The sequence below is a fragment of the Pseudomonas baltica genome (genome assembly GCF_014235765.1).
Lineage (GTDB): Bacteria > Pseudomonadota > Gammaproteobacteria > Pseudomonadales > Pseudomonadaceae > Aquipseudomonas > Aquipseudomonas baltica.
Window position 1 is genome coordinate 971,698 of the sequence record NZ_JACMYH010000001.1, and the last position, 115,343, is coordinate 1,087,040.

At 62.9% G+C, this 115,343-nt stretch carries 101 protein-coding genes and 2 pseudogenes (2 of these 103 only partly in view); 67 read left to right on the forward strand and 36 right to left on the reverse strand.

Annotation, left to right across the window (positions count from 1 at the left end):
* Positions 1-250, reverse strand: the 5' portion of a protein-coding gene (locus tag H7993_RS04235; protein WP_342214324.1) for an MFS transporter. It extends 1,274 nt beyond the left edge of the window; only the first 250 of its 1,524 coding nucleotides appear in the window; its start codon is at positions 248-250; its stop codon lies off the left edge, out of view.
* A 130-nt stretch (positions 251-380) separates the two neighbouring features.
* On the opposite strand from H7993_RS04235, the gene H7993_RS04240 reads away from it, so the two are divergent.
* From H7993_RS04240 to H7993_RS04250, 3 genes are all read left to right on the forward strand, one after another.
* A complete protein-coding gene (locus tag H7993_RS04240; RefSeq protein ID WP_185793555.1) occupies positions 381-1,157 on the forward strand; it encodes an IclR family transcriptional regulator in 777 nt (258 codons plus the stop codon).
* Between the two features lie 184 nt (positions 1,158-1,341).
* A complete protein-coding gene (locus tag H7993_RS04245) occupies positions 1,342-2,016 on the forward strand; it encodes a histidine phosphatase family protein (RefSeq protein ID WP_122478499.1) in 675 nt (224 codons plus the stop codon).
* A gap of 93 nt (positions 2,017-2,109) precedes the next feature.
* Positions 2,110-2,322, forward strand: a complete 213-nt coding sequence (locus tag H7993_RS04250; protein WP_185793556.1) for a hypothetical protein — start codon at positions 2,110-2,112, stop codon at positions 2,320-2,322.
* A gap of 67 nt (positions 2,323-2,389) precedes the next feature.
* Here the strand turns inward: H7993_RS04250 and H7993_RS04255 are convergent, their stop codons facing one another.
* Positions 2,390-3,124 (reverse strand): WecB/TagA/CpsF family glycosyltransferase, encoded by a 735-nt coding sequence (locus H7993_RS04255; RefSeq protein ID WP_122478503.1) that lies wholly within the window; start codon positions 3,122-3,124, stop codon positions 2,390-2,392.
* 181 nt (positions 3,125-3,305) lie between these two features.
* On the opposite strand from H7993_RS04255, the gene H7993_RS04260 reads away from it, so the two are divergent.
* Positions 3,306-4,355: a glycoside hydrolase family 5 protein gene (locus tag H7993_RS04260; RefSeq protein ID WP_342214248.1), complete on the forward strand. Its 1,050-nt coding sequence runs from the start codon at positions 3,306-3,308 to the stop codon at positions 4,353-4,355.
* Here H7993_RS04260 and H7993_RS04265 read toward each other — a convergent pair.
* The 9 genes from H7993_RS04265 to H7993_RS04305 all read right to left on the reverse strand — a co-directional run bounded on the left by H7993_RS04265 (position 4,339) and on the right by H7993_RS04305 (position 16,333).
* The gene (locus H7993_RS04265; RefSeq protein ID WP_185793557.1) at positions 4,339-5,622 is read right to left on the reverse strand and encodes a hypothetical protein; all 1,284 of its coding nucleotides are present in this window, start codon (positions 5,620-5,622) and stop codon (positions 4,339-4,341) included. The genes H7993_RS04260 and H7993_RS04265 overlap by 17 nt on opposite strands.
* A 28-nt stretch (positions 5,623-5,650) precedes the next feature.
* The gene (locus tag H7993_RS04270) at positions 5,651-6,598 is read right to left on the reverse strand and encodes a glycosyltransferase family 2 protein (RefSeq protein ID WP_122478509.1); all 948 of its coding nucleotides are present in this window, start codon (positions 6,596-6,598) and stop codon (positions 5,651-5,653) included.
* Positions 6,595-7,953 (reverse strand): lipopolysaccharide biosynthesis protein, encoded by a 1,359-nt coding sequence (locus H7993_RS04275; RefSeq protein ID WP_185793558.1) that lies wholly within the window; start codon positions 7,951-7,953, stop codon positions 6,595-6,597. Before H7993_RS04275 ends, H7993_RS04270 begins: the two co-directional genes overlap by 4 nt.
* 14 nt (positions 7,954-7,967) lie before the next feature.
* Positions 7,968-9,362, reverse strand: a complete 1,395-nt coding sequence (locus tag H7993_RS04280; protein WP_122800674.1) for an undecaprenyl-phosphate glucose phosphotransferase — start codon at positions 9,360-9,362, stop codon at positions 7,968-7,970.
* Between the two features lie 114 nt (positions 9,363-9,476).
* Positions 9,477-11,699 carry a GumC family protein gene (locus H7993_RS04285; protein WP_122478515.1) on the reverse strand — a complete coding sequence of 741 codons (2,223 nt, stop codon included), beginning with the start codon at positions 11,697-11,699 and terminating at the stop codon, positions 9,477-9,479.
* A 1-nt stretch (position 11,700) separates the two neighbouring features.
* Positions 11,701-12,207 carry a polysaccharide biosynthesis/export family protein gene (locus tag H7993_RS04290; protein ID WP_122478517.1) on the reverse strand — a complete coding sequence of 169 codons (507 nt, stop codon included), beginning with the start codon at positions 12,205-12,207 and terminating at the stop codon, positions 11,701-11,703.
* A 26-nt stretch (positions 12,208-12,233) separates the two neighbouring features.
* A complete protein-coding gene (locus H7993_RS04295) occupies positions 12,234-13,388 on the reverse strand; it encodes an outer membrane beta-barrel protein (RefSeq protein ID WP_122479672.1) in 1,155 nt (384 codons plus the stop codon).
* 43 nt (positions 13,389-13,431) lie between these two features.
* Positions 13,432-14,463: a GDP-mannose 4,6-dehydratase gene (gmd, locus tag H7993_RS04300; protein ID WP_122478519.1), complete on the reverse strand. Its 1,032-nt coding sequence runs from the start codon at positions 14,461-14,463 to the stop codon at positions 13,432-13,434.
* Between the two features lie 817 nt (positions 14,464-15,280).
* Positions 15,281-16,333: a LacI family DNA-binding transcriptional regulator gene (locus H7993_RS04305; protein WP_185793559.1), complete on the reverse strand. Its 1,053-nt coding sequence runs from the start codon at positions 16,331-16,333 to the stop codon at positions 15,281-15,283.
* Positions 16,334-16,437: 104 nt separating this feature from the next.
* On the opposite strand from H7993_RS04305, the gene H7993_RS04310 reads away from it, so the two are divergent.
* From H7993_RS04310 to H7993_RS04320, 3 genes are all read left to right on the forward strand, one after another.
* On the forward strand, positions 16,438-17,955 hold the full coding sequence (locus H7993_RS04310) for an MFS transporter (protein ID WP_342345030.1): 1,518 nt from the start codon (positions 16,438-16,440) through the stop codon (positions 17,953-17,955).
* A gap of 85 nt (positions 17,956-18,040) precedes the next feature.
* A complete protein-coding gene (locus tag H7993_RS04315) occupies positions 18,041-19,402 on the forward strand; it encodes an iron-containing redox enzyme family protein (protein ID WP_185793560.1) in 1,362 nt (453 codons plus the stop codon).
* Positions 19,403-19,418: 16 nt separating this feature from the next.
* On the forward strand, positions 19,419-20,384 hold the full coding sequence (locus H7993_RS04320; RefSeq protein WP_185793561.1) for a methyltransferase: 966 nt from the start codon (positions 19,419-19,421) through the stop codon (positions 20,382-20,384).
* Positions 20,385-20,810: 426 nt separating this feature from the next.
* Here H7993_RS04320 and H7993_RS04325 read toward each other — a convergent pair whose 3' ends face one another.
* From H7993_RS04325 to H7993_RS04335, 3 genes are all read right to left on the reverse strand, one after another.
* Positions 20,811-21,581, reverse strand: a complete 771-nt coding sequence (locus tag H7993_RS04325; protein WP_185793562.1) for a molybdopterin-dependent oxidoreductase — start codon at positions 21,579-21,581, stop codon at positions 20,811-20,813.
* The gene (locus H7993_RS04330; protein ID WP_185793563.1) at positions 21,574-22,197 is read right to left on the reverse strand and encodes a cytochrome b/b6 domain-containing protein; all 624 of its coding nucleotides are present in this window, start codon (positions 22,195-22,197) and stop codon (positions 21,574-21,576) included. The genes H7993_RS04325 and H7993_RS04330 overlap by 8 nt, the downstream gene beginning before the upstream one ends.
* A gap of 105 nt (positions 22,198-22,302) precedes the next feature.
* Positions 22,303-22,908, reverse strand: a complete 606-nt coding sequence (locus tag H7993_RS04335; RefSeq protein WP_185794170.1) for a hypothetical protein — start codon at positions 22,906-22,908, stop codon at positions 22,303-22,305.
* A 222-nt stretch (positions 22,909-23,130) separates the two neighbouring features.
* Between H7993_RS04335 and H7993_RS04340 the strand changes: the two genes are divergently transcribed.
* Positions 23,131-23,826 carry a heavy metal response regulator transcription factor gene (locus H7993_RS04340; RefSeq protein ID WP_185793564.1) on the forward strand — a complete coding sequence of 232 codons (696 nt, stop codon included), beginning with the start codon at positions 23,131-23,133 and terminating at the stop codon, positions 23,824-23,826.
* Entirely contained in the window at positions 23,799-25,202 is a 1,404-nt protein-coding gene (locus H7993_RS04345; RefSeq protein WP_185793565.1) for a heavy metal sensor histidine kinase, read from the forward strand. The genes H7993_RS04340 and H7993_RS04345 overlap by 28 nt, the downstream gene beginning before the upstream one ends.
* 7 nt (positions 25,203-25,209) lie before the next feature.
* Here the strand turns inward: H7993_RS04345 and H7993_RS04350 are convergent, their stop codons facing one another.
* The gene (locus tag H7993_RS04350; protein WP_185793566.1) at positions 25,210-25,794 is read right to left on the reverse strand and encodes a CGNR zinc finger domain-containing protein; all 585 of its coding nucleotides are present in this window, start codon (positions 25,792-25,794) and stop codon (positions 25,210-25,212) included.
* 93 nt (positions 25,795-25,887) lie between these two features.
* On the opposite strand from H7993_RS04350, the gene H7993_RS04355 reads away from it, so the two are divergent.
* The gene (locus H7993_RS04355) at positions 25,888-26,823 is read left to right on the forward strand and encodes an alpha/beta fold hydrolase (protein WP_122478535.1); all 936 of its coding nucleotides are present in this window, start codon (positions 25,888-25,890) and stop codon (positions 26,821-26,823) included.
* A gap of 95 nt (positions 26,824-26,918) precedes the next feature.
* Positions 26,919-27,413 (forward strand): DUF1543 domain-containing protein, encoded by a 495-nt coding sequence (locus tag H7993_RS04360; RefSeq protein WP_185793567.1) that lies wholly within the window; start codon positions 26,919-26,921, stop codon positions 27,411-27,413.
* A gap of 118 nt (positions 27,414-27,531) precedes the next feature.
* Here the strand turns inward: H7993_RS04360 and H7993_RS04365 are convergent, their stop codons facing one another.
* The 4 genes from H7993_RS04365 to H7993_RS04380 all read right to left on the reverse strand — a co-directional run bounded on the left by H7993_RS04365 (position 27,532) and on the right by H7993_RS04380 (position 32,236).
* Complete coding sequence (locus H7993_RS04365) at positions 27,532-27,849, reverse strand: isochorismate lyase (RefSeq protein WP_206682961.1); 318 nt, start codon at positions 27,847-27,849, stop codon at positions 27,532-27,534.
* 58 nt (positions 27,850-27,907) lie between these two features.
* Complete coding sequence (locus tag H7993_RS04370; protein WP_185793568.1) at positions 27,908-29,134, reverse strand: histidine decarboxylase; 1,227 nt, start codon at positions 29,132-29,134, stop codon at positions 27,908-27,910.
* A 62-nt stretch (positions 29,135-29,196) separates the two neighbouring features.
* Positions 29,197-31,032, reverse strand: a complete 1,836-nt coding sequence (locus H7993_RS04375; RefSeq protein ID WP_185793569.1) for a (2,3-dihydroxybenzoyl)adenylate synthase — start codon at positions 31,030-31,032, stop codon at positions 29,197-29,199.
* Between the two features lie 28 nt (positions 31,033-31,060).
* Positions 31,061-32,236, reverse strand: a complete 1,176-nt coding sequence (locus H7993_RS04380) for an isochorismate synthase (RefSeq protein ID WP_185793570.1) — start codon at positions 32,234-32,236, stop codon at positions 31,061-31,063.
* Positions 32,237-32,353: 117 nt separating this feature from the next.
* Between H7993_RS04380 and H7993_RS04385 the strand changes: the two genes are divergently transcribed.
* Together H7993_RS04385 and basC are read left to right on the forward strand one after the other, a co-directional pair.
* Positions 32,354-36,712, forward strand: a complete 4,359-nt coding sequence (locus H7993_RS04385) for an amino acid adenylation domain-containing protein (RefSeq protein WP_185793571.1) — start codon at positions 32,354-32,356, stop codon at positions 36,710-36,712.
* 61 nt (positions 36,713-36,773) lie between these two features.
* Positions 36,774-38,093 (forward strand): putative histamine N-monooxygenase, encoded by a 1,320-nt coding sequence (gene basC / locus H7993_RS04390; protein WP_185793572.1) that lies wholly within the window; start codon positions 36,774-36,776, stop codon positions 38,091-38,093.
* Positions 38,094-38,204: 111 nt separating this feature from the next.
* Here the strand turns inward: basC and H7993_RS04395 are convergent, their stop codons facing one another.
* Positions 38,205-40,373 carry a condensation domain-containing protein gene (locus H7993_RS04395; RefSeq protein WP_185793573.1) on the reverse strand — a complete coding sequence of 723 codons (2,169 nt, stop codon included), beginning with the start codon at positions 40,371-40,373 and terminating at the stop codon, positions 38,205-38,207.
* A 182-nt stretch (positions 40,374-40,555) separates the two neighbouring features.
* Between H7993_RS04395 and H7993_RS04400 the strand changes: the two genes are divergently transcribed.
* From H7993_RS04400 to H7993_RS04465, 14 genes are all read left to right on the forward strand, one after another.
* The gene (locus tag H7993_RS04400; protein WP_122478551.1) at positions 40,556-41,077 is read left to right on the forward strand and encodes a sigma-70 family RNA polymerase sigma factor; all 522 of its coding nucleotides are present in this window, start codon (positions 40,556-40,558) and stop codon (positions 41,075-41,077) included.
* A gap of 105 nt (positions 41,078-41,182) precedes the next feature.
* Positions 41,183-42,985 carry an ABC transporter ATP-binding protein gene (locus H7993_RS04405; RefSeq protein WP_185793574.1) on the forward strand — a complete coding sequence of 601 codons (1,803 nt, stop codon included), beginning with the start codon at positions 41,183-41,185 and terminating at the stop codon, positions 42,983-42,985.
* Complete coding sequence (locus tag H7993_RS04410; protein WP_185793575.1) at positions 42,979-44,745, forward strand: ABC transporter ATP-binding protein; 1,767 nt, start codon at positions 42,979-42,981, stop codon at positions 44,743-44,745. The genes H7993_RS04405 and H7993_RS04410 overlap by 7 nt, the downstream gene beginning before the upstream one ends.
* Positions 44,742-45,686 carry an iron chelate uptake ABC transporter family permease subunit gene (locus tag H7993_RS04415; protein WP_185793576.1) on the forward strand — a complete coding sequence of 315 codons (945 nt, stop codon included), beginning with the start codon at positions 44,742-44,744 and terminating at the stop codon, positions 45,684-45,686. Before H7993_RS04410 ends, H7993_RS04415 begins: the two co-directional genes overlap by 4 nt.
* Entirely contained in the window at positions 45,683-46,633 is a 951-nt protein-coding gene (locus H7993_RS04420) for an iron chelate uptake ABC transporter family permease subunit (RefSeq protein ID WP_185793577.1), read from the forward strand. Before H7993_RS04415 ends, H7993_RS04420 begins: the two co-directional genes overlap by 4 nt.
* On the forward strand, positions 46,630-47,412 hold the full coding sequence (locus H7993_RS04425; protein ID WP_185793578.1) for an iron ABC transporter ATP-binding protein: 783 nt from the start codon (positions 46,630-46,632) through the stop codon (positions 47,410-47,412). The genes H7993_RS04420 and H7993_RS04425 overlap by 4 nt, the downstream gene beginning before the upstream one ends.
* A complete protein-coding gene (locus H7993_RS04430; RefSeq protein ID WP_185793579.1) occupies positions 47,409-48,401 on the forward strand; it encodes a siderophore ABC transporter substrate-binding protein in 993 nt (330 codons plus the stop codon). Before H7993_RS04425 ends, H7993_RS04430 begins: the two co-directional genes overlap by 4 nt.
* A gap of 149 nt (positions 48,402-48,550) precedes the next feature.
* Entirely contained in the window at positions 48,551-50,794 is a 2,244-nt protein-coding gene (locus tag H7993_RS04435; RefSeq protein ID WP_240998797.1) for a TonB-dependent receptor, read from the forward strand.
* A gap of 212 nt (positions 50,795-51,006) precedes the next feature.
* Entirely contained in the window at positions 51,007-51,621 is a 615-nt protein-coding gene (locus H7993_RS04440) for a TetR/AcrR family transcriptional regulator (protein ID WP_185793580.1), read from the forward strand.
* 73 nt (positions 51,622-51,694) lie between these two features.
* The gene (locus H7993_RS04445) at positions 51,695-52,801 is read left to right on the forward strand and encodes an efflux RND transporter periplasmic adaptor subunit (RefSeq protein ID WP_185793581.1); all 1,107 of its coding nucleotides are present in this window, start codon (positions 51,695-51,697) and stop codon (positions 52,799-52,801) included.
* Positions 52,798-55,899 carry an efflux RND transporter permease subunit gene (locus H7993_RS04450; RefSeq protein ID WP_185793582.1) on the forward strand — a complete coding sequence of 1,034 codons (3,102 nt, stop codon included), beginning with the start codon at positions 52,798-52,800 and terminating at the stop codon, positions 55,897-55,899. The genes H7993_RS04445 and H7993_RS04450 overlap by 4 nt, the downstream gene beginning before the upstream one ends.
* Entirely contained in the window at positions 55,896-57,185 is a 1,290-nt protein-coding gene (fabF, locus tag H7993_RS04455) for a beta-ketoacyl-ACP synthase II (protein WP_185793583.1), read from the forward strand. Before H7993_RS04450 ends, fabF begins: the two co-directional genes overlap by 4 nt.
* Before the next feature lie 588 nt (positions 57,186-57,773).
* Positions 57,774-59,000, forward strand: a complete 1,227-nt coding sequence (locus H7993_RS04460; protein WP_185793584.1) for an MFS transporter — start codon at positions 57,774-57,776, stop codon at positions 58,998-59,000.
* 149 nt (positions 59,001-59,149) lie between these two features.
* Entirely contained in the window at positions 59,150-59,413 is a 264-nt protein-coding gene (locus tag H7993_RS04465; protein WP_163007615.1) for a hypothetical protein, read from the forward strand.
* Positions 59,414-59,518: 105 nt separating this feature from the next.
* On the opposite strand, the gene H7993_RS04470 is transcribed toward H7993_RS04465, so the two are convergent.
* Both H7993_RS04470 and H7993_RS04475 read right to left on the reverse strand, forming a co-directional pair.
* Positions 59,519-60,472 (reverse strand): FecR family protein, encoded by a 954-nt coding sequence (locus tag H7993_RS04470; protein ID WP_185793585.1) that lies wholly within the window; start codon positions 60,470-60,472, stop codon positions 59,519-59,521.
* Positions 60,473-60,520: 48 nt separating this feature from the next.
* Entirely contained in the window at positions 60,521-61,069 is a 549-nt protein-coding gene (locus H7993_RS04475) for a sigma-70 family RNA polymerase sigma factor (RefSeq protein ID WP_244646842.1), read from the reverse strand.
* Between the two features lie 154 nt (positions 61,070-61,223).
* Between H7993_RS04475 and H7993_RS04480 the strand changes: the two genes are divergently transcribed.
* The 15 genes from H7993_RS04480 (at position 61,224) to abaF (ending at position 77,881) form a co-directional block, all read left to right on the forward strand.
* Positions 61,224-63,680: a TonB-dependent siderophore receptor gene (locus H7993_RS04480; RefSeq protein ID WP_244646844.1), complete on the forward strand. Its 2,457-nt coding sequence runs from the start codon at positions 61,224-61,226 to the stop codon at positions 63,678-63,680.
* Between the two features lie 58 nt (positions 63,681-63,738).
* Positions 63,739-65,286, forward strand: coding sequence for a PepSY-associated TM helix domain-containing protein (locus H7993_RS04485; protein WP_280517407.1), 1,548 nt, complete (start codon positions 63,739-63,741; stop codon positions 65,284-65,286).
* Positions 65,287-65,360: 74 nt separating this feature from the next.
* The gene (locus tag H7993_RS04490) at positions 65,361-66,032 is read left to right on the forward strand and encodes an FCD domain-containing protein (RefSeq protein WP_185793586.1); all 672 of its coding nucleotides are present in this window, start codon (positions 65,361-65,363) and stop codon (positions 66,030-66,032) included.
* A gap of 109 nt (positions 66,033-66,141) precedes the next feature.
* Positions 66,142-67,086 carry a 4-hydroxyproline epimerase gene (locus H7993_RS04495; protein ID WP_185793587.1) on the forward strand — a complete coding sequence of 315 codons (945 nt, stop codon included), beginning with the start codon at positions 66,142-66,144 and terminating at the stop codon, positions 67,084-67,086.
* Complete coding sequence (locus H7993_RS04500) at positions 67,083-68,198, forward strand: FAD-dependent oxidoreductase (protein WP_185793588.1); 1,116 nt, start codon at positions 67,083-67,085, stop codon at positions 68,196-68,198. Before H7993_RS04495 ends, H7993_RS04500 begins: the two co-directional genes overlap by 4 nt.
* On the forward strand, positions 68,191-68,427 hold the full coding sequence (locus H7993_RS04505; RefSeq protein ID WP_185793589.1) for a (2Fe-2S)-binding protein: 237 nt from the start codon (positions 68,191-68,193) through the stop codon (positions 68,425-68,427). Before H7993_RS04500 ends, H7993_RS04505 begins: the two co-directional genes overlap by 8 nt.
* Positions 68,424-69,680 (forward strand): NAD(P)/FAD-dependent oxidoreductase, encoded by a 1,257-nt coding sequence (locus tag H7993_RS04510; protein WP_185793590.1) that lies wholly within the window; start codon positions 68,424-68,426, stop codon positions 69,678-69,680. The genes H7993_RS04505 and H7993_RS04510 overlap by 4 nt, the downstream gene beginning before the upstream one ends.
* An 87-nt stretch (positions 69,681-69,767) precedes the next feature.
* A complete protein-coding gene (locus tag H7993_RS04515) occupies positions 69,768-70,517 on the forward strand; it encodes an AraC family transcriptional regulator (protein WP_185793591.1) in 750 nt (249 codons plus the stop codon).
* A 226-nt stretch (positions 70,518-70,743) separates the two neighbouring features.
* A complete protein-coding gene (locus H7993_RS04520; protein WP_122478592.1) occupies positions 70,744-71,562 on the forward strand; it encodes an ABC transporter substrate-binding protein in 819 nt (272 codons plus the stop codon).
* A 10-nt stretch (positions 71,563-71,572) separates the two neighbouring features.
* Entirely contained in the window at positions 71,573-73,342 is a 1,770-nt protein-coding gene (lhpI, locus tag H7993_RS04525) for a cis-3-hydroxy-L-proline dehydratase (RefSeq protein WP_185793592.1), read from the forward strand.
* The gene (locus tag H7993_RS04530; protein ID WP_122712866.1) at positions 73,335-74,015 is read left to right on the forward strand and encodes an amino acid ABC transporter permease; all 681 of its coding nucleotides are present in this window, start codon (positions 73,335-73,337) and stop codon (positions 74,013-74,015) included. Before lhpI ends, H7993_RS04530 begins: the two co-directional genes overlap by 8 nt.
* 10 nt (positions 74,016-74,025) lie before the next feature.
* On the forward strand, positions 74,026-74,676 hold the full coding sequence (locus H7993_RS04535; RefSeq protein WP_122478598.1) for an amino acid ABC transporter permease: 651 nt from the start codon (positions 74,026-74,028) through the stop codon (positions 74,674-74,676).
* Positions 74,669-75,391 (forward strand): amino acid ABC transporter ATP-binding protein, encoded by a 723-nt coding sequence (locus H7993_RS04540; protein WP_122478600.1) that lies wholly within the window; start codon positions 74,669-74,671, stop codon positions 75,389-75,391. The genes H7993_RS04535 and H7993_RS04540 overlap by 8 nt, the downstream gene beginning before the upstream one ends.
* A gap of 127 nt (positions 75,392-75,518) precedes the next feature.
* Positions 75,519-76,436 carry a dihydrodipicolinate synthase family protein gene (locus H7993_RS04545; RefSeq protein ID WP_122478602.1) on the forward strand — a complete coding sequence of 306 codons (918 nt, stop codon included), beginning with the start codon at positions 75,519-75,521 and terminating at the stop codon, positions 76,434-76,436.
* A gap of 68 nt (positions 76,437-76,504) precedes the next feature.
* Positions 76,505-77,881, forward strand: a complete 1,377-nt coding sequence (gene abaF / locus H7993_RS04550; RefSeq protein WP_185793593.1) for a fosfomycin efflux MFS transporter AbaF — start codon at positions 76,505-76,507, stop codon at positions 77,879-77,881.
* A gap of 33 nt (positions 77,882-77,914) precedes the next feature.
* Here abaF and H7993_RS04555 read toward each other — a convergent pair whose 3' ends face one another.
* The gene (locus H7993_RS04555; RefSeq protein WP_185793594.1) at positions 77,915-78,388 is read right to left on the reverse strand and encodes a nuclear transport factor 2 family protein; all 474 of its coding nucleotides are present in this window, start codon (positions 78,386-78,388) and stop codon (positions 77,915-77,917) included.
* Positions 78,389-78,398: 10 nt separating this feature from the next.
* Positions 78,399-78,866, reverse strand: a complete 468-nt coding sequence (cynS, locus tag H7993_RS04560; RefSeq protein WP_185793595.1) for a cyanase — start codon at positions 78,864-78,866, stop codon at positions 78,399-78,401.
* Positions 78,867-79,151: 285 nt separating this feature from the next.
* Here cynS and tspO point away from each other — a divergent pair, with 285 nt between their 5' ends.
* Positions 79,152-79,592 (forward strand): tryptophan-rich sensory protein TspO, encoded by a 441-nt coding sequence (tspO, locus tag H7993_RS04565; RefSeq protein WP_185793596.1) that lies wholly within the window; start codon positions 79,152-79,154, stop codon positions 79,590-79,592.
* Positions 79,593-79,625: 33 nt separating this feature from the next.
* On the opposite strand, the gene H7993_RS20860 is transcribed toward tspO, so the two are convergent.
* The 4 genes and pseudogenes from H7993_RS20860 to H7993_RS04580 all read right to left on the reverse strand — a co-directional run bounded on the left by H7993_RS20860 (position 79,626) and on the right by H7993_RS04580 (position 83,831).
* A complete protein-coding gene (locus H7993_RS20860; protein ID WP_425311987.1) occupies positions 79,626-80,489 on the reverse strand; it encodes a methyl-accepting chemotaxis protein in 864 nt (287 codons plus the stop codon).
* Positions 80,481-81,383, reverse strand: a pseudogene (locus H7993_RS20865) (MCP four helix bundle domain-containing protein); the annotation flags it as partial. The pseudogene H7993_RS20865 and the gene H7993_RS20860, both read right to left, overlap by 9 nt.
* 30 nt (positions 81,384-81,413) lie before the next feature.
* Complete coding sequence (locus tag H7993_RS04575) at positions 81,414-82,115, reverse strand: response regulator transcription factor (RefSeq protein ID WP_185793597.1); 702 nt, start codon at positions 82,113-82,115, stop codon at positions 81,414-81,416.
* Between the two features lie 48 nt (positions 82,116-82,163).
* Entirely contained in the window at positions 82,164-83,831 is a 1,668-nt protein-coding gene (locus H7993_RS04580; RefSeq protein WP_185793598.1) for a phosphoethanolamine transferase, read from the reverse strand.
* Positions 83,832-84,179: 348 nt separating this feature from the next.
* On the opposite strand from H7993_RS04580, the gene H7993_RS04585 reads away from it, so the two are divergent.
* The 7 genes from H7993_RS04585 to H7993_RS04615 all read left to right on the forward strand — a co-directional run bounded on the left by H7993_RS04585 (position 84,180) and on the right by H7993_RS04615 (position 88,905).
* Positions 84,180-84,932, forward strand: a complete 753-nt coding sequence (locus H7993_RS04585) for a phosphatase PAP2 family protein (protein WP_185793599.1) — start codon at positions 84,180-84,182, stop codon at positions 84,930-84,932.
* Positions 84,929-85,303, forward strand: a complete 375-nt coding sequence (locus tag H7993_RS04590; RefSeq protein WP_244646846.1) for a hypothetical protein — start codon at positions 84,929-84,931, stop codon at positions 85,301-85,303. The genes H7993_RS04585 and H7993_RS04590 overlap by 4 nt, the downstream gene beginning before the upstream one ends.
* 141 nt (positions 85,304-85,444) lie before the next feature.
* A complete protein-coding gene (locus tag H7993_RS04595; RefSeq protein WP_185793600.1) occupies positions 85,445-85,903 on the forward strand; it encodes a thiol-disulfide oxidoreductase DCC family protein in 459 nt (152 codons plus the stop codon).
* Positions 85,904-86,048: 145 nt separating this feature from the next.
* The gene (locus H7993_RS04600) at positions 86,049-86,381 is read left to right on the forward strand and encodes a type II toxin-antitoxin system HigB family toxin (RefSeq protein ID WP_185793601.1); all 333 of its coding nucleotides are present in this window, start codon (positions 86,049-86,051) and stop codon (positions 86,379-86,381) included.
* Complete coding sequence (locus tag H7993_RS04605; protein WP_185793602.1) at positions 86,378-86,857, forward strand: helix-turn-helix domain-containing protein; 480 nt, start codon at positions 86,378-86,380, stop codon at positions 86,855-86,857. Before H7993_RS04600 ends, H7993_RS04605 begins: the two co-directional genes overlap by 4 nt.
* Before the next feature lie 172 nt (positions 86,858-87,029).
* Positions 87,030-88,214, forward strand: coding sequence for a DUF2252 domain-containing protein (locus tag H7993_RS04610; protein WP_185793603.1), 1,185 nt, complete (start codon positions 87,030-87,032; stop codon positions 88,212-88,214).
* Between the two features lie 67 nt (positions 88,215-88,281).
* Positions 88,282-88,905, forward strand: a complete 624-nt coding sequence (locus H7993_RS04615; protein WP_122712882.1) for an FMN-dependent NADH-azoreductase — start codon at positions 88,282-88,284, stop codon at positions 88,903-88,905.
* Positions 88,906-88,985: 80 nt separating this feature from the next.
* Here the strand turns inward: H7993_RS04615 and H7993_RS20870 are convergent, their stop codons facing one another.
* Positions 88,986-89,849, reverse strand: a complete 864-nt coding sequence (locus H7993_RS20870) for a methyl-accepting chemotaxis protein (RefSeq protein WP_425311988.1) — start codon at positions 89,847-89,849, stop codon at positions 88,986-88,988.
* Positions 89,850-91,010 (reverse strand): annotated as a pseudogene (locus H7993_RS20875) (HAMP domain-containing protein); the annotation flags it as partial.
* A gap of 357 nt (positions 91,011-91,367) precedes the next feature.
* Here H7993_RS20875 and H7993_RS04625 point away from each other — a divergent pair.
* The gene (locus H7993_RS04625; protein WP_185793605.1) at positions 91,368-92,336 is read left to right on the forward strand and encodes a TIGR03571 family LLM class oxidoreductase; all 969 of its coding nucleotides are present in this window, start codon (positions 91,368-91,370) and stop codon (positions 92,334-92,336) included.
* A gap of 20 nt (positions 92,337-92,356) precedes the next feature.
* Here H7993_RS04625 and H7993_RS04630 read toward each other — a convergent pair whose 3' ends face one another.
* Positions 92,357-93,418 carry a diguanylate cyclase gene (locus tag H7993_RS04630; RefSeq protein WP_185793606.1) on the reverse strand — a complete coding sequence of 354 codons (1,062 nt, stop codon included), beginning with the start codon at positions 93,416-93,418 and terminating at the stop codon, positions 92,357-92,359.
* Between the two features lie 183 nt (positions 93,419-93,601).
* Entirely contained in the window at positions 93,602-94,096 is a 495-nt protein-coding gene (locus H7993_RS04635) for a (R)-mandelonitrile lyase (RefSeq protein ID WP_425311971.1), read from the reverse strand.
* 103 nt (positions 94,097-94,199) lie between these two features.
* On the opposite strand from H7993_RS04635, the gene H7993_RS04640 reads away from it, so the two are divergent.
* From H7993_RS04640 to H7993_RS04660, 5 genes are all read left to right on the forward strand, one after another.
* The gene (locus H7993_RS04640; protein WP_185793608.1) at positions 94,200-95,096 is read left to right on the forward strand and encodes a LysR family transcriptional regulator; all 897 of its coding nucleotides are present in this window, start codon (positions 94,200-94,202) and stop codon (positions 95,094-95,096) included.
* Positions 95,097-95,260: 164 nt separating this feature from the next.
* Positions 95,261-96,376, forward strand: coding sequence for an SMP-30/gluconolactonase/LRE family protein (locus tag H7993_RS04645; protein WP_185793609.1), 1,116 nt, complete (start codon positions 95,261-95,263; stop codon positions 96,374-96,376).
* Between the two features lie 107 nt (positions 96,377-96,483).
* The gene (locus tag H7993_RS04650) at positions 96,484-97,446 is read left to right on the forward strand and encodes a DMT family transporter (protein WP_185793610.1); all 963 of its coding nucleotides are present in this window, start codon (positions 96,484-96,486) and stop codon (positions 97,444-97,446) included.
* Between the two features lie 90 nt (positions 97,447-97,536).
* Complete coding sequence (locus H7993_RS04655; RefSeq protein ID WP_185793611.1) at positions 97,537-98,661, forward strand: alkene reductase; 1,125 nt, start codon at positions 97,537-97,539, stop codon at positions 98,659-98,661.
* A gap of 55 nt (positions 98,662-98,716) precedes the next feature.
* Complete coding sequence (locus H7993_RS04660) at positions 98,717-99,046, forward strand: ArsR/SmtB family transcription factor (protein ID WP_122478642.1); 330 nt, start codon at positions 98,717-98,719, stop codon at positions 99,044-99,046.
* A 13-nt stretch (positions 99,047-99,059) separates the two neighbouring features.
* On the opposite strand, the gene H7993_RS04665 is transcribed toward H7993_RS04660, so the two are convergent.
* Positions 99,060-99,473: a winged helix-turn-helix transcriptional regulator gene (locus tag H7993_RS04665; protein WP_185793612.1), complete on the reverse strand. Its 414-nt coding sequence runs from the start codon at positions 99,471-99,473 to the stop codon at positions 99,060-99,062.
* A gap of 85 nt (positions 99,474-99,558) precedes the next feature.
* On the opposite strand from H7993_RS04665, the gene H7993_RS04670 reads away from it, so the two are divergent.
* The gene (locus H7993_RS04670) at positions 99,559-100,413 is read left to right on the forward strand and encodes an SDR family oxidoreductase (RefSeq protein WP_185793613.1); all 855 of its coding nucleotides are present in this window, start codon (positions 99,559-99,561) and stop codon (positions 100,411-100,413) included.
* A 64-nt stretch (positions 100,414-100,477) separates the two neighbouring features.
* On the opposite strand, the gene H7993_RS04675 is transcribed toward H7993_RS04670, so the two are convergent.
* The gene (locus H7993_RS04675) at positions 100,478-101,683 is read right to left on the reverse strand and encodes an MFS transporter (RefSeq protein ID WP_185793614.1); all 1,206 of its coding nucleotides are present in this window, start codon (positions 101,681-101,683) and stop codon (positions 100,478-100,480) included.
* 111 nt (positions 101,684-101,794) lie between these two features.
* On the opposite strand from H7993_RS04675, the gene H7993_RS04680 reads away from it, so the two are divergent.
* Positions 101,795-102,463, forward strand: coding sequence for a TetR/AcrR family transcriptional regulator (locus H7993_RS04680; RefSeq protein ID WP_185793615.1), 669 nt, complete (start codon positions 101,795-101,797; stop codon positions 102,461-102,463).
* A 176-nt stretch (positions 102,464-102,639) separates the two neighbouring features.
* Positions 102,640-103,059: an organic hydroperoxide resistance protein gene (locus H7993_RS04685; RefSeq protein ID WP_185793616.1), complete on the forward strand. Its 420-nt coding sequence runs from the start codon at positions 102,640-102,642 to the stop codon at positions 103,057-103,059.
* A 47-nt stretch (positions 103,060-103,106) separates the two neighbouring features.
* Here H7993_RS04685 and H7993_RS04690 read toward each other — a convergent pair whose 3' ends face one another.
* The gene (locus H7993_RS04690; RefSeq protein ID WP_185793617.1) at positions 103,107-104,801 is read right to left on the reverse strand and encodes a GMC family oxidoreductase; all 1,695 of its coding nucleotides are present in this window, start codon (positions 104,799-104,801) and stop codon (positions 103,107-103,109) included.
* A 241-nt stretch (positions 104,802-105,042) separates the two neighbouring features.
* Positions 105,043-105,993: an AraC family transcriptional regulator gene (locus H7993_RS04695; RefSeq protein ID WP_185793618.1), complete on the reverse strand. Its 951-nt coding sequence runs from the start codon at positions 105,991-105,993 to the stop codon at positions 105,043-105,045.
* A 536-nt stretch (positions 105,994-106,529) separates the two neighbouring features.
* On the opposite strand from H7993_RS04695, the gene H7993_RS04700 reads away from it, so the two are divergent.
* The 8 genes from H7993_RS04700 to H7993_RS04735 form a co-directional block, all read left to right on the forward strand.
* Positions 106,530-108,611, forward strand: a complete 2,082-nt coding sequence (locus H7993_RS04700; protein WP_185793619.1) for a gluzincin family metallopeptidase — start codon at positions 106,530-106,532, stop codon at positions 108,609-108,611.
* Positions 108,608-110,176 (forward strand): MBL fold metallo-hydrolase, encoded by a 1,569-nt coding sequence (locus H7993_RS04705; protein WP_185793620.1) that lies wholly within the window; start codon positions 108,608-108,610, stop codon positions 110,174-110,176. The genes H7993_RS04700 and H7993_RS04705 overlap by 4 nt, the downstream gene beginning before the upstream one ends.
* A gap of 17 nt (positions 110,177-110,193) precedes the next feature.
* The gene (locus H7993_RS04710; protein ID WP_185793621.1) at positions 110,194-110,970 is read left to right on the forward strand and encodes a hypothetical protein; all 777 of its coding nucleotides are present in this window, start codon (positions 110,194-110,196) and stop codon (positions 110,968-110,970) included.
* Positions 110,971-110,983: 13 nt separating this feature from the next.
* Positions 110,984-112,819: a patatin-like phospholipase family protein gene (locus H7993_RS04715; protein ID WP_185793622.1), complete on the forward strand. Its 1,836-nt coding sequence runs from the start codon at positions 110,984-110,986 to the stop codon at positions 112,817-112,819.
* Positions 112,820-112,931: 112 nt separating this feature from the next.
* Entirely contained in the window at positions 112,932-113,384 is a 453-nt protein-coding gene (locus tag H7993_RS04720) for a hypothetical protein (protein WP_185793623.1), read from the forward strand.
* A gap of 57 nt (positions 113,385-113,441) precedes the next feature.
* Positions 113,442-113,675 carry a DUF4177 domain-containing protein gene (locus H7993_RS04725; protein ID WP_185793624.1) on the forward strand — a complete coding sequence of 78 codons (234 nt, stop codon included), beginning with the start codon at positions 113,442-113,444 and terminating at the stop codon, positions 113,673-113,675.
* A 177-nt stretch (positions 113,676-113,852) separates the two neighbouring features.
* Positions 113,853-114,770 (forward strand): transcriptional regulator GcvA, encoded by a 918-nt coding sequence (gene gcvA / locus H7993_RS04730; protein WP_185793625.1) that lies wholly within the window; start codon positions 113,853-113,855, stop codon positions 114,768-114,770.
* Positions 114,771-114,838: 68 nt separating this feature from the next.
* Positions 114,839-115,343, forward strand: the 5' portion of a protein-coding gene (locus tag H7993_RS04735; RefSeq protein WP_185793626.1) for an EamA family transporter. It continues 323 nt past the right edge of the window; 505 of the gene's 828 nt are visible here — the first part of the coding sequence; the start codon lies at positions 114,839-114,841; the stop codon falls past the right edge of the window.

Genomic DNA, 115,343 nt, shown 5'->3' on the forward strand with positions numbered 1-115,343 from the left:
GGCGCAGCGAAAACGTTACCGCCAGCCAGGGCGCCAGCAGCATCGCCGAGACCTCGGCGGCCGCGTAGGCGGAACTGACCCAACTGCCTTCATCGTGGCCGAAACCGTAGATGCCCAGCAGGTCGGCCAGGGTAATGTCGGTGACACGGTCATTGATGCCGGACGTCAGCGCGGCGATCAATACGCCGATCAGGCCGAGTGCCAGGCGCCCGCCGAAAGGGGTCGGGGCTGGGGGTGAAGGTGGGGACACGAAGAAATCCTGCTGGCGGCAACCAACGACAGACTGACTGTTGGCTCGGTAACCTATTGGCTCGGTAACCTGTTGGCTGGGTCACTATCGCGATACACTGTACCGAACAGCGATACAAAAGGCAAATTCCATGAGCAGCGACAACGATCGCAACGGTATTCAAGTCATTTCCCGGGCAGCGGCTATCCTGCGCTGCCTCGAAAGCGAACCCGACGGCTTGAGCCTGGGCGCAATCGCCAAGCGCATCGAGCTACCCCGCTCCACGGTGCAGCGGCTGGTCGACGCCCTGGCCCACGAAGAGCTGCTCAAGGTGCACGGCGCCGGCGGCGTGTGCCTGGGCCCGGCATTGATGCGCCTGGCCTCCAACAGCCATGTCGACATCATCCAGCAGGTCCGCCCCTATATGGAGGCACTGACCGAGCGCACCGGAGAAACCTCGGTACTGGTCAACCGCAACGGCACCCACCTGATGCTGCTGCACTCGGTGGTGTCGCCGCAGCCGCTGCGTGTGGCGCCCTCCTCCGGGAGTTTCCTCAGCGTCTACGCGACCTCGGGGGGCAAGGCATTGCTGGCCAAGATGAGTGACGAAGCCGTCGTGCAACTGCTCGGCCCGGTGCTCGAGCCGCTGACGCCCAGCACACCGGACCTGCCGCACTTGCTTGAACAACTGGCTGAGGTTCGCGTGCGGGACTATGCCTGCGACGCCAATGAGCACATGATGGGCGTTGGTGCCGTGGCCGTGGCCCTGCAGACCTCGCAAGGTCAGTACGCCCTGGCGCTGGTAGGTCCGGTATGGCGGGTCGAGGCGCAGCATGAGGTGTTTCGCCAGGCGTTGTTCGATACCCGCCAGGCCTTGACCCGTGCTCTGGGCGCAGGCCTGCGCACAGGCGAGACGTCGTCAATTTGAAACAAAATGCCACTATCTTGATTGGCACAAGTGCCGAACCTAAAGGCAACATGACACTCAGAGAGTCGCCCCTGCCACAGGATAACAGGCAGGAAAAACAAAGACAGGGAGACCCAGGCGGCTGCTCGCAGCACGCATTGGACGGGTGTGTCAGCTAACCCAGAGAGAGTTCAAGACCCATCCTATGAAAACTTTGAGCAACTGTGCCCGGCAGTTGAAACGCTACTACTACGCATTGCCCGCCATGCTGTTGGCCGGTACCTGTTCCTTCCTGGCTTTCGAAATCAGCGACAGCCGTGCGGCTCCAGTGGATGGCACGCAGACCCTGGTGTTCCTGCGCCACGCCGAGAAACCCGCCGGTGGCCTCGGCCAGCTCAACTGTCAGGGCCTCAACCGCGCACTGAACCTGGCCGAGGTGCTGCCACAACGGTTCGGCAATGCCGATTTCGTGTTCGCCGCCGACCCTGGCCGGCACGTCGAGGAAGGCGAGAACGACGAATCCTACAGCTACCTGCGCCCGCTGATGACCATCAGCCCCAGTGCGATCAAGCTCGGCCTGCCGGTGAACATCGAATACGGCGCCAACGACACCCAGGATCTGGCCAAGGAACTGATGCGCGACAAGTACCACAATGCCGTCATCTATACGGCCTGGTCGCATGGCTACCTACCGGAACTGATCAACGAAGTGGCCGGCCGCGCCGTGGGCCAGAAAATGAACATCACCGACGACTGGGAATCCGGCGATTTCGATTCACTCTACGTGCTGACCCTGACCTGGCACGACGGCAAGGCCAGCCTGCTCTCGCGCAACGTCAAGCAGGGTCTGGACAATGGCCATACGGCTTGCCCGGTCTGACACCGGCCAGGGCCGTGTGAGTGGCACCAAGCGCTGCAAGGGAGGCTCGGGTATACTGCCCCTCCCTTTCAACGCGCTTGCCCCGGAGTCACCATGCCTGTCAGTCAACATCCCGATGCCGATCCGCTCGTCCAGGACGCCGAGCTCGACAGCCAGGCAGCGGTCCCGGCGTTCACCTTCCCGTTCAAGCCCGGTGCTTTCGCGGCCAAGGAAGCGGCGCGCTACCCCGGCGCCGGCAAGTCCAACCACGACAAGACCCCAGGCCGCGCGCCGAACGGCACGCGCCGCTCCATGGGCAAGCGCTGAGCGCCCGCCGTAGGCAAAACCCCGGAATGCACAACGACAAAGCCACCCTAGGGTGGCTTTGTGATTTTCAGGGCTTCTGGCGCTGCTGGGAATACTGCCGCGCGATGATCGGCACGATACGCCGTCCGTCGTGCCAATAGCGCCCGGCCAGGCGACGCGGCTCGCTGAGGATGCGGTGCAGCCACTCCAGTGACAGCTTCTGCACCCACATCGGCGCGCGTTGCACCTTGCCCGACAGGAAGTTCAGCGCTGCGCCCGTGCACAAGCCTACGCCGTGGGCCAGGCCGCGGTCGGCGATCATCTTGCACAGCAGTTCCTGGCGCGGCGAACCGACCGACATGATCACCAGCTGCGCCCGATGCTGTTCGACGAACTGCAGGGTGGCCTCCACTTCTGCAGGGTTGTCGATGAAGCCCATCGGCGGGTTGTAGTGCAGGAACGTCACCGCCGGGTAGCGCTGGGCCAGCACCTGCAGCACATCGGTGGTCGAGCCGACGACCGTCACGGTCCAGCCTTCACGCTGGGCTTCATCCATCACCGACACGGTCAGGGTGCTGCCTGGGATGGCTTCGGGCACACCGGCGTCGAACTTGCGCAGCACGGGCATCAGTACTCGGCTGTCGCAGACCCGGTAGGCCGCCGCGTCATAGGCATTGCGGAAAACCGAGTCGTTTTCAAGCAGCACAACGTGGTTCACGTTGGCGGTAACCACGTAGCCAAACGGCTTGTTCACGTCGCCCTTGATGGCACGGATCAAGTGCGTTTGGTCACCTTTGTAGAAATCTATTCCAAAAACTTTCATCCAGGCCGTCCTATCAGTTCTAGAATGCGTTAATGCAGCGCCATAGAAAGGCTGCGGGAGCTTGGACGATTCGGCTTATTCGTCTGAAGCATGGTAATTGACTGGTTTCCATCCATAGGCTGAGCCAATGAACAGCAAAAGGTTGTATTCACGTGCAGATTCCGGGCGCGCAGTACCTTTCGTGCCTCAACTCCACCCGTCTCGTCCTCGTCGTGCACTGTTGAGTGCGGCGATGTCGATGGCGCTGGTGCTGGGCTCTGGCGCCGCATTCGCGGATGTGCCGATGGTTCAGATCAACGTATCGGGGGCAGAGTTCTCCGAGAATGCGTTTCCGGGCGTGGAAGGTACGCATTATTTCTTTCCGCGCGAAGGTTTCTTTGCCAACTGGAAGCGTCGCGGCATTCAAAGCGTGCGTTTTCCGCTCAAGTGGGAGCGCCTGCAACCCACGCTGGGTGGGGCATTCGACCCCACCTATGCCAAGTTGATCGACAAGATGCTGGTGCAGGCTGCACAGGCGAACATGCAAGTGATCCTCGACGTGCACAACTACGGGCGCTACCGCGGCAAGATCATCGGCACCAGGGAAGTCACCGTGGCTCACTATAAGAACCTCATGACTCAGATGGCCCGCCGCTGGAGCCCCTACAGTGCGCTGGCCGGCTACGACCTGATGAACGAGCCCCACGACGAATCCGACGCCATCTGGCCGACTGCGGCGCAGGCTGGCATCGACGCCATACGCAGCATCGACAAGACTCGTCCGATCTACGTCGAGGGCCGCTCGTGGGCCAGTGCCGAACGCTGGCCGCACTATAACGACGAGCTGCTCAAACTCAAGGACCCGTCGAACAAGCTGATCTTTTCCGCGCATATCTACATCGATCCAGACGGCAGTGGTAACTACAAGAATCGAATTTCCGGTAAATGGGATCCGGATATCGGGGTAAACCGAGCCAAGCCCTTCGTCGAGTGGCTCAAGCGCAACGGCAAGAAAGGCCACATCGGCGAGTTCGGCGTCCCTGACAATGACCCCCGCTGGCTGGACGCGGCCGAGCGGCTGCACAAGTACCTGGCCCTGCAGTGCATGCCGCTCACCTACTGGTCGAGCGGCCCTTACTGGGGTGGCTACTTCATGGCGGTCGAGCCGATCAACGGCAAGGCCCGTCCTCAATGGTCGGTCATGGGCAGGTACCTGAAAGAGCCGAAGTGCAAGGCTATCGGCCCGACCTGATCGGCAGTCCCACAGGGCCGGCCGGTCGTTCCAGTGGACGATCGGCCGGTTGCGATGCAGGCACCCTCACCTGACCGTAATAGACGAATGCCGCAACCGCGAGCGCTGCGATGTTGCCGTCGTACATCATAGCCGGCGACAGGAACAGATTGATCAGGTTGAAGCACATGTCCAGGACGAAGGCAGCCAGCAGGTCGCCTTTGTTGCGGCATTGACGGCTGATTCTCCAGAATCCGACGAAGTACACCAGAATGATCAGCGGCATGATGAAGCCGTAGCGATACAGCACGCCCAGCAAGCCCACGTCCGACAGGTAGAAGTACGAGCTGTACAGGCGCGAGAACCCGCCCTGCCACTGCAGCGACAACGCCCCCATCCCTACGTACCAGTTCGCCGCGGTATCACGCAGAATGATCGCCGTGGTATCGGCACGCACCCCACCCGGCTCGGTCGCTTCCTGCACCAGGGCCATCAGTCGCTCGTACTGCGCTTCGAACGGCGCCGGCATCACCATGTAGGCGATTCCGCCCACCACGATCATTGCCAGGCCCAGCTTGACCAGCACATGCAGGTGCGCACGGAAGATCCACAGCGCCGCCAGGGTCCACACCAGCATCGTGTTACGCGTCTGCAGAACCAGCCACAGGTAGGCGGCGAACAGGCCGAGCAACAGCACCGGGACCAATTCGATACGACGGCGCAGGCGGTACATCAGCATCATCGCGCACAGCGACACATACGACCCGCCAATGCTGAAGCGGTCCGGACGCAACGGGTTGAGGCCGTAGTCCTTCTCGTCGACGTTGAACGCGACCGCGGCGTTTTCCGGGACGATCTTGAAGTAGTAGAGAAAGCCTACCGCAACGCACGCCAGGCCACCGATCAGGAAATAGCGCTCGAGCTGCTCCTGGGTCGGTTGCGCCTTCAACATCAGGTACAAGGCCGGGAAGAACAGCAGGTAGAGGAAGTTGCGGCGCTCTTCGAGCAGGCCGTAGAACAGCGGCTGCTCGAAGTGATACCAGGAGAACAGTGCGGACATCACCGGCAGGGCCACGCCCATGAACAGGATCCACATACTGGCCCGTGACTGCCACGGGCGTTGCCACATGGCCAGCAACAGCACCGCTGCGCCCACCACACCGGCCAGGTACAGCTCACGCAGGTACGGCAGCCCCGCCAGCTTGTTGTCGGTCAGGAAAACGAAGCCGGAGTTGACCACCACCAGCAGGCACAGCAACGTGCGCGGATTGAACAAAGCCTGGAGCATGTCCGTTACCTCGTGGACGATAGATCACTCAGCGCCATTTGAACGCCAAGCCCTCGGTGATGCCCTTGATGCCGAACTTGATGTTCTTGGCACTGCCGCGGTTCTGCAGCACGGTGATCGCGCCCAGCGCGATCGCCGAGACGAAGGTGCACGCGGTCGAATGAAAGCGCTTGTTGTACATGATGGCCGCGCGGTTGCGGTAGAAGTGGAACATGTGGCTGCGGCCACGGGTGCTGCCGCTGTCGCCATGGCGAGCGAAGCTGTTCAGAGCGACACGACCATGCCAGCCCACGGCGGCGGCGCGACGTTCCCAGTCCACTTCTTCGGAATACATGAAGTAGCGGTGGTCCATCATGCCGACCTCTTCGATCACCTCGCGACGCACCATCAGGCTGGCGCCCATCAGGTAGTCGGGCTCGGGCAGGCCGGCTGTGGCCAGTTGCGTGCGATCCAGGTTCTTGCCCATCAGCTTGGTCTTGCCCAGCCAGGGGAAGAGCATTCCGCCACCCACGCACTGGACCACCTGTGGCCGGTCCGAATACACCAGCACGGAAGCCGAGAAGCCGCATTTGGGCGACTGCTCCAGGGTATCGCGCAGCGCTTCCAGCGCACCGGCCTCGACGGTCACATCGTTGTTGAGCAGCCAGATGTAGCGATAGCCTGCGCGTATCGCGTAGTCGATGCCCACGTTGTTGCCGCCGGCGTAGCCGTGGTTGCCTTCGTTGACGATCAAGACGCGCTCATGGGGCGTGTCATAGCTGCCGGCGGCGCGCTCGTCGATCACCCGTACGTCCGGGCCGGTCGAATCGTTGAGAAACTGCTGCAGGCGCGACACGCTGTCGTCCTTGGAATCGTTGTCGATCACCACGACCGGAACGCGGCAGTGCGCGTCCAGAGCACGGATGCAGTCGATGGTGGTATCGGCGCCATTCCAGTTGAGGATGATCGCGCATACGTCATTATTGGATCTGGTCATGCTTCAGCCTCCTGTAGAGTGCCACGCTGGCGGTTCTGCCAGGCACGCGCCTTGAATACGACGATCGACAGCATCGCCAGATAGATGAAAATGTTTGCTGCCGCGATGGCCATCACCACCGCCAGGGCCGAGCCGCCCCAGAAGGCGCCCAGGGCCACCGCGCCGAAGCGCAGCGAGGTCGCGAAGACTTCGAAGCCAAGGAAGTAGGCCTGCAGGCGCAAGGCCGGGATGGCCACTTCGCACGGCATCGCCGCGAACCGGGCCAATTCCGCCAGGGCCAGCCAGCGCGCGTATTCACCCGCTTCGTGCCACTGGGCACCGAAGGCCACGGTGAACAGCCAGGGCCCGGCAATGACCAGGATCAGGAAGCCCGCCGAGCCGATCGCCGTCATCGCGCCGACGCCCTTGAGCAGCAGGCCGACCACCGCTTCACGCGCATGGACGGCGGCGGCGATGCGCGGGTAGAAGACGCTGCCCATGGCCTTGCCGATGAAGTTGCTGGGCATTGCCAGCACTTGCAGGCACAGGGCGAAATAGCCGGCCGGTATGGCGCCGAACAGCGAGGCCAGTACCAGTGTGGGCATGTGCACCGACAAGGCGTTGATCAACACCTGCGGGGCACGGAAAAGTGGGAAGTCGCGGTATTCGCTGGCCAGTTGGCGCAGGGTCTTGCGCGGCGCCTCGTCGGTTTCGGCAACCTCGGCCGGGGCCGGCTTGCTCATGGCCATGCCGATCAGGATCAGCAGGCTGTGCACCACGTAGTACAGAGCACTGGTGACCACCAGCATGGTTGCGCTGTTGTTGAACAGGCCGCCGACACTGCGCATGCCATTGTAGACCAGCGCATGGCTGGTGGCGGCTCGGGCGGTCAGGCGATAGCGCCCATGGCGGTAGAGCCACTGCTGCAGCACTTCGAGCACCGCCGAGCTGAACATCACCAATGGTAGCAGCATCAGGTACGGGGTGAGCAGTGACAGGTTCCAGCGCTCGGCCAGCATCGGCCCCCACCACAACAGCACACCGGCAACCAGTATGGAAACCAGCAAGGCGACCACGGTCGCCAGCTTGGCCAGTCCGCTGGCGTCGCGGTGGGTCTGCGGCAGGACGATGGCCATCGACCAGGTCAGGCTGCAGGCCGGGATCAGAATGATCGTCAGGCTGAGGAAGGTACCCACCACCCCGAACGCTTCGGGGCCGTAGATACGCATGATCACCGGGATCAGCGCGAGGTTGATCAGCTGCGCGCCGGCCGAGCCGCCGAGCGCGGTCGCCAGATTCCGCACCATGCGGTTCTGGCGCAACTGCTGAATGAGGCCGGGGGCCGGTGTCGGCCCCTGGCTCAAGTCGTGTTCCATCCCAGCCTCCGGGCTCAATAGATGTTCCGTGAGAACAGGGTGAACGGGGTCTTGATCAGGATCTTGATGTCCAGCCACAACGACCAGTGATTGATGTAGGCCAGGTCACGCTCCAGGCGCCCCTGCATCTTGTCCAGGGTATCGGTTTCGCCACGGAAGCCGCTGACCTGGGCCAGGCCGGTGATGCCTGGCTTGATGCGATGACGTGCCATGTAGGCCATCAATTTGTCGCAGTAGTAATGGTTGTGGGCGATGGCGTGTGGACGCGGGCCGACCAGGGCCATTTCGCCGCGCAGCACGTTGATCAACTGTGGCAGCTCGTCGAGCGAAGAGCGACGCAGGAACGCACCGACGCGGGTTACGCGCGAATCGTTGCGGGTGGCCTGCTTCACTTCCTGGTCGTCGTGCATGCGCATCGAACGGAACTTGTAGACGTGAATCACGGTGCCGTTGCAGCCGTCGCGACCCTGGCGGAAGAACACCGGGCCTGGCGAGGACAGCTTGACCGCCACTGCGCAGCTGATCAGTACCGGTGCCAGGGCGATGATCGCCAGCAGCGCCAGGCTGCGGTCGATCAGGTCCTTGGCCATGGCCGCAGCAGGGTGCGAGCTCAGCGGGGTTTCGTTGAGGTAGATGGCCGGGAACTGCTCGATCTGCGAGATCGACTGATTGAGCAGCATCATGCTGCCGAAGTCCGGCACCCAGACCACGTCCACCGCCAGGTCGAGCAGGTCGACGTAGATCGATTCGATCTGCACCATGCGATCCAGTGGCAGGGCGATGTACACCCGACGCACTTGCTCGCGCTGAACGATGTCGCGCAGTTCGTCGAAACCGCCCAGGTGCGGCACGCCAGGCACCGGTACCCAGTCGGCATCGACTTCGGCGTCCGGCGCGATCACGCCCAGAACCGGTACCCGCGGCTTGAGCTGGCGCGCCAACTTGCCGGCCAGTTCACCGGCGCCGATGATCACGGCCTTGCGCTCGTTCTTCAGACGCTGGTTGTGACGGTTGAGCAGGAAGCGCAGCGGGATGAAGGTTGCCGCCTGGGCGAGGAAGCCGTAGACGATCAGCTTGACGGCCATGCCGGGCGCCAACGTCTGCGGGCTGCCACTGAGCCAGATGACCACCGCCAGGGCGGCGACCAGGGTCAGCCAGCCGCCGAGCAGGCGCAACAGGCCGCTCAGGTAGTTCAGGCGCTTGTGGTAAACGTGCAGGAAACTGTAGACGGGGACCGAGGCAAGAACCCCGATCATCATCAGGACCCGATACTGGGGCGGGAATTCGTTGAAGTGTGCGTACAGGACACTGAATGTCAGCGCGCATGCCAGCGTGGCACCCGCGAGCCACATGGTCCAGAACGTCAGGCCCCGACGATTTACCATCGGGTGCAAGCGAGGCGCAATCATAGATGTATCCTCTGCAGACAAGTGCGGCGTGGTTGGGCATTTTCCGTAACGCGACCAGCCGTGCGCACGGCTCACCCCGAAGGGAGAGCGGCGCGGCTGCAAGGTCGGAAAGGTTTACTGAGCCGGGGCTGCCGGCAGGTAGTCATAGTAGTGGTCGCGACGCTGACCGGGTTCGGGACGCGACACCTGGTTGAGGACCACACCGGTGATAGGCGCGCCGGTCTGCAACAGCTGACCGATGCTCTTGCGCACGAGCGGCATGCTGGTGGCTTCGGACTTGATCACGTAGATCACCGAATCGGCCATGCCGCACAGCAGTGCTGCGTCACTCACCGACTGGCTGGCCGGGGTGTCCAGAATCACGCGGTCGTAGCGGTGGCGTGCCCACTCCAGGAAGGTCTGCATGCGCGTGCTGGCCAGCAGTTCCTGAGGGTTGTACGGCATTTCACCAGCGCAGATCACGTCCAGGCTACCGATGGTCTGCAGGCAGTCATCGACGCCCGCCTTGCCCGCCAGCAACTCGGCCAGGCCGATGTGCTGAGCGTCCAGGCCCAGATTGGTGGCCACTTTCGGACGGCGCAGGTCGGCTTCCACCAACAGCACGCGTTCGACGCGGGCCATGGCACCGGCCAGGTTGATCGCCAGGGTGGTCTTGCCTTCGCCCGGAGTGGTCGAGGTCAGGACCAGGGTCTTGCGACGTACATCGTCGTCGTTGAGCATCACGCCAGTGCGCAGGGTACGTACGGCTTCGGCGAATGCCGCGTCGTCGTTGCGCTCGAACTGGCGGTGGATGCGCGAACGGTTGCGGCGCTTGAGCAACGGCACCACGCTCAGTACCGGCAGCTGCAGGGCACGCTCGACGTCGGCGCTGTTCTTGAAGCTGTTGTTCAAGGCTTCACGCAGCAGGGCAATGGCGCAACCGGCGATCAGCGACAGCAGCGCGGCCAGCACTACCAGAATGGCCTTGCGCGGCGTGGTCGGGAACAGCGGTGCAATGGCAGGGTCGACCACGCGGGCGTTGCCCGAAACCAGGTCGGCAGTCGCCATGGTTTCGCGCAGCTTGGTCATGAACGTGTTGTACACGTCACGGTTGCTGTCGACATCGCGCTGCAGTTCACGCAGGGCGAACTCCTTGCGGGAGATGTCCTGGATTTCCTGCTTGTTGGTGTTGAACGAGGAGCGCAACGAGTTCTCGTTGTCCTGCGCCAACTGATAGTTGTGCTGCAGGCCGGCGACAACCTGGCTGACCTGGCTGCGCAGGCTGGCCTGGGCGGCTTGCAGTTCGGAGCGTGCGGCAACCATCTGCGGATGCTTGTCGCCGTAGCGCTGGCTGTATTCGTCGACCCGCGCCTGGGCAGTGGCGGCCACGGCCTGGAACTGCTGGATCACCGGGTTGTTGATGACCGCAGGCACGCTGGACAGGTCCAGGTTGCCACCGCGAGCCAACAGACCCTGCACCTGACGGTACTGGCTCTGGGCATCGGCACGTTCGCGGCGTGCGTCGACCAGACGGTCGCTGGTACGGGCCAGTTCGTTGGCGGTGATGGTAGCCACGCCGCCGACATCGACCAGGCCCTGGCCATCGCGATAAGCCTGCAACTTGCTTTCAGCCTGCTGCAGCTGGGTGCGCAGCTCGACCATGCGGGTGTTCATCCAGCGGCTGGCGGTCAGCGATTCCTGCTGCTGCGAGTTCTGCCGGCTGGCCAGGTAACCCTGGGCCAGGGCGTTGGCGGTGGCCGCGCCGGTTTCGGCATCGGCCATGGTCACGCCGATGCTGACCAGGTGGCTCTTGCCCACGACGGTCACGCTGGTGCGCTGGCGCAGTTCCATCACGGCGCTGTTGAACGCCTGCTGCTCGGTGTAGTTGAGCTCCTGGTGCCAGCTCTGCGGGAACCAGTCGGCATGCCAGTTGGACAGCTGGGCCTTGATCTTGGCCAGGCGCGACTGCTTCTGCCGTGGGTCCAGTTCCTCGTGGTGCGACAGGTCGAGCTCGCGCACGGCCCGCTCGGCCACTTCGCGGCTCTGGATCAGGCCCATCTGGGTCTGCAGGTAATCGCTGTTGGGATCGGGACGGTCCGGCGTCTGCTGGAACGTGATGACCTGGTTACCGCTGGGCTCGATGACCAGAGTGGCGACGGAGCGATAGGTCGGGGTCATGTTCAGCGCGTAGATCACGGCGGCGGCGGTGCCTACCGCGAACACGCCGAGGATCATGCCGCGGCGACGCCACAGCGTGCGCCACAGTTTGCGCGAATCCAGCGCATCGCGTTCTTCTGACGCGGGCACAGCCTGCCAGGGAGCAACGCCCTGGCTGTTTCTTACGGCAATCTGGCTCATGTCAGAAGAACCCCTGGTCAATGGTGATGGTGTCGCCCGGTTCTACCGGTGTTGCCAACTGGGCCGCTTTGGCACTGCCGCCGCGATTGATGTTGATGCGGTTGACCGAAGCACGCTCGGTCAGGCCGCCGGCCAGCGCGATGGCACGGTCCATGGTCAGGCCCGGCTTGTAGGGATACCCACCCGGTGCCTTGACTTCGCCGCCAATATAGAAGGGGCGGTATTCGACCACGCTCACGGTCACTTTCGGATCTTTCAGGTAATCACCGCTCAGACCTTTGGTGATGACGCGTTCGATCTCGTCGGTGGTCTTGCCCAGGGCTTTCACGTTGCCGAGAAAGGGGTAGGAAAAGGTACCGGAATCATTGAGGTGGACTTCTTCGTTGGTCAGATCGGGTTCACCCAGTACGGACACCCGGATGACATCGCCCGAAGCGAGTTTGTAGGCATCGGCCTGGGCTCCCAGGCTGAACAGTGCCAGTACGACAATCAATGCATGCTTGAACATGGTGGCTTCTCCCCTTTGGGTTGAGTTCACAGGGACAGCTTGAGGCTGAGCAGGTAGATGTTGCGAACGTAGTCTTCGCTGTTCACGTTCGAGTTGTTGTCGACGCGGCTGTAGCCCAGGCCGACCTCGGCCCAGCGGCTGGCGGTGTAGATGATCTCGGCGCCGGCGGCGTTCTGCTTGTCGTCGCGACCGCCCGTGCCCAGGTACTCGCGATCTGCATAGCGATAGTTGACGTCGGTGGCGAAGAACGACGACCAGCTGTGGCGCCAGCCCAGACGGCTGCTGGTCACGTGCACGGTGTTGGCACCGTCGTCACCTTCGTCGAAGGCGCGGCGCATGTTCACCGAGATGGTGGAATAGGTGCGTGGCTTGTAGTCCATGCCCACTTCCCAGGTACCGCTGCCATAGTCGTTGCTCTGCGAGCTTTCGAAATCCTTGCGCTCGTAACCCAGGCGGGCGGTACCGCTGAGCTTGGCGGTGACATCACGGTCGATACCGAACAGCACGCGGTTGCCCTTGCTGTTGCGACGATCGAAGTCCAGGTAGTCGTAGTCGACGTGGTTCAGCTCGACCAGGGCGCGGGTGCTGCCGCCCAGGCGATGGAACCAGGTACCGCTGACGCTGGTAGCGTCGTATTCCTTGTCATCGTTGATGCCGTCGGCATTGCGATAGCGCTGCTGACGATAGCCACCGCCCAGTTCGATCTGGTTCATGGCGCTGAGTGCGCCAAAGGTGTACTTCAGGCGACCGCCCTGACGGGTGTACTTGTCGTTTTCGCGCTCGTCGGCGGAATCGACGGTTTCTTCACCACGCTTGTAATCGAGAATGGCGTCCAGACGATTGCGCGAATCGAAGGCCCACACGCCGCTCAGCTCGGCATCGTGGTCGATGTGACTGGCGTCGGCGTGGTCCAGGTAGGTCTGGCTGTCGGCCGAATACTGGAACTTGTAGCCGGTGTTGCGGGTTTCGCGGGTAAACAACAGGGTCGGCTTGACCGAGGTGATCCACGACGCATCCTCATCGCGATCCACTGCACGAAAGTTGTCGTCGTAGCGTTCACTTATCTCCAATGTCGGAGTGAAGTTCACGGGACCAAGCTCGACCTTTGCCGGTTCCAACGCCCAAGCGCTCAAGGGCCAAGGCGCCAGCGCCAGGCATGCCATCCACTGTTGTTTATTCATATCCATTCCCACTGCCGTGATTCGGGGTAGACGCCAAGGGCGCCTAGAAAGAAAAGCCGATTTCGTTGCGTCGCAGATCTGCCTCGACCATCATTCGGCAAAGCTCCTCGAGACTGGTCTGCGGCTGCCAGCCCAGTATCTCACGCGCCTTGGCCGGATCACCGATCAACAGATCGACTTCGGCCGGACGGTGAAACATCGGGTTGACCTTGACCAGCACCTTGCCGGTCGCGCGGCAGGTGCCGCATTCCGCATCATCCTTGCCCGACCAGTCCAGGCTGATATCCACCGCTTTGAACGCCATGCTGACGAAATCGCGCACGGTTTCGGTACGGTTGGTCGCCAGCACGAAGGTGTCGGGTTCGTCGGCCTGCAGCATGCGCCACATGCCTTCCACGTATTCCTTGGCGAAACCCCAGTCGCGCTTGGCGTCGAGGTTGCCCAGTTCGAGCACGTCGAGCTTGCCGAGCTTGATCTTGGCCACGCTGTCGGTGATCTTGCGGGTCACGAACTCACGGCCGCGCAGTGGCGACTCGTGGTTGAAGAGGATGCCGCTGGTGGCGAACAGCCCGTAGGACTCGCGGTAATTGATGGTCATCCAGTGGGCGTAGAGCTTGGCGACACCGTACGGGCTGCGCGGATAGAACGGCGTGCTTTCGATCTGCGGGATCGCCTGCACTTTGCCGAACATCTCCGAGGTGGACGCCTGGTAGAAGCGGATCTTCGGATTGACGATGCGGATCGCTTCGAGCAGGTTGACCACCCCTACTCCGGTGATCTCGGCGGTAGTCAACGGCTGGTCGAACGACACGCCGACGAAACTCTGCGCCGCAAGGTTGTAGACCTCGGTGGCTTCGGTGTTCTGCAGCAGGCGAATGCTGGCCGACAGGTCGGTCAGGTCGTACTCGACCAGGTGCAGGTTGGCGTGGCCAGCGACACCCAGCTCTTCCAGGCGCCAGAAATTCACCGAACTGGTGCGGCGGTAGGTACCGTAGACGGTGTAGCCTTTTTCCAGCAACAGCTGCGTCAGATACGCTCCATCCTGGCCGGTTACACCGGTGACAATCGCTTTCATGCAAATCTCCAGAGTCTTTGGTAAGCAACAACGACCGGTGCAACGCCAACGGCACATCCTGCGAAGCTGACCTTGGACAAGCTATTGCGACAAGGTTCAGTCCGGACGTCGTTTAAACGCAGCATCGGAGCAAAAAAAACAGGTACACCTCTCGTTTAGTCCTCAAAGGCGCTGAAACGAATCGGTGTGACCCAGGCATTGGCGATCTCGTGCGACCCACAGGTCGCTGTTTGTCAGTGCCGACTCTGGGGCGGCATCGGTAAGGCGAGGTGATACTAGGTGGCAGAAGTCCGGCAGTGCAAGCCGAGTGCTATCACCCGCATGTAAATAAATTATCAGGGCTGTATTTTTTTATAAAATTCTTATAAATCAGTTACTTATACAAACTGAATTGATGGCGCCAAATATCTGCAGCCCCATTTCGTCAATTTTATTGGCGTCAATGAAGCTAATAGCGACAGTGTATGGCAAATCGCCAGCGCAAAGCGACGGTTCATTGGCGAAATTGCTCACCGCCCGACGACCGACACGCTACAGCCCCCAGTGGCCGAGGGCTGCACCCACAGTCCGCCAAACACTGTGCAACGTGCACGAAACAGGTTTGCGGCCGTACCGCGAGAACCCTGACCGTTGGCGGAGGCACAAACGCCAGTAAACCGACTCAACGGGTCTCATGGATCAGTGCATCGCCACGGGCCTTGACTTGCGGGCTCAGCGCTGTGCCAAGGCCATGCACCGTGGGTACGTTACTGAAACCACTCCTTCAAATCGGTTTCGGGCGCTTCGGCAGACGCAGAAGACTTCCAGCGGTGTTGAATCAGAACACAGCGCGAGTGCTCTGCCGCTCGATGAGGGAGAAGCCGATATCGACGATCTCGGCAACCTGCTCGGACTGCTGCAGACGGCGCAGCAACATGTCTGCCGCACAGGCACCCAACTGCGCACCGTCGATGCGCACCGTGGACAAGGCCGGAAAGGTATGACTGGCGAAGTTCATGTCGCCAAAGCCCATCACACCCAGTCGCTCGGGCACCGGCAAGCCACGCGCAGCCGCTTCGGTGAGCACGCCATGAGCGAGGGTGTCGGAGGTACAGACCATCATCAAGGGTGGCGTCTGCAGGGTTGGCCAATCGTTCTCAAGCAGCGCAGCGAGCCCGCGTCGCCCCTGCTCCAGGGTCGGCAAGCCGGCGAAAATCTGCTGCTGAACATCGCCGATGCCGGCTTGGGTGAGAGCATCGAGCAGACTCTGGGCACGGCGCAATCCACGCGGATCGTCCACCGCCAGCAGGGCAAATCGACGGTAGCCCAGTCGCAGCAGGCGTTGCGCGACCTCGCTGCCCACGCGTTCATGGGAAAAGCCTACCAGCATGTCGATGGGGTCGTCGGTCAGGTCCCAGGTCTCCACCACGGGTACAGCCGCGGCACGCAAGCGCGCGCGACTGGCCTGGGTGTGCAGGGTGCCGGTGAGGATGATGCCGTCGGGGCGTCGACTGAGGATGACGTCGAGCAGATGCTGCTCCTGTTCGCTCTGATAACCGGAAACGCCGAGCAGCACCTGGTAGCCTGCCTGCATCAGGCGTTCGTTGATCGCCTGGAAGGTGTCGGAGAACAGCGGGTTGGTGACCATCGGCAGAACCACGGCGACCAGGCGGCTGCGATTGCTCGCCAGGGAGCTGGCCAGGCGGTTCTGCACGTAGCCGGTCTGGACGATGGCCTGCTGAATCTTCAGCCGGGTTTCCTCGCGCACCGCATCCGGCGCGTTCAGATAACGCGAGACGGTCATCGGCGCCACACCGGCCAGACGCGCGACATCCACCAAGGTGATACCGCGGGTACTGCGTCCCTTGCTGCCCGGTTGCTTTGCCGTCATGGTGTGCCGCGTGCCTCAGCTTGCTTCAGGAACAATGGCGTGATGGTATCAGCGCGTGCCGGGCCGCTGCACCTGCGGCCCGTTCGATAATTCAAGGAAGTCCCGTGTCGTCGTCTCAATCTGCAAAACGCTGGTGGGTACTGGTCGCGGTCATGATGGTGTTTCTGCCCGTGGTGCTGGACGTGACCATCCTGCACGTGGCGGTCCCCTCGCTGACCCTGGCGCTGCAGGCCACTGGCACCGAGGTGCTGTGGATCATCGATATCTACCCGTTGATCATGGCCAGCCTGCTGATCCCCATGGGTACCCTCGCCGATCGGATCGGCCATCGCCAGCTGTTGATCACCGGGTTGTGCATCTTCAGCCTCGGCTCGGTGCTTGCGGCGTTCTCGCCCAGCGTGGCCACTCTGATCGCCGCTCGGGCGTTCATGGCCTTCGGCTCGGCGATGATCATTCCCTGCACGTTGGCGATCATCCGCCAAACCTTCGACGACGAGCGCGAGCGGGCCCTGGCGCTGGGCGTCTGGGGTGCCACCGGCTCGGCAGGTGCGGCCATCGGGCCATTGGTGGGCGGTGCCCTGCTCGAGCATTTCTGGTGGGGCGCGGTGTTTCTGGTCAATGTGCCGGTGATGCTGGTGGTGATGCCGCTGGTGCTCAAGCATGTGCCGCGCACCTCCATCACCGGCGACGGCAACTGGACCATCGGCCAGGCATTGATCCTGATGCTGGGTATCATGGCCACTGTCTATGCGCTCAAGTCCGGGTTCAAGCCCGGCAGTTCGGTGTTCGTCACCTGCGCGTCGGCACTGATTGGCCTGACCATGCTGGGCTGGTTCGGGCACAAGCAATTGCACGCCGCACGCCCCATGCTCGACCTCAGCCTGTTCCGCTCACCGGCGATCAGCGCAGGCGTGGTCATGGCATTGGTGGTGATGGGCGCCCTGGCCGGGGTCGAATTGATGCTGGCTCAGGAGCTGCAATTCGTTCTCGGCCAGACACCGCTCCAGGCCGGCATGTTCCTCTTGCCGTTGATGATCGCCTCGGCGGTCGGCGGGCCCATGGCGGGTCTGCTGTTGCGTGCCATTGGCCTGCGCTGGGTCGGCAGTCTGTCGCTGGCTGCTGCCAGTGCCAGCCTGGCAGGGCTGGCCATGGCTGACCTGCACCACAGCGGATGGGCCGTGATCGGCCTGCTGGTGGTGCTGGGTCTGTCCCTGAGCATTGGCCTGACGGCATCGTCGGTGGCGATCATGAGCAGTACACCGCCGCACAAGGCCGGCTCGGCCGGCGCGCTCGAAGCCACCAGCTATGACCTGGGCACAGGGCTTGGCATCACCGGGTTCGGTATCGTCCTGGGCAGCGGCTATACCCGCTCCATCCAGCTGCCCGATGGGTTGCCCCCGGCAATCGCGGAGACGGCCCGGCATTCGATCGGTGAAACCATGAGCGCGGCGAAGGCGCTGGGTGGCCCGCAGGCTGCCGAGCTGGTCGCCGCTGGCCAAGCCGCGTTCAGCACTTCGCACAACCTGGTGCTGGGATCGGCAGCGACCTTGATCGGGGTTCTCAGCGTGGTGATCTGGGTGGCGCTGCATCGCCATGGGCACACCCACAGCCAAGCGGCGTGATCGGCAGGGGCGTTCGTCGGTCCAGGTGAATTTCTGCAGGCGGGCTCACTCGAAACCAGACACCAAAAACACGATGGGTGCTGTCATGATCCCGCTTGAATCCACTGGCCATCCGCATTCAGGGGCCAGGCCCGAGCGTACTGCCCTGCCGCTCTACCGGTCGCTGCTCGAGAGGCCCGACGCCACCGAGCCAGGACGGGCGAAGCAGTTTCTCGAAGAACAACTGGCGCTGGCGGCCGAGCTGCCCTGCCCGATGCCCTCGAACCCTGCGCAGCTGTTGCAGTGGGTGGCCGACAACGCCGCGGCGGTGGGTCGCCAGTATTCCGAGTATCTTGCCCTGCGCCACGCCGGCGCGCCCCGACGGTTTTTCAGCAACAAGGCCCACGCCCTGTATTTCCTGCAACAGGTGGCACCGAGCAAGCTGGTCGATGGCGCGTGGTTGTTCGGCACCGTCAGGCATACGGCGGACTGGCGCTATCACGGCCTGATCCGCACTTACCTCGAAGAGTTGGGCGACGGTGATCCCTCACTCAACCACGTCACGCTGTACCGCGCGCTGTTGGCCGAGCACGACTGCCTGGCGACCCACGACCTGGCCGACGAGCTGTACCTGCAAGGCGCCATTCAGTTGGCCTTGGGCCAGGCCAGCGAGGACTTCCTGCCCGAGGTGATCGGCTACAACCTGGGCTACGAGCAACTGCCGCTGCACCTGCTGATCACTGCGTTCGAACTGAACGAGCTGGGCATCGACCCTTACTATTTCACCTTGCACGTGACCATCGACAACGCTGGCACCGGGCACGCGCACAAGGCGGTAGCGGCCGTTCTCGATCTGCTGCCGGGCGGTGCGGACAACGCTGCGTTTCTGCAGAGGCTGCGGGCAGGCTACAACCTCAACGACTTGGGTATCGGCTCTGCCGCAGTGATCGAGAGCTTCGATCTGGACCATGAGGTGGTGCAGATGCTGGAGCGCAAGCGCGGCTTTGGCCAGTACATGCATTCAGACTACTGCCGCCTCGAAGGCAGGACCGTCAACGAGTGGCTGGCCAAGCCGGGCCAGTGCGGCGCTTTTCTGACCGCGCTGGAAAACAAGGGCTGGATCAAGCGACACCAGGACCCCGAGGCCAGCCGTTTCTGGCAGATGCTCGATGGGCCGGGCGCGCCCATGTTCGGCGTGTTCAACGGTTACGAACGGCAGTTGCTCAAGGACTGGATCGCCGGCGATTGGCTGGACGATCAGTCCGGCGCCAGCAATCCGTTCAGGGCACGCTTTCGCCGACGCGCACCCGCGGTCGCCATTGCGACCGGCACAGCCCGGCCTGCGGAACCGACCCAGGCACTGATTCGCAAGATGTCGCCATCGCTGCACGCATCGCCCGAGGGGTTGGAAGCGACCCGGGCATTCACTCAGCGACTGAGCGAGGGAGCGCTGAGCCATGAATATTGAGGTACGAGGCTCTGACATGAACCAGGTGAACGTGTGCCCAACCGTCGAGGGCGCGGAACTGGACCAGGTGCTGCTCCAGCTTGGTCGCCGCTTGCAGGCAGATGGCTACCGCTTTGTGACGGTGACGCCGCTGACCCATCAGCGCAACAACGAGCGGCCTGGCAACGCGGTCGCCCGTGACCTGCGCGATGTGTTCGGCTGGAGTCGCCCGTTCGAATACAATCTGTTGCCCGAAGTGGAGACGGCGGCATTGCTGGAAAATGCCATCGTCAGCGAGCAGTCGGGGCTGCTGCGCAGCGAGGTGCGCTGGTCCAGCCTGGGCGGGCAGTTGTTCGTTCACTCGGCCTATCCGACCGTCGCCCAGGATTCGGTTTTCTTTGGGCCCGATACCTATCGTTTTGCACGGGCCATCGAGAAGCACCTGCACGAGTCCCGGCAGCCGATCCGCAGCGCGGTCGATATCGGTTGCGGCAGCGGCGCAGGGGCGATTCTGATTGCCCTGGCGTGCCGCGAAGCGCAGGTTCAGGCAGTGGATATCAATCCTGCGGCGTTGCGTTTCACTGCAGTCAATGCGGCACTGGCGGGCGTAGCCAATGTAGCGGCCTGGCACAGCGACGTGCTGCAGGGCACCAGCGGGGATTTCGATCTGATCGTTGCCAACCCTCCGTACATGCAGGATCCCCAGGCACGGGCGTATCGCGACGGCGGCGGCGAACTGGGGTCGGCCTTGTCGGTGCGCATCGCCAGCGAGGCGTTGGCTCGATTGGCGCCCGGCGGCAGTCTGCTGCTGTACACCGGCGCGCCGTCGGTGGCCGGCGTCGACTTGTTTCTGAGTCAGGCGCAACCGCTGGTGGACGTACCAGGGTTTCAATGGACCTATGAAGAGGTGGACCCGGACGTATTCGGCGAGGAGCTGGAAACCCCCGGGTATCGCCAGGCAGAACGAATCGCCGCCGTGGTCCTCACCGTCACCAGAACCTGACCTTGCGATGGTTTTGCAAAGCCCTGTAGCAGCGGCGCAAGCCGCGTCCGGGTTCACTGCGGTGTGTCAGGCTGAACGCATCCACCGCCGACGCGGCTTGCGCCGCTGCTACAGGGGGGCGCGCGCCTCCAGATGCCGCTGAACCCCTGTAGCAGCGGCGCAAGCCGCGTCCGGGTTTACTGCGGTGTGTCAGGGGGGGCCGCATTTACCGCCGACGCGGCTTGCGCCGCTGCTACAGGGGGATGCGCGCTTCCAGATGCCGCTGAACCCCTGTAGCAGCGGCGCGAGCCGCGTCCGGGTTTACTGCGTTGTGTCAGGGGGGCCGCATTTACCGCCGACGCGGCTTGCGCCGCTGCTACAGGGGGATGCGCGCTTCCAGATGCCGCTGAACCCCTGTAGCAGCGGCGCGAGCCGCGTCGCGCGCGGCTAGATGCCGCTGAACCAGTTGTAGCCCTGGTCTTCCCAATAGCCGCCGGGATAATCGTTGCTGACGAAGATCTCGACGATGTGCTTGGGGTTCTTGAAGCCCAGCTTGGTCGGCACGCGAACCCGCAATGGGTAGCCATATTCGGGCGGCAGTGCAACCTCGCCATAGTCCAGGGCCAGGAGCGTCTGCGGGTGCAGGGCGGTGGGCATGTCCAGGCTGGAGTAGTAGCGGTCGGCGCACTTGAATCCGACGAATTTGGCTGTGGTATCGGCGCCAATGTGCTCGAGGAAGGTTTTCAACGGCACCCCGCCCCACTGGCCAATGGCGCTCCAGCCTTCGACGCAGATCAACCGGGTGATGTCCGTCTGCTGGGGCAGCTTGCGCAGACCTTCAAGTGTCCAGGCCGCCTTGTCGCGCACCAGGCCGGATACTGCCAGGGCGTAGCCCGATACGTCGATATCGGGGATGTCGTCCTCGCTGTAGAACGCGTTGAACGGGAACGGTTGGGTCATCTGCGCCTTGCTGTAGGTAGGCGCCAGACGCTGGCCGTTGAACAGCCAGGCTTGCACTCGATCGTTCCAGCGCGACATGGCCCAGAGCACCTTGTCGACCTGATCACCGTCCTGCAGATTGCAGCCGCTGAGCATCGCCATGGCGCCGACGGTGAGGCCGCCGCGCAGGAAATGTCGCCGTTGCAGGCTTTCGAGCTGGCTGCGCTGGGCCGGTTCCAGGATTATCGGAGCCACCCGGCGGGATTTGGGTTCATTCATGATCGGTCTTCCCGGTAGTCGAAGGCCTTACCCCGCCGGTGATCATCGGCGGCAGCGTCTTGGGCACCAGCAGCACCAGGGCCAGGTGCACCACTGTAAAGGCGCCGATGGCAGACATCGCGGCGAAATGGACGTAGCGGGCGAAATCGTAGCCGCCCAGCAGTGCTACCAGCTCCTGGAACTGGATGGGCTTCCAGATGGCTACCCCGGATACCAGAATCAGCACCCCGGCCGCCAGTACCAGCCAGTACATGAGGCGTTGCACCGCGTTGTAGACGCCCTTTTCATGGATCAGCCGCAAACGCAGGGCATCGCGCAGGTCGCGTTTGACCGCGCGGGGAGTGATCGGCAGCAAATCGCGCTTGAAGTGGCGGCTGATCAATCCGTAGAGGACGTAGACGAGGCCATTGATCACCAACAGCCACATCACCGCGAAATGCCAAGCTATCGCGCCACCCAGCCAACCACCCAGAGTGAACGAGGGCGGAAAACGGAACGCAAACAATGGAGAGGCGTTGTAGATGCCCCAGCCACTCATGAACATGCAGGTCATGCCGAAGGCATTGATCCAGTGGGTGAGGCGTACCGTCAGTGAATGTATGCGACGCACGGCCATCGAATGGCCCTCCCATGTCAAAGAAACACACGCCAATGACCGCCCCCACAAGTAAGAGGATGCACCTACCCCTGTGGGAGCGCGGCCACGGGGGTATGACAAAGGTTACATCGGTGGCTGGAAGCCATCCTTGCCTACTGCCACGCCACGGGCGGTCTTGCCGTCTTCGGCAGGGAACACGACGATCTTGGCGCCTTTCACCAGTTGCTCCGACCTGCCGGCTTCGACATAGGCAATCGGCACATCTTCAGGCACGACGACCTGCTTCTCGCCGCCCTTGTAGTTCACGGTCAAGGTCCGACCATTGGCCTGGGCCAGCTTGCCGACCGTACCGTTGGTCATGGTGCCGGTGGTACCGTCGGCGTTTTCCCAACCGTAGTGCCCTTCCCCGCTGCCCTTCAGGCTGGGTTCGAACACGGTCACTTCCAGCGCTTTCAGCGTGCCATCTGCCTGGGGAGTAGCCGCCGAGCCGATGAAGCTGTCAGCCTTGATCGAGTCGATGTTGGCCTTGGACACCAAGCGGATGCCGGTCTTGTCGGTCAGGCCGATGGTCTGGTGCGCGCCGCTGCGAGTGGTGAAAGACAAGGTGTTGTTGTCCAGGCCATCGACCGTGCCACGCATCGGCTTGACCACCGGCATGTCTGCAGCCGAAGCCATCACGGCGGCACTGAGCAGCAACGTGCCCAGAGTGGTCGACAGGGCAGTTTTGATCTTCATCGGTACGACTCCTTGCGGTAGGTGTGTATGCATCCTCGGCCACCAACCCGCACGCGCGCATGACCGCTCGATGACATTTCTGTCATTCGCGCGGCATGCGCCTCAATGACGGTAATGTAACCGACAGCACCGCGCCGCTTGGTTAGACTGCGCTGTGCGAACCCACCCGCCACGAACCCTCAACGGCAACCGCGAACGCCCGAGCGAGCCTGATCGATGCACATCCTCTTGATCGAAGACGACACCAAGACCGGCGAGTACCTGAAAAAGGGCCTCGGCGAATCCGGCTACAACGTCGACTGGGCGCAGCACGGCGCCGATGGCTTGCACCTGGCCCTGGAAAACCCCTACGACCTGCTGGTGCTCGACGTCATGCTGCCCGGCATCGACGGCTTCCAGATCATGGAGGTGCTGCGCACGCGGCAGAATGTACCGGTGCTGTTCCTGACCGCCCGCGACCAGTTGCAAGACCGCATTCGGGGCCTGGAGCTGGGCGCCGACGACTACTTGGTAAAGCCCTTTTCGTTCACCGAACTGCTGTTGCGCATCCGCACCATCCTGCGCCGCGGCGGCGCCCGTGAAGCCGATCGCTTCCACCTCGCCGACCTCGAACTGGACCTGCTGCGGCGCCGGGTGACGCGGCAACAGGAAGTGATCACCCTGACCAACAAGGAGTTCGCCCTGCTGCACCTGCTGCTGCGGCGCGAAGGCGACGTGCTCTCGCGCACCCAGATCGCCTCGGAGGTATGGGACATGAATTTCGACAGCGATACCAATGTGGTCGACGTTGCGGTCAAGCGCCTGCGCAGCAAGGTCGACCAGCCCTACCCGGTCAAGCTCATCCACACCGTGCGCGGCATTGGTTACGTCTGCGAGGTGCGGGCATGCGAAGCCGACGCCAACCTTCCCTGACCCTGCGCTCGACCCTGGCCTTCTCTCTGGTGGCCATGCTCACCGTGGCCGGCGCCGGCTGGTACCTGTACGAATCGATGAAAGCTTCGGTGCTGCAGCGCAGCGACAACGCCGTGCTCGGGAGGCTCGACCACTTTCGCAAACTGCTGCACTACGACCTGACCCTGGACAAGCTGTCGAGCAGCCCGCAGATCTTCCAGAACATGCTCGGCAGCGAAGACGACATCTTCGTCATTGCCGAGACCGGCCGGCCACCGGTGATTCAGGTCAACCCGCTGCACGCGACCCTGCCCTCCGTGCCTGCGGTCGCCCACGATGCGATTCCCGGCAGCGCCGACCTGCGCACCGGCATGGCACCCTCGGGCATACCCCTACGGGCGGCGAGCGTATTGACCACCTCCGGTGGCCGCGAGGTGCAACTCACGGCGGCGCACATCATGGTCAAGGAGATGGCCATGCTCGGCGAGTTCCGCCAGCGGATCTACCTGGCCGTGGGCACGGCGTTCCTGCTCACCGCCCTGCTCGGCTTCGTGCTGCTGCGCCGCGGCTTGCGGCCGCTGCGCGAGATGGCGGCGCACGCCACCGACATCTCCCCGGCACGCCTGCACAGCCGCATGAGCAGCGACAACACGCCGGTCGAACTGCAGCAGTTGAGCGAAGCCTACAATGCCATGCTCGATCGCCTGGCCGAGGGCTACCAGCGGCTGAACCAATTTTCCGCAGACCTCGCCCACGAGATCCGCACGCCGGTGGGCTCGTTGATGGGGCACTGCCAGGTCGCCCTGCGCCAAGGCCGCAGTGCGGACGAATACCAGGCACTGCTGGCGTCGAATCTGGAGGAGCTGGAACGTATTTCCCGGATCGTCGAAAGCATCCTGTTCCTGGCGCGCGCCGACGACGCCCAGGCGGTGGTGCAGCGCCAGCCGCTGCAGGTGCACGACGAGCTGGAGCGGGTCACCGAGTATTTCGAAGGGCTCGCCGAAGAACGCAAGATCCGCCTGCTGATTTCCGGTGACGCCACCCTGCACGCCGACCCGCTGCTGTTGCGACGGGCGTTGAGCAACCTGGTGGCCAACGCGATCCGCTACGCCGACCCGCACAGCGATGCCCTGATCAGCGTAGAGTCGACAGAAGGGCAATGCGTCATCGTGGTAGAGAATCAGGGCCCTGCCCTGGAGCCTTCGGCGCTGGCCAGCCTGTTCGATCGTTTCTACCGAGGCGACGCTTCGCGCCAGCATAATTCGGACTCCAATGGCCTGGGACTGGCCATTGTCGCGGCAATCATGCAGCTGCATGCCGGCGAGGCCAGCGTGACCCAGCCGCAGCCCGGACGCATCCGCTTTGCGTTGCATTTCCCGGCGCCGGGAAGCCGCTGAAACAAGTCTATTCGGGCTTCTTCCTGGACCGAAACGCCGCCACTTTCATGCGATTGCCACAGGTCGCCATGCTGCACCAGCGGCGTCGATGCGACTTGCTCAGGTCGTGAAAGAACAGCACGCAGTCATGGGCTTCGCATTGCCGAACGAACTCGAATGTGTCCCCCGTGACCAGTCTGGCCAGAGCGTCGGCCACCGGCCACAGCAGGCTTGCCGAACCAGCATCCCTGGGCTGCACCTCGATGCGAAACGCCGGTGCCGCGCCATTCCACTGCAAGCCGCTGACAGGACGCCCGGCCTCGAGAATCTGGTTGACCACTTCAGGGTCGGCTTCTTCCCCGGTCATCGCGGCGTTCACCAGTCCTTTGGCACACGCGCGCAGCGCAAGGGCCTGGGTCAATAGTCCGCGAGCAGTGTCCGCCTGGTCATGCCGCGCAGGCAGGCCAGCAGCGTCGAGCCACTTCAGTACGTCCTCGTCGTCGCGCAGGCAATCGTGCTGCTGATCGCCCACGCCGTATTGGGTATTGATGAAATCCAGAGCCAGGTTGTCGGCCACGAACAACGTGTCAGGAGCGATGGCGGTAAGATTCATGACGTTCTGTAACCCATAAAATTAGTTTGACAGGTTACCAGAATGCTCCGTAACCTTCAAACACACCAATCAAGGGTTACATCAGGAGCCGTCATGACCATTTCGAAATCCGCAGCCGCGCTTGCCGCTTCGCTGCTGACCAGCACCGCGCCGAACGCCCATGCCGACCGCACGGTGCACTACCGTTACGAGCAGGTCGGCGATGTCAACGTGTTCTACCGAGAAGCCGGCGATCCGGGCGCGCCCACGGTGTTGCTGCTGCATGGCTTTGCCGCGTCTTCGTTCATGTTTCGCGACCTGATTCCGCAACTGGCCGACCGCTACCATGTGATCGCGCCGGATCTGCCTGCATTCGGCTTCACCGAAGCGCCCGCCCGGGGCGACTACGCCTATACCTTCAGCCAACTGGCGCAGACCATCGGCCAGTTCACCGAACAGCTCGAGCTGGACCGCTACGCGCTGATGGTCCACGACTACGGTGCTCCAGTGGGTTGGCGCCTGGCCGTGGCGCACCCCGAGCGCGTGAGTGCGATCATCTCGCAGAACGGCAACGCCTATGAGGAAGGTTTGGGCGCTGGTTGGGCACCCATCCAGACCTACTGGCGCGAGCCTACCCAAGAGCACCGCGATGCCTTGCGGGATTTTCCGACACCGGCTTCGATCAAATGGCAGTACCTGGAAGGGGTCAGCGACCCAAGCGCGGTTTCGCCGGACGGCTACACCCTGGAAGGCCTGCAGATCTCGCGGCCCGGCAATGCCGACATCCAGCTGGACCTGGTGCTGGATTACGCCTCCAATGTGGCGATGTACCCCACCTTTCAGGACTACTTCCGCCAGTACCAGCCGCCCCTGCTGGCCGTGTGGGGCGAGCATGACCCGTTCTTCCTTCCAGCCGGCGCGCAGGCCTGGAAGCGCGACCTGCCCCAGGCGGACATTCGCTTCTACGACACCGGCCACTTCGCCCTGGAAACCCATGGCCGGGAGATCATTCCGGTGATCCGCGAATTCCTCGACAAGAACGTTCGTTGAGGGGGCGGTGCCGACTGCCCCATTCAGCGAGACGGCGTTGAGCAATGAGTGGCAGGATGCTGTCGTACCAGCACCCCACTCGAGAACCCCGACCCATGCTCTACGTCGTTCTGCTTGGCGGCAAGCACCCCAAGGCGCGCATCGAAGTGCACGATATCGCCTGCGCCGTTGCCGATTCGCTCGAAGCGACTTATCCGCAGCTGAGGGCAGACTGGTTCGGCAGTCAGAAAGGTTTGCACGTCGATGCCTGGATGGCGGTGGACGGTGTCGAACAGTGGAAGGTCGAGTTCAGCCCGCTGGCGCCTGGCGCCGGCATGCCGCGGCTGTATGTGATCAATCTTGGTGGCTACGAGGCGCAGTCGTTCGGCGAAGCACACCACTACCTGCTGGTGGTGGCGCACACAGCGCGCGATGCCAAGAGCAGCGCCCGTCGCCAGTGCCTCGAACACTGGCGCCAGCCTCACACCGACGCCGTCTTGGACGTGGACGATTGCGTGCCGATCGACCAGGTCGGCGGTCGTTACGTGCACCTGGTCGAGGGGCCCCACCAAGGCATTCAACGGCGCAACGAATACATCGTGCTGCCATAGAACATCAGTCGGACCGCAGCGCGCCCTTCGCGGGCAGAGCCCCGCTCCCACAGGGGAAAGGATGCGCTAATCCCCTGTGGGAGCGGGGCTCTGCCCGCGAAAAGGACGCCGCTGTGGATCAGGCGCTGGGCGCTCGGGTCGTGCGCCAGTGGGCGATCTGCTGCTGGATGTTCCAGTGGATGATTCGTTCGAACAGTGCCTCGGTGAACGCCGGGTCGAAGCCGGCCAAAGTGGCCCACTCCAGGCGCTGTTCGAGCATGGCAGCAACTCGCTCGGGTGCCGGGATCGATTGCTCGCTGGGTTTGAATTGCGCTGCGGCCTTGACGTACTGCAAACGCTGCACCAGGGCGTCGAAGATCTGCCGGTCGTGCCAGTCGATACCGCAACGGATGTCTTCCAGGTTGGCACAGTCCTGGGGTGTGGGTGGCTGATTCAAGATGGTCTCCCTCGTTCTTCAGGTGGAATGGGCAACGTGTCACGCCATGAGCCGGTCATCACCGCCCGTCGAGCCTGGCTCCGCCGGCCCAGGACGTGCTGCGTGGCGGCAGTTGGGTGTTCGCGTGCCAGCTTCGCTGCAAGGTAGCGCGCCAGACCTCCGGGCGCGCCTCGGCGATCACCTCGTCGATCAGCGCATCGATGAACCGGGTGTCGCGGTGATGCGGCGTGGTGATCAGGTGCGCGGTATCGCCCGAGGTGGCCAGACCGTACTTGCGGGCAATCCCCGGCGACGGACAGGGAAACACCACAGTGATGGAGTTCGGGTTGCGCCACGCGTCGATGCCGCCGGCACGCAACCGATTGACCGCGTATTGGGCGCTCTTCAGGCTGTGCGCGACCCGGCGGCGCCACTGGGCTGGCGAATGGGTGCGCAGCGCCGCCCACATGATCATCGGCGTGTGGCCGTTGCGCGAACCGCTGATGGTCTTGTCGCTCGCCGAAATGTAGTCCACCTCCACCGAGATGCGCTCGACGTTCCTGCGTTTGGCCACGACAATGCCGCAGGGAATCGGCGAGCCGATCATCTTGTGCCCGGATACGCAGATCGAATCGATACCCGCGGCAAAGGTGAACGGCTGCGGCGTATCCACGAACGGCAGAATCATCCCGCTCAGCGCGGCATCGGCGTGCAGGTAGTAGTCGCGCCGCGCAATACCGGCCTGTTGCAGACGTGCCTGGATGATGGCGATGTCGTCGACGGCGCCGCGCATGGTCGTGCCGATGTTGGCGAAGATGATCGGGTGCCTTTCCCCGTCCGCTGCGATCTTCGCCAGCAAGTCGTCATAGTCGATCTCGCCATTGGGCAGCGCGTCCACGGCGCGGCATTTGATGCGCAGCAGCTTGACGATCTTGGCCACCGAATAGTGGGTGTCCCGCGAATAGTACAAGGTGCCATCGGGAAACAGCTCCCGTGCCAGGTAGCAACCGAACATGTTGCCCTCGGTGCCGCCGTTGGTGACATAGCCCCAGCTGTCCTCACGGCGAATATCGAACAGATCGGCGAAGTACGCCATGACGTCCTTTTCGAAGTCGAAGGAGTTGAGCACGTAGTTGCTGTGTTCGCCCCAGTCGCCGCAATTGTTGATGGAAAAGCGCAGGAAGCGCTCAAGTGCGCTGTAGTCGAAATCGGCATTTTCCGGGTAGCCAATGTTGAAGAACTGATGCTCCAGGCAGTGTCGCCAGAAATCATCGAGTCGGGCGGTGTCGGCAGTAGACAATGTCATTGTGGATCCTTTCTGGAATGACCAGGCGAGCCGCACTGCACCGGCACGGCTCGCCGTTTGAATCAGGCAGCTTTCTGACGGCTCTCGACCAGTGCCCACCAGTTGGCCAGGGTCGGTTCGGTGGCCAGCTCCTCGAAGCTCACGGCCACGCCGCGCTCCTTGAGCTCGGCCGCCAGGCGCATCACCTGGAGGGAATCCAGGCCGTAGAAAATCAGATTCTCCTGAGGGTCGAGGGCTTCACCGTCCTCGATCAGTTGCAGCAGACGTGTCTGCAGCCAGCTGCGGTTGTCTTCCACCGCCAGCAGCTGGCGCAGCCGCTTCTTGTCGATCTTGCCCACGGCCGTCAACGGCATGCTGGGGATCATGCGGATACGATCGGGCAATTTGTATTCGGCGATGCCCAGCGCCAGCAGGTGACGGCGCAGCGCGGGCGCCTTGAGGGTCGGATCGCGAGTGACCACGAACGCGCAGCTCTTCTCGCCCAGGGCCTGGTCCGGCATTGCCACCAGCCCGGCATGGGTCACGTCCGGGTGCAGCACGATGAGGTTTTCGATCTCTTCGGAAGCGATCTTCTCGCCACCACGATTGACCTGATCCTTGATACGGCCCACCACACGCAGATCACCGCTGGGCAGGCGCTGCACCAGGTCGCCGGAATAGTAATAGCCCTGTTCGTCGAACGCCTGGGCGTTCTGCTCCGGGCTGTTGTAATAGCCGCAGAAGGTGTACGGGCCTCGGGTGGCGAGCATTCCCGTCTCGCCGGTGGGTACCTCGGCGCCCTGCTCGTCGACGATCCGGATTTCATCGCCGAGGCTGACCGGACGCCCCTGGGTGGTGAACACCTGCTCGTCGCTGTCGTCCAGGCGGGTGTAGTTGATCAACCCTTCGGCCATGCCGAACACCTGCTGCAACTGGCAGCCCAGCACCGTCGGCACCTGGCGCGCCAACGAGTCGGCGAACACCGCGCCGCCCACTTGCAGGTAGCGCAGCGATTGCAGCTGCGGGCGGTGCTGAGGCGCGGCCTGCAGCCACAGGGCCACGGCACTGGGCACCAGGGCCACGGTGTTGACCGTGTGCCGCTGGATGAGCGCGAAGCACGCGGCCGGCTCGGGGTTGTCCGCCATGATCACGCAGCCACCGGCATAGAACACGCCCAGCGCGCCTGGCGAGCTGAGCAGGAAATTGTGTGCGGCCGGCAGGGCACACAGAAAGCGTGTCTGTGTCGTAAGGGCGCAGACTTCGGCGCAGGCGCGCGCGTTGTAGTGGTAGTCGTTGTGGGTACGCGGGATCAATTTGGGCGTGCCGGTGCTGCCCCCGGACAACTGGAACAGCGCCACTTCATCGGCGGCTGTGGGCGCGTAGGCGACCTGCTCGGTGGCCGGCGTCTCGAGCCATTGGGCGAGGCTGTGCTGGTTGCGCGAATCGCCCAGAAACAGAGCGACCCGAGGCTGGGCCGTCGCTTGTTCGAACAGGCTTTCATAGCTGTCATCGCGAAACACTTCGTGCTCGCGCGAGGCGATCAACAATTGCGGCGACAGCTGCTTGACGTACGCCCCCAGCTCCAGCTTGCGGTGGCTGAACAACGCATTGAGCGGCACGATGCCGGCCTTGAACAAGGCAAACAATACAATGTAGAACTCGGCAATGTTGGGCAGCTGGACCAGCGCCGCATCGCCACGGCCCAGGCCGCACGCAGCCAGGCGCGAGGCCAGGTTGGACGAGAGACGGTCAAGCTCGGTGTAGGTGAAGCTACGCTCGCCGCAGATGATCGCCGGCGCGTCGGGTTGTGCCTGGCAGCGCTCTTCGAGGATCCGCGTCAGTGGCCGGTCGAGCCAGTAGCCAAGGTCGCGGTAGGCCTGGGCACGGTCCTGTGGCCAGCGGGTGAATTCGATAGTCATGGTTTCACTCGTCATGAGGAAGGGGAAATCACGCGTGCAGTCCGCACGCCTGGAGCATGGTGCGCAGCTTGGTCTGGACCTCGGCCCATTCCGCCGCCGGTTGCGAGGCTTCGACGATACCGGCGCCGGCGAACAGCCTGACTTTGGGGCCGGCGACCGTACCGCAGCGAATGGTCACGACCCATTCGCCGTTGCCCTGGGCGTCGCACCAGCCGACCATGCCGGTGAACAGGCCGCGCTCGGTGGGTTCGACGAAACGAATCAGACGCCGCGCCAATTCGGTGGGAAAACCGCACACGGCAGGCGTGGGATGCAGGCGACAGGCCAGTTGCAGAGCCGACACGGAGGCGTCGGCCAATGTGCCTTCGATGCGCGTCGACAGGTGCCAGAGGGTCGGGGTGCTGATCAGCGAAGGCCGTTGCGGTACGTCCAGCCGCGTGCACAGCTCGCTGACCCGCGCGGCGATGTCTGCGGTGACGAAGCCATGCTCGTAGTGGTCCTTGTCCGATTCGGACAACCACTGGGCATTGCGTCGATCGGCGTCGGCATCGGTCATGCGCTTGGCCGAACCGGCCAGCGGATTGGAAACGAACGAGGCGCCGTGCTTGCGCACCAGCAACTCGGGGCTCACGCCCAGCAGGGTGGCGCCGTCGGCCATGGGCACGCGAAAGTGATAGCCGCTGGGGTTCTGCACCCGCAGGTTATGGGCCAGGGCATTCACGTCGATGGCCTGGCTGAACACCAGTTCGCGCTGCACCGACAGCACCGCCTTGCGCACGTCGCTGTAGCCGAAGTTGGCCACGGCGTGCTCGACCGAGCGCATGAACGCGTGCTGGTCGGGCAGGTTACGCTGCTCCAGCAACGACGGCATGGGGCTCGGCGTACCCGCCCCGCCCGGCTCCAAATCGTGCCACTGCGCCTGCTCCGGAACGTAGAGGCACGACGCTTCGGACGGGTCGAAGGGAATCGCACCGACCACCATCGGCACGGCCTGCCCGGCCTTTCGCGCCTGCTCGAAAGCGCGCTGGATGGCTTGCTGGAAGCGACCCTGCGCGTCCTGCCCGCCCACCGCCGGAGTCTCGATGCGCTGTGCCAGCCCGCGGGCACGCAACTCGCGCTGACCCGACATGAACGAAAAATTGTCATCTTGCACACCGTGTTGCACGTCTTGCGGCGCAGTCGCCCTGACGATGGCTGATCTCATCTGAGGTGTCGCCTCCCTGCCCTGGAATGTAAGTTTTAATTGCGAATGTGAATGATTATTGTTTCTAATGGTGACGACATAAACGGAACGTTGTCAATCACGTGAGACGAGTGAGCCATGCGAGAATTAACTTCGATGCAAGCCGCCTGCTGGATCGGGCGTACTGCTCATGCGGCCTTGGGGAACGTGTCAGCTCACCTGTACGCCGAGTTCGATGGCGCTGGAATCGACCTCGAACGCCTGCGCTCGGCGCTGCAAGATGCCTGTAGCCGTCACCCCATGCTGCGCCTGCGGGTCAGCCCCGAGGGCTTGCAACACACCCCACCAACGGCGCGCGGGCCGGCGCTTGAAGTCGACGACTTGAGCGATCTGCCGGCCGTGCAATTGCAACAGGCGCTACAGCGCAAACGCGAAGCCTGGACCCATCAGCAGCTGGATCTGGTAGACGTCGGCGGGCTGCGCGTGGGCGTCAGCCTGCTGCCCGAGAATCGCTTCCGCCTGCACGTCGACAGCGACATGATCGCCATCGACCCGTCCAGTTTTCCCACGCTGATGGAAGACCTGGCCGTCGGTTACGAAGCACCCGAGCAGCCGGCTTCGACGCCGCCGACGTTTTTCCAGTGGCTGGACACCTTGCGGGCAGACCCTGCGGTGAAGGCTGCCCGCGACCGCGATCGCCACTGGTGGCGCCAGCGCCTGGACCACATCGCGCCCGCCCCAACCCTGCCCCTGCTCGAATCAAGCGCAGCGCAGCCGCACAGCCAGCGCCTGCATACCTGGCTCGACGCCGGGCACTACCAAGCCCTGCAGAAGCTGGCGCGGGAGCGCCGACTGACCCTGTCCAGCCTGATGCTGGGGCTGTTCGCGTCGGTGCTGGGCGAGCGCACCGGCGATCCACGCTTTCGCCTCAATGTCCCCAGCTTCTGGCGCGCGCCGGTGCAGCCCCAGGTGCAGGGCATCATCGGCGAATTCGCCAACGTGCTGATCATCGACGTGGAGATGGCCGACGCCAGCAGTCCCGCGACTCTGTGCCGACAGCTGGGTGACAGCCTGATCCAGGCCCTGGAGCACTGCGCCTATTCCGGCGTCGAACTGATGCGCGACCTGTCGCGGCATACGGGCTCGGCGCAACTGGCGCCGGTGGTCTTCACCGCTGCGTTGGAGCGCAGCAAGGGCGAGCTGTTCTCCGAACGTGTGCGGCGGGCGTTCGGCCCGATGAACTGGGTGATCTCCCAAGGTCCGCAGGTGGCCCTGGACGTTCAGGTCGCTCACATCGACGAAGGGCTTTCGATCAACTGGGATATCCGTGTCGATGCCCTGCCGCTGGCCTGGGTGTCCCCTCTGTTCGAGCGCTTCGTCGCGCGGGTGCAAGCGGTTGCCGCCGATCCGACCCGCCTGGATCAACCCCTGTCGCCGCCGCCGGCCCGACGCCCGTTGAACGCTTTGCAGCAGGCCTACCTGCTGGGGCGCGGCGCGCACATGCCGCTGGGCGGCGTGGCCATGCAGGAATTTCGCGAATACCGCGGGCACATCGACACAGCCGTGCTGCGTGCCCGCCTGGCCGACATGGTCCGGCGCCACCCGAGCCTGCGTACCCACATCGATGCCCAGCGCTGCGTGCAGTACGTCAGCGATGTGGCCGAGCCCCATCTGGATGAAATCGACCTGCGCCACTTGCCCCTGAGCGATGGCCTGCGCGAGGTGGAAGAGCGCCGCGAAGCTTACGCACATGCCGTATTCGGCCTGCACGCGGCGCCGTGGAACGTCACGCTGTTCGAACTGGCCCAGGACCAGCACGTCGTGTTCGTGCGCATGGACGCCCTGATTGTGGACGGCCACTCCATCGCAGCGTTGCTGGTGGAGTTGTTCACCGGCACGCCCGAGCAGCCCTCGGCAGCAGCGGCCCCGCTGCCAGCGCCGGACGCGAGCGAGCAACGCAAGGCAGACATGGCCTACTGGCGCGAGAAGCTCGCGGCAGTCAGCGGGCCGCCCTGCCTGCCGTGGAAACGGCCGCTTGCCCAGGCCGGTCCGTCTCGCTACCAACGGCAGAGTCTGCAGGTGCCCCAATCGCGCTTTGCAGCGCTGAGCCGACGGGCCGCACAACAGCGCCTGTTCAAGAATTCCGCACTGATGGCGGTGGTTCTGGAAGTGCTCTCGCACTGGCTCGACGAGGGCGATCTGTGCGTCGCCCTGCCGGTCGCGCCAACCCGCAGCGCCGACCTGGCCAACCACTCGAGCTTTATCGCCATCAACTGGATTGCCGATCGGCGCCCGTTCACCGAACGTGCCAAGGCGCTGCAGGTGGATGTGCTGGAGGGACTGCAGCACCTGGCGTATTCCGGGGTCGACCTGACTCGTTTGCTGTTCGAGCGCCACGGCCCGGGGCCGGTGTTGCCGGTGGTGATCACCAGCGGCCTGTCGTGGCCGGTGACGCCAGCCGACAGCGCCATGAGCCTGCACGGCGGGCTGACCCAGACGCCGCAGGTGGCCATGGACATTCGCCTGTCGACCGACGCCCAAGGCTCGCTGCGGGTCGATATCGACTATGCGCACGAGGTGATGGATTCGGCGCAAGTCAGCGACATTCTGCGCATGCTGGACGACGCCGTCAGCCAGATCGCCGCCCACGACAGCTTCACCCTGGAAACGGCGCCGCTGCTCGACACCGCCCACTATCGCCGCAACAGCCCCGAGCGCGATGCCTGCCAGGCACCTTTCCTGGCCCACATCGCCGAGCAGGTTTTCGATGCCGACAACACCCGCACTGCACTCATCTGCGGATCCCGGCGGCTGAGCTACGCCGAACTGGGCGACGGCGTGGCACGGGTGATCGCCGCCTTGCAGGCCCGAGGTCTCACCCGCGGTCACGTGATCGCGATCTGTCTGCCGCGCAGCCCGGAGCACACGATGCTGACCCTGGCCTGCGCGCTGACGGGTGTGATCTGGGTGCCCATCGATGCTCAAGCACCCGAGCAACGCCGCCGCTACCTGCTGGACAACTGCCAACCTGATCTGGTCGTACTGGCCGATCTCGAACCCATCGAACAGCCAATGGCCATCATGGCCGAGCTGCTCGCCAAGCACGCGCCCTTCCCCGTGTCGTTGCCCGATTTTTCCCTGAGTGAAGCGCCCGCCTATTATCTGTACACCTCGGGGACCACGGGCCAACCCAAATGCGTGGTGCTGAACAACCGCGCGACCGCCAACGTCATCGGCAGCACGCTGGCGCGGTGGCAAGTCAGCCAGAACGACGTGCTCATGTCAGTGACGCCGCTGCACCACGACATGTCGCTGTTCGACGTCTTCGGCAGCCTCAGCGCCGGAGCCACGCTGGTGCTGCCGGCGGTGAACGAGGACAAGGACGCGGTGCGTTGGAACCAGTTGATCGCCGAGCATCGGGTCAGCCTCTGGTGTTCGGTACCAGCGATCGTGGAAATGCTCCTGGCCGGTCGCGGCGAGCATGACCTGCGCAGCCTGCGCCTGATCGCCCAGGGTGGCGACTACATCAAGCCGGTGGTGATCGCCCAGTTGCGCGAATGCCTGCCGCACGCCCGCCTGATCTCCCTGGGCGGGCCCACCGAAACCACCATCTGGAGCATCTGGCACGAGATCGGCAGCGACGACCGCACGCTGATTCCCTACGGCGAGCCGTTGCCGGGCAACCGTTACCTGCTGCTCGATGACCACGGCCAGCATTGCCCGCCGGGCGTTGTGGGGCGTATCCATACCGCGGGCGTGAACCTGGCGCTCGGTTATCTGGAAGGCGGCGAATACGCGCAGACCGATTTCATCACGGTCGGCGATGAACAGGGACAACCGATCAGGGCCTTCCGCAGCGGTGACCGCGGACGCTATCGCGCGGATGGCACCCTGATCTTCGACAGCCGGGTCAACGGCTATGTGAAGGTGCGCGGCGTGCGCGTCTCGCTGCCCGATGTCGAGAAGGTCCTGAGCAACCATCCTGCGCTGTGCCAGGTGCTGGTAGTGGATTACCAGGACTCCAGCCAGGGCGAAACCAACCTCGGCGTGCTGTACGTGAGCGCTGCCGGCATGCCGCCAGTCAGCGTCGTCCAAGTGCGCAATTACGCCCGCGAACACCTGCAGCCTTCGCACCTGCCAACGCGCCTGCTGGCCGTCAACCAGCTGCCGCTGTCGCAGAACGGCAAGGTCGACCGCCGGCAGGCACGCGCGCTGCTCGCCGTACCGGCCACCGAGTCGTCGCCGGCTGCCGACACGCTGGCGCTGTCCGTGCTGCAGGTCTACCTGAGCGTGTTGGGCCGCCCGGCGCAGCATGCCGACGACGTTACCACCCACTTCATCAGCCTGGGCTTGCGACCACAGCACCTGAAAGCCATTGCGGCCGGGCTACGCGAGCGTTTCGCAGTGACGTTGTCGCCCGGCCAGCTACTGCAGTGCCGCAATGCCCACGACGTGCAGCGCCTGCTCGCCAAGAGCGCAGCCACGTTGACCGACTGAATCGAATGCGGCGCCCTGCAACGGCGTCGCGCCCACCCGACAATGCTCATGGAGAGACGGGATGACGGATGTAACGACGATAGACATTGCAGGCATAGGCATCGGCCCGTTCAATCTGGGCCTGGCCGCGCTGCTCGATGGCCACCCCGAGGTGAGTCATCTGTTCCTGGAACGCAAGAGCGAGTTTCGCTGGCACGAAGGCCTGCTCCTTCCCGGCACCACCTTGCAGGTGCCCTTTCTGGCGGACCTGGTGACCATGGCCGATCCAACCCACCCGTTGAGCTACCTCAATTACCTGCATCACCACGATCGGCTGCACGCGTTCTATTACTACGACAACTTCCAGGTACCTCGGCTGGAATACGACCACTACTGCCGCTGGGCAGCGCAGCGCCTGGGTGCCTGCCGTTTCGACGAGGAAGTCTGCGAGGTGACCCATGACGCCGACACCCAGCGTTTCCTGATCCAGAGCCAGTCGATCTCGGGGTTCAAGCGTCAATACCGCAGCCGACACCTGGCCGTAGGCATCGGCACCCAGCCCCTGCTGCCCCAGTGGGCACAGGTCAGGAGCACTGCGCCGATCATGCACTCGGCGCAATTCGGCAAACGTCAGGCGGAACTGGCCGAGTGCCGGCAGGTTACCGTCATCGGTTCCGGGCAAAGCGCAGCGGAATGTGTACTGGCACTGTTCAGCGAACTGACGCCGGCGCGGGTCGCGGCAGGCGCCTCGATCCGCTGGATCACGCGCTCGCCGGGCTTTCATCCGATGGAGTACTCAAAGCTGGGCCAGGAATGCTTCACCCCTGCCTATATGGACTACTTCCATAGTCTGGCGCCCGAGCGACGGCGCGAAGTGGTTGCCGGGCAAGGGTTGCTGTACAAGGGCATCAGTTTTTCGACCATCGGCGCCTTGTACGACCTGATCTACGAGCGCTCCATCGGCGGGCGTGACCCAGGGCTGACCTTGCTGTCGAACTGCGAGGTGCAGCGTGTGGAGGATGTTCACGGCGCACTGCGTATCGCCTACCGGCACCGTGAACTGGACCAGACCGGCACGCTCGAAGCGGACGCCATCGTTGCGGCGACCGGTTACCGGCACACCTGGCCGCAGTGGTTCGAACGGCTCAAGGACACACTGCTGGACACCGACAGCTATGGTGACTGCGTGGTGCAGGCGGATTTCACCGCGCGCCGCCGTGACGACGGCGCCGGCAAGATCTTCATCCAGAACGCGGAAATCTTTCAGCACGGCGTCGGCTCACCCGACCTGGGGATCGCCCCGACGCGCAACGCCACCATCGTCAACCAACTGCTGGGGCGCGCCCGCTACCGACTGCCGAAACGTTCGTCGTTCCAGCGCTACGGCATGCATCAGGACTGAACCGCGCCCCTCCGTAGGAGCGGTCCGTGGCCGCGAAAATCACACCGCGGTCAGCCTGATGCACCGCGGTGAACCCTTCGCGGCCGATGACCGCTCCTACAGGGGGTCGCGCTAAATGCTCAACTGCCCCACCGACGTTTTTGCTCCTTCCCCGTCCGTGAACGCGGTCAACACCTGCTCGATCGCGCGGCTGACCCGGTCCATCTGCAGGGCGCTGTAGCGCGCGGTTTGATAAGTGACGACCAGTCGCAACGAGCGCTGGCCCTCAAACATGTTTTCCATGATTTCGAACTGCATGCCGAACATCGACTGGCTCTTTTCCGGGTCGACCTGCCGATAGCGGATCGCTTCGCCGTCGGCCCCACGCAGCGCGCCATTCAAGGCGTTGCTGGCGTGAATCTGGATGTAGACGTCGAACAACAGGCCGTCCGCGGGGGTCATGCCCAATGCCTGCTGGATCTGCTCCAGCGGCACGTCGGCGTAGGCCATGGAATCATTGATCAGGCTGCTGACTGCCTCGACCATAGACCCCAGTGCCTGCTGCGCATCGAAGCGCACGCGATGGGCGACCATGGTGGTGAAGTAGCCGACCGTGTTGTAGTAGGCCGGATCGGTGCGTCCGGAAGCCGAGGTACCGATCACCAGTTCCTCGAGGCCGCCGACCTTGTGCAAGGCCAAGGCAATGGCGGTGTACAGCACGCCGAACAGGGAAGCACTGTTGTGCCTGGCAAACTGCTGCAGGCCATCGGTCAGCTCCTGGCTCGGGGTGATCTCGAACCATTGTGCCTGGATGCCGGATTCGCTCGCACGCGCGCCGGCCGCACTGGCTTGGCCAGGCAGCTGCAGGCCGCGCGTGGCATCGCCCAGCATGTCGGTCCAGTAGGCCAGGTGCCGTGGGTCGATGCCGGCGATGCGAGCGCGCGTGGCGTACTCGTGAAAGGCCGGCGCCGGCTCGTGCCAGACCGGCACCCGGTCGGCGGCGCGCGCGGCGTAGGCCTGGCTCAGGTCCTGCATCAGCACGTTGAGCGACCACTCGTCGATGGCCATGTGGTGGACGAGTAGCGAAAGCGTTTGCCCCGCCTGTTGCCCGTCACGCAGGAAGCGCACGCGCATCGGCAGCTCGCGGGACAGGTCGAAAACATGCCCCGCTTCGCTGGCCAGGCTGGCACCCTCGCTGTGCTGGCTGGACCAGAACCAGCGGTACTGGCTCAGCCGCTCCAGGGGTACCTGCCGCTGGTAGGGTTCGCCTTCATCGAAATGAAAGGTCGTGCGCAGGCTGGCATGGCGCTCGACCAGATCGTGAAAGGCCTGCTCGAAAACGGCCTCGTCGACCGGTTCGCGAAACGCCACGGCGAACGGCAGGTTGAAGATCGTGCCGAAATCGAAGGCGGCGTACGCACGCCCGAGCGACGCCTGCGCCGGTGCGAAAGGGGCGGTTCGCACAGGTGTCGACGAGGCCACTGCAGCGGCCAATGCACGCTGTTCGCGGCGACGTGCCCGTTGCGCCAGCGCGCCCGCCGTGGACGCGCTGAAGAAGTCGTTGAAGTCCACCTCCACGCCGTGGCTGTCTGCAAGTTTGCCGATGATTCGCGTCGCCAGCAGGGAATGGCCACCAAATTCGAAGAAGTCGTCTTCCAGCGTCATGCCCGGCTCCGCCAGCGTGTTGCGGAACTCGCCGAGGATCAGCGCGCCCATGGCGTCGGCATCGTTCGACACCTGGGGGTCGGCCGATGGCAAGGCCAGCGGTGGGCTGTCGGTGGCCTGGCGCATCAGCCACGGCAGGTGCGGCACGCCCACGGGACGACCGTCGTAGGCATCCATGACCAGTCGATATAGGTCGTCTTCGCGACAGGTCTGGTCCAGCACCTCATGCAGCACGAACCCGAGGATCACGCCCTGCCCGGTCTGGATCACCAGGGCAGCGAGCGGCGCCTGGGTTTCGGCGTCCCAGGGCGACGCCTGACGGGCCAGCAGCAGGTCGCCTGCCTGCGCCTGAGTATCGACGTGCAGCACGGCGACACAGGCTTGCCAATCCTCGGCCGTGACCTTGCGCAACTCGCCTTCATCGTCGAACAGATAACGGGCATTGAGCGCCGGCAGTGTATCGATCACTGCCCTCAGGGCGGACTCCAGGCGCTGGGTATCGAATGCGCAGCCTAGCGACCAGGCGCAGAAATGCTTGCGGATCTGCTCGGGATACTGCTGCTGGAGCAGCCACGCCTGCTCTTCATGGGGCGTGAGCGGCGTCTGCAATGCGTTGTCGGGACGGGTTTCCATCATGGAAATAAGCACCTTGGTTGGCAGGAAAAACAAGGCCGCGGCCGATGCATGAACGCGGCAAGACGATGAGGAAGAGCGGTGCGTTTGCACTCGCGAAACAAACACCGTATCGTGCGAATGATAATCATACTTATTAGCATTCGTCAAAATCGCAGCGTCGACATGGGGTGGGGAAAGGCATCGTGGACAACGGATCGTTCGCGCTCAGACAACAAGTGGAGCGGCTCTACAAAGATCATCACGGCTGGCTCAGCGGCCTTTTGCGACGCAAGCTGGGCAACTCGACGGACGCCGCGGACCTGGCGCACGACATCTACCTCAACCTCATCCGCAAGGGCGCCGTGCCAGCGCCCGAGCACTGTCGCTGCTACCTCACGCAGATCGCCAAGGGCATGCTCATCGACCTCTACCGTCGTCGCAGCCTGGAAGCCGGGCACCTGGAACGCCTGAGGCACCAGGACGTGCCACTGGGGCCATCGGAAGAGAGTCGCGCCCTGGCGTTCGAAGCACTGACCCAGGTCGACGCCGTCATCAACCAGCAGCCGGCCAAGGCCCGCCAGGCCCTGCTCCTGCATCGCCTGAGCGGAATGGGCCATCGCGAAATCGCCAGTCAGATCAATGTGTCGGTGTCGTCCGTGGAGAAGTACATCGCCAGCGCCATGCGCGCCTGCCAGCCCTTCGCCAGCGATCGCTGCAGCCATTGAGGAATATTCGCCGTCGCTCGTAATACACGGTAAGCACCGTGCATCCACGACCTGTGCCGAGCCTGCACACCTTGCCGAGGGCCCTGCCCTCTTTACGGAGATTCAATGAGCGCCGCACCCGCTACCGACCCCCCTGTCGCCGAAGGCGCGATATCCCAGCTGCTCCGGCCCATTCGTGGCCGCTTGATCGTGGCGGCCATCCTCGCCGGCCTGGGTACCGCCCTGACCTTGCTGCCACTGGCCGCAATCGCCTACCTCGCCGGCCTGGCGCTGGACCCTGCCGACGGCGGTGTCTGGGCGCTGGGGTCGACTGCGCACGTGTGGCCCGTCATCGCCGGCAGCCTGGCCTGCCTGATGCTGGGCATGATCCTGGTCTCGCTGGGCGAGATGCTCGCCCATCTGCTCGATAACCAGATCACTTCACACCTGCGCCTGGCCATTACCCGCAGGCTGGGCAAGGTACCGTTGGGCTGGTTCACCGCGCGGGCCTCGGGCGAGGTCAAGCAGGCAATGCAGGATGACGTCGATACCCTGCACAGCCTGACCGCGCATTTCTACACCACGGTCGGTCGCTCGCTGGGGGCGGTGTCGTTCGCCACGGTGTACCTGTTCGCCACGGACTGGCGCATGGCGGTCATCTCGCTGCTGCCCTTTCCGCTGTTTTTCCTGTTCGTTTCCAGGGCGACCCGGGCAAGCAGCGCCAACATGCAGGCGTTCGGCGCCGGGATGGCACGCATCAACAACGCCGTGGTGGAATTCGTCAACGGCATCACCGTGGTCAAGTCCTTCGGTATCGAGGGCAAGGCCCAGGCCAACTACCGTGAGGCCGTGGACGGCTTCGCGCTGGCGTTCGAGGATTTCGCCCGCCCCCTGGTCAGTGCCATGGCCAATGCCCATGCGCTGATCACCCCGGTGGTGGTGCTCGGCATCGTGCTGGCGTTCGGCACGCTGTTCACCTGGCTGGGCTGGATCGAAGCCATCGACCTGCTGCCCTTCGTCCTGGTGGCGCCCAGCCTGTGTGCGCCCTTGCTGCTGCTCAGCTACATCACCCATGACCTGCACAACGCAACGGGCGCGGCCCTGCGCATTCAGCAATTGCTGGCCACCCCGGAACTGGCCAGGCCAACGGCTGCAGCCATCGACCTGCCGGCACGAACCGAACTGCAGGTGCAGAACCTGAGCTACAGCTACGACGGCGAAACGCCGGTGTTGAGCAACATCGATCTGACCCTCAGGCCCGGCACGGTCACGGCCGTGGTGGGGCCGTCCGGCGCTGGCAAGTCGACCTTGGCGCGCCTGTTGTTGCGCTTCTTCGACCCGGATACCGGGCGCATCACCCTGGGCGGCGTCGATCTGCGCCAGATCGACAGCACGCAGTTGTATCGGCATATCGGCTTCGTGCTGCAGGACGTGCGCCTGATCCACGCCAGCCTGCGCGACAACATCGCCCTGGGCCGCGCCTCGGCCAGCCTCGACGAGATCGAGCAGGCAGCGCGCCTGGCCAACGTGCACGAGCGGATCATCGCCCTGCCCCGTGGCTACGATTCGGTGGTGGGCGAAGACGCGCAACTGTCCGGAGGCGAACTGCAGCGAGTCAGCATTGCCCGCGCCATGCTGCTCGACCCGGCCGTGCTGGTCCTCGACGAAGCCACCGCCGCCGCCGACGCCGAGAACGAGGTGCACATCCAGCAGGCCCTTTCACGCTTCGCCCAAGGCCGCACCGTGCTGGTGATCGCCCACCGTCTGGATACGGTGATGCACGCCGACCACATCATCCTGATCGACCACGGCAGCATTCAGGAGCAAGGCACCCACGCGCAATTGCTCGCCACTGGCGGCCGGTACGCCCGGCTGTGGCAAGCGGGCGACTACCCGAACACCGAGCTTGCGGAGCACGGCCGATGCTGAACACTTTCCTGCGGCTGCTGGGCAACGACGCCGACGTGCTCTATCGCTACCTGGGGCTGACCCTGCTGTACGGGCTGCTCAACGGTCTGACCATCGTCGCCGTGATACCCGTTCTCACCGGGTTGCTGGGCCACGACATCACGGCCGCCACGCGCGGGCTGGTCCCGATGCTGGTCGGCACAGGGTTGTGCTGGGCGCTGCGTCGGGTGGTCGAGAAAGCCGGCGTACGCTTCGGCATGGCCGTGCTGCAAACCGGCCGCCATCGCTTGAGCGAGCACGTCGCGCGACTGCCGGTCGGCTGGTTCGGCCCAGACAACACCGCTCGTCTGAGCCATGTCTCGACCCAAGGCATGATGGCCCTGGCGCAACTGCCCGCCCACGTCCTGACGCCCCTGATCACCAGCGTCATCACCCCACTGGCAGTGGTGGCCGGGCTGTTCTGGTTGAATCTGCAGATGGCCCTGATCGCCTTGGTGACCCTGCCGCTGTTGCTTGCCGTGTTCACCCTGACGGCCCGGAAGGGGCAACGCAGCGACGCCCGATTCCATGCCAGCAGCGCCCGAGCCAGTCGGCGCATGGTGGAGTTCGCCCAGGCCCAGTCGGTCCTGCGCGCATTCAACGGCGAAGACGGTGGCGCGCGGTTTGTGCAGCAGGCGATTGCCGGCCAGCAGCAGTCGGCCCGGCGCCTGATTCACGTCTCGGCCATGTCGGTGGTACTCAACAGCTGGGCCGTCCAGGCCAGCTTCGCAGCACTGCTGGCAGCTGCCGGGTGGGCGTTGCACTCGTCTGCCGGCAGCACGACACCCGCTTCGATGGCAGCGCTGATGGTGGCGCTGGTGCTGGCCAGTCGGTTCATCGACCCGCTGCTGGAAGTCGCCAGCTACAGCGAAGTATTGCGCGGCGCGCGCGGACAACTGGCCGTGGTCGATGAGCTGTTCGCCGTGCAGCCGCTGCCGATGCCGCAGACAGCGGCAGAGCCTGCCGACAACAGCGTGGCGTTCGACGACGTGAGCTTCGGCTACACCGCCGACCAGGCGCCGATCCTGCAGGGGATCAACCTGCACATCGCGGCGGGAAGCATGACCGCCGTGGTCGGTGCCTCAGGGTCAGGCAAAACCACTCTGGTGCGATTGATCGCGCGCTTCTTCGACGTTGGCCAGGGCAGCGTACAGATCGGCGGTGTGGACGTTCGGCAGCTGTCCAGCGCCTGGCTGGCGGCGCAGACCAGTCAGATATTCCAGGACGCCTACCTGTTCCAGGGCAGCATCGCTGCCAACATCGGCGTCGGCAGGGCCGATGCCAGTCGCGAGCAGATCCTGCAGGCAGCCGAGCAGGCTGGAGTGCTGGAGATCGTCGCACGCTTGCCGTATGGGCTGGACACCCAGGTCGGCGAAGGCGGCGCGCGGCTTTCCGGCGGCGAGCGCCAGCGCATCGCCATTGCCCGGGCACTGCTCAAGGATGCACCGATCCTGCTGATCGACGAAGCCACCTCGGCCCTCGATGCCGAGAACCAGGCAGCCATCGCGCAGACCTTGGCGCGGTTGCGCGGCAAGCGCACGCTGGTGGTGATCGCGCACCAGCTGTCGACGGTGGAAATGGCTGATCAGATCGTGGTGCTGGAGAGTGGGCGCATCGCCGAACGGGGCAGCCATGCCCAGCTCAGCCGCCAGGCCGGGCCCTACGCGCGCTTCCTGGCGCAGCGACGCGCCGCCAAGGGTTGGCGGCTGGCCGCGGCAGCGGCGGACGAGGAAGCTACGTGAGGGCGGCGAGCTGGCCGGTTGCGTTCCTGCTGCTGTGCGGCCTGTCCTTGACGCTGGGGGTCAAGGAGGTGTCCTGGAGCGAGCTGTGGAATTTCTCCGGCGATGCCTGGCTGACCCTCACCGCCAGCCGTCTGCCGCGCCTGGTGGCACTGGTGTTGACCGGTGCCGGGCTGGCCATGTGCGGGGTGATCCTGCAGCAGATCGTGCGCAACCGCTTCGTCGAGCCGGCCACCTGCGGCGGCCTCGATGCAGCCAAGCTGGGAATCCTGATGTCGCTGAGCATGGCCCCGGCCTCGAGCAGCACGGTCAGAATGCTGTTCGCCCTGGGCTTCTGCTTTCTTGCCAGCGTGCTCTTCGTGGCGATCATTCGCCGCATCCAGTTCAAGAGCGTGGTGCTGGTACCCGTGGTCGGCCTGATGTACGGCAGCGTGCTCAGCGCACTCGCCGAATTCCACGCCTATCGCCACAACCTTCTGCAGAGCATGCAGGGCTGGATGCTCGGCGACTTCTCCAAGATCGTGCAGGGCAACTACGAAATCATCTATCTGATCCTGCCGATCGTGCTGCTCACCTACCTGTTCGCCCAGCGCTTCACCATTCTGGGCATGGGCGAAGGCATGGCCAGCAGCCTGGGGGTGAATTACGCCGCCAACGCCGCGCTGGGCCTGATGCTGGTGGCCGTGTGCGTATCGGCGACGGTGATCACCGTAGGGGCGATACCCTTCGTGGGCCTGGTGGTGCCCAACCTGGTGGCGCTCTACCGCGGCGAAAACCTGCAGCGCACGCTGCCTATCGTGGCGCTGTGGGGGGCGGCGCTGCTGCTGGTCTGCGACATCATCGGGCGCCTGCTGATCTACCCCTTCGAGGTGCCGATCGGCTTGACCGCAGGCAGCATCGGCGGCGTGGTATTCCTGATCGTGCTCCTGAGAAAGTACACATGAGCCCGAACACGACCCGCTACGGACTCTGGCTCTCGGTACTGGCATTGGCTGTGGCTTTCGTGCTGCTGGGCTCGGGAATGGATTTCGCCTACGTGATCCCGCGACGCCTGATTCGTCTGGCCGCCATGGTCATCGCCGGTGTCTGCATCGGCTACTCCTCGGTGATGTTCCAGACGATCGTCGGCAACCGCATCCTGACTCCAGCGGTCATGGGTTACGAGTCCATCTATCTGCTGTTCCAGGCCCTGTTGATACTCTGCCTGGGCACGCACAGCCTGGTACTGCTCGGCCGGGGAGGCAACGCGCTGCTGTCGATCGTGCTGATGCTCGGCTATTCGTGGCTGATCCACCATCGGCTGTTCCGCGATGGACGCGGCAACGTCTACCTGCTGTTGCTGCTGGGGCTGGTGTTGAGCATGGTGATGGCTACCTTCACCCAGTTCATCCAGTTGAAGATCAGCCCAGGCGAGTTCTCGATCCTGCAGGGCTTCAGCTATGCCTCGTTCAACCGGGCCCGGCTGGACCAGGTGATATACGGCGGCGTGCTGGTCGTCGGCGCATGCCTGCTGGTGCACCGTACCTTGCCGGTACTCGATGTACTGGCGCTGGGCCGCGACCAGGCCGTCTCACTGGGCGTCGACTATGCACCCAGCGTGCGCCTGCAACTGGCGCTGATCGCCGTGCTGGTGGCCGTGTCCACCAGCCTGGTAGGCCCCACCGCCTTCATGGGGGTGATCGTCGCCAACATCAGCTACGCCCTGGCCCGCACCGCGCGCCACCACGCCACCCTGCCGACCGCCTGCGGTGTTGCCATCGGCGTGTTCATCGTTGCCCAGTACCTGGTCGAGCAGCTGTTCAACTACAACACCTCCGTCAGCATTCTCATCAACCTGGTGTGTGGCGTGTACTTCCTCACGCTGATGATCCGCACCCGAGGCAGCCCATGATCGCCCTCAGCCACGTGCATAAATCCTACGGCAGCACCCCGGTGCTGAACGACGTCAGCGTGCGGTTTCCGTCCGGCAAGGTGACCTCGTTGATAGGTCCCAACGGCGCCGGCAAGACTACCCTGCTGATGCTCATTGCCCGCCTGCAGAAGCCGTCGCAGGGCACCTTGACCCTGAACGGCCGCGACAGCGACCGCATTGCCGTGCGCGATTACGCAAGGCAAGTCGCTACCCTGCGCCAGACCCAGGCATTCAGCCTGCGCCTGACGGTCGAAGAACTGGTCGCCTTCGGTCGCTTCCCCTACAGCCAGGGCAACCTCACCGACGCCGACCACGCGGCAATCGACCAGGCCATCGGTTTTCTGTCCCTGCAGGCACTGCGCAGCTGCTACATCGACGAACTGAGCGGTGGACAACGGCAGCTGGCGTTCCTGGCCATGACCATCGCCCAGCAGACTGACTATCTACTGCTGGACGAGCCGCTCAACAACCTCGACATGAAACACGCCGTGATGATCATGGGCGCCCTGCGCAGGCTGTGCGACGAACAGGGGCGCACGGTAATCCTGGTCGTGCACGACATCAATTTTGCCGCCAATTATTCCGACCACATCGTTGCCATGAAGAACGGCACCGTGCACAGCCAGGGCCCGGTCGCGCAGGTGGTCAACGAAGCATGCCTGCGCGATCTCTACGAACTGGATTTCGAAATCCTGCGCAGCGAACGCGGGTTCGTCTGCAACTATTTCAACCCCTCGACATCAAGGCAACCGATATGAACACCCCACACCACAAGGTCGCCGGTGGCCTGCTGGCATTGGCCATCAGCGCGCTCTGCGGCTGCGACCAACCAACGGCCGGGGTCACCCCACCCGCCGCCGTGCAAGCCGCGCCTGCCACCACCGCCTACACGCCGATCACCGTGAAGCATGCCTTGGGTACGACCACTATCGACAAGCTGCCGCAACGTGTCGTGGCCTTCGACATGAGCGAGCTGGATAGCCTCGACCAACTTGGCGCGCCGGTGGTGGGCATCGCCAAGGACTATGTCGCCGACTTTCTGCTCAAGTACCGCGATGATCCGAACATCGCCGATGTCGGTACCACCATCGAACCCAACCTCGAGCGCCTGCACGCGCTCAAGCCCGACCTGATCCTGATCTCGCCGTTGCAGGCGCGCAGCTATGACGAGCTCAGCCAGATCGCACCGACGGTCTACGACGACATCGACCTGACCAACAAACAGGGCAATTTCATCGAAACGGCAAAGCGTCACCTGACCCTGCTTGGCCGCATCCTGAACAAACCGGCATTGGCCGAGGAAAAGGTCGCGCTGATGGATGCCAAGGTCGAGCAGACGCGCAAGGTCACCGAGGGGCGTCCCGAGAAAGCGCTGATCGTGTTGCACAACAATGGCGCCTTCACCTCATACGGCGTGAAATCGCGCTACGGCTTCATTTTCGACACTTTGGGCGTGAAGCCCGCCAGCAGCGACATCGAAGCCGGGCTGCACGGCCAGCCGATCTCCAACGAGTTCATTCAGCAGGCCGACCCGGACATCCTCTACGTCATCGACCGCACCGCCGTCATGGAACGACGCCCGGCGCTGAACCTGGACAGCCTGGACAACCCCCTGCTGCGCAAGACCAAGGCTTGGACCCAGGGCCGGGTGATCTTCGTCGACGCCCGCACCTGGTACCTGTGCACCGCCAGCGTGACGTGTCTTTCACGCATGGCTGATGAGGTGATGGAGGGCTACGCACACTGATCCGAAGCGGCAAATGTGGCTGCTTGGCAACGGTCGCTCACGGCGACGAGAATTATTATCGAATGTTAATCTTTTCCATTGAGGACATTTCGTTTTGTTTCGGAACCCTAGTGAGCCTTCACTCATTACCGAACCGAAAGGAATCCAGCATGTTGCCACACCGTCACCCGCGACCCGCGAATCCAGTCTCGACAGCACCGACATTCGCCCTGAGCCGTACCTGCACCGCCGTGCACATGGCTTTGCTGTTTGGCCTGAGCGGCGTTGCGATGGGCGCCCTCGGCGAGACGCAGGAGCAGGCTGAGAAAGCTCGCACAGCGCCCGACAAAGGCAGCCTGGTGCTGTCCGAGACCACAATCGAAGGCACCCAGGACACGCTTGGCACCCTGATGCCCGAGTACGCCGGCGGACAAGTGGCAACCGGTGGGCGGGTCGGCCTGCTCGGCAACAAAGACATCATGGAGACGCCCTTCAGCACCATCAGCTACACCGACAAATACATTCGGGACAGGCAGGCCAAGGACATCACCGACGTGATCGCCGCCACCGACCCGTCGGTGTTCAACAATGGTATCAAGGGCACCTACGGCGAGAACTATTCGATCCGCGGTTTCGGCGTGAGCGTCAGCGACATGACCGTCGACGGCCTCTACGGCATGGCGCCTTTCTACCGGGCATCGCCGGAAATGTACGAGCGTATCGAAGTGCTCAAGGGCCCCTCGGCGCTGCTCAATGGCATGCCACCCGGCGGCTCGGTGGGCGGCATCGTCAACTTGATTCCAAAACGCGCTGGCGATACCCCGCTGACGCGTCTGACCGGCACCTACCAATCGGATGCACAGTTCGGTGGGCATCTGGACATCGGTCGACGCTTCGGCGAGGGCAACCAATTCGGTGTGCGCTTCAACGGTGTCTACCGTGACGGCGACACCGCCACCGATGACCAGTCGTCGCGCAACGTGCTGTCGTCGCTGGCGCTGGACTGGCGCGGCGAGCGCGCCCGGCTGTCCGTCGACCTCTTCGACGCCGACGATCGTGTCAACGGTCAGAACCGCGGCATTGGCCTGGCTGCCGGCGTCGGCATTCCCAAGCCGCCGAAAGCGGGAACGCTGCTCAACCCTGACTGGGCCTACGTCGAAACCAAGGACAAAGGCGTCATCCTGCGCGGCGAGTACGACCTCAGCGACGCCGTGATGGCCTACGGCGCGGTGGGCACCAGCAAAACCCATTACCAGTACAGCGGAGCCATATCCTCGGCCGTGATCAATGCGGCGGGTGATTTCAGAACGACCATGGGGCTGCTGAAAACCGAAATCGAGAAAACCTCGGCCGAGGTCGGCCTGCGTGGTCATTTCGATACGTTCGGCATCAATCACCAGTGGTCGGTGAACGCTACCCAATACAGTGACAAGGAAAAAAACTTCGGTCTTCGTGCGGTCCCCAATTCAATCGTGACCACCAACATCTACCACCCTGTCTGGGGAGCAAAATCGCCCGAGTCCTGGCCGCCGGTTTCGCACACCGAAAACGACCTGAAGAGCTACGGCATAGCCGACACTCTGTCGATGTTCGACAATCGCCTACAGGTCACTGCGGGTGTGCGCCGTCAGGAAGTGGTCACCGATACGTTCAGCGTCGTCACCGGCGCGCGCAACCGACCCAATTATGATACCCATGCCACCTCCCCTGCAGGCGCCATCCTGTTCAAGCTCACCGACAACCTGTCGCTGTATGCCAACTACATCGAGGGCCTGAGCAAGGGTGCCTCGGCGCCTGCGAGCGCCGCCAACGCCGGTGATGTGTTCGCGCCGTTCAAGTCCAAGCAGAAGGAAGTCGGCCTCAAGCTCGACCTGGGCACCTTCACCCACACCCTGGCGGTGTTCGAGATCAAGCGCCCGAACGCCTACACCGACCCGGCCACCAATATCTATTCGTTCGGCGGTGAACAGCGCAACCGCGGCGTGGAGTGGGGTTTCTTCGGCTCGCCGATGATGGATGTGCGGCTGATGGGCGGTGTTGCCTACGTCGACCCGGAAGTGACCAAGAGCGCCGGTGGCGCCACGGACGGCAAGAAGGCCACCGGTTATCCCAAACTGCAGGGCAAGCTCGGCATGGAATGGGACACGCCCCTGCTTGAAGGCCTGACGCTGACCGCCAATGCCACGGCGGTCTCCGAGCAATACATCAACGCCGACAACAGCCTGTCCGTCCCCGGCTACACCCTTTTCGATGCCGGTGCGCGTTACACCACGCACGTCTCCAACAAACCCGTGACCTTGCGTGCCAACGTGCGCAACCTGACCGACAAGGATTACTGGGGCATGCCGCTCACTCAGAGCCTGGGCCTGGGCGCTCCGCGCACTTATGAGCTGTCGGCCAGCGTAGACTTCTAGAACCAGGCCGGCCCGTCGGCACTCGCTTCCCTGGGCGCAGGTCAACGTGCCGGCCCAGGGCCTTTTCGCGGCCACCGGCCGCGCCTACGAAGGCGCTGCTCGTTGGGCGGGAGCGGCCGTTCGCAGGCTCGACGCATCGCAAATGAACTTGTGACCAGACGCGGTTACAGTCACTCTCTGTAGATCCCCGTCTACCGAGCCCTACCACCGCCATGACCCGCCAGCTCCCCGCTTTCCCCTCACGGGGCCCATCCGATCACAGCGTTCGCGATCAGATCGTCGAGGCCGCCATGGCCCACTTCGGCCATTACGGCTATGACAAGACCACGGTATCGGACCTTGCCAAGGCCATCGGCTTTTCCAAGGCCTACATCTACAAGTTCTTCGAATCCAAGCAGGCCATCGGCGAAATGATCTGCGCCAGCCGGCTGGCCATGATCATGGCCGTGGTCGACCAGGCCATGGACCAAGCCAGCAGCCCGTCCGACAAGCTGACGCGTCTGTTCAAGGCCGTGGTGGAAGCCGGCAGCGAGCTGTTTTTCCATGATCGCAAGCTCTACGACATCGCCGCTGTCGCGGCGCGGGACAACTGGCCCTCGGCGGCGGCACACGGCCAACGCCTGCATGGGCTGATCGAGCAGATCCTGCGCGAAGGCAGAGAAACCGGCGAGTTCGAACACCAGACACCTTTGGACGAAGCGAGCCATGGGATCTTTCTGGTGATGCGGCCCTACATCAGTCCAGTGCAGCTGCAATACAACCTCGAGAGCGCCTCGCTCGCCGCCGCGCAACTGCCCGCCTTGATACTGAGGAGCCTGGCACCCTGATATGTGACCATTGACTGATTTGGTCACTAGTATCAGAATCGGATTCCTTCAACCCGCTTGCGTAAGGAATCCCATGTCTCGGCTTAGCGCTCCAGTGCTCGGCATTTGCCTGCTGCCTGTGTTTCTGACCGCCTGCGACGGCCAGCCCAGCACTGTCGACCCGCGCACACAGCCACCTTTGGTAAGGGTGATCGAGGCCGGCCATGCAACGGATGTCGACCGCGCGTTTACCGGGGTGGTGGCAGCGCGCGTGCAAAGCGACCTGGGCTTTCGAGTGGGGGGCAAGGTCGTGGAGCGTTTCGTCGATGCTGGCCAGTCGGTCAGCCGCGGACAGCGGTTGATGCGACTCGACCCCGCCGACCTGGCACTGCAGTCCAACGCCCGCGAGCAAGCCGTGGCCGCTGCCCAGGCGCTGGCCACGCAGACTGCGAACGATGAGCGGCGCAATCGCCAACTGGTTGCCAGCGGCGCCATTTCCGCTGCCAACTACGACCGCTTCAAGTCAGCGGCCGACACTGCCCGAGCCGATCTGGTAGCACTGCAGGCGCAGGCAGCCGTGGGCCGCAACGAAGCCAGCTACGCTACCCTGACCGCGGATTCCGACGGTGTGGTCGTGGCCACCCTGGCCGAACCAGGCCAGGTCGTGAGCGCCGGACAACCTGTGGTGAAGCTGGCCAAGGCAGGCCTGCGCGAAGCGGTCGTGCAACTGCCCGAAACCCTGCGGCCGGCGCCGGGCAGCACCGCCCAGGCCAGGCTGTTCGGCAGTTCCGGCAACAGCGTCAGCGCCACGCTGCGACAGCTGGCCGACGCTGCCGACCCGCTGACCCGCACCTTCGAAGCGCGCTATGTGCTGAACGGCGAACAGGCCAATGCGCCGCTGGGCTCGACCGTGACCCTTGCCATTGCCCCGACGCCTTCGCTAGCCGACGCCCTGAGCGTGCCCATGGCCGCCATTCACGACCCAGGCAACGGGCCAGGTGTGTGGATCGTCGCGGGCACGCCGGCGGTGATCGCATGGCGGGCAATCCAGGTCGTCGGCCTGGGAGATGACACAGCCACTGTGCGCGGCGTGCTTCCAGGTGAGCGGTTGGTTGCCCTGGGCCCGCACCTGCTTCATGAGGGCGAGGAAGTGCTGCTGGCGCCGCAGGATCTGCGCGTCCAGGCCGGGTCTCAGCCATGAGCGGCAGTCGCTTCAACCTGTCCGCCCTCGCCGTGCGCGAGCGGTCGGTGACGCTGTTCCTGATTTTCCTGATCGCCATCGTCGGCACCCTGTCGTTCTTCAAGCTGGGCCGCGCCGAGGATCCGCCGTTCACGGTAAAGCAGATGACCGTGGTCACGGCCTGGCCCGGCGCGACCGCGCAGCAGATGCAGGACCTGGTGGCCGAGCCTCTGGAGAAGCGTCTGCAGGAGTTGAAATGGTACGAGCGCAGCGAAACCTACACCCGACCGGGCCTGGCCTTCACCCTCCTGTTTCTGCAGGACAAGACCCCGCCTGCTCAGGTCGAGGACGAGTTCTACCAGGCACGCAAAAAGCTCAGCGATGCGGCCAGTAGCCTGCCGGCCGGGGTGGTCGGACCCATGGTCAACGATGAGTTCGCCGACGTCACCTTCGCCCTGTTCGCGCTCAAGGCGCAAGGCGAGCCGCAACGCCTGCTGGTGCGTGAAGCCGAATCACTGCGTCAGCGCCTGCTGCACGTACCCGGGGTGAAGAAGGTCAATATCATTGGCGAGCAGTCCGAACGGATCTTCGTGTCCTTTTCCCATGAGCGCCTGGCGACGCTGGGCGTTTCGCCGCAGGACATCTTCGCCAGCCTGAACGGACAGAACAGGCTGACCGCCGCAGGCGCCATAGAAACCCAAGGCCCTCAAGTCGTGGTACGACTCGACGGTGCCTTCGGCACGTTGGACGCCATTCGCGACACGCCTGTCGTCGCCGGCCAGCGCACGCTCAAGCTGGGCGATGTGGCCACGGTTGCGCGCGGCTACGAAGACCCGGCCACGTTCATGGTGCGCCATCAGGGTGAACCGGCGCTGCTTCTCGGTGTGGTCATGCGTGATGGCTGGAACGGTCTGGAGCTGGGCAAGGCGCTGGCCGGCGAGACGGCGCGGATCAGCTCCGGGATGCCCTTGGGCATGACCTTCGCGCAGGTCACCGATCAGTCGGTGAACATCGGTTCGGCAGTGAACGAGTTCATGATCAAGTTCTTCGTCGCCCTGCTGGTGGTCATGGTGGTGTGCTTCGTGAGCATGGGCTGGCGCGTCGGCGTGGTGGTTGCGGCGGCGGTGCCGCTGACCCTGGCGATCGTGTTCGTGGTCATGGAAGCCACCGGCAAGCATTTCGACCGCATCACCCTGGGCTCGCTGATCCTGGCACTGGGGCTGCTGGTGGACGATGCAATCATCGCCATCGAGATGATGGTGGTGAAAATGGAGGAAGGCTACGACCGCATCGAAGCGTCGGCCTATGCCTGGAGCCACACCGCGGCGCCCATGCTGGCCGGCACCCTGGTGACCGCCGTCGGCTTCATGCCCAACGGCTTCGCCCAGTCCACGGCCGGCGAGTACACCAGCAACATGTTCTGGATCGTCGGCATCGCGCTGATCGCATCCTGGGTAGTGGCAGTGGTGTTCACCCCCTATCTGGGGGTGAAGCTGCTGCCGGCGATCAAGGCCGTCGAAGGCGGTCATGCAGCGATCTACGACACCCCTCACTACAACCGTTTTCGCCGGTTCCTGAATCAGGTCATTCGCTGGAAATGGCCGGTGGCAGGCTTGGTGCTCCTGTCTTTCGCCCTGGCGATCGTGGGCATGGCACAGGTCAAGAAGCAGTTCTTCCCCACCTCGGATCGGCCGGAAGTGCTGATCGAAGTGCAGATGCCCTATGGCACGGCCATCGAGCAGACCAGCGCAGCCACCGCCAAGATCGAGGCCTGGCTGCGCCAGCAGGACGCGGCAAAGGTCGTGACTGCCTACATCGGCCAGGGCCCGCCGCGGTTCTATCTGGCGATGGCGCCCGAACTGCCGGACCCTTCGTTCGCCAAGATCGTCGTGCTTGCCGACAGCCAGGCTGCGCGCGAGGCCCTCAAGCTGAAGATCCGCGAGGCCGTGGCTCGGGGCCTGGCCCCCGAAGCGCGGGTGCGGGTGACCCAGCTGGTGTTCGGGCCCTACTCTCCCTACCCGGTGGCCTACCGCGTCATGGGGCCGGATCCGCAAGTGCTGCGTGAAATCGCCGGCAGGGTGCAGACGGTCATGCAGGGCAGCACGATGATGCGCACCGTCAACCTCGACTGGGGGCCGCGGGTGCCCACCCTGCATTTCGTCCTGGACCAGGATCGCCTGCAGGCTATGGGCCTTAGTTCCGCTATGGTTGCCGAGCAGCTGCAGTTCCTGTTGTCCGGGGTACCGATCACCGCCGTGCGCGAGGACATTCGTTCGGTACAGGTGGTCGGCCGGGCAGCCGGGGGGATCCGCCTCGACCCGGCGAAAATCGGCGGCTTCACTCTCGTGGGCGGCAATGGCCAGCGCATCCCGCTGTCACAGATAGGCGCTGTCGAGGTCCGCATGGAAGATCCGCTTCTGCGCCGCCGCGATCGGGTGCCTACCTTGACCGTACGCGGCGACATCGCCGAACACCTGCAGCCGCCGGATGTCTCCAGCCAACTGACGAAAGCCCTGCAACCGATCATCGCCACGCTTCCCGACGGCTACCGCATCGAACAGGCAGGCTCCATCGAAGAATCGGCCAAGGCCACCGCGGCACTGGCGCCGCTGTTTCCGATCATGATCGCCATCACCCTGCTGATCATCATCCTGCAGACCCGCTCGATGTCAGCCATGACCATGGTGTTCCTCACCGCCCCATTGGGGCTGATCGGCGTGGTGCCTACACTGCTGCTGTTCAACCAGCCGTTCGGCATCAATGCCCTGGTCGGGCTGATCGCGCTGTCTGGCATTCTGATGCGCAACACGCTGATTCTGATCGGGCAGATCGACCTCAATGAGAAGAACGGCCTGGAGCCCTTCCACGCCGTGGTCGAAGCCACCGTGCAGCGCGCCCGGCCGGTGCTGCTGACGGCGCTGGCGGCGATCCTGGCGTTCATTCCACTGACCCATTCGGTGTTCTGGGGCACCTTGGCCTACACCCTCATAGGGGGCACGTTCGGCGGGACGGTGATGACCCTGATATTCCTCCCCGCGATGTATTCAATCTGGTACCGCATTCGTCCGGATACCCGTTCAACACGTCATCCAATGACAGGCTTGGAGAAACACCCATGAACAATCGACAGGGTCAGAAACGCATCGTCGTCACCGGTACCGGGCTGGTGACGCCGCTGGGATGCGGCGTCTACGAGGTCTGGCGGCGGCTGTTGGCGGGCGCTTCGGGCATCAGCCCTTTGCCTGCGCACATCGGTGAAGGTACCGGGGTCGCCGTGGCCGGGCAGGTTCCTACGCTGGAGGCCGACCCGGTGGCAGGCTACGATGCGCAGGCGCTGATACCGGCCAAGGAGCGCAAGAAGATGGACCGCTTCATCGAGTTCGCCCTGGTCGCCGCGCATGAGGCGCTGTGCCAGGCCAGATGGCACCCCACCAGCGAAGCCCAGCAGCAGCGCACGGCAACCGTCATCGGCTCGGGCGTCGGCGGCTTCGGCGCGCTCGCCGGGGCCGTGCGCACGACCGACGAGCGCGGACCGCGACGGTTGTCACCGTTCACCGCGCCATCGTTCCTGGCCAACATGGCGGCCGGGCACGTGTCCATCAGCAATGGATTCAAAGGCCCCCTGGGTGCTCCGGTCACCGCGTGCGCCGCGGGCGTGCAGGCGATCGGCGATGCCGCACGGCTGATCCGCAGCGGTGAAGCCGACATTGCCATCTGTGGCGGAACCGAGGCGGCCATCGACCGCGTCACCCTGGGCTGTTTCGCCGCCGCGCGTGCGCTGTCCACGGGTTTCAACGACCGGCCGAGCGAGGCATCGCGGCCGTTCGACCAGGATCGCGACGGGTTCGTGATGTCCGAGGGTGCGGGCCTGCTGGTGATCGAATCGCTCGAACATGCGTTGGCCCGAGGCGCGACGCCGCTGGCGGAACTGGTTGGGTATGGCACCAGTGCCGACGCCTACCACCTGACGGCCGGCCCGGAAGATGGCAGCGGAGCCCGCCGGGCCATGGAACAGGCCCTGCGCCAGGGCGACATCGACGCCCAGGATGTGCAGCACATCAATGCCCACGCGACGTCTACGCCAGTCGGCGACAAGGGTGAGCTGGCGGCCATTCGCGCCTTGTTCGGCACTCGGGCCGGCCTTGCCATCACCTCGACCAAGTCGGCCACCGGCCACCTGCTGGGCGCCGCTGGTGGGATCGAGGCCATCTTTACCGTGTTGGCCTTGCGCGATCAAATTGCACCGCCGACGTTGAACCTGCACACGCCGGACGAGGCGGCAGCCGGGCTCGATCTGGTCGGTCCGACTGCACGCAAGACAGCGATAACCTACGCCCTGTCCAACGGCTTCGGCTTCGGCGGCGTCAACGCCAGTGCATTGTTCCGGCGCTGGGAGGGCCGCTAGCCGTCTGCCCACCCAATCCCCTGAGCGGGCTCTGCCCGCGAAAAGGACGCTGCGGTGAATCAGGCAGACCGCAGTGCACCCTTCGCGGCCGATGACCGCTCCTACGGGGGGAGAAATACGCCAAGCCATCGTAGGAGCGGTCCGTGGCCGCGAAAAGGACGCTGCGGTGAATCAGGCAGACCGCAGTGCGCCCTTCGCGGCCGATGACCGCTCCTACGGGGGAAGAAATACGCCAAGCCATCGTAGGAGCGGTCCGTGGCCGCGAAAAGGACGCTGCGGTGAATCAGGCAGACCGCAGTGCGCCCTTCGCGGTAGATGACCGCTCCTACGGGGGAAGAAATACACCAACCCATCGTAGGAGCGGTCCGTGGCCGCGAAAAGGCGCTGCGGTGCATCTGGCCGACCGCGGCGCGCCCTTCGCGGGCAGAGACCCGCTCCCACAAGGGCGAGCGGCGCATTGATCTCACTGATGATCACTATCAAGCGCCGCGCCTCCCAGGCTGCGGCAACCCTCCCCTATAATCGCCGCCAATTCCCCCGCTCTTCACGCCTGCCCGCAGGCGACACGCCCCTTTGGAACCGATGCCCATGCCCACCCTTCACTCGGCCGCCCCCGGCCTTTCCGAACGTACCCCGCAAAGCGTCAAGCAACAGTGGCTGGCGATCCTCTCGGTCGCCGTCGGCGCCTTCGCTCTGGTGACCAGCGAATTTCTGCCCGTGGGTGTGCTCAACGATGTTGCCAGCGACCTGGGCATCAGTGCCGGTCGCGCCGGCCTGATGGTCACCCTGCCAGGGATCATGGCTGCGCTTGCTGCGCCCTTGCTGTCGGTGGGCATCGGTGCGATGGACCGTCGCTACCTGCTGACCGGCCTGACGCTGATCATGATCATCGCCAACACCATCGTGGCCTTCGCCAGCGATTTCAACGTCCTGCTGATCGGCCGCGTGTTGCTGGGCGTCAGCATCGGCGGCTTCTGGGCCACGGCCATCGCCTTGAGCGGTCGACTGGCGCCCAAGGGCGTCGGCGTGGCCAAGGCAACGTCGATCATCATGATGGGCGTGACCCTGGCCACGGTACTGGGCGTGCCCGTAGGCACCTGGCTCAGTGGCCTGATGGGCTGGCGCATGACCTTCCTGGTCACCGCGCTGGTGGGCGTGCCGGTACTGCTGGCGCAGATCTTCCTGCTGCCGCCGCTGTATCCGGACCGGGCCATTCGGGTCAGGGACCTGCCTGCACTGTTCACCAATGCACAGGCGCGGGTCGGCTTGATCGCCGTATTGCTGATCGGCCTGGCGCACTTCGCCGCGTACACCTACGTGGCACCGTTCTTCAAGCAGAGCGCCGGCTTCGATGGGTCCACCATCGGCTCGCTGTTGCTGCTCTACGGCATGGCCGGCGTGCTGGGCAATGTATTCGCCGGCTTCGCCGCCAACCGCAGCGTGCGCAATACGTTGTTGCTGGTGGCCCTGATGATCGGCACCAGCACCGCCCTGTTCCCCCATTTCGCCACTGGTATCACCGGGGCCGCCATGCTGATAGCCCTCTGGGGCTTCGCTTTCGGGGCTTTCCCGGCCTGCGCCAGCATCTGGATGTTCGTGGTCGCGCCCAAGGATGTGGAGCGCGGCATGCCCCTGTTCGTTGCGCTGTTTCAGGTGATCATTGCCCTGGGGTCGTTCTTCGGCGGGCAGATCGTCGATCGGTTGGGCAGCTCGGTGCTGTTGAGCCTGGCCACGGCACTGGTTGGCGCGGGGTTCGCCACGGTGTTGGTGTTGGGCCGCAATGTCAGCAACAACGTGGTGGCTCAACCCGCCTGAGCCCGACTGCGCCGAACGTTGCCGGCAGGTCGTCGGCGCAGCAGCGCGCTTCGCAAAAAAAGTTGAACTGCTTTTCCAGCCGTTCGCCTAATGATCAGCTTGTGAATATTCCCACAGGCACTGTGTCAATATCGGCACTTTCTCCAGAGGTGGTCAACGTGGCTAAAGACGAGAAGAAAACCAAAAGCGATGCTTCGAAAGCCAGCAAGGAAATGAAGGACAAAAAGTCGTCACCGGAAAAGAAATCCGCCGCAGCCTCAGCGCTTTCGAAGTCCTCCGACAAGGACAAGAAAGACAAGAAGAAAGACGCCGAGCCGAAGAAAACTGCCAAGAAAGCCGACAGCAAGCCTGAAAAGGCCAAAAAGTCTGACAAGGTCGAAAAAGCAGAAAAGCCTGCGAAGAAGAAAAAATGATATCCGTTGTCTGCTAGGGCCTTGCGCCCTAGCGTCCCACCCCTCGATAGCCCTGTTCCCCCGCCAAACCTCTTTTGCCTCGACGGCCAAGGCTTTATGCCAGGCTCATGCGCGCGTCTGATTCACCACCACTACGGTCAGCCAGGGCATTCGATAGATCTTCACCGGCTGGGTGCGGGCGAGCATTTCGAGCATGCCGGGAATGTCGTCGAGGTTGAACACGCCACTCACTGCCGTGGTCGGCAGGCTGCCCGCGATCACCAGCGAGCCAGGCAGATAGCGTTCAATGTCCGCGAACACCTCGGCCAACGGCTGGCGGTTGAAGATCAACTTGCCGCGCTGCCAGGCCGACGCGCTGCCCAGGTCCAGAGCGCCGGTCGGCGACGGCGCCGTTCCCGCAACGTATTCAAGACGCTGGGCGGCCCTCAGGGGAACCACCGCCCCGCCAGACGAAACCTTCACTTCACCCTCCGTCACCCCGACACGCACCTGTTCACCCTGCCGATCGACATCGAAGCGGGTGCCCACGGCCTGTACGCTGCCGCCCGACGCCTGCACCACGAAAGGACGCGAGGCGTCCTTGCTCACCTGGAACAGCGCTTCGCCCTTGATCAGGCTGATCTCGCGCCGCGACGAGGAATAGCGAACCGATAAAGCCGAGCCGCTGTTCAACCACACCTGGCTGCCATCTTCGAGGGTCAGCGCCCGTCGCTCGCCGACCGCCGTGGCATAGTCGGCGAAATACACCTTGGCCGGCTCGCTCAACCCGGTCAGGGCCAGGGCGCCCACCCCGGCTGCCAGCGCCGCCCAGCGCAGCGGCCTGCGCGTGACCTTGGTGGGCACAACGAAGCGCTGCGCGGCGCAAGTCTGGGGAAGTGCCTGCCAGATCCGCTCGGCCAGGCGTGCCGCTGCCTCGTGGTCCGCGCTCTGTCCGCGCCAGCGGGCAAAGGCGCTGCGATCCGCCTCGCTGGCGCGGCCCGATGTCAGGTGCACCCACTGCTCGATGGCCTGGTCCTCCAGGTCGACGGCAGAAGCACTCGGATGGGTGGGCTCGGTCATGATAATGGGCTCGCGGTCGTTGCCGCATAGACGTCAGTACCGTGCATTCTAAGGGCACTCCGACTGACGAAGCCAATCGCGACAATGACGCATGGCGTGCACCATGTACTTGCCTACCGAGCTTTCCGACACCCCGAGGCGTGTGGCGATCTCTGCGTGAGTAAGGCCTTCGAGGCGACTGAGCAGCAACGCCAGACGGGCATTGCTGGGCAGGCGCTGCAGGGCCTTGTCGAGTTGCTCGATGGCTTCGGCGGCAAGAAAGGAGCGTTCCGGCGAGGCCATGGGATCACAAGGTTCCTCGTCGGGTTCATCGACCTGCAGCGCGCAATAGCGCCGTTCCTGGCGCAGGCGGTCGATGGCCAGGTTGCCGGCCACGCGGAAGACGAAAGCGCGGGGCTCGAGGATCTGCGCCGTGTCGGCCAGGCCAGCCAGGCGCACGTAGGTGTCCTGCGCCACGTCGGCAGCCTTTTCCACATTCCCCAAGCGCCGTGCCAGAAAGGCCAACAGGTCGGCATAGTGCTCCTGAAAGACCATCAGCAAAGGGTTGGAGTTGGGTGACACGGACATGCGCACGGCCCAGGCGATCGAGGCGCGCATCCTATCCCACTTGAGAACAGTTATCATCAGATTGGCAGATGATAATGAAAATATTTTCAATCTGGATGGCAAGGTCGGGTCACCTCGTTCGTCGTTGGAGTGAGAAGCATGATTCTCGGGCATTCCGCCTCCATTGGCTTACGGACGTTTACAGATGCAGGCACGTTTCCCTTCGTTCACTCCCGCTACCGGTCGCACCCTGAGCCTGGCATTGATGCTGGCCATGACGGCGGGCCTGCCACTGCTTGCGCCTTCGGCACAGGGGGCAGAAGCGACCACCGTCCTGAACCTGCAATCGGCAGAACAGTCGCTGGATCAGGCGCTGACCCGACTGGCAGACCAGGCCAACGTGCGCCTGATCTTCAACTCCTCGGATGTGGCCAACCTGCGCGCACCGGCCTTGAAAGGCCGATACACCCTCGACCAGGCCCTGCAGACGCTGCTGCGCGGCAGCGGCTTCGGCTGGCAGATGCTCGATGCACGCACCCTGGTGCTGCAGAAGCTGCCCGCGCGCGACGATCCCGCCATGGCTCTGGGCGCCACCACCGTCAATGCCATGAACGATCTGGGCAGCAGCACCGACGGCACGGGCTCGTATACCACTGGTAGCAGCAGCACCGCCGCGAAACTCAACCTGAGCCTCAAGGACACCCCGCAGACCGTCAGCGTGGTGACCCGGCAACTGATGGACGACAAGAAGCTCACCAGTCTGGACAAGGTGCTGGAACAAACCCCGGGCATCACGTTCCAGTACCGAAACTTCGGCGGGCATGTGTACACCTCCCGCGGTTTCTCGCTGCTGGCGGAAAGCTTTCTGGTGGACGGTGTGCCTGGCCAGGGCTATCAGATCACCGGGTGGATGAAGCCCGACACTGCCATCTACGACCGGGTCGAAGTGCTGCGCGGCGCGGCGGGCCTGCTGGTGGGCGCAGGCGAGCCGGGCGGCGCGGTGAACCTGGTGCGCAAGCGACCGACCGCCGAACCGCGACTGACGGTACAGGCCAGCGCCGGTTCCTGGGACCGCTACCGCATGGACCTGGACGCCAGCGGCAAGCTCAACGAAACCGGCACCGTGCGCGGCCGACTGGTCACGGCCTACGAAGACAACGGTTCCTACCTCGATGAACGCAACACCCGCACGCCGCTGGTGTATGGCATCGTCGAAGCCGATATCGACCCGGACACCACCGTGAGCCTGAGCCTGCGCCACCAGGAAAACGTCATTAACGGCTATTCGATCTACGGCCTGCCGCGCTACAGCAACGGCAACGCTCTGGACATCTCCCGCTCCACTTCGCTGGTGCAGGATTGGAACCGTCACCAGAGCGAGATGAGCGAAGCATTCGCGGAAATCGAGCACCGCTTCAACGAGCGCTGGTCGAGCACCACCTCGGTGACCGTTTCCGAAGGCAGCTTCGATCAACAGATTGCCTATGCGCGACGGACCATCAGCCCGGTGACCAATACCGGTTCGGTGTTTCAGGCCGCACTGTTTCGCCAGGACAAGGTCACCAGCACCGGGGTGGACAGCCATGTCAGCGGCAATTTCGATGCCTTCGGCCTGACCCATGACGTCACCGTGGGCGGCACCTGGTCGCGCCAGGAGGCCAACACCCAGCAAGCCACCGCCAGCCTGGGCAACCGGCCACTGAACATTTTCAATGTCGACCACCATGCCATCGCCAAGCCTGCCAGGCCGGCATGGAGCACCGATATCGACATGACCGAGGAGCGGGCGGGCCTGTACGCCAACTCGCGGCTGCGCCTGAGCGAACCGCTGAGCCTGGTACTGGGTGGTCGCACCAGCTGGTACGACTACACCTACGACATCAAGCGCGGCGCCGCCCTGCCCTACGAATCCAAGGTGACACGCAAGGTCACCCCCTACGCCGGCGTGATCTACGACATCAGCGACGACTGGGCGTGGTATGCCAGCTATGCGGAAATCTTCAATGCCCAAGGCAACTACGTCGATACCAGCGGTACGCCGCTTTCACCCTCCGAAGGCGACAACTACGAAACCGGCATCAAGGGCGCGCTGTTCGATGACCGCCTGAACCTGTCGATGGCGCTGTTCTACATCAAGCAGACCAACGTCGCTCTGGTCGACCTGGCCAATACCAACTGCACCAGCAACGACTCCGAGGGCACCTGCTACGTCAACGGCACCATCAAGCGCAGCAAGGGCGTCGACCTGGAAGCCAGCGGCGAGATCCTGCCGGGCTGGCAGGTGTTCGGTGGCTACACCTTCAACCTGCTGCGCAACAATACCGAAGACGTCGAGGTGGCCTACGAGACGCCCAAGCACATGCTGCGCCTGCAGACCAGCTACAACCCGCCCGGTGCCTGGGACCGGCTGACCGTCGGGGGTGGCGTGTCGGCGCAGTCCTACTACAAGGCCTCGTCGACCACCGGGCTGGACTTTGGCAGCCAGGGTTATGCGATCTGGGATGCGCGCGTGGCCTGGAAGCTGGACGAGCACTGGAAGGTGCAGCTCAACGCCGAGAACCTGTTCGACAAGCGTTACTACACCACTGCGGTAGCGGTCGACCGCTCGAACGTGTTCGGCGAGCCGCGCAGCTACATGCTGACCCTGCGAGGCGATTTCTGATCGCGTCGGCCTCGGGATCAGTGCGCTGAACGGCTCCCTGCGCCGCTCCCTGGGCTGGCTGCACACCTGGTGCGGCCTGGTCTGCGGCTGGCTGCTGTGCGTGATCTTCCTGACCGGCTCGTTGAGCGTGTTCCGCGAACCCATCACCCGCTGGATGGAGGCGCAGCCGATCGCTCCGCTCGACGCCGTGGAGCCGCTGGATCAAAGCTCTGCTGCCTGGCAAGCGCAGCGCTACCTGGCTGCACACGGCGCCGGTGCGCGGCTGTGGCGGGTGCAGCTGCCGACCTCTGCGGGCGAGGCCGTGCACCTGCTGTGGCGCGACGCAAGCGGCACCCGGCAGATCGCTCTCGACCCTGCGAGCGGTACACCGGTGATGTCGCAAGCACTGCGCAAGACCGAAGGCGGCCGGCACTTCATGTCGTTCCACTACATGCTGCAACTGCCAGTGCTGGGCTTCTGGATCGTTGGCGCGCTGACCGTCGGTTTTCTGGTTGCACTGGTATCGGGGGTCGTGATTCACCGACGCATCTTCGCCGACTTCTTTACCTTCCGACCCGGTCGCGGGCCGCGTGCCTGGCTCGATGCGCACAACGCCGCGGCCGTGCTGACCTTGCCGTTCCAGTTGATGATCGCCTACACAGGCCTGTGCATCTTCGCCAGCAGCTACATGCCGTGGCCGGTGCACGCCGTGTACGGGTCGAATGACGGTGCCCATGCACGCTTCAGCGCCGACCTGGCGCCACAGGCTCCGGCTGTGCGCAACACTGCGCCGCTCGACATCCGGGCTCCTGCGTGGGAGCACCTGCTTGGACAGGCCCGCGGACTGACCGGGCAGCCCGCGCAGATGCTGTTGGTGGACAAGCCCGGTAGCGCGAGCGCCAGCGTACGCGTCATCGGTCGTGCCGACCCCGGTCAGCCGTCGTCCCATCTGTTCACGCCCCAGGCCAGCGTGCTTTTCGACGCGGCCAGCGGCGACGTGCTGCAAGTCAGGCTGCCTGACCCGGACAGCGTGTCCATGGGCGCACGCATCGAAGGCGTGATGCGTTCCCTGCATTTTGCCGATTTCGGCAGTTGGGCATTGAGATGGGTGTACTTCGCCAGCGGCCTGCTGGGCACGCTGATGATGGTCGCCGGCACGCTGCTGTTCTCGATCAAGCGGCGGATCAAGGGGCAGCACGAATTCGGTGCTGCGACCCAACGCTTCTATCACTGTGTCGAAGCGCTCAACGTGGCGTGCAGTGCGGGCATTGGCGTGGCGTGCTGTGCCTACTTCTATGCCAACCGGCTGCTGCCACTGCAGATGCAGGATCGGGCCAACTGGGAAATACGCTGTTTCCTGCTGATCTGGCTGGCGACCCTGCTGCACGCATTGTGTCGGCCGCGCAACCGCGCATGGGCCGAACAGCTCGGCTTGGCGGCGCTGCTGTGCCTGTGCCTGCCGCTGCTCAATCACTGGACCACGGGGCAGAACCTGTGGCGCTACGCTGCCGCCGGCGACTGGCAGCGCGCAAGCGTGGAAGCGGTAGCGCTGGGTTGCGGCGCGCTGCTGGCAGGGGTGCTGATGAAGCTGCGACGGCGTCATCAGCGGCAGCGCCTGATGCCTTAGCCGGATCAAAGCCGGTTCAGCCCGCCGCAAAACTGTATACCATATGCACTCAATCCCTCGAATGACCCAGCATCGTGGCCCAGACCAAACTCAACGCGCCGGACCTCGGCAATTCTCCCTCGACCTCGGAGATCATCACCCGGCACCTGCGCGACGCGATCGTTGCCGGGCATTTTGCCGAGGACGAACCGATCCGTCAGGACGACATCGCCCGTCAGTTCAATGTCAGCAAGATCCCCGTTCGCGAAGCGCTCAAGCGCCTCGAAGCCGAGGGTCTGGTCATGTTCCAGCGCAATCGCGGGGCGATGGTCACGCGCCTGTCGGAGTCGGAGCTGGCGCAGATGTTCGAAGTGCGCATGCTGCTCGAAGACAAGGTGCTGCGCCTGGCCATTCCGAACATGACCGAGGCCACTTTTACCCGCGCCGAGAGCATCTGCCGCGAGTTCATCGGTGAAACCGACGTGGGCCGCTGGGCCGAGTTGAACTGGGCGCTGCACGCCTGCCTCTACGAGCCCGCGCAACGGCCGTTCCTGGTGGGGATGATTCGTTCGGTCAACGACAAGCTGGAGCGTTACCTGCGCATGCAGATGAGCCTGTCGGCCGGCAAGGATCGCGCCGACCACGAACACCGGGAGATTCTCCAGGCCTGCCGCGAGCGCAACGTGGAGCTGGCCGTGCACCTGCTCGACGAACACATCGCCGGCGTCTGCCAGACCCTGTTCGAGCATCTGCCAAGCGCCCGCTGAACCCTGGCACTGTGCCGAATTCGTCATTGTCACGGGCTAAATAGCTCAAGCCGCAGAGGGCTATCTCCGCCATTCTAAGGGTCACTTAACCGACCCGACGAGTGGCCCCATGACCCGCATCCAAGTGATCGACTCGCACACCGGTGGTGAACCCACCCGCCTGGTGATCGACGGTTTTCCCGAGCTGGGCACCGGCAGCATGGCCGAGCGCAAGCAATTGCTCGCCGAGCGGCATGATGCCTGGCGCGCCGCCTGTGTACTGGAGCCGCGGGGCAGCGATGTGCTGGTAGGCGCACTGCTGTGCACGCCGGTAGACCCGAACGCCTGCGCCGGGGTGATCTTCTTCAACAACACCGGCTACCTGGGCATGTGTGGCCACGGCACCATCGGCTTGATCGCCTCGCTGGCCCACCTGGGCCGAATCGGGCCGGGCGTGCACGCCGTCGAGACGCCGGTCGGCACCGTCCAGGCCACGCTGCACGAGGACGGTTCGGTGAGCGTGCGCAATGTGCCGGCCTATCGTTACCGCAAGGAAGTCGCCCTGCAGGTGCCGGGCATCGGTTCGGTCACCGGCGACATCGCCTGGGGCGGCAACTGGTTTTTCCTGGTCGCCGAGCATGGCCTGGCGGTTAGCGGTGACAACCTCGACGCCCTGACGGCCTACACCGTCGCCGTGCAGCACGCGCTGGAGGAACAAGGCATACGCGGCGAGGACGGCGGGCTGATCGACCACATCGAGTTGTTCGCCGAAGACCAACGGGCCGACAGCCGCAACTTCGTGCTGTGCCCCGGCAAAGCCTACGATCGCTCGCCTTGCGGAACCGGGACCAGCGCCAAGCTGGCGTGCCTGGCCGCCGACGGCAAACTGCAGCCCGGGCAGATCTGGCGTCAGGCCAGCGTCATCGGCAGCGAGTTCGAGGGTTCATATGAAGCCATGGAACACGGCAGCGACGGGCCCGTTGTGCCGACCATTCGCGGCCGGGCCTACATCAGCGCCGAAGCCACACTGATCCTGCAGGCCGACGATCCCTTCGCCTGGGGTATTCGCTTGTGAACCCCACGGCCGTGGCCGACGCCATCGTCATCGGCGCAGGCATCGTCGGCGCTGCCTGCGCCCAGGCCCTGGCCAAGCGCGGGCTGAGCGTACGGGTGCTGGACGCCGGCACGCCGGGTGCCACGGCTGCCGGCATGGGCCACCTGCTGGTGCTGGACGACAACGCGGCGGAACTGGCCTTGAGCCAATATTCGCTGCAGCGCTGGCGCGACATCGCCGGGTCGTTGCCCAACGGTTGCGCCTACCGCAGCAACGGCACCCTGTGGCTGGCCGCCAACGCTGAGGAAATGGCCGTTGCCGAGCACAAGTTCGAGGTGTTGCGCGAGCATGGCGAGGCCTGCGAAATCCTCGCTGGCAACGCCCTGCGCGAGCGCGAACCGTTGCTTCGCGAAGGGCTGGAGGGTGGTCTGTTGATCAAGGGGGACGGCATTGTGTATGCGCCGGCGGCCGCCCAGTGGATGCTTGATCATCCGTTGATCCGCCAGCAACGCGCCACGGTCACCGAGGTAGACGGCAACCGTGTGCGTCTGGCCGACGGCCAATGGCTCAGTGCTGGCATGGTGCTGTTAGCCAACGGCATCCAGGCCACCGAGCTGTGCCCCGAGCTGCCGATCCAGGCCAAGAAAGGCCATCTGGCGATCACCGACCGCTACCCCGCGCAGATCACTCACACGCTGGTGGAACTGGGCTATGTCACCAGCGCCCACAACGCCAGTGGGCCGTCCACGGCCTGCAACATCCAGCCGCGCCCGACCGGACAACTGTTCATCGGCGCCTCACGGCAATTTAACACCACGGATCCCGAGGTCGAGGGCTGGATGCTCGCCAAGATGCTCAGGCGCGCGGCAGAGTACGTGCCTGCGCTGAACACGCTGAACGTGATTCGTGCATGGACCGGTTTTCGCGCCGCCAGCCCGGATGGCTTGCCCCTGGTGGGCGAGCATCCCCAGCGTCCGGGCCTGTGGCTGGCAGTGGGTCATGAAGGCCTGGGGGTGACCACCGCGCCGGCGACCGCCGATTTGCTGGTGGCGCAACTGTTCGACGAATCACTGCCGCTGGCGGCAACGCCTTACCTGCCGCAACGTTTTCTCGGAGGGTCCAGCCATGCTTGAGTTGACGGTCGATGGACGCACGCTGCTGGTGGCGGTCGGCACCAGCGTCGCTGCGGCACTGGCGATGGCCGGTGATGGCTGCACGCGCACCTCGGTCAGCGGCCAACGGCGCGCGCCGCTATGCGGCATGGGTATCTGCCAGGAATGCCGTGTGACCATCGACGGCGCGCGGCGCCTGGCGTGCCAGACGTCCTGCCGCGACGGCATGCAGGTACGGAGCCTGCCATGATCGAGCACGTCGATATTCTCATCATCGGTGCCGGGCCGGCGGGCATCCATGCGGCGCTGGCAGCGGCACCCAGCGGCCTGCGCATCGTGTTGCTGGACGACAATCCGTTGCCCGGCGGGCAGATCTGGCGCGATGGCCCGCAGGCCTCGCTGCCCACCCAGGCCACACGGCTGCGCGAGCGCCTGCAGGCGTGTGCCAACGTGCAGATCCAAGGTTCCACTCGAGTGATCGCCCGGCCTGCGCCCCATCAGTTACTGGTGGAGAACGACCAGCGCGGCTGGATCATCGGCTATGCAAAGCTGATTCTGTGCACCGGTGCCCGCGAGTTGCTGCTGCCCTTCCCCGGCTGGTCGCTGCCTGGCGTGACCGGTGCCGGTGGCCTGCAAGCGTTGATCAAGGGCGGCCTGCCCGTTGCGGGCGAACGCGTGGTGGTCGCCGGCAGCGGCCCGCTGCTGCTGGCCAGCGCGCACAGTGCAACGAAGAACGGCGCACGGATCCTGCGCATCGCCGAGCAGGCCAGCACCCGCGCCGTGGCAGGATTTGCCATGCAGCTGCCACGCTGGCCACATAAATGGCTGCAGTCGTTGCAACTGTTTTCGCCCGCCTATCGCCCCGGCAGCCATGTGCTGGCCGCTCTGGGTGACGACCGCCTGGAAGGCGTACGACTGATGCAACAGGGCCGAATCAGGGAACTGCCCTGTGACCGGCTGGCCTGCGGCTTCGGCCTGGTGCCCAACACGCAGCTGGGCGAGGCCTTGGGCTGTGCGCTGCAGGACCGGGCCATCGCCGTCGATGCCTGGCAGGCGAGCAGCCTGGCGGACCATTTTGCCGCAGGCGAATGCACCGGCTTCGGCGGCAGCGAGCTGGCCTCGGTGGAAGGCAGCATCGCCGGACACTCCGCCGCTGGCGACCAGGCGGCGGCGCGGCGGCTTTGGCCGCAGCGGGCCCGTTGGCAAGGCTTCGCCGCCGTGCTGAACCGGGCATTTGCCCTCGATCCTGCGCTCGCTGCCCTGTGCGCGCCGGACACCCTGGTCTGCCGCTGCGAAGACGTGCCGTTTGCGGCGCTCGCCGCCCATTGCAGCTGGCGCGAGGCCAAACTCGCCACGCGCTGCGGCATGGGCGCCTGCCAGGGGCGGGTATGCGGCGCCGCCACCGCGCACCTGTTCGGCTGGCAACCCTCGGCACCGCGACCGCCCTTCAGCCCGGCACGGATCGAGACCCTGCTGCGCCTCGACGGCCAACCGCCCTCCTGAACCCCGCCCTGCTAAACACAGTGTCCGGGCTTTGCGCAGCAGCCCGGCAGCACTATCCTGCAGGAGTCACTTCCGGACCTCGACCCCATGCTCGCCGCATTCCTCAGCGCCAGCCCGTGCCAACTACCGAACCTGCTGGGCAGCCTGCAACCCCTGGCTCCTTTGCTCGACGCCCTGGCCGACGTGGTGTTTTTCATCAAGGACGACGCCGCCCGCTATGCCTTCGTCAATGCCACCCTGGCCAAGCGTTGCGGCTTCAAGACCAGTCACCAGCTGCTGGGCTTGACCGCCGAGCAAGTGTTCCCGGCACGCTTCGGCACGCTGTACACCGAACAGGACCACAAGGTCCTTGGCAGCGGCCGCGAATTGGCCAATCAGCTGGAGCTGCACCTCTATTATGGCAACCAGCCCGTGTGGTGCCTGACCCACAAGATCGCCTTGCACGATGAACAGGGTCGGATCATCGGCCTGGCCGGCATTTCCCGCGACCTGCAGTTGCCTCAGTCGAGCCACCCGGCCTTCGCGAAACTGGCGGCGGTCGACGCGCACATCCGCACCCATTTTCATCGTCCGATCAGCCTCGCGGAGCTGACCGCCATTGCCGGGCTGTCGGTTGCGCAACTGGAGCGTCACTGCAAGCGGATCTTCCACCTGACCCCGCGCCAGCTGATTCACAAGGCGCGCCTCGAGGAGGCCTCACGTCTGCTGCGCGACGAAGACCTGCCCATCACCGATGTCGCCCTGCGCTGTGGCTACACCGACCACAGTGCGTTCAGCCGGCAGTTCCGCGCGCTGACGCACCTTTCGCCAAGCCTGTACCGCGAAAGCCATCGCTGATGTTCCGTTAGCGGGCAATCATTGGGGCGGTGCTCCCTTATGTAACACCCCACGGCGTCATACCCGACTCTTCCACCCTCGCCGATCCATGATGAATACGCCCTGATTCAGGGGCTTACGACGACAGCGCGAGCACGAACGAAAACAGGCACGTCTGTTGCATTTGAAATATCGTATACGAAATTCTCAATGGCAGTTGCAGTGCTCACCCAACTCCGAGGCCTCCATGAAAACTCCCGCCTTCGCCGTAGCCCTAACCGCTGTGCTCAGTACTACTTTCATGGCGACCGCCCAGGCCGACAAGCTGGACGACATCATTGGTTCCGGCAAGCTGCGCTGTGCGGTGACCCTGGACTTCCCGCCCATGGGCATGCGCGACAGCGCCAACAAGCCTGCGGGGTTCGACGTCGACTACTGCAACGACCTGGCGAAGGTGCTGGGCGTCGATGCCGAAGTCATCGAGACGCCGTTTCCAGACCGGATTCCGGCACTCATCTCGGGCCGTGCCGACGTGATCGTGGCCTCCACCTCCGACACCCTGGAACGGGCCAAGACCGTCGGCCTCAGCGTGCCCTACTTCGCCTTCCAGATGGTCGTGCTGACCCGCGACGACACCGGCGTCAACAGCTTCGACGACCTCAAGGGCAAGGCAGTGGGCAACACCAGCGGCACCTACGAGGCCATCGCGCTGGAAAAGGACGTGAAGGGCTGGGGCAGCGGCAGCTTCCGCGCGTATCAGTCGCAGAACGACACCATTCTGGCCGTCGCCCAAGGCCATATCCAGGCCACCGTGGTCACCAATACCGTGGCCGCCGCCACTCTGAAATCCGGCAAATACAAGAACCTCAAGGTCGCCGGCAATGCGCCCTACGTGATCGACTACGTTTCCCTGGGCGCCAAGCGCACCGAATACGGTCTGCTCAACTACCTCAACCTGTTCGTCAACCAGCAGGTGCGCAGCGGTCGCTACAACGAGTTGTTCGTCAAATGGGTCGGCACCGAAATTGCGCCCGCCAACCTCACCGTACCCAACGTCTACTACTGAGGTGACGACCATGCCACGCAGCGTCGGTGGACGCAGCCTGATAGACGGCAGCGCTCAAGGCGCCCTGTTGTTTGCCGACACCGGCCTGAGTTTCTGGGGCGGGGTCGACCCCAGCAGTGGCGAGGTGATCGACCGCCATCACCCGCTCAGCGGTCAGCGGGTGGCGGGCCGGGTCCTGGCGATTCCCGGCAGTCGCGGGTCCTGCACGGGCAGCAGCGTCATGATGGAGCTGATCAGCAACGGCCACGCGCCGGCAGCGCTGGTACTGGCCGAAGCCGATGAAATCCTCAGCTTGGGCGTGCTGGTGGCACAGCACTTCTTCGACCGCTCGCTGCCGGTGCTGTGTATCGGCCAGGAAGCCTTCGATACGCTGCGCGGCGTGGCATGGGCTCGGTTGGATGGGGCAGCGCTCGGCCTCTACAGCCAGGCGCCAACGGACGACTGGCAGCCGCAGCCAGGCGTCGGCCAGCCGGAGCCGTTCGATGACGGCTTTGCACTCGACAGCCGTGACCATGAGTTGCTCGCAGGCAGCCACGGCAAGGCGGCGCAGGTGGCGATGCAGATCGTCCTGCGCATGGCCCGTCTCCAGGGCGCGCGGGAACTGGTCGATATCACTCAGGCGCACATCGACGGCTGCATCTACACCGGCCCTGCCAGCCTGCGGTTTGCCGAACAACTGGTGCAATGGGGCGCGCGGGTGCGGGTGCCCACTACCCTGAACGCCATCTCGGTGGACCAGCGGCGCTGGCGAGCACTGGGCATCGATCCGGCCCTCGGCGAGCCTGCCAGCGCGTTGGGCGACGCGTACACGGCCATGGGTGCGCGCGCAAGTTTCACCTGCGCGCCCTATCTGCTCGACAGTGCACCGGCGCTCGGCGAGCAAGTGGTGTGGGCCGAGTCCAACGCGGTGGTATACGCCAACAGCGTGCTCGGTGCGCGCACGCTCAAGTACCCGGACTACCTGGACATCTGCATTGCATTGACTGGCCGCGCGCCCTTGATCGGCTGCCATCTCCAGGAGCAACGTCGGGCCCAACTGCTGATCGACGTACCGGCGTTGAAAGAACTGGATGACAGCTTCTACCCGCTGCTCGGCTATCACGTCGGGACCCGGTGCGGCAGCCGCATTCCATTGATCAGCGGCCTGCAGCAGCTCAGGCCCAGCCTGGACGACCTCAAGGCATTCGGCGCCGCGTTCGCCACCACCAGCGCTGCACCCATGTTTCATATTGCCGGCGTCACTCCGGAAGCCCTGAACCCGGCGCACTCGAGTGACTCGCCGGAGATGCTGCCGCGCGTCTCGATTTCCCTGCAAGACCTGTACGCCAGCTGGATGGAACTCAACAGCGCCCGGGACACGCAGGTAAGGTTGGTGTCCCTGGGCAACCCGCACTTCTCCCTGACCGAATTCGCCCGCCTGGCCGAGCTCTGCCGCGGCCTGCGCAGGCACCCGGACGTGGTACTGGCCATCACCTGCGGCAGGGCGGTGCTGGAACAGGCACGGGCAGCGGGTCATGTGGCCGTGCTCGAAGCCTTCGGCGCCACGCTGATCACCGACACCTGTTGGTGCATGCTCGGCGAGCCGGTCATTCCCGTGGGTGTGCGCAGCCTGATGACCAACTCGGGCAAGTACGCCCACTACGCGCCCGGCCTGGTCGGGCGCAGCGTTCATTTCGCCAGCCTCGGCACCTGTGTCGACAGCGCGTGCAGCGGCGCCACCAGCGCTCGACCGCCCGCCTGGCTGGCCACCTGTGCAGCGGAGGGCGCGGAGCATGTTTGACTACACCTTCCAATGGCGGGCTGCGTGGCGCGCCCTGCCCGACATGCTGCAAGGCGCGTGGGTGACGTTCGAAACCGCGGCGCTGTCGATGATTTTCGGTGTGCTCATCGCCCTGCTTCTGACCGTGATGCGTGCAGGCTCCGAACGGACGTTCCGCGGCCGGGCGCTGCGCGGCATCGGCGACGGCTGGGTGTCGATTGCGCGCAATACCCCGTCGCTGTTCCAGATCTACATCCTGTACTTCGGCCTCGGCTCGCTGGGCCTGCACGTCAGCTCATGGCTGGCACTGCTGGCCGGCATCACCTTCAACAACGCCGGCTACCTGGCGGAAAATTTCCGCGGCGGTCTCAAGGCGGTGCCGGACACGCAGATGCGCGCCGCGCGCTCGCTGGGCATGAGTGCCTTCCAGGCCTACCGCATGATCATCGTTCCGCAACTGTTGCGCGTGGTGTTCTACCCGCTGAGCAACCAGATGGTGTGGGCGGTGCTGATGACGTCCCTGGGTGTGGTGGTCGGGCTCAACGACGACCTCACCGGCGTCACCCAGGACTACAACGTGAAGACCTTCCGCACCTTCGAATATTTCGCGATGGCCGCGGTGCTCTATTACCTGATCGCCAAGCTGATCGTCGGCCTCGCCCGGCTGTTGAGCTGGCGTCTGTTTCGCTACTGAGGAGCGGCGCATGTTTTCCACCAGCCTCACCGCGACAGACCTCCTGTACATGCTCGATGGCGCCTGGGTCACCCTGCAACTAACATTCTGGGCAATCCTGGCGGGCTCCTTCGGCGGTTTGTTGTGCGGCCTGTTGCGGGCCCTTGCACCGCGCGCCAGCCTGCCGCTGGCGTGGGTGCTGGACGTGTTCCGCAGCGTGCCGTTGCTGATCCAGTTCGTGCTGCTCAATTCGCTCAAGAGCATCGTCGGATTGAACATCAGCGCGTTCAGCGTCGGCTGCATCGTGCTGGGCGTCTACGCGGCGGCGTACTTCACCGAGATCGTCCGCAGCGGGGTGCTTGCCGTGTCGCCATCGGTGCGCCGCGCCAGCCGCTCGCTCGGCCTGAGCTATTGGCAAGACCTGCGCTACATCGTCCTGCCGATGGCCACCCGGGTCGCCTTCCCCGGCTGGCTCAACCTGGTGCTCGGCGTCATGAAAGACACCGCGCTGGTGATGTGGATCGGTATCGTCGAACTGCTGCGCGCGTCGCAGACCATCGTCACGCGCATACAGGAGCCGCTGCTGGTGCTGTGCATCGCCGGGCTCATCTACTACGTCATGAGCCTGGTGGTCGCTCGCCTGGGCGCTCGTCTGGAAAGAAGGTGGCAGGAAAATGATTGAGATCGACAACGTACACAAATCCTTCGGCGAACTGGAGGTCATCAAGGGCGTCAGCCTGACGGTGAGCAAGGGCGAGGTGGTGTCGATCATCGGCGGCTCGGGTTCGGGAAAATCCACCTTGCTGATGTGCATCAACGGCCTGGAGCCGATCCAGAAAGGCAGTATTCGAGTCGACGGGGTCGAGGTCCACGGCAGCAGCACAAACCTCAACCAGCTGCGCCAGCGAATCGGCATCGTGTTCCAGCAATGGAACGCCTTTCCTCACCTCACCGTGCTGGAGAACGTCATGCTGGCGCCACGCAAGGTACTGGGCAAGAGCAAGGAGCAGGCCGAGGCGCTGGCCGTGCAGCAGTTGACCCATGTCGGCCTGAGCGACAAATTCAATACCTTTCCCGGCAAGCTCTCGGGCGGCCAGCAGCAGCGCATGGCGATTGCCCGAGCGCTGGCCATGTCACCGGACTACATGCTGTTCGACGAAGCCACCTCGGCGCTCGATCCGCAACTGGTGGGCGAAGTGCTCGACACCATGCGCATGCTCGCCGAAGACGGCATGACCATGGTACTGGTAACCCACGAGATTCGTTTCGCCCGCGATGTGTCCGATCGCGTGGCGTTTTTCCGCAACGGCCTGGTGCATGAGATCGGCAGCCCGGACCAGGTCATCGGCAACCCCTTGCAGCCGGAAACGGCCGCGTTCCTGAAGTCGGTCAAATAGGCGCTACCCATACACGAGCGGGCACATCGCCTACTCGCGACAACATGGCTGGAACCGCATCACCCTTTGCAAACAACGTACGAATCAAAGCGTATACGAAATACCATTAATCAGCGGAGCAAATCGAATGAGCAAGCGCATCAACTGGAGTGGCGTATTCCCGGCTGTTACCACTCAATTCAACGATGACTTTTCCATCAACCTGGAAAAGACTCATCAGGTGATTTCCAATGTGATTCGCGACGGCGTGTCAGGCCTGGTGGTCTGCGGCTCGGTAGGTGAAAACACCTCGTTGACCGCCGAAGAGAAGATCGCTGTCACCGAAGTGGCCGTCGACGCCTCCGGTGGGCGCGTGCCGGTCATCTGCGGCGTGGCGGAATTCACCAGTGTCGCTGCGGCGAAAACCGCCAATGCCGTACGCAAGGCTGGGGTGGACGGCGTCATGCTGATGCCGGCACTGGTCTACGGTTCCAAGCCTTTCGAGACCGCCGAGCACTTCCGTTACGTGGCCAAGCACGCCGACGTGCCGTTGATGGTCTACAACAACCCGCCCATCTACAAGAACGATGTCACCGCCGAGATCCTCATTTCCCTGGCCGACTGCGACAACGTGGTGTGCTTCAAGGACTCCTCCGGCGACACCCGGCGCTTCATCGACGTGCGCAACGAAGTGGGCGACCGCTTCGTGCTGTTCGCCGGCCTCGACGACGTCGTTCTGGAAAGCATCGCGGTGGGCGCCGAGGGCTGGGTGTCGGGCATGTCCAACGTTTTCCCGCAGGAAGGCGAAACCATCTTCCGCCTGGCCAAGGCCGGACGCTTTGCCGAAGCCATGGAAATCTACCGGTGGCTGATGCCGATCCTCCACCTGGACGCCCGTGCGGACCTGGTGCAGTGCATCAAGCTGTGCGAAGCGATCATGGGCCGCGGCAGCGCCCTCACCCGCCCACCGCGCCTGGCCCTGCCGGATGAAGACCGTCTGTTCGTCGAACGCATCATGGCCAAGGCCCTGGCCAACCGCCCCACCCTGCCCGACGTCGGTCTTTGAATCACGACCGGGCCAGGCGCATCCGCCAGGCCCGGGTACCTGTCATTGCCACTCCAGGAAGCCTGATCATGTCCACTTCTTCCAACGCGACCACCCCAGCGGGACTCAAACGCGTCGTGGCGGCCGCCATGGCCGGAACCGTCGCCGAATGGTACGAATTCTTCCTGTACGGAACGGCCTCCGCGCTGGTGTTCGGCCAGCTGTTCTTTCGCCAGACCGATAGCCCCATCGACGGCATCATTGCTGCCTTCGCGCTCTACGCAGTGGGCTTTCTGGCCCGACCACTGGGCGGGTTAGTGTTCGGCCACTACGGCGACAAGTTCGGCCGCAAGCGCCTGCTGCAACTGAGCCTGGTAGTGGTGGGCATCACCACCTTCCTGATGGGCTGCCTGCCAGGTTTCGCCACCATCGGCTACGCTGCGCCCGTGCTGCTGGTGCTGTTGCGGCTGATCCAGGGCTTCGCGTTCGGCGGCGAATGGGGCGGTGCCATCCTGCTGGTGTCCGAGCACTGCCCAGACAACCGTCGCGGCTTCTGGGCCAGCTGGCCACAAGCAGGCGTGCCGGCGGGCAACCTGATCGCTACCGTCGCCTTGCTGGGGCTGTCCACCGGGCTTTCCGAGGAGCAGTTCCTGGCCTGGGGCTGGCGCGTGGCGTTCTGGCTGTCGGCCATTGTGGTGCTGATCGGCTACTGGATCCGCAGCAGCGTCGACGATGCGCCTATCTTCAAGGAAGCCCAGGCGCGCCAGGCATCGATTCAATCCGAACAGCTGGGTGTGGTCGAAGTACTGCGCCATCACTGGCGTTCAGTGTTGGTGGGAATCGGCGCGCGGTTTGCCGAGAACATTCTGTATTACACGGTGGTGACCTTTTCCATCACCTACCTCAAGCTGGTGGTTCACAAGGACACCTCGCAGATTCTGCTGCTGATGTTCGGCGCGCACTTCCTGCACTTCTTCATGATTCCGCTGATGGGCTACCTCTCCGACCTGGTCGGCCGCAAACCGGTGTACCTGACCGGCGCAGTACTGACGGCGTTCTGGGGTTTCGTCGGCTTCCCGATGATGGACACCGGCAACAACTGGCTGATCATGGCGGCCATCACTCTGGGCCTGGCCATCGAATCCATGACCTATGCGCCCTACTCGGCACTCATGGCCGAGATGTTCCCGACCCACGTGCGCTACACAGCGCTGTCGCTGTGTTATCAGGTGGCGCCGATCTTCGCCGGCTCGCTGGCGCCGCTGATCGCAATCACCCTGCTGAACAAATACAACAGCTCCACGCCCATCGCCTGGTACCTGGTCGGGGCTGCGGTAATCTCCATCGTCGCCGTCAGCCTGACCCGTGAAACCCGTGGCAAGTCGTTGCGCAAGGTCGATGCCGAAGCCGCCGCACGCGTGGCGGCCTCGGAACAAACGGGCGTGTCGCGCGGCAAACTGGCCTGAGCACTTGCGCTGACGATGGCCGTCAGCGCGCCCTCAAAGCCCCAGATCACTCAACCCTGGGTGATCGTCGGGGCGCCGCCCCAAGGGCCAGTGGTACTTGCGTTCGGACTCGGCAATCGGCAGGTCGTTGATGCAGGCGAAGCGCCGGTGCATGAGTCCGTTGGCGGCGAACTCCCAGTTCTCGTTGCCGTAGGAGCGAAACCAGTTGCCCGAATCGTCATGCCACTCGTAGGCGTAACGCACGGCAATGCGGTTGTCGGCGAAGGCCCACAGCTCCTTGATCAGGCGGTAGTCCAACTCCTTGCGCCACTTGCGTTCGAGAAACGCCTGGGCCTGGGCTCGACCTTCGATGAACTCACTGCGGTTGCGCCAGCAGGTGTCGTGGGTATAGGCCAGCGCCACTTTGGCGGCGTCCCGGGAGTTCCAGCCATCTTCGGCGCCACGCACTTTCTGAATGGCGGTTTCGACGGTGAAAGGTGGCAACGGTGGGCGGTTTTCCTGGTTCATGGCGAGGATCCTAGAAAGGCTTGTAGGGCAGGAACTTGCCGTCCAGGGTGATCACAGCACGCGATCCGCCTTCTGGATCTTCGACTTTCTTGATGTCGAGTTTGAAGTTGATCGCACTGATGATGCCGTCGCCGAATTGCTCATGCACCAGAGCCTTCAAGGTAGTGCCGTAGACCTGGACCATTTCGTGAAAGCGATAGATGGTCGGGTCGTTGGACACGCCTTCGGCGTTGCCGCGCAACGGTATGGTCTGCAACTGAACGACCGCTTGCGCGTCGAGGCCCAGACGCTCGGCCACCACTTCGGCAACCGCCTGCGGCAGCGGGTGTTGGCCCAGCAGTGCGGCCGTCACATACACCGTACTCAGGCCGGTCCCTTCGGACAGCGCCGCCCAGGTCAGATTGTGCGTGGCCTTGGCCTGCAGGACTTGTTCGGTCAGGGTCTGACGCGGCGCCTTGGAAACGTTGCTCTGGGACATGGTGATTCTCCGGACTGAAACGCAGGGTCGATTGAACAGCTTGGCAGCAGGGAATCATCGAAACCTACCACAATGATCAGGGCTGCCTTGCACAATTTCAGCTGGGATTCGATTGGTGCCGCTACGTCCCATTGGTCACCTGAGCGCTGCGGTTGGCCAGGCAGGACAGCGGGAGGAAGGCTGAACGCGCTGCACGCTCGCGCAAACTTTTCCGTGGTTCAGGCGTCAGCTTGATAGCACATCTCGCTATTGCAGCGCCCCCCTGCCCCTGCACAAGGACTCATCATGGTTTTCTTCATCTTTCTGCTGGCCTGCGCCGCCGCCGCCAGCACCGGTGTCATCTTCAAGCCTGGCGAATGGTACGCCTCGCTGGTCAAGCCGCGTTTCACCCCGCCCAACTGGACATTTCCCGTGGCCTGGACGGTCATCTACCTGCTGCTGGCGTGGGCGGGCTATCGGCTGACCCAACTGCCGGGCAGCGAGACGGTACTGGCGCTGTGGGCCGCGCAGATCGCCCTGAATACCCTGTGGACGCCGGTATTCTTCGGCGCCCATCGCCTGCTCGCCGGGATGGTGATCATCGTGGTCTTGTGGCTGGTGACCGCCGCCATGGTTGCCCTGGCAATGCGCCTGGACGTCATCACCGGGCTTATCCTGCTCCCCTACCTGGCCTGGCTCTGCGTGGCCGCGGCGCTGAACTTCTCGATTCTGCGCAACAATCGCTGACGCTACGGTTGCGCCGCTCCCACTCAGCCACGGTCAGATCGCGAACGCCCCGACCAATGCGGTCAGCCCGACCGCCAGCCTCGACACTTCTCCGCTGGCGGTGGCCGTTTGCGTGGCGCCGGCTGCGCTCTGGATCGAAAGGTCGCGGATGCTGGTGATGTTGCGGTCGATTTCCCGCGCCACCTGTGCCTGCTCCTCGGCTGCGGTGGCGATTACGGTGTTGCGTTCGCTGATGAGGTTGATCGATGCCGATATCTGACTGAGCGATGCGCTGGCGTGCTGCGCCACGGCCGACGAATCGCTGGCCATCTGCTGACTCTGCTCCATGGCTTGCACGGCCTGCACCGAATCGGTCTGCATGGAGCCGATCATCTTTTCGATTTCCTGGGTCGACTGCTGCGTGCGGTGAGCCAGGGCGCGCACTTCATCCGCCACCACGGCAAAGCCTCGACCCTGCTCTCCGGCGCGGGCCGCTTCGATGGCCGCGTTCAATGCCAGCAGGTTGGTCTGTTCGGCGATGGCGCGAATCACCTCGACCACCGTGTTGATCTCCCGCGCCCGTGACGACAGTTGCTTGACCTGGGTGCTGGTGCTGCCCACGTTGGTGGCCAGTGCCTGAATGGCGGTGAGGGTCTGCTCGACCTTGCCCAGCCCATCCCTGGCCAGGGACTGGGTGGTTGCCGACGCGTCGGCGGCCTCTGCCGCATTGCGTGCCACCTCATCGACGGCCGAACTCATCTGGGTGACGGCGCTGGCGGCCTGATTGACCTCGTCGTTCTGGCGCGCCAGACCGCGGCTGGATTCCTCGGTCACGGCGCTCATCTCTTCCGAGGCGGCAGCCAACTGGCTGGAACTGTCGGAAATGTGCGCGATGGTCTGGCGCAGGTTGGCCTGCATCTGGGCCAACGCGGTGAGCATGCTGGCGGCCTCGTCCTGCCCGACCACGACGATCGTTTCGGTCAGGTCCTTGCGCGCGATGCGCTGGGCGATCTGCACGGCCTCCTTGATCGGCTGGGTGATGCTGCGGATCAATAGCGCAGCGAGCAGGATGGTAGCCAGCACGGCCGCAGCCATCAGCCCGATGACCCAGTTGCGTCCCGACTCGAACGTCGCCAGCGCCGCATCGCCGGCATCCGTGGCACCGCGGTCGTTCAGCGCCATGAGCTGGTTGACCTTGCCTTCGAGGGTATTGGTCAACGGACGAATGGCCGTGTTGATCAAGGCAGTTGCCGCAGTGGTGTCGGCAGCACGCAGCATAGGTTCCAGCTGACCCAGCACTTGGTCATACGTTGCCGCATCGGAGCGTATGGATTCGTAAAGTTTACGGTCATCGTCGCTCGCAACGGTGCTTTCGTAGTGCTTGATGGTTTCCTGAAAAGTACGGCGATAGCCCGGAAACGCAGCAATCGTCTGTTCACGAAGCGCGGCATCGGTGGTGGTGGCACCGCGCATGCTTTCGAGCCGCAACCTGAGCAGTCCGCTGTTCATCTGACCCGCATCGCGAATGCCGAGCATCCAGTTGGTTTCCACGTCCTGCTCGGCCTGGTAGAGCTTGTTCATCTGAACGATGGAGATACTGCCCAGAAGGATCACGACCGCGACTACGGCCGAGAAGAAAGCGATCGCCCGAGGGGCGAGATTGAGGCGTCGGATGATCATGCAGGATTCCATTGCGATCGGGGGTTGATGACAACCATCATCGGCCCGCCGGCAGGAATCTTGAGCATGGGGCGCGCGCGCCGACCCGTGCGAGCGCCTGGGCCGCGTCGCCGGCAGCGCCAGAGCTGGCATGAACCTGGCGCCGCATGGCTCGGCCCGGGGTCAGTGCCGTTCGATCGACACCTCGCCACCGGACGGGCCCTGCAGCTTGTAGCCCATGCTGTGCACGGTATGCAGCAGGGGTACATCGAAGGTTTTGTCGATGGTTCTGCGCAACATGTAGATGCCCGTTCGCAGGCTGTCGGAGTCGTGCGTTTCCTGGCCCCACAGTGCCAGTTCGAACTCGCGACGCTTCACTATCGCGGGGCTTTTGCGCATCAGCAACTCCAGCAGCACGAGGGTGGTGGGGTTGAGTTTCAGCAGCTTGCCCGCCCGCTTCACCTCAAGCGAATCCAGGTCGAAGGTCAGGTCATGGACCTGGAGCACGTTCTTCCGAACGCCTGTCGACCGTCGACTCACCGTCTCGACGCGAGCAAACAGCTCGGACAACGCGAAGGGCTTGATGATGTAGTCGTCGGCACCGACGCTGAAGCCGGTCAAGCGGTCTTCCAATTCGTCACGGGCAGTGAGCATCAGGATGGGCGTGTTCTGCCTGGAGACCGAGCGCAGCTTGTGACAGACCCGATTGCCGTCCATGCCGGGCAGCATCACATCGAGAATGATGGCGTCGAAGTTGCCGGTCATCGCCAGGTGCAGCCCAGTGACGCCATCCAGCGCCCCGGTGACCCCACAGCCCTTGAGCGTGAAGTACTCGGAGATGTTGGCGAGGATATCGGCGTGATCTTCGATAACCAGTATGCGCATGGAACCCTCTTTGTGATGTCAGGCAGAACAACGGAAAAGGTCACCCGCTCAGCGGCCGGCCGCCAGTTGTTTCGCCGCGTCAGCCGCATGCCCGTTGATCCCCCTGCAACTGGCGAACATATCCAACCCGGTGTCGTAGACACGCGTCTGCACATGCAGCAAGCCTAGCACCGAGTGAAACAGATTGTCCTGGCTCAGCGGTTCATGACGCGTCTGCTGCAGGCAGCGGCTGTCGACCGTGAGCGCGCGCTGATAACTTTCGGAAAGCCATACCAGCAGCGGCACGTGTTTCTGCTGATCGGGGGCAAGCATGTAAGGCGTGCCATGCAGGAACAGGTTGTACTCGCCCAGCGACTCGCCATGATCCGACAGATAGATCATTGCGGTGGCCAGATGATCCTGGTTGCTGCGCAGTACATCGATGAGCCGAGCCAGCACGTGATCGGTGTACAGCAAGGTGTTGTCATAGCCGTTGACGATACTCTCTCTGCTGCACGCATCCAGCGCATTGCTTTTGCACACTGGCGTGAATTTCTCGAACGCCTTGGGGTAACGCTTGAAATATTCGGGCCCGTGGCTGCCCATCTGGTGCAATACCAGAACGGTATCTTTGCTCAAATGGTCAATGAAGGCCTGCAGACCTTGCAGCAGAATTTCGTCCCCGCACTCGTTGTCCGCGCACAACGCGGGATCTCTGTCATGGCTGACGTCCAGCAAAGTGACCCGGTCGCACGTCCCCTTGCAGCCAGACTGGTTGTCCCACCACACCACATCCAGCCCCGCGCGTTTGAGCACGTCCAGCAAGCCTTCCTGGTTTTTCGCGATGTCCGCCTTGTACTGCTTGCGGCCCATGTTGGAGAACATGCAGGGGACGGACACCGCGGTTTCGGTGCCGCAGGAATGCACGTCGGTAAAGGCCACCAGCCCTTGTTCCTGGGCAAGTTGCGGCGTGGTCTCGCGCTCGTAACCCAGGATGCCGAAGTTCTCGGCGCGCGCACTTTCCCCTACCACCAGTACCGTCAGTGACTTGGGCGCATTGCTGGCCACGTTGACGGCTCGCACGGCGTCTTCGCCGATGGCCCGGAATGGCTGTCGTGCCGTGGACACTTGTTCGCGTACATAGGCGATCGAGGCACCAATGTAATTGCTCGGCACCACCATCAGGCGCAACTCGTGATGATTGCGCAACAGTGACGACAGCCCCTGATAGTCCACCAGCGCGACCACGGCAATGACCGCCACAGAGCCCGCGCCGACCAGTGCCTTGCTGACCAACTGACGATGCACTTTGCGGTAGGCGATGGGCGTTTTCCACAACAGCACCGAAGGCACTACGCCCAACAGCAAAACATAGACCCAGAGCATCGGAGACAACAAGCCTTGTACTTCGGTGATATTGGTTTCCACCAGATTGCGAAGCATGCCAACGTCCATGAGCACACCGTAGTGACTCATGAAGTAGGTGACACTAGCACTGGTAAGAAACAGCACCGTCAATACCGGTTTGAATATGATTGGAAACGCCACTATCGTCAGGACGATATTGAACACGCCCAACAGCATGATGGCAAACGCAAGAGCAAGTTGTGTTCCAGCGCCACCCTCCCCGGTAATTGCAGCCAGATGCTGCCAGAGGGGCACATTGAACACCACCAGCAGAAAGACACTGGCAAGCACCGTCGCGGTTTCCGGGCGTACAGGTTTGAGTTTGAACATGGGAGTCTGCCGTCGGGCAAAGAAGCGAGCCGTGCGCCGTGCTACGGTTGTCGATGGCGCGGACTCTAGACGCGGATAATTCAAATTTTCGTGAAAGATTCGCGAGGAAAAGCTCGTTGCGAGTCCGTTTCGAGGCATGCGCTGGAACACAGCAATGCGATCGCTTAATTCAACCGAAGCAAGTACTACTTTCCACATATTTTTCACAGTTCATTCACGTCGTTCTGAACGGCGCAAACTTATCGTCGCTCGTAACGCAAGCGGCCAATGGATCATTGATGACAGGCCGCCGTCGTTACTTTCCCACGTAACTTTCACCTGTTCTTCATCATTGGATCGGAGCCTGTCATGGCTATCGCATTACCTGTTGCTGCGTCCCGGCATTTTGACTTTCGATTGGCGCTGGGCATTCCGCTCGTGCTGATGGCAACGATGCTGTGGCTGTATCCGCCCGCCCTCGACTTCGCCCTGGCGCAGATCTTCTACGTGCCGGGGGTTGGCTTCATCGGACGCCAGAGCTACTGGCTGGAAAACATTCTGCATGATCGCGCCAAGCAGGCGGTGATCGCCTTTGCCGTACTTGCACTTGCAGGTTTCGTGGCAAGTCTGTGGGCCACGCGCCTGCGCCAATGGCGTCGACCATTGGGGTATGTGGTGCTGGCGATGGCGCTGACGACGTCGGTGGTGACGCCGCTCAAGGTGCTGACCGCAGTCCATTGCCCCTGGAGCCTGAAGGAGTTCGGCGGCCAGGAAACCTATACACCGTTGCTCAGCCCCCGTGCCGCAACGGAAAAGCCTGGTCTGTGCTGGCCCGGCGGCCATGCGTCGAGCGGCTTCTCACTGCTCGCCCTGTTCTTTTTCTGGCGCGATCGTCGCCCACGCACTGCGCGAATCGCACTGGCGGTGGCGCTGACACTGGGATCGGTCTTTTCGCTGGGGCGAATGGCGCAAGGTGCGCACTTCCTTTCGCACAACATCTGGACGCTGCTGATCGATTGGGTCATTTGCGTGCTGTGTTATCGCTGGATTCTCTACCGCCCCTCGACACAGCCTTCACCTGTGCCGGCTGCGGCCCTGGTGCCCGACGGGTACCGGCGATGAACGCCCTATGGAGACCTGGTAGACGAACTGGGGTGCTGCTGAGCCTGGCCTTATCGGCAGTAGTGTTGAGCGCCTGCCAAACGACCCGGGAGCGGCTATTGGCCGAGGGCTACCCTGCCCCCTTCGCCAGCGGCTTCGAGGACGGCTGCGGCAGTGGTCGGCACGCCGCGCAAGCCTTGGGCGAATTTCGCAAGAACGTGCCCGTCTACCTTTCGGATCGTCAATACGCCACCGGCTGGGACGACGGCTTCCGGCAATGCCAAGCCAGCGCCATCGCTGACTTCCAACGGCATGTGGGCATCGACAGCAAGGAAGACCGCGATTGGCGCCACGCAAAGGATCAGGGGTGGGGCAAGGCGCTTGGGCGCTGATCGAACGCGCTTTTGCGCGAAACAATCTGCGCGCTAACGAAAAAAAACGAGTGAAAGGGAGAACCGGGTGTCTATTCCAATCAAGCACACCTCGCTCGATTTCAGACATTTCATTCGCACACCCACCCAGGACACTCATCGATGCACGACAGCATAAAGTGGCCGCTGACCCTCTACTTCGACGGTGACTGCCCCCTCTGCGCCCACGAAATCAAGGTTCTGAGGGCGCGTGCCTTGCCCGAACGCCTGCATTTCATCGATATCAGCGATCCGGCGTTCGACGCTCAATCCTTGGGCTTCACCCATGCGCACATGGAGTCGTTGCTTCATGCCCGGTTCAGCGATGGAACATGGGTCACCGGCCTGGACGCGACACTCTGGAGCTGGCGCGCCGCGGGCCTTGGCCTATGGGCCGCGCCATTGTCCTGGCGGTGGGCCAGGCCGCTGTTCAACGTTGGCTATAGGCTGTTCTGCCGCTGGCGTCCGCATCTGGCCTGGCTGCCCCACCCGGACGGCAGTGCTCGCTGCAGGAACGGCAGTTGTGCAGTTCCCGAAGCGGATAGTACCGGGCAAAAGCCGCCACCGTCCGGGCCGCGTTGAGAGCAGTTCCGACTTGGCTCGTCATAGGGTTGATGGCTGACATGCAAATGCTTGGGGCCCTAGCTTGCACATCACTGCTACGGCCGGCTTGAAGTTGCCAAAAATGACAACTGGCGTATCATGATGATAAACGCCAGGAAAACATATGGATGTCCTGAAGAAGGATCGATTTGACGACGCATGCCGTAGGCACCCTACCTGCGCCACTGCCCTCAAAGCCTGCTATCGAATTCTGTGTGCATTGGAACCCAGCTGTTACAACGATCTGGCAGACCTGTTTGGAAGCCGGTTGGATCTATTCAAGCCCCGGGCACAGGTGGGGTGGGTTGTGATTGCTATCGGCGGCAACAAATTGAGATTGATCGCAGGCGTCAATTACAAGCGGCAAAAGCTGTACGTCAAACACATCTATACCCATGCTGAATATGACGCTGCAAATGACTGGTATGCCAGAAACAACCAGGGGGCGAAACCATGACCACCGTACTTCAAGATCCTCAAAGCATCCGTGCTGCCTTGGAAAGCCTTCAAGTATTGGTTGAGCAGCTACGTGAGTCGTTCGTTGGCGGCATCCATAGCCCCGCTGAATACGCGCGTGCGTCTGCGTTGCTCGACGAGCTGACTGATGGCCACACCCTGAACAAGTATGAAGAGCAGGTACTGGTCGAGCTCGAGGATGCGCTTCTGAATTACGAGCGTGATTCGCAGCAGTTCGAGGCCATCAACGCCCATTTGAAACCCACCAGCACTGCCGTGCTGCTGTTGCGTGACTTCATGGAGATGCTGGGGCTTACCGGTTCGGATTTGCCCGAAATTGGCGATAAGCATGTGGTGTCAAAGGTGCTGGCCGGGACGCGCCCCATCAGCCACAAGATGGCCTATGCGCTGGCACAGCGCTTCCATACCAAGCCAGATGTATTCATCGAGGAATCCAAGCCCACGCGTATTGGATGAACCCTGCACCCATCTGCGCCGGTGGCCCGCTACCTGCCGGCATAGAACGGCTCACCGTCTGCCAAAGCCATATGCTCCTCTCGTCGTGTTTTGCCCGGAGAAAAAACTAGAAACATTTTGAAACATGCACCTCGGATAACCACTCCATAGTCTTTCCCCCAAAGACTATTCCATGAAAACGCCCCGTCCTGCCGCACGCCTGGAACCCCTCGAGCAACTGCGCAATTTGAAGATGGCCCGATCCGCGCATGCCTATGTGCGCGGCAGCACCGTGCAATTCTATGAATGGCTGCAGTCCCAGTCCGGTCGGCGCTTGCCCAGTGGGCCGCCGGTGTGGATCTGTGGCGACTGTCACGCCGGCAACCTCGGGCCGACCGGCGATTTGAAGGGTCGTATCGACATCCATATCCGCGACCTGGACCAGACGGTGATCGGCAACCCTGTCCACGACCTGGTCCGGCTCGGCTTGTCGCTGGCGACCGCCGCTCGCGGCTCGGACCTGCCCGGCGTGGCCACCGCGCGCATGCTCGAAGAGATGATGGTGGGCTACGAGCAAGCCTTCGAGAACAACCAGGAAGAACAGCCGCAGCGTCCCGCGCAGGTCAAGGCTGGCATGCGCAGCGCTGTGCAGCGTACGTGGAAGCATCTGGCGCAGGAACGCATCGAAGACATGCGTCCGACGATTCCGTTGGGCAAGCATTTCTGGGCGCTCTCCAAAACCGAGCGCAGCGCCATCAAGACCTTGTGCGCCACCGACGAGATCCATGCCCTGGTCACGTCCCTCAAGGGCCGCTCGGGGAGTGACAGTGTCGAGTTGCTGGATTCGGCTTATTGGGTCAAGGGTTGCAGCTCCCTGGGCCTCAAGCGCTATGCCGTGCTGCTCGGCGTGGGCGACGACGATGACCAGGAACTGTGTCTCCTGGACGTCAAGGAAGCGGTCGCTGCCGCAGCACCGCGCACGGTGCGCGCAGGCATGCCGCGCGATAACGGCCGGCGCGTGGTCGAAGGCGCCCGGCATCTGTCTCCGGGCCTAGGCAATCGGATGCTGGCCACGCGGATGCTCGACCATGGCTTCTTCATTCGTGAACTGCTGCCCCAGGACATGAAGCTTGAGCTCGACCAGTTGAGCGAAATCGAAGCCATGCGCGCGGCGAGTTACCTGGCCAGGGTCGTGGGTGCTGCTCACGCACGGCAGATGGACCTTTCGACCAGGGCTGACTGGATGCGCGAGCTACAGACCAATCGCTCGAACACGCTGGACGCGCCGTCCTGGCTGTGGTCCAGCGTGGTTCATCTGGTGGGCAGTCATGAGCAAGGGTACCTGGAGCATTGCCGACGGTACGCGTTGCAGAATTGAACATCGGCGCTCGTGCACAGGACTAAATCGAAACCCCGCGCAGCTGCGCCACATAGGAAACCCCTGTATGCATATTCTTCACATTGCCAGCTCTCCGCGTGGCGAGCGTTCCGCCTCGCTGAAACTGGCCGCACGCTACCTGGAAACCGTCGCCTCCCATCAGCCTGACGCCACCGTCGACGTGCTGGATGTGTGGACCACCGATCTGCTGCCTTTCGACGGCCCTGCGTTGAATGCCAAGTACGCCGACCTCGAAGGCGTGGAAATGACTGCCGAACAGGCAGCCGTGTGGAAACAGATCCACGCGTTGGGCGAGCGCTTCCATCGCGCCGATGTAATTGTCTTCAGTGTGCCGATGTGGAATTTCGGTGTGCCCTACCGTCTCAAGCACCTGATCGACTCGGTGTCACAGCGCGGCGTGCTGTTCGATTTCGATGAACAGGGCATGTGCGGCCTGCTCAAGGGCAAGAAGGTGGTGGTGCTAGCCACCCGCGGGGTGGTGCTGGGCGAGGACTATCCCACCGAGGATTACGACCATCAGGTTGCATTCCTCAGGACCTGGGCACGGATGGTGGGCATTCCAGCCATCGACACGGTGGAGTCGGAAGCGACGCTGGGCGATGCCGCAACGGCCGAGGCCAGCTTCAATGCCGCTCTGGATGCGGCCACCAAGCTGGCTGCATCCCTGTAGCGCTGCGACTGTCAGCGCTGATAGACCACAGCGCGCCGATCTGCCCCTGGGCACTGATCGGCGCTCCCCGGCGCGCCTTCCTATAGCTTGAACCGCGCCACCACGTTGCGCAGTTCCGTCGCCAGCAACGAGAGCTCTTCTGCGGTCACGGCGTTGTCTTCGATACCTTCCATCAACGCCAGGCTGCCATTGCGAATCTCGGTCACGTTGCGGTTGATGTCCTCCGACACGGCATGCTGCTGAACGGCCGCGCTGGCGATCTGGGTGTTCATGCCGACGATCTGCTCGACGCCATCGCTGATGGCATCCAGGCTGGTCGAGGCCGCATCCGCGGACTGCAGGCATTCCTGGGCGCGCTGCTTGCCAGCCTTCATTTGCTCGACGGCAGCCGCGGTGGCCAATTGCAATTCCTGGATGATGCGGCGGATCTCTTCGGTGGAGTTTTGCGTACGCGATGCCAGGGTCCGCACCTCGTCGGCGACCACTGCGAAGCCCCGGCCCTGCTCGCCCGCACGGGCGGCTTCGATGGCGGCGTTCAAGGCCAGCAGGTTGGTCTGGTCGGCAATGTTGCGGATCACTTCGATGACCCCACCGATCTGCTGGCTGTGCAGGGCAAGCGCCGAGACCTTCTGCGCGCTGCGCTCCACTTCGTCGGCCAGGGCCTCGATGGTGACCTTGGTTTCGTGCATCTGCGCCAGCCCGGCATGGGAAGACTGGCTGGCCTGTTCGGCCGCGTGGGCAGCACCTTCGGTGTTCTGCGCGACGTCGGCAACGCTGGTGGTCATTTCGTTGATGGCCGTGGCCACCTGCTCGGTTTCGCTTTGCTGGGTATTCATCGAGCGTTTGGCGCGGTCGATGGACACACCCATGCGCGTGGCGGCCTCGGACACCGACTGCGAGCTGCGCTCGACCTGAGCCAGCGAACCACTGAAGGCCTGCACCATATGATTCAGGCTGTTGCCTACGTCGGCCATTTCATCCTTGCCGCGGGCCTGGACGCGCGTGCTCAGGTCGCCTTGGGCAATGAGCTGGGTGGCCAACAGCACATCCTGAATGGTACGCCGCATGGCGCTGTAGATGCCGCAGAACACGTACACCAGCAGCAAGCCGACGAGCGCGAACATGCCGATGATGAACTGGCGTTGAGCATTCTTCTCCTCGACACGGTGTTCCAGCCGATTCAGCAACTCCACCTGGAGGGTGTCCTGGGCCTTGTACAACTCAGCCACCACTGCATTGCCCTTGGCGGGTACGTTCTGCACGTTGCCCAGTGTATCGCTGGTAGAGGACGTCACTGCCTCGAGGTCCGCACGGAAGCCCTCAAGGCTTGCGAAAGCGCTGCTGATGGGTGCCTGGATCCGATCGGCGAGCGCAGGCTCACGGCGACGCAGCAAGGCCAGGCTTTGCTGCAGTTCCTTGTGGATCAGCAGTTCGTTCTTGAGCATCGACTTGATCACGCCGCGCGTAGCCGGGCTCAACACCTGCCCTTCACGCAGGCCGCTGGCGAGCCCACGCAGTTGCCCGACGATGTTGATCTGGCGGGGCAGGCGCAAGGTGCTCTGGTCGATCATGAACAGCGATGCGTAATCCTCATCCAGCACCATCCCCGACGTGGCCGACACGTAGTAGACAAAATTCAACGTCTCGGTGAGTTGGTCGTTCCACGCGTCGAACACGCCGCTCTGGTCGGCGCCCGGCTTGGCCTGCGCCATCAACCGCGTGGCTGCTGCGTGCAGATCCTGCACGCGGTCACCGGTTTCCAGTGGCTCGTTGAACTCGCGGTCCGTGGCGGCCAGCTTCGAGAATGCGTCCTCCAGCTTCGCCTGGTTGGCCAGTACATCGGCTTGCGCAGTCGAATCGCCGCTGAGCAGACGATTGCTCAAGGCGCGCTGGAGCATGGACAAGCGCAAGACGGGCGTGACGTCCAGCAGGTAACGCTGGCCTGCTTGCTCGGAACGGATGACCGCGAGGCTGTCGTTGATTTGAATGATGAAACGGGTGCCCAGCAGCGCCAGGGGAATCAGGACGATGATGGCCAGTAGTGCAAATTTCGTCGGAAAGCGTAATCGGTTGGCCAGTGCTACGGCAGGAGCAAGGATGTTCATGAGGTTCTCACAGCCCGAAATGGGACGGTTCGTAATGGGTCTTGGGGTGAGAACGGTCCATTTCTCCGACGCCTGGGCTCTGTTCGGCCCATGTGGCTGCGCACAATTGTTCTGTGGTCAAACGTGCGTATCGGTAGCGATCCAAAGAACTTTACAGAAAGTTGTACATATATTTATTTCTGTAAAGGTTTTGAACTTTACAGAGCAGGTGATGTCTCTTTGGTATCAGTGTATCTCGGGTCGATTTTCAGCGCCGATTGAGGAAAGTTATTCATCAGTGTCGATCCAAAAGGTCGGAAACAGGCATCAGGCCGAGCGTTAGACTGGTGTCATCTCTTGGATCTTGGGGCAGGCACTGTGAATCAGGACAATCAATCGCACGACCTGGCTGGCCACGACGCGTTCAGCCGCACCTTCCAACACGGTCAATTGACCATTGGTTTCATTTCCCCGGCCAGTGGCTACCCCGACAGCCCCTTTCCGGATTTGTCCGATCAGGCCGAGATCGTACAAAGCCTCGACCGCAGTGACGCTGCAGCCTTGTGGCTGCGCGATGTGCCGTTCTACGACCCGTCGTTCGGCGACACCGGCCAGGTGCTCGACCCACTGGTGTACGCCGGCTGGCTGGCCGCGCTCACTAAACGGATCGCAATCGGCACGGCCGGGTTCGTTACGCCCCTGCGCGAGCCGGTCATCACCGCCAAGCAGATCACCACCGCCGACCAACTGTTGGGCGGCCGTTTTCTGGCCGGCATGGCTTCCGGTGACCGGCCAACCGAGTACCCGGCCTTCGGGGTCGACTTCGCCACGCGCGTGGAGCGCTATCGCGAGGCGGTCGCCTTGATCAAGACCCTGACCTCGGTGGCCTTCCCGCGCTTGAAAACCGAACACTTCGGCCATCTGCGCGGCGACATCGACCTGGTGCCCAAGCCTGCGGCTTCACGCATTCCCATCATCGCCATTGGCCGTGCCGGCCAGAGCCTGGAGTGGCTGGGCGAACACGTCGACGCCTGGATCTGGCATGGCGATGCCCAGCGTATGTCGGAGGTGGTGCCGCACTGGCGTGAAGTGACCGCGTCGCGTGGTTTCGTACCGTTCGGCTATGGCGCGATGTTCGACCTGGATACCGATGCCAACGCACCGTTGCAGACCGGTCGAGTGCTGCGCGGCGGCCGTCATGCCCTCAAGGCCTTCTTCGCGCGCCAACGCGATGCCGGCGTCAACCATGTTGCCTTGAACCTCAAGCCAACACGTCGCCCGGCGCTGGAAGTGATCGCGGAGCTGCAGGAGTATGTGCTTCCCGAGTTTGCGGTGGGGGCCGAGTAGGTACGACCCCGCAGCAGCCATCAGCCCTCAACGCTGGCCGGCCACGGCTGCACACAAAGCCGATTCTTGCCACTGCGCTTGGCCCGGTACAGTGCTTCGTCCGTGACCTTTATCCAATCACGTTCGCTGGCATATTCATGGGAGTAAGGCACCAGGCCAATGCTCAGGGTCACTTCTACGGGCACGGTCAGGTCAGCCCAGTCGGCGAATCGTTGGCGAATGTCGTCCAACTGCCGGGTCGCTTCCGCGACGCTGACATCGAACAGCAGCAAACAGAACTCGTCGCCGCCGTAACGTCCCGGCACTGCAGAGGTCCCCAGCCCTGAACGCAGCAGGTTGGCCAGGCGGCCGATGATTGCATCGCCCACCAGATGACCGTGCTCATCGTTGATGCGCTTGAAGTTATCAATGTCTATCAAGGCCAGCATCGCCGTCACCTCGCCCCTCCTGCAGCGAGGAAAGATTTCGTCCAGCTTTTCCCTCCACGAAGCGTGATGGAGCAGGCGGGTCATGCCGTCCAGTTTACTGATGAGCTTGAAGGCCTTCTTGTGCACTGCCAGTTGCACCGAAACGCCGTAGCTGGCGCGGGCCACGATCAGCGGGTAGATGATCAGCATCGGCAGACAGGCCAGTTGCTGCAGCGCCGTGGTCGCCATCGACAACTCGAACCTATTCAGGCTCAGCGCCATAAGCACACCCACAACCTGCAGCGCAACGCTGGCCCGTAACAGGCGCCAACCGCCTGCGGCCATCGCGTTCATGGCGACCATGGCAAGCAGCAGCACCGACGGCAGCAGGTTGAACGCCATCAGCCCTGCCCAGCCGCCGGCGAACAGGGCGTCCAGCATGAGGTTGCGCTGTTCGGCAGCGAAGGGATCCGAGGCATTGCGTGCGAGCAGGTACGCACCGGTTGGCCAGGCCACGAGGTTGGCCAACATCGCTGCCCATACCCACGTGGGCGTGCCGGGCTGATCCAGCAACACTGCACCGATGAAGAGCGCACTGAGCAGGCACCCTATCGAGCGCGGCCCGTAGATACGGCGCGCGAAACTTCTCCCCAACTCCTGGCGACTGAGCGGCATACCAAGGCTCCCCGCCTTTGCTATCGATGTGCCCTGTCAGAGCAAAGACGTGCCGCTGTCCGGTGGTCGACTGAGCGTCGAACGGCATGGCACTTTGGCATCGATTTTATAGCAAGTCGGGTTTGCAGTCAGCAGCCGTTGGGTGCACGGGTGATTGCTGCCAATGAACGCCGGGCATTGGCCTCACTGCGCCTGGCCGTACTCCGCATCGCTGACCTGCTCCAGCCAATCCACCACTTTGCCGTCCAGTGCCTCGGCAATGGCGATATGGCTCATGCCAGTATCGGGCCGCGCGCCGTGCCAGTGTTTGACCTGGGGAGGAATCCACACGGTATCACCGGGGCGAATCAGCAGGCGGGCCTGGCCCTCCTGCTGCACGTAGCCGGCGCCTGCGGTCACGATCAGCGTCTGCCCCAGCGGATGGGTGTGCCAGGCGGTACGCGCGCCGGGCTCGAAGGTGACGGAGGCGCCGCCGATGCGAGCGCCGTCGGTGCCTTTGAACGGCGCATCGACCCGAACCTTGCCGGTAAAGTATTCGGCAGGCCCGGCCGCGGATGGCTGCGAGCCTGCGGGCGTTACGGTGACATTGAGGGATTGAGTGCCATTCATGGGTTGGGCTCCTTCGCTTTCAAACGTTAACAAGGACAATGAGAGCGCGGCGGCTGCAAGTGATTTCACCAAGAATCTTCCTGTGCTTTGCGCGAAGAACTCCAATCTACCCGTTAGATGTCCGCCTGATTAGCCACTATAATCAGCATGGATAAATGAACTGGACTCATGAATGCTTCGCGACAATGCCAACGATCTTCTTGCCTTCCTCGCGGTTGCCAAGGAGCGCAGCTTTACCAAGGCCGCCGGCAAGCTGGGCGTTTCGCAGTCTGCGCTCAGCCACACGGTGCGAGCCCTGGAAGCGCGCCTGGGCTTGCGACTGCTGACGCGCACGACCCGCAGCGTATCCCCCACCGAGGCCGGCCAGCGATTGATCAGCACGGTTGGCCCCAGTTTCGCCGACATCGAAGTTGCGCTGGCGGCACTCAGCGAACTGCGCGACCGTCCCGCCGGCAACATCCGCATCAATGCCGTGGACCATGCCTTGGAGCTGGTTCTGCGCCCAGTGCTGAAAACCTTTTTGCCCAAGTACCCCGACATCTCCATCGAAGTCTGTTGCGACTACAACTTCGTCGACATCGCGGCCCAGGGCTTCGACGCCGGCGTGAGACTGGGCGAGGCCGTCGCCGATGGCATGATCGCCACGCGCATCGGTCCCGACATGCGCATGCTCGTGGTGGGTTCACCGGCCTACTTCGCCGGACGCGAGCGCCCGGTCACACCGCGCTGCCTGCCCAACCATCTGTGCAACAACCTGCGCCTGCCCACTCACGGCGGACTGTATGCGTGGGAGTTCGAAAAGGACGATGAAACCCTCAACGTGCGGGTGTCTGGACAGGTCATCTACAACGGCGCGTACCAACTGCTCGACGCCGCCCTGGACGGGTTCGGCTTGAGCTTCATTCCAGACGACATGGCTGCGCCCTACATTGCCAGCGGGCAGCTGCAGGTCGTACTCGAGGACTGGTGCCCCTGGCACCCGGGGTACCACTTGTATTACCCAAACCGCCGGCAAGCGTCGCCGGCGTTTGCGTTGCTGGTCGAGGCGTTGCGGTATCGGGTGGATTGATGCTGCAGGGTGCGGGCATTCGTGGATTTTTTGCTCGCTCAGCATCGGATGTGAGGCGAGGCTGCACCGGCGCACTACCGGCATAGCTCATACAAACTTGTACGATGTCTTATCACGCGGTATTACTGCATCTCCAAAAAAAACAAGATCACGGAGATCGCTACATGGACTCAACCCTGTCCGCCTTGCCTGAACGCACTGCTCAAGGCAACACCCGCCGCAGCTTCCTGCATAAGTCCCTCGCCGTCTCTGCCTCGCTGGCGACAATGGGCGCCGCCGCCCTGCCCCAACTGTCGAATGCCGCAGAACCACTGAGCTCGCGCTACCCCGACCCGTTGGTTCACGCCCTCGACGATAGCTTCATGGCGTTGCGTGTGTTCAACGCCAGCGTGGAAAAGCTCGCCACCGGCATGCGGTGGGCAGAAGGCCCGGTCTGGGTGGGCGATGGCCGCTACTTGCTGGTCAGTGACATTCCCAATAATCGCATCATGCGCTGGGACGAAGTCACCGAGGGCTTCTCCGTGTACCGCGAGCACGCCAACTTTTCCAATGGCATGTGCCGCGATCGCCAAGGGCGTTTGCTGGTCTGCGAAGGGTCGACCACCACTGCCGAGGGTCGCCGGGTCACGCGCACCGAATACAACGGAACGCTCACCGTGCTGGCCGACAGCTACGATGGCAAGCCCTTCAACTCGCCCAACGATATCGTCTGTAGAAGCGACGGCTCGATCTGGTTCACCGACCCGCCTTTTCAGACCCACAACAACTACGAAGGCCACAAGGTCACGCCGGTTCAACCCCATGGCGTTTACCGCATCGACGGCGACAGTGGCAAGGTCACTCGGGTCATCGACAACCTCGATGGCCCCAATGGCCTGTGCTTCTCCCCCGATGAAAAAACCCTGTATGTCGTCGAGGGCCGTGCCAAACCCAACCGCCTGGTCTGGGCCATTGCGGTCAAGGACGACGGCACCCTTGGCGAGCGCCGCAAGCATATCGAGGGGCTCGACTACGCCGCCATCGACGGAATCGAATGTGATGAAGAAGGCAACCTGTGGTGCGGCTGGGGCGGCAATGGCGATCCCAAGGCCGACCTGGAAAAACTGGACGGCGTGCGCGTGTTCAACCCCCAAGGCAAGGCGATCGGACACATTTCGCTGCCAGAACGCTGCGCAAACCTGTGCTTTGGCGGACGGGAAGGCAACCGACTGTTCATGGCCAGCAGTCATTCGATCTACTCGCTGTTCGTGAACACGCGTGGAACGACTTTCACCTCGTAGCAACCGGGCTGGTCTCGCTACAGGCTCCCCAGTAGCCAAACTCTAACCAGCCGCACAGACAGGCATGTGCGGCGACGCCCTTCCTTCTACCCTTTGACGAGCCACCCATGAACGCATCCGCCACGCGTCCCGTGTCGCAGTTTCTTTCCGACCCCAGAACCGTATTGCTTTTGGCTACCCTGTGTTGTGCCCTTTGGGGCAGCTCCTACCCGGCGATCAAGAACGGCTACGAGTTGCTGCAGATTGCCCCGAACGACGTGCCATCCAAGCTGATTTTCGCAGGTTATCGTTTCCTCCTGGCCGGCCTGTGCCTGTTGCTGCTGGCGGTCATGATGGGCAAACCTGTCTTGCGCCTGAGCCCACGCACATTTGGCCAGGTGGCCCTGCTGGGCCTGGTGCAAACGGGGCTGCAATACGTGTTCTTCTACATTGGCCTGGCCTACACGACGGGCGTCCGCGCGTCGATTCTGAATGCCACCACCACCTTCTTCAGCGTGCTGCTGGCGCACTTCGTCTACCACAACGACAAACTGTCCACGCGCAAGAGCGTGGGCTGCCTGCTCGGATTTGCCGGCGTATTGACGGTGAACGCCGGCGCGGGTCCGCTCGATGCCTTGCCGTCCGTGCACGGGGAGGGCTTCATCGTGATCGCCGCTTTCGTGCTGTCGGCGGCGTCCATCTATGGCAAATATGTCTCCCACCGTATGGATGCGATGGTGATGACGGGTTGGCAGCTGGCCGTTGGTGGCCTGGCATTGCTTGTGGGCGGGTACACGACCGGCGGAACCCTGGGTCACATGACAGCCACATCGACCCTGCTACTCATCTACCTGGCCCTGCTGTCAGCGGTGGCGTTCACGCTGTGGAGCCTGCTCCTCAAATACAACCCCGTCGGCAGGGTCAGTGTGTTCGCGTTCCTGGTGCCGGTGTTCGGGGCCGCGCTGTCGGCGGTGTTCCTCGGCGAGAGCATTTTCGAATGGAAGAATTTGGCAGCCCTGGTGCTGGTGTGTGTCGGTATCGCGCTGGTCACGCGCGCGCAGGTGCCTGGGGTTGCATCCAAGGCGAGCTAGCGCGTGCTTCTCATGGATATCGATACGCATCACATAAACACATTCGAATGTGTTAATGTGAAGCCACTCTCGTTGTCCTACGGAACTGAAATGATCGACTCCAGCCTGTTCACCTCCCTCACACTCGGTGGCCTGACCCTCAAGAACCGGATTGCCCTGCCCCCGCTCACGCGGTCCAGAAGTACCCAGCCCGGGGACGTGCCCAATGCCTTGATGAGCGACTATTACCGGCAGCGCGCCAGTGCCGGGTTCATGATCACCGAGGGCACGCAGATAGAGCCGCGTGGTCAGGGCTATGCCTGGACGCCAGGCATCTACAGCCAGGAACAGATCGCTGGCTGGCAGCAGGTCACCCAGGCCGTCCATGAACAAGGCGGAGTGATTTTCTGTCAGCTGTGGCATGTCGGGCGCGTGTCTCATGACAGCCTGCAACCTGACAACCAGCCCCCCGTCGCCCCCTCCGCCATTCGCGCAACGGCCGTGAAGGTCTTCATCGAAACCGGTCCTGACGCCGGTGCGCTGGCCGACCCGAGCATGCCCAGGGCCCTGGAAACTGCGGAGGTCCAGGCGCTGGTCGAGTTGTATCGCGTCGCGGCAGTCAACGCCAGGGAAGCGGGGTTCGACGGCGTCGAACTGCATTCGGCCAATGGCTACCTGCTCAATCAGTTCATCTCGGAACATACCAACCTTCGCACCGATGAATACGGAGGTACGCTGGACAATCGCCTGCGCTTCTTGCGCGAGGTCACCGAAGCGGTGATCTCGGTGTTCGGCAGCGAGCGTGTCGGCGTACGTTTTGCGCCGCTGTTCGAGACAACCGCTGAGGAACGCGTCTACCTGGGCCTGGTAGAAAGCGACCCGCAGGCTACCTACATCCAGGCAGCGGCCATGTTGAATGAGCTGGGTATCGGTTACCTGTCCATTGCCGAGGCCGACTGGGACAACGCCCCGGAACTGCCCGAGTCGTTTCGCAAGGCGCTGCGCGAGACGTTCACCCGGCCGATCATGTACTCGGGCTGCTACACCCAGGAAAAGGCCGAGCGCGTACTTGCCGACGGCCATGGCGACCTGTTCGGTTTCGGTCGCACGTTCATCGCCAACCCCGATCTGCCGAAGCGATTCGAACAGGGCCTGCCGCTCAATCCCGTCGACTACGCCACGCTTTACGGCGGCGGTGAGACGGGTTACGTCGACTATCCCTTCGCGACGCCCTAAAATATGCATTCCCCGACGGCATCACTCCCGTCGGTCAAAAGGGGCAGGCACAGCAATGACGGCGTTGAACGAGGCACTCAAGGTTCTATCCAGCCCTACGCGACGGGCCGTTCTGACCTGGCTCAAGGACCCGCATCGCTCGTTCGAAGGCTACAGCCAGCTGTACGATTTCAGTGTGCATGGCGTCTGTGCCAGCCTGATTCAGGACAAGGCCGGCCTCTCGCAGCCGGCCACCTCGATCTGCCTCAAGGCCTTGCTCGACCAAGGGTTCGTCGAGGCCAGCAAGGTTGGCAAGTGGACCTACTACCGGCGCAATGAAGAACGACTCAGGGAGGCGATGTCAGGCTTGCTGACCGAGCTTGAGGTCGACACCCAGGGCTCATAGGGCCTGCCCGGAGTCATGCCTGGCCTTCATCACCCGGTTCGTGCGCTCGCCTGAACGCCAGGATCGCAGACAGATTGTCCTCGATCCAATCGACGACGATCTCCAGCTTCGCAGCGGCCGCCGTCCCCAGTGGTGTCAGGCTGTACTCGACGTACGGTGGCACCACCGGCCGGGCCACGCGGCGCACCAGTCCATCCCCTTCCAGCCGTTGCAGCGTATGGGCGAGCATCTTTTCGCTGACGCCGCCGATCTTGCGCCGCAGTTCGCTGAATCGATGCGTACCTTCCAACAAGACCACCATCACCAGAACGCCCCATCGACTGGTCATGTGCTGGAGGATTTCCCGAGACGGGCAGTCGGCTTGCAGCACTTCGCCGCGGCGGACTTTCTCGGAGAAGCGGTGAGAAGCGGATTCGAGATCAACCATTGCACTTACCTTTATGTACGTACTTACTTTTCGTAAGCTTCTATTCTAGCATCGGTCGCTCTCTAACCCGAACGAAGGTGCTTCCATGATTGCTATTACCGGTGCAAATGGCCAACTGGGCCGCCTGGTCCTCGACTCGCTGCTGAAAACCGTCAATCCCGCCGAGCTGATCGCGCTGGTACGTGACCCGGCAAAAGCAACCGATCTTCGTGCCAAAGGCATCGAGATCCGAATGGCTGATTACAACAAGCCTGAAACCCTGACCAGCGCATTGCAAGGTGTTGATCGCCTGTTGCTGATCTCCTCCAGCGAGGTGGGACAGCGCCGTGCACAACACCGCGCCGTTATCGCCGCCGCGCAGGCAGAAGGCGTGGCATTGTTGGCCTACACCAGCTTGCTGCACGCAGACACATCGACATTGGGGTTGGCAGTGGAGCATCGCGATACCGAACAGGCACTGGCCGAATCCGGTTTGAGCCATGTGCTCTTGCGAAATGGCTGGTACAACGAGAACTACACCGCCAGCGTCGCATCGGCTGTCGAGCATGGCGTGATCCTGGGCAGCGCAAAGCAAGGTCGAATCTCCTCGGCGGCTCGGGCGGACTACGCCGAGGCCGCCGCGAGTGTGCTGACCCAAGACGGCCAGGCCGGCAAGATCTACGAACTGGCCGGCGACGACAGCTACACCTTGACTGAGTTGGCCGCAGAAGTGGCGCAGCAATCGGGTAAGGCGGTTGCCTATAACGACTTGCCGCAGGCGCAGTATAAAGAGGCCCTCGTCAGCATTGGATTACCCGATGAGTTGGCGGCGATGCTGGCCGACTCGGACGCAGCGGCAGCCAAGGGCGATTTGTACGACGGCAGCCGGCAGTTGAGCCAACTGTTGGGACGCCCCACGACACCGATTGCACAGTCCGTCAGCGCTGCCTTGAAGCCCTGAGCTCGGAGCGCCAGGTCACGGGGGTGTTCAAGGCGCGGCGCCCCCTGCTTGCCCAACCCATGCATCAGTGACCACTGACCATCTGGGCAGACGCCCTGGTTCCTCCAACGAAGCCATGCACCCGAGCCTGCGCGGCGATGCCCAGACTGATCAATACCAGCACCAGCAACACCCAGGGAAAGGAACTCACGCCCCAGTGGCCCAGCAACACGCCACCCAGTAACCCGCCGCCCGCTATCGCACTGTTCCACACCACGACATTCATCGACAGCGCGACGTCTGCGCCTCTGCCTGCCGAGTCGGCCAGCGCTGTTTGCAACAGCGTCGCGGCACCACCGAAGGTCAGGCCCCAGATCGCAACGCCGACATAGATGGCCAACGCCGACGCCGAGAACACGCCGAGAAAGACCGCGACCGCCGCAAAGGTGGCCAAACTGACCAGGACTGTTCTTCGTAGATGATCTTCGACCAGCCGTCCCGTGACCCAGATGCCCACCAGCGCTGCCACACCAAAGGCCAGCAGGACCAGATCCACGTCATTCGCCAGCCCGGCCTTGGAAACGAAAGGTGCGACATAGGTATAGAGAATGTTGTGCGCCAGCATCCAGGTGAACACCACGCCCAGCACCGGTCGCACGCCCGGTGTGGAAAAGACCTCGCGCAACGCCATCCGCTGCGAGGACGAATGCCCCGGGTAGTCGGGCACTTTTATCAGCACCCAGACGATCAATACCAAGGTCATTCCAGACATCAATCCGAAGGCCATGCGCCACCCCATGAAACCGCCCAGCCAGGTACCCAGGGGCACCCCCAGCGACAAGGCAATCGGCGTTCCGATCATCGCCACCGCCAGCGCACGACCCTGCAGTCGCGGTACCACCATGCGTCGAGCGTAGCCAGCGATCAAGCTCCAGGCCAGACCCGCAGAGACGCCCGCGAAAAATCTTGCCACCAGGATCAGCTCATAGTTGGAAGACCATGCAGTGATGGAGTTGAACAACAGAAACCCCACGATCGTCATCAACAGCACCGTTCTGCGTCGCCAGCTTTGGGTGGCGATGGTCAGCGGAATGGCCGCCAGCAGCGAACCCAATGCATAGACGGTGACCATCTGCCCTGCCAGTGATGGCGAGACGTCCAGGCCGCTGCTGATCTGCGGCAGCAATCCGGCCGGCAATGTCTCGGTGACGATGCAGATGAAACCGGTCATCGCCAAAGCCAGCAATGCGCCAAGCGGAAGCTTGTCGCTGTGTCGCTCATGTGTGGTCATGCCTGTCCCCTTCGATTTATATACTGATCGGTATAAATGTAAGGCGATAGCGTGCAGTGGTCAACGACTTATGTATCGGTTAGTATTTAAGTCTTGCAGAAGGAGACTCGCATGGCACAGATGGGACGCCCGCGTACGTTCGACCGTGATGCCGCAATCACCCAAGCGATGCATCTGTTCTGGGAGCATGGCTACGACGCCACCTCGTTGAGCCAGCTCAAGGCCAGAATCGGAGGCGGCATCAGTGCGCCCAGTTTCTACGCCGCTTTTGGCTCCAAGCAGGCGCTGTTCCATGAGGTGATCGAGCGTTATCTCGACACCCATGGTCGAGTCACCGAAAGCCTGTTCGATACGACCCTCCCGCCGCGCAAGGCGATCGAGCTCACCCTGCGTCGCTCGGCGAAAATGCAATGCGAGCCCGGTCACCCCAGAGGGTGCCTGGTCGCGTTGGGCCTCATGAGCGCATGTTCCGAGGAAAGCAAGGCGATATCCGAGCCATTGGCGCGTACGAGAAACGTGAACCGGGCCGGTCTGGTGGCGTGTGTCGAGCGAGCCGTCAGCACTGGCGAACTAACGAAGACGGTGATCCCCGAGGTGCTCGCCACCACGTTCGACAGTTTCATGCTTGGCTTGTCGACCCTGGCGCGCGACGGTGTGCCGGCTGCCAGGCTGGACACCGCGGTCGATCAGATAATGGCGCTGTGGGATAGCCTGAATGCGAGCATTGGCCGTGAGTGCGGCGGTATCGCTGACGAGCCTGGCGAACGGAAATCCGACTGAACGGCGACATGCCGAGTTTCGGGCATGGCACCTGGCAGCCAGCGTCACAACGCAAACTACATCATCACGAAATATATCTTGCGAACTAAATATTAGCGCGATAGATTAAACCCAGCCAGTCAGCGTGCGAATACATGGCTGACGGCACCTCCTCCAGCCATCAACGGAAAAAAGCCATGAACGTTCTCTACACCGCTACTGCAACTGCCACCGGTGGCCGTGATGGCCGTGCCGTTTCCAGCGACAAGATTCTCGACGTGGCGCTGGCCACGCCGAAAGAACTGGGCGGCGCCGGTGGCGAAGCCACCAACCCCGAGCAGCTGTTCGCTGCCGGCTATTCGGCCTGCTTCATCGGTGCACTGAAATTCGTCGCCGGCCTGAACAAACGCAGCATCCCGGCCGACACCTCGATCACTGCCCAGGTGGGCATCGGCCAGATTCCGGGCGGGTTCGGCCTGGACATCGACCTGAACATCAACCTGCCAGGTCTGGAGCAGGCCGATGCCCAGGCGTTGGTCGAAGCTGCCCACCAGGTGTGCCCGTACTCCAATGCCACGCGCGGCAATATCGAGGTTCGCCTGCACGTTACCGTTTGAATCACTCGCCTGACTGAAGTGCTGCCTCGGCTAGGCCGCACGGGCCGTCAATCGACGGCTCTCTCCCTCTGAACGGCAAACGCCCGACCCATGGGTCGGGCGCTTGCCGTCTCGCGCTCGGCTTCCGCGGTCTGGGTCAGCAAACTGCCCAAGCGTTCTCCGATGATCACGCAAGGCGCCATGGTGTTTCCCGTGGTCACCCGCGGCATGATCGAGGCGTCTGCCACCCTCAGGCCGCTGATGCCGTAGACCCGCAACTGTGAATCCACTACGGACATGGCATCCCTGCCCATCTTGGCCGTACACGACTGGTGCCAGACGGTCGAGGCCGTATTGCGCACGAATGACTCCAGCGCCTTGCGGCTCATGGCCCCCGGCATGACTTCGCGCCGTACAAACGGTGCCATTGCCGAACTGTTGCCGAGCTCGCGACAAAACTCGACTGCCCGTACCAGGGCCTGCAGGTCTTCGGGATCCGACAGCGCGGCACTGTCGATGAGCGGCGCATCCATGGGGTTGGCACTCGCCAGGGTGATCGCGCCCCGGCTTTTGGGCCGCACCAGCCCAGGTAGCAGCGACCACGCAGCCGCAGGTGGCTGGAACATGGCCTGGGCCTCGGGCGTGGCTATGGGGATTTGCGCGAGAAAGGTCTGGATGTCGGGGACATCCAGGGATGGATCGCTTTTCCAGAAGAACGTCGACTCGCCGGCATTGTTACGCGGTGGCTGGGGGTGCTGATACTCCCAGATGCACCCGGAAACCATGATGTGGTCCTGATAGTTCTGACCGACACCCGGAAGGTCCTGAACTACATCGATACCTTGCGCGTTCAACTGCCGCGTGTCGCCGATTCCGGAGAGCATCAGGACCTTGGGTGTATTGATGGCGCCCAGAGACAGCACGACCTCATGTCGAGCCCCCAACCTGATGACTTTGCCCTCGTGAAGCACCTCCACCCCCACCGCCCGCTTACCGTCCAGCAACACCCGCAGCACATGAGTATGCGTCAGCACGGTCAGGTTGGGCTGAGCCATCAAGGGGTACACATAGCTGCGAAAGATCGAACGGCGACGGCCGTCGTCCAGGCAAAGATTGGCCAACGCGGCGCCTCCGGGCCCCTCCATCATGGCGCCGTTCTGATCGTCGTAGACCGGCAGGCCAAGCGATGCGGCGGCGCGCAGCATGGCCGGTGCAACCGGATTGGGGTCTGGCGCAGGCTGGACGAAAACCGGCCCTCCCGTGCCGCGCCGCAGCGGATCCGGTGCGCCTTGCCAGTCTTCGATACGTCGAAAGGTTGCCAGAGCCGAAGCGTAGTTCCAGGCTGGATCGTCAGCCTCCCTGGCAAAATAGTCCCAGTCGCTGCTGTGACCGCGCGACCAGACCATGACGTTGATCGATGCGCCCCCGCCGAGCACCTTGCCCATGGACAGGGGAATGGCTCGATCATGGAGATGGGGGTTCGGTTGTGCCTGAAACTGCCAATCGCGTTCGCCGCCCAGGTTGACGAACCACTGGCTGGCATCGGTGACACTGGGCACCTCGTCCGTGCCACCGGCCTCGATCAGCAATACTCTGACATCGAGGTTCTCCGCCAGGCGGCGGGCAACCACCGATCCGGACGTACCCGAGCCACAGACGATGTAGTCATAGGTCTCAGCCAGCCTGGCCTTCAACTGACGTTGATTGTGTTCGACACGACGCGAGAAGTCCGCGGTGTGCATAGCGCTTGTATAGCTGTTCATGTAGGTGCCTTTGAACACCCCTCAAGCGGGTGACAACGAACGACATTGCCAGCCATTGCAAGGAGGTGCAGGTGTACGACCAAGGGCGCTGACACAGCCGCCGGGGAAACAATCTGTCTGCGAAGACACGACCGATTCTAGGGCGTGAAGAACCCCGACCCGTTACCCAAGAGGCGCTTGCTGCTTGTCCGTGAGGCGCTTTTCAATGCGTTTGAAGAATGCAGGCCGAAGGTAAAGGCGTTCAGCGAGTACTGGCTCGGACCTGCGAGGGGCAAATGCCGAACTCGGCGCGGTAGGCGCGGCTGAAGTGGGCGGCGGTCGCGAATCCGCATTGCCAGGCGACTTCCTGAGCGCTGGGGGTGAGCGTCTGTCTGGCGTTCAGCAAGCGCTGCGCGTGCTGCAGGCGAACGTGCCAGACATGACCCATGACGGTAGTGCCCTGGCTTCTGAACACGTGTTGCAGGTGTTTGACCGATACGTGCGCGGCGGCGGCGATCGCCGAAGTGTCCAGCCCGGTGTGCGCCAGGCTTGTGTGGATGTAGCGGCGGGCCCGCAGCAGTACGACTTCCGCACTGCGCGAAGTGGCCTTGTCCCCCGGAGCACCCAATAACGCGTCGATCAACTCCAGCAGTTGTCGACCCATCAGATCGCGAATCATGGGGCTGGGCGCTACTTGTTGCTGTGCGATGCAGTGAATGAGGGCGCGGGCGGCGCGCGTGTCGGCCGAGCTCGAATCGGTAATCACCAGCCTGGGCAGGGAATGCCTGAGCCCGCGTTCGCGCAGATTACTCTTGGGAATACGCAGCACCGTCATCTGGGCGCGTTCAGTGAAAGACTCTTGAAAAGACCGTTCGGGGTCGATGAAAAACATGCTCCCGGCATCGAATCGGTGCTGCTGCCCGGCTTCCTCGATGTCGATATACCCTCGCGTCATCAGCTTCAAGTACAGCCAATCGCCCTGCCACGAGGATCGCTCCTCGCCCACCGGCGCCAGCACGACGCACGCCAGGTCGGCCTGGGTCAGGCCTATGTGACCCAATGTCCAACTTTTCGATGTGGAAGCCTGCACGCGTGAGTCGTCGAACCGGCAGTACAGGCCGTGGTGCTCGAGCATGACGTCAGACCAATTGGCTGCGGCATCGGGGCCAAGATCGAAGTCCATGTCGTGAGCGGCGAAGCGTCTTGGCGGCATGGGAGCGATCTCGTTGGACGGTTCGGGTTGGGGATGATGGCCAACCTCGCTTTCACACAAGCTGGGGCTAGCTGGCAGGTTACGCCTTTATTTAGGTGTTTGGCACCGCGCTTGATGAAGACCTTCTGTCGTCGAGTGGCAGATGGCGCTGGACGATGGCGCACATCTCAACTATGACTAGTACTCAGATTCAGACTTCGCATGAAACGCTCAAGCAGTCTGCGACTCCACGCGAAACTTGTCCCATCGAGGTGGGAACTTGTTGGGTGCGAGCTTTAGCCGCTCAGTCGGCATCATTACGCAGCATTCCTTCCAAATAATCTTTCCTGCATCGCTGTGCCTCCCTTGAACGAAGGTCGGCGGCGGGATCCTTGTCTATTGGCCGTCGTGCCGTACCCAGTGGCTAAGCACTGGGGAGCGGAATCCACTAGGCATGCTCGCGAATCACTCTTATCACACGCGATACAAGAAACGTCGACGCCTGCAGTTTGGGTTCGAACACGCTCGGGTCGTTACAGTGCTCAAGGATAGAAACAATGACGGGTATGCGGCGGCTCACTCATATCATTCCCCACCCCTCCGTGCGTCGACTGCGAGTGTACGCTTTCGATCCACAATCTTCAGTCGAACTCGACACTGCCATTATCAACGATACCGTCATCGAACTTCCTTGGGAGACGCGTTGGGAAGACAAGTTGGAACCTGGCCCCACCAACGACTATCTCGAAGTGATCGATTACGATCCAAGTTCGGATCTATTTTATGCGCCAGTCGATCTGAACGCCCCGTCTCTTTTGGCTCAGGATGGATTTTCGCCCTCCGAGGGGAACCCCCAATTCCATCAGCAGATGGTGTTCGCAGTGGCCATGCGTACTGTGCGTAACTTCGAGCGAGCCCTGGGGCGGGTGGTACTTTGGGCCGGAGACCGAGACGCCCCCAAGTTCTCGCTTGATCGAAACTTCACAAGGCGACTACGGATTTATCCCCATGCCCTGCGGGAACGGAATGCTTACTATAGCCCCACCAAACGCGCGCTATTGTTCGGCTATTTCAAGCATGTCGAAGGCAAAACCGCTTTCAGTAGCTGGGTCTTCACCTGCCTCTCGCAGGACATCGTTGCCCATGAAACGACTCATGCGATTCTTCACGGGATGCAGCAACGCTCCATCGAAGCGTCCAACTTCGATTCACTCGCGTTTCATGAGGCGTTCGCCGATATCGTTGCATTGCTGCAGCACTTCAGCCTGACCAATGTGGTCCGTCACCAGCTGATGCAGAGCAGGGGCTCGTTGCGCGAGCCTGGTTTGTTGAACGGCCTCGCTTTGCAGTTCGGACATGCCACCGGCCGTCGGGGCGCATTGCGCTATGCGCTGCAGTATCTGGAACCGCCCGTTCCAGCGACGGCCAACGCAACGACCGACGGCGAACGCGGCAGCGAAGAATCTTTGCCCAAGACGCTATCCAACACGTCCGAGGCTCATGCGCGTGGAGGCTTTCTGGTTGCGGCGATCTTCGATGCCTTCGTCACAATCTACGAGCGTCGAACAGCCGACCTCTTCCGTCTGGCGCGAGCCAGCGCGGTCTCCAATCAAGACTATTTCTCTGGGGAACTGGTTGACCGCCTGGCCCGCGAAGCCGGAAAAGCTGCGGATCAAGTGCTTCGCATGTGTGTCCGAGGACTGGACTACACCCCGCCAGTCGATCTGCACTTTGGTGAGTACCTGCGAGCCATCATCACGGCCGACACGGATCTGGTCGGCAACGATCCGATGCGCTATCGCATTGCTTTTGTAGAAGCCTTCAGAAAGCGCGGGATTACAGTGCCCGGGTGCATCTCTATGGCGCCTGACAGCCTGTTGTGGGATGCCCCCGATCTTGCTGAAACACCTGAGTTCGGTAAGACGGCTGCGGATGCCGAAGACGGGCTCAGCAATGTCTTTTCCCATCTGCTGGCTTCCCTCGAGCTTTCCGTCTCGCTTCAGCCTTGGGGCTCCAACCATGTACACGGAACCTCCGGAGGCGGCCGGCGTAACCTGCGGGAAACCGCGGTCGGTGTCATCCAACGCAACCAGGCACGCATCTACGAATGGTTCAAAAAAGACAGCCCGTATGACGAGGGTTGGGAAAAGCTGGTGGGCATGCGTCTGCTTGCCTTCGATGATCCACTTCGCAAGGTTCCGGTAGTCGATATCCCTACGCTGTGGACCGGCAAACCCAATGCGGCGGGCGAGCTTCCAAAGGTGCCCAGGCTGGAGGTGCACTCCGCGCGTATTGCCCGGCGAGCAGGCCCGGATGGGCAGGAAACGCATCAACTCATCATCCAGATGACCCAAAAGCGGCGCGGCTACGACGATCCTGCGGATCAAGACAAAGCAGATCACGGCGATTCGACTGTGTTGTCCCGTGAACCTGACTTCTGGTTCCGCGGAGGCGCGACCCTTCATATCGACCTGCGCGACGGCAAGCTGATTCGCATCATCAGAAAAGATGTCTGCGACAACCGCCGCCTGGCCGCTCAACGTGATTTTCGCATCGGCAAAACATCAGGGCAGGCAATGGGCTTCCGGGTGAGTGAAACTCCCGAACCCTTTGCCTTGCTGCACAGGAGCCTGGAATGAATGTCGTGAAAAACACCGGTTTGGAGACAGCCAAACTTCAGATCATCGTCCGTATGTACCGAGCTCTGGGCGTACCAGGTAGCCCTTACAGCGGGTACCTGGGTGACTGCTTTCTCATCCGCGTGCTCGATGCCGATCATCCGCCCGCACACATTCTGATCGACTTCGGCATCCTCACCGGCAGTGCGCAGGCTGACATCCGCATGCGCCAGATCGCTCGCGATATCGTCGAAACTACCGGTGGCGTGATCGACGAACACGGCAAGGTAACTAAGAAAGGAATGCTGGATTTGCTGGTGATTACCCATGAACACTGGGATCACATCTCGGGTTTTTCGCAGGCAAGGGACATCATCTCTGACGGTCTTGTCATCCATAAGCTCTGGATGGCCTGGACCGAGGACGACGACGATGCGACCGCCAGGCAACTGCGCCTTGATCGCGATAGACGCAGCGTGTCACTCGCAGCACTGTCCGAACTCATCCAGGACGCACATAGCAGTCTTACGCCTTCCCCGTTCGCCGCCGACAGGCAGGTTGCGCTGGCAGGCCTCGACGCGTTCCTGGGTCCACTTGCATCCGTCTCCCTGCCAGCTACCGGGGCGCCCTTCGCGGTTGCTTCAGGCAAGCGCAAACGGCTCAAAAGCCAAGACATCATGCAGGAACTCAAGGCCTGTGCGCTGCAGACTGCATTCCTTTCACCCGGTCAGGTAATCGAAGCTCCAGGAACATTGAAGGCTTTTGTCCTCGGCCCACCGCGCAGGCTGGATCGGCTCAAACAAGACAAGCCTTCATCGGGTCTGGGCCAGGAAACCTATCTGGACAATACGGCACTGGAAGATCTGCTGTTTCGACTGGTCGATGGTGAAGCCCTCGACACCGACGATGACCTGCCATTCAGCAGCCAATTCCAACGCATCAAGCCAGATAACGTGCGCGGCGCGTCCAAGACCGCAGCGGGCGGCGAGGTCAGTGCAGATGAGGAAGTGCTGCGCTGGCTGGACGAGCGCTATTACACCGACACAGCCAGTGATGGTCGCGATCAATCTCGACGCAGCATCGACGCCGATTGGCTTGGCGCGGCCGGTCCACTGGCCATGAAGCTGGATTCAGATACCAACAACACGAGCCTGGTGCTGGCGTTCGAACTTCCCGACCAGACCTTCATGCTGTTTCCGGGCGATGCACAGGTTGGTAACTGGTTGTCATGGCACGATCAAACCTACATAGACGGCGAACGGAAGTTGACAGCCACGAAGATTCTCGGTCAGGTGCGTTTCCTTAAAGTTGCGCACCACGGCAGTCACAATGCCTCGCTGAAGGAACGAGGCGTGGACCTCATGACGCATCCAGATTTGATTGCGTTCATATCAACAGATGAGGCCTTTGCCAGCCAACAGGGAATCAACGGTTGGCGCATGCCGGCCCGCAAAACACTTGACGCCCTCGTAGCCGCGACCAAGGGCCGGACGTTTCGCAACGACGACGCTCTGAGCGCCCGTTCCGCACAGCTCAACACCGCCTTGAACGCCACCAACCTCTATATCGAATACACCGTCCTCTGATCCGACAGGTGAGCCCAATGGTTTTCGATCTTCAGCAGGCCAAGCAATTCATCACTACGACCGGCTTGCCCGCCAAGCCCGAGATGTTCAGTGTCACCGCCGGGATGGGTGTACCGGCGCTCGAAACAGCCAAGGCGCAGTCACTGGTTGTGGGTTCCAACATCATGTCGTTCAAAACAGGCGTAGATGCCGGTGCACGCCAGGCGCTCACGGATTCGTCTCTCTTCGCCCAACTCGCTGCTGCTAAATCAATCGGTAACGACCCCAATCCACTCGCGTTTTTCGATGCCTATTTTGGCACGCTGGTGAAAATAGGTTGGCTGATACGGCAAAAGGAAACGGCCGAGCTCTCTTACACGGCAGACGCCCTGGATGTTCACGAAGCGATGATCGGGGTTATCACCTCCTTCCTGAGCCCGATTACCGGCGCAGCCGTGGCGGTCCTCGCAGTGCTCAAGGGGTTGCAGAAGATGTCGGCAGATACCCCGTTCATCACCCTTTTCAACAGTCAGCGCCACCATGAAAGTGTGAGTCGCTTCCAGTTCACCTATGTCTATGCGGACGAAGAACAAGGCCTCATGGCCCGGGCCATGGCCTTTGTACTCGAGACCGACACCCAGCTGACTCAAATTCTGTTCTTCAAACTACAAAGCGGAGAGATGTCGCTACGGCGCAGCGAGGGCGTCCTCTCCATCGACGGCAACGCCTTGAAGGCATTGCAGCCTCCACTCGCTGCAAAGATGAATGCCTATCGCGAAAAATACATCGCCGGTGTTGAACTGGACGCTGTCTGACGGGAGATGAATCATGGCCATATGTCCATTTGCGGAACAACGCCCGATCAGCGGTTCGAGCGGAAGTTACACGGGCGGGGTCTTCAAGATCGTCCATCACACCACGGAAGGTGGTAGCGCGGACGGCGCTTTCGCGGCCTTCAAGAACAATCGTTCCGATCCGCACTTCACGGTGGACGCCAGCAAGGTCTACCAGCATATCGATACCGACACCGCGGCCCGCTCGCTGCGCAATGCTCCCGGCGGGGCTCAGACCAATCGCGACCGAGCTCTGCAGATCGAGTTGGTTGGATTCGCCGGCAAGGCCAAAAACAAAGCCGCGCTGAAAAACCTTGCTCGCCTGTGCCGCTGGCTTGAGCAGATCCACGCTGTGCCATTAGTCTGGCCAGCCGGGCCGCCCAAGCCTTCGCGGGATGGCAAAGACCCGGGCGGCCATTTGCGCAGTACCATGAACTGGGCCGAGGGTGGGCATTTCGGGCATTGTCACGTCCCAGAAAATACCCATTGGGACCCGGCCTATACCAGGTTGGAAGTCAACTACCTGATGGCTGCAACGTTCGACAGCGCTGGCAAATTGACCAATGCCCAACACCCTGCCGTTCTCGAGCTGGAAAACCAGCCAATGGCAGTCGACGGCGATGCGACCTTCGACATCATCACCGATCACGCCGATGTGGGCGAGGCAGCGGCCACCCATGTCGAGCCTCTGAGCGTCGAGATGACTGGGCAACCTGAGTCTGTGTCTCGCCCACTCCTGCCAGGCATGGGCCTGTGCCTGTCCGGCGGCGGCTACCGCGCCATGCTGTTTCACGTCGGCAGTCTATGGCGGCTGTATGAAGCCGGATTGCTCTTCTCGGTCGAGCGTATTTCGAGTGTCTCGGGAGGGTCGATCACGAATGCGGTGCTGGCGCTTGCATGGAAACATCTACCCTTCAATGGCGCAACTGAGCCGTTTGACACGCTCGTCGTCACCCCGATACGTGCGTTGGCGCGGCGAACACTCGATGCCGAGGCCCTCATAGGGGGCATTCTGCTTCCCGGAAGCATCGCGGATCGCGTGGCCGACGCGTACGACGAGCACCTGTTCAAAGGTGCCAAGCTGCGCGATTTGCCGAACGCGCCGCGCTTCATTTTCAATGCCACCAACCTGCAGTCCGGTGCGCTGTGGCGGTTTTCCAAACCCTATATGGGAGACTACCGCGTGGGCCGTATAGAAAACCCCGATTTTTCAGTCGCGCGCGCGGTGGCGGCGTCTTCTGCATTCCCCCCCATCCTTTCGCCCATGTCGATCGAACTGCATCCAGCCTCCTTCAAAATCGACTCGGGCGAGGACCTGCAACGGCCTCCGTTTACTTCGGTCGTTGCATTGGCGGACGGTGGCATATACGACAACCTGGCGCTCGAGACCGTGTGGAAACGGTATCGGACGGTGCTTGTCAGCGATGCCGGCGCCAAGATCAAACCCGAAGAAGAACCCAAACGTGATTGGCCACGCCATGCCTACCGGGTGCTCGACCTGGTCGACAATCAGGTACGCAGCCTGCGCAAACGCACGCTGATAGCGAGTTACCAGGCAAAACCCGATGACGCTGGCAAGCGCTCAGGCGCTTATTGGGGGATCGGTACTGACTACGCCTCCTATACCCATCGCGCGCTCAACCTCAGCTGCCCGCTGCATAGAACTCAGGAGCTGGCCACCACAGCGACGCGCTTGAAACGCATGGACGACGAACTCCAGGAGCGCTTGATCAACTGGGGTTATGCAGTGACCGACGCTGCGCTGCGCACTCACTTCGATCCCGAGTTGAGCAAACCTGCCGCGTTTCCCTATCCGGATAGCGGAGTTTGACAACAGTCGGCACCGGTTGAAAAACCACTGGTTCTACAGCGGTGTTCGTGCAGCCCTACACGACCATAGCCCCGCCGGTTACAAGGGCTATCGACCACGTGAGGAGACCATCATGACAGCCCCGCCTGAACGCGAAGACTCCGACTTGAAAGTTGCCAAGATCGAAAGATTGCGCGCCGAGACAGACAAGTTCAAGGCTGAAAGAAAAAAGCTCGAAGACGAAACAGCAGCCGCTCCAAGGAGGAACAAAGGTGCCTATTGGTCTGAAGCGGCCAAGATGTGCGGGGTGATCGTTTTGGGCGTTGGGGGAGTCATCACGGCGGTTGGCAGTTTGCTTGTGGCGCAAAACCAGGTGGAGCTTTCTTTATATCGAAAGGATGGCCCATCAAACTTAGCGCCGAGCTCGCGAAATCAACGCTCACCAGCCCACCGCTGGAACTCTGGCTTTCCGATGCCTGCAAGAAGTTGCCGTTGGTCTATTGAGCACAAGAGGCTTCGTACGAGACGGTCAACACCCTACGACTTCGATAATGCCCTGTCTCTCTTGAGGGTTGACACGGAGTAGTCGAACCCCCAATCAAGTGGCCGCTATCCGGGAGCCCGGACCAAAAGGATCAATCAAGTGAAATCATTGGCGTGGCGTAAAACCTGGCTCATTGGCGCTTGGCTGCTGTTGAACACTTCTCTAGCAGCAGGGATAGAGTACTCAACTTATCTATTACCGCTGTCTGAATTAATGGGATACCTAAATAAGTACAGCAAGGACGGCTGGAAGCTCAAAAATATCAATACATGGACTGAAGGCTGCCCCAACAACCAGAAGATGTGTTTTGTCGTCATTATGGAGAAAGAGTGAGTTCATACTTTAACCATGGATGTTCGCCTGTACGTCACGGGCTGAATATTTTACTGACAGCCTCGCTTGCAACTTTTCTGCCCAGCTCACTCTGACGTGCATTGATGCGTTTCCGCCAGACGCCTATCATGAGCATTCACTCATATTGCCCACCTGTGCATCAGTCATGAGCCTGCCATGAAAGACCTGCCACCAACCGCCAGCCTGCGCGCCTTCGAAGTGGCAACGCGGCATGCCACCTTCACCTCGGCCTCCGAAGAACTGCATGTAACCCAAAGCGCTGTCAGCCATCAGCTCAGGCACTTGGAGGATCTGTGGGGGTTGAAGCTGTTCGAACGGGGCAAGTCGCTCACCCTGACACCCGCCGGAGCGGCTCTGGCACCCATCGTCCGTGGTTTTTTCGCGGACCTGGAGGCGATGCTCGCCGAACTGAGGGAGCATAAGGGAAGAGTGCGGCTCAAGGTCAGTACCACCTACTCTTACGCACTGAAGTGGCTGCTGCCGCGATTGCCGAGTCTGGCCCAGCAGCACCCGGACATATTGGTGACGCTGGACACCACCGATACGGCAATCAAGTTCTCCGGCACCGACCCTGACGTTGCGATCCGCCTGGGCACCGGTAACTACCCCGGCCTTTATTCCGAGTTTCTGTTCCGTGAACATATCTTCCCCGTCGCCAGCCCTGCCTTGCTCGCGCGCTTCGGGCTGCCGCAGCACCCTAGCGAGCTGCTGCGCTACCCGCTGCTGACCCGTGACGGAAACGATCTGGTACCACGGTGGGAAGTGTGGTTCCAGCACGTCGGCCTGAGCATTTCCACGCTCAAGGAAAATGTCCGGTTCGCCGACACCAACATGACCGTTGACGCTGCCCTGCTGGGACAAGGCATCGCTCTGGTTCGCAGCGGCCACGTCGAGTCACAGATCGCCGATGGCAGTCTCGTCAGGCTCTTCGAGGTGCCATTCCCCTCGCCGGTGGCGTACTACTTCGTCTGCCCGAAAGGTATCGAAACCCAACCCCATGTAGTTTCATTCCGGCAATGGTTGAGCGAGCAGTCAACGCAAGCACAACTGGCCTACGATCGTGATGTCCCATGAGGTTTTGCTCATGACGCAATGAGCAGACTTCTCTGTTACATCCACTGATGGGCGGCCTAACATGGCGCATGCCTATCTCTATCATCTCCCTCGTACTGTTCGCCGCCCTGCTGCATGCCGGTTGGAACGCGCTGTTGCGCGGCGGCGAGGACCGACTGTGGTCCATGACCGTCATGTGCCTGGCAGTGGCGGTCACCTGCATCGCCCTGGCGTTGTTCATGGTCGCGCCAGCCCAGGCAAGTTGGCCGTATGCGGTGCTGTCGGGCGTGCTGCATGTGGGCTACAACCTGTTCCTGGTGCGCAGCTACCGGGCGGGCGATCTTGGCCAGACCTATCCGGTAGCACGCGGCTCGTCGCCGATTCTGATCACCCTCGGCGCAGCCCTGTTCGCCGGGGAACAGATCCAGGCCAGTGCCCTGTTGGGCATTTTTCTGGTCTCGGGCGGGATCATCCTGCTGGCGTTCAGCAAGGGCAAACTCGCTGTGCCTAGCCTGCCCTACGCCTTGGGCACAGGCGCCTTCATCGCGGCCTACAGCGTCACCGATGGCATCGGCGCGCGCCTGTCTGGCGCGC

Excerpts from the sequence above, each read along its gene's own strand:
- H7993_RS04655 (WP_185793611.1), top strand. The coding sequence starts at position 97,537 with ATGATCGACTCCAGCCTGTTCACCTCCCTCACACTCGGTGGCCTGACC.
- H7993_RS04575 (WP_185793597.1), bottom strand. The coding sequence starts at position 82,115 with ATGCGCATACTGGTTATCGAAGATCACGCCGATATCCTCGCCAACATC.
- H7993_RS04425 (WP_185793578.1), top strand. The coding sequence starts at position 46,630 with ATGATCGCCCTCAGCCACGTGCATAAATCCTACGGCAGCACCCCGGTG.
- H7993_RS04645 (WP_185793609.1), top strand. The coding sequence starts at position 95,261 with ATGGACTCAACCCTGTCCGCCTTGCCTGAACGCACTGCTCAAGGCAAC.
- H7993_RS04695 (WP_185793618.1), bottom strand. The coding sequence starts at position 105,993 with ATGCCGCCAAGACGCTTCGCCGCTCACGACATGGACTTCGATCTTGGC.
- H7993_RS04255 (WP_122478503.1), bottom strand. The coding sequence starts at position 3,124 with ATGAAAGTTTTTGGAATAGATTTCTACAAAGGTGACCAAACGCACTTG.
- H7993_RS04710 (WP_185793621.1), top strand. The coding sequence starts at position 110,194 with ATGGTTTTCGATCTTCAGCAGGCCAAGCAATTCATCACTACGACCGGC.
- H7993_RS04315 (WP_185793560.1), top strand. The coding sequence starts at position 18,041 with ATGATCCCGCTTGAATCCACTGGCCATCCGCATTCAGGGGCCAGGCCC.
- H7993_RS04670 (WP_185793613.1), top strand. The coding sequence starts at position 99,559 with ATGATTGCTATTACCGGTGCAAATGGCCAACTGGGCCGCCTGGTCCTC.
- H7993_RS04600 (WP_185793601.1), top strand. The coding sequence starts at position 86,049 with ATGGATGTCCTGAAGAAGGATCGATTTGACGACGCATGCCGTAGGCAC.
- H7993_RS04680 (WP_185793615.1), top strand. The coding sequence starts at position 101,795 with ATGGCACAGATGGGACGCCCGCGTACGTTCGACCGTGATGCCGCAATC.
- H7993_RS04595 (WP_185793600.1), top strand. The coding sequence starts at position 85,445 with ATGCACGACAGCATAAAGTGGCCGCTGACCCTCTACTTCGACGGTGAC.
- H7993_RS04320 (WP_185793561.1), top strand. The coding sequence starts at position 19,419 with ATGAACCAGGTGAACGTGTGCCCAACCGTCGAGGGCGCGGAACTGGAC.
- H7993_RS04470 (WP_185793585.1), bottom strand. The coding sequence starts at position 60,472 with ATGACCGAGCCCACCCATCCGAGTGCTTCTGCCGTCGACCTGGAGGAC.
- H7993_RS04665 (WP_185793612.1), bottom strand. The coding sequence starts at position 99,473 with ATGGTTGATCTCGAATCCGCTTCTCACCGCTTCTCCGAGAAAGTCCGC.
- cynS (WP_185793595.1), bottom strand. The coding sequence starts at position 78,866 with ATGTCCCAGAGCAACGTTTCCAAGGCGCCGCGTCAGACCCTGACCGAA.
- H7993_RS04700 (WP_185793619.1), top strand. The coding sequence starts at position 106,530 with ATGACGGGTATGCGGCGGCTCACTCATATCATTCCCCACCCCTCCGTG.
- H7993_RS04430 (WP_185793579.1), top strand. The coding sequence starts at position 47,409 with ATGAACACCCCACACCACAAGGTCGCCGGTGGCCTGCTGGCATTGGCC.
- H7993_RS04660 (WP_122478642.1), top strand. The coding sequence starts at position 98,717 with ATGACGGCGTTGAACGAGGCACTCAAGGTTCTATCCAGCCCTACGCGA.
- H7993_RS04585 (WP_185793599.1), top strand. The coding sequence starts at position 84,180 with ATGGCTATCGCATTACCTGTTGCTGCGTCCCGGCATTTTGACTTTCGA.
- H7993_RS04555 (WP_185793594.1), bottom strand. The coding sequence starts at position 78,388 with ATGAACCAGGAAAACCGCCCACCGTTGCCACCTTTCACCGTCGAAACC.
- H7993_RS04290 (WP_122478517.1), bottom strand. The coding sequence starts at position 12,207 with ATGTTCAAGCATGCATTGATTGTCGTACTGGCACTGTTCAGCCTGGGA.
- H7993_RS04305 (WP_185793559.1), bottom strand. The coding sequence starts at position 16,333 with ATGACGGCAAAGCAACCGGGCAGCAAGGGACGCAGTACCCGCGGTATC.
- H7993_RS04535 (WP_122478598.1), top strand. The coding sequence starts at position 74,026 with ATGTTTTCCACCAGCCTCACCGCGACAGACCTCCTGTACATGCTCGAT.
- H7993_RS04340 (WP_185793564.1), top strand. The coding sequence starts at position 23,131 with ATGCACATCCTCTTGATCGAAGACGACACCAAGACCGGCGAGTACCTG.
- H7993_RS04355 (WP_122478535.1), top strand. The coding sequence starts at position 25,888 with ATGACCATTTCGAAATCCGCAGCCGCGCTTGCCGCTTCGCTGCTGACC.
- H7993_RS04435 (WP_240998797.1), top strand. The coding sequence starts at position 48,551 with ATGTTGCCACACCGTCACCCGCGACCCGCGAATCCAGTCTCGACAGCA.
- H7993_RS04350 (WP_185793566.1), bottom strand. The coding sequence starts at position 25,794 with ATGAATCTTACCGCCATCGCTCCTGACACGTTGTTCGTGGCCGACAAC.
- H7993_RS04515 (WP_185793591.1), top strand. The coding sequence starts at position 69,768 with ATGCTCGCCGCATTCCTCAGCGCCAGCCCGTGCCAACTACCGAACCTG.
- H7993_RS04675 (WP_185793614.1), bottom strand. The coding sequence starts at position 101,683 with ATGACCACACATGAGCGACACAGCGACAAGCTTCCGCTTGGCGCATTG.
- H7993_RS04545 (WP_122478602.1), top strand. The coding sequence starts at position 75,519 with ATGAGCAAGCGCATCAACTGGAGTGGCGTATTCCCGGCTGTTACCACT.
- H7993_RS04615 (WP_122712882.1), top strand. The coding sequence starts at position 88,282 with ATGCATATTCTTCACATTGCCAGCTCTCCGCGTGGCGAGCGTTCCGCC.
- lhpI (WP_185793592.1), top strand. The coding sequence starts at position 71,573 with ATGCCACGCAGCGTCGGTGGACGCAGCCTGATAGACGGCAGCGCTCAA.
- H7993_RS04420 (WP_185793577.1), top strand. The coding sequence starts at position 45,683 with ATGAGCCCGAACACGACCCGCTACGGACTCTGGCTCTCGGTACTGGCA.
- H7993_RS04275 (WP_185793558.1), bottom strand. The coding sequence starts at position 7,953 with ATGGAACACGACTTGAGCCAGGGGCCGACACCGGCCCCCGGCCTCATT.
- H7993_RS04330 (WP_185793563.1), bottom strand. The coding sequence starts at position 22,197 with ATGGCCGTGCGTCGCATACATTCACTGACGGTACGCCTCACCCACTGG.
- H7993_RS04405 (WP_185793574.1), top strand. The coding sequence starts at position 41,183 with ATGAGCGCCGCACCCGCTACCGACCCCCCTGTCGCCGAAGGCGCGATA.
- H7993_RS04605 (WP_185793602.1), top strand. The coding sequence starts at position 86,378 with ATGACCACCGTACTTCAAGATCCTCAAAGCATCCGTGCTGCCTTGGAA.
- H7993_RS04245 (WP_122478499.1), top strand. The coding sequence starts at position 1,342 with ATGAAAACTTTGAGCAACTGTGCCCGGCAGTTGAAACGCTACTACTAC.
- H7993_RS04580 (WP_185793598.1), bottom strand. The coding sequence starts at position 83,831 with ATGTTCAAACTCAAACCTGTACGCCCGGAAACCGCGACGGTGCTTGCC.
- H7993_RS04375 (WP_185793569.1), bottom strand. The coding sequence starts at position 31,032 with ATGACTATCGAATTCACCCGCTGGCCACAGGACCGTGCCCAGGCCTAC.
- H7993_RS04285 (WP_122478515.1), bottom strand. The coding sequence starts at position 11,699 with ATGAGCCAGATTGCCGTAAGAAACAGCCAGGGCGTTGCTCCCTGGCAG.
- H7993_RS04325 (WP_185793562.1), bottom strand. The coding sequence starts at position 21,581 with ATGAATGAACCCAAATCCCGCCGGGTGGCTCCGATAATCCTGGAACCG.
- fabF (WP_185793583.1), top strand. The coding sequence starts at position 55,896 with ATGAACAATCGACAGGGTCAGAAACGCATCGTCGTCACCGGTACCGGG.
- H7993_RS04265 (WP_185793557.1), bottom strand. The coding sequence starts at position 5,622 with ATGCTCCAGGCTTTGTTCAATCCGCGCACGTTGCTGTGCCTGCTGGTG.
- H7993_RS04610 (WP_185793603.1), top strand. The coding sequence starts at position 87,030 with ATGAAAACGCCCCGTCCTGCCGCACGCCTGGAACCCCTCGAGCAACTG.
- H7993_RS04410 (WP_185793575.1), top strand. The coding sequence starts at position 42,979 with ATGCTGAACACTTTCCTGCGGCTGCTGGGCAACGACGCCGACGTGCTC.
- H7993_RS04280 (WP_122800674.1), bottom strand. The coding sequence starts at position 9,362 with ATGATTGCGCCTCGCTTGCACCCGATGGTAAATCGTCGGGGCCTGACG.
- H7993_RS04510 (WP_185793590.1), top strand. The coding sequence starts at position 68,424 with ATGATCGAGCACGTCGATATTCTCATCATCGGTGCCGGGCCGGCGGGC.
- H7993_RS04650 (WP_185793610.1), top strand. The coding sequence starts at position 96,484 with ATGAACGCATCCGCCACGCGTCCCGTGTCGCAGTTTCTTTCCGACCCC.
- basC (WP_185793572.1), top strand. The coding sequence starts at position 36,774 with ATGACGGATGTAACGACGATAGACATTGCAGGCATAGGCATCGGCCCG.
- H7993_RS04385 (WP_185793571.1), top strand. The coding sequence starts at position 32,354 with ATGCGAGAATTAACTTCGATGCAAGCCGCCTGCTGGATCGGGCGTACT.
- H7993_RS04685 (WP_185793616.1), top strand. The coding sequence starts at position 102,640 with ATGAACGTTCTCTACACCGCTACTGCAACTGCCACCGGTGGCCGTGAT.
- H7993_RS04460 (WP_185793584.1), top strand. The coding sequence starts at position 57,774 with ATGCCCACCCTTCACTCGGCCGCCCCCGGCCTTTCCGAACGTACCCCG.
- H7993_RS04450 (WP_185793582.1), top strand. The coding sequence starts at position 52,798 with ATGAGCGGCAGTCGCTTCAACCTGTCCGCCCTCGCCGTGCGCGAGCGG.
- H7993_RS04370 (WP_185793568.1), bottom strand. The coding sequence starts at position 29,134 with ATGACATTGTCTACTGCCGACACCGCCCGACTCGATGATTTCTGGCGA.
- H7993_RS04540 (WP_122478600.1), top strand. The coding sequence starts at position 74,669 with ATGATTGAGATCGACAACGTACACAAATCCTTCGGCGAACTGGAGGTC.
- H7993_RS04445 (WP_185793581.1), top strand. The coding sequence starts at position 51,695 with ATGTCTCGGCTTAGCGCTCCAGTGCTCGGCATTTGCCTGCTGCCTGTG.
- abaF (WP_185793593.1), top strand. The coding sequence starts at position 76,505 with ATGTCCACTTCTTCCAACGCGACCACCCCAGCGGGACTCAAACGCGTC.
- H7993_RS20870 (WP_425311988.1), bottom strand. The coding sequence starts at position 89,849 with ATGGTGCAGGCCTTCAGTGGTTCGCTGGCTCAGGTCGAGCGCAGCTCG.
- tspO (WP_185793596.1), top strand. The coding sequence starts at position 79,152 with ATGGTTTTCTTCATCTTTCTGCTGGCCTGCGCCGCCGCCGCCAGCACC.
- H7993_RS04240 (WP_185793555.1), top strand. The coding sequence starts at position 381 with ATGAGCAGCGACAACGATCGCAACGGTATTCAAGTCATTTCCCGGGCA.
- H7993_RS04495 (WP_185793587.1), top strand. The coding sequence starts at position 66,142 with ATGACCCGCATCCAAGTGATCGACTCGCACACCGGTGGTGAACCCACC.
- H7993_RS04480 (WP_244646844.1), top strand. The coding sequence starts at position 61,224 with ATGCAGGCACGTTTCCCTTCGTTCACTCCCGCTACCGGTCGCACCCTG.
- H7993_RS04380 (WP_185793570.1), bottom strand. The coding sequence starts at position 32,236 with ATGAGATCAGCCATCGTCAGGGCGACTGCGCCGCAAGACGTGCAACAC.
- H7993_RS04395 (WP_185793573.1), bottom strand. The coding sequence starts at position 40,373 with ATGATGGAAACCCGTCCCGACAACGCATTGCAGACGCCGCTCACGCCC.
- H7993_RS04590 (WP_244646846.1), top strand. The coding sequence starts at position 84,929 with ATGAACGCCCTATGGAGACCTGGTAGACGAACTGGGGTGCTGCTGAGC.
- H7993_RS04690 (WP_185793617.1), bottom strand. The coding sequence starts at position 104,801 with ATGAACAGCTATACAAGCGCTATGCACACCGCGGACTTCTCGCGTCGT.
- H7993_RS04345 (WP_185793565.1), top strand. The coding sequence starts at position 23,799 with ATGCGAAGCCGACGCCAACCTTCCCTGACCCTGCGCTCGACCCTGGCC.
- H7993_RS04530 (WP_122712866.1), top strand. The coding sequence starts at position 73,335 with ATGTTTGACTACACCTTCCAATGGCGGGCTGCGTGGCGCGCCCTGCCC.
- H7993_RS04640 (WP_185793608.1), top strand. The coding sequence starts at position 94,200 with ATGCTTCGCGACAATGCCAACGATCTTCTTGCCTTCCTCGCGGTTGCC.
- H7993_RS04720 (WP_185793623.1), top strand. The coding sequence starts at position 112,932 with ATGACAGCCCCGCCTGAACGCGAAGACTCCGACTTGAAAGTTGCCAAG.
- H7993_RS04440 (WP_185793580.1), top strand. The coding sequence starts at position 51,007 with ATGACCCGCCAGCTCCCCGCTTTCCCCTCACGGGGCCCATCCGATCAC.
- H7993_RS04295 (WP_122479672.1), bottom strand. The coding sequence starts at position 13,388 with ATGAATAAACAACAGTGGATGGCATGCCTGGCGCTGGCGCCTTGGCCC.
- H7993_RS04505 (WP_185793589.1), top strand. The coding sequence starts at position 68,191 with ATGCTTGAGTTGACGGTCGATGGACGCACGCTGCTGGTGGCGGTCGGC.
- H7993_RS04630 (WP_185793606.1), bottom strand. The coding sequence starts at position 93,418 with ATGCCGCTCAGTCGCCAGGAGTTGGGGAGAAGTTTCGCGCGCCGTATC.
- H7993_RS04520 (WP_122478592.1), top strand. The coding sequence starts at position 70,744 with ATGAAAACTCCCGCCTTCGCCGTAGCCCTAACCGCTGTGCTCAGTACT.
- H7993_RS20860 (WP_425311987.1), bottom strand. The coding sequence starts at position 80,489 with ATGCAGGCCAACCTGCGCCAGACCATCGCGCACATTTCCGACAGTTCC.
- gmd (WP_122478519.1), bottom strand. The coding sequence starts at position 14,463 with ATGAAAGCGATTGTCACCGGTGTAACCGGCCAGGATGGAGCGTATCTG.
- gcvA (WP_185793625.1), top strand. The coding sequence starts at position 113,853 with ATGAAAGACCTGCCACCAACCGCCAGCCTGCGCGCCTTCGAAGTGGCA.
- H7993_RS04270 (WP_122478509.1), bottom strand. The coding sequence starts at position 6,598 with ATGACCAGATCCAATAATGACGTATGCGCGATCATCCTCAACTGGAAT.
- H7993_RS04715 (WP_185793622.1), top strand. The coding sequence starts at position 110,984 with ATGGCCATATGTCCATTTGCGGAACAACGCCCGATCAGCGGTTCGAGC.
- H7993_RS04705 (WP_185793620.1), top strand. The coding sequence starts at position 108,608 with ATGAATGTCGTGAAAAACACCGGTTTGGAGACAGCCAAACTTCAGATC.
- H7993_RS04475 (WP_244646842.1), bottom strand. The coding sequence starts at position 61,069 with ATGCGCGCCTCGATCGCCTGGGCCGTGCGCATGTCCGTGTCACCCAAC.
- H7993_RS04250 (WP_185793556.1), top strand. The coding sequence starts at position 2,110 with ATGCCTGTCAGTCAACATCCCGATGCCGATCCGCTCGTCCAGGACGCC.
- H7993_RS04360 (WP_185793567.1), top strand. The coding sequence starts at position 26,919 with ATGCTCTACGTCGTTCTGCTTGGCGGCAAGCACCCCAAGGCGCGCATC.